The 104,343-nt window shown below is 59.7% G+C and carries 106 protein-coding genes (1 of these 106 only partly in view); 51 read left to right on the forward strand and 55 right to left on the reverse strand.

Going from position 1 to position 104,343, the window contains the following annotated elements:
- The 7 genes in view from ACR0KL_RS12380 to ACR0KL_RS12410 are tightly spaced (at most 34 nt apart) and all read left to right on the forward strand, a layout consistent with a single transcriptional unit that may run on beyond the window.
- Positions 1 to 96, forward strand: the end of a protein-coding gene (locus tag ACR0KL_RS12380; protein WP_480777089.1) for a TetR/AcrR family transcriptional regulator. The gene continues 456 nt to the left of window position 1, outside the view; only the last 96 of its 552 coding nucleotides appear in the window; its start codon lies beyond the left edge, outside the window; its stop codon occupies positions 94 to 96.
- Positions 97 to 130: 34 nt separating this feature from the next.
- On the forward strand, positions 131 to 1,042 hold the full coding sequence (locus ACR0KL_RS12385) for a mandelate racemase/muconate lactonizing enzyme family protein (protein WP_480777090.1): 912 nt from the start codon (positions 131 to 133) through the stop codon (positions 1,040 to 1,042).
- An 18-nt stretch (positions 1,043 to 1,060) separates the two neighbouring features.
- Complete coding sequence (locus tag ACR0KL_RS12390) at positions 1,061 to 1,234, forward strand: hypothetical protein (protein ID WP_480777091.1); 174 nt, start codon at positions 1,061 to 1,063, stop codon at positions 1,232 to 1,234.
- A 9-nt stretch (positions 1,235 to 1,243) separates the two neighbouring features.
- Complete coding sequence (locus ACR0KL_RS12395; protein WP_480777092.1) at positions 1,244 to 2,338, forward strand: alcohol dehydrogenase family protein; 1,095 nt, start codon at positions 1,244 to 1,246, stop codon at positions 2,336 to 2,338.
- Positions 2,335 to 3,459 (forward strand): mandelate racemase/muconate lactonizing enzyme family protein, encoded by a 1,125-nt coding sequence (locus ACR0KL_RS12400; protein WP_480777093.1) that lies wholly within the window; start codon positions 2,335 to 2,337, stop codon positions 3,457 to 3,459. Before ACR0KL_RS12395 ends, ACR0KL_RS12400 begins: the two co-directional genes overlap by 4 nt.
- 3 nt (positions 3,460 to 3,462) lie before the next feature.
- The gene (locus tag ACR0KL_RS12405; RefSeq protein ID WP_170678690.1) at positions 3,463 to 4,194 is read left to right on the forward strand and encodes an SDR family oxidoreductase; all 732 of its coding nucleotides are present in this window, start codon (positions 3,463 to 3,465) and stop codon (positions 4,192 to 4,194) included.
- The gene (locus ACR0KL_RS12410) at positions 4,191 to 4,925 is read left to right on the forward strand and encodes an SDR family oxidoreductase (protein ID WP_170678692.1); all 735 of its coding nucleotides are present in this window, start codon (positions 4,191 to 4,193) and stop codon (positions 4,923 to 4,925) included. The genes ACR0KL_RS12405 and ACR0KL_RS12410 overlap by 4 nt, the downstream gene beginning before the upstream one ends.
- Positions 4,926 to 4,927: 2 nt before the next feature.
- On the opposite strand, the gene ACR0KL_RS12415 is transcribed toward ACR0KL_RS12410, so the two are convergent.
- Genes ACR0KL_RS12415 through ACR0KL_RS12425 form a run of 3 tightly spaced genes read right to left on the reverse strand, consistent with a single transcriptional unit; the run spans position 4,928 to position 9,704 of the window.
- The gene (locus ACR0KL_RS12415; RefSeq protein ID WP_480777094.1) at positions 4,928 to 6,166 is read right to left on the reverse strand and encodes an NAD(P)/FAD-dependent oxidoreductase; all 1,239 of its coding nucleotides are present in this window, start codon (positions 6,164 to 6,166) and stop codon (positions 4,928 to 4,930) included.
- 12 nt (positions 6,167 to 6,178) lie between these two features.
- Entirely contained in the window at positions 6,179 to 7,192 is a 1,014-nt protein-coding gene (locus tag ACR0KL_RS12420) for an Ldh family oxidoreductase (RefSeq protein ID WP_170678697.1), read from the reverse strand.
- 58 nt (positions 7,193 to 7,250) lie between these two features.
- On the reverse strand, positions 7,251 to 9,704 hold the full coding sequence (locus tag ACR0KL_RS12425; RefSeq protein WP_480777095.1) for a GcvT family protein: 2,454 nt from the start codon (positions 9,702 to 9,704) through the stop codon (positions 7,251 to 7,253).
- 357 nt (positions 9,705 to 10,061) lie between these two features.
- On the opposite strand from ACR0KL_RS12425, the gene ACR0KL_RS12430 reads away from it, so the two are divergent.
- A complete protein-coding gene (locus tag ACR0KL_RS12430) occupies positions 10,062 to 11,777 on the forward strand; it encodes a tetratricopeptide repeat protein (RefSeq protein ID WP_480555108.1) in 1,716 nt (571 codons plus the stop codon).
- Positions 11,767 to 12,588 (forward strand): 4-(cytidine 5'-diphospho)-2-C-methyl-D-erythritol kinase, encoded by an 822-nt coding sequence (locus tag ACR0KL_RS12435; RefSeq protein WP_170678702.1) that lies wholly within the window; start codon positions 11,767 to 11,769, stop codon positions 12,586 to 12,588. The genes ACR0KL_RS12430 and ACR0KL_RS12435 overlap by 11 nt, the downstream gene beginning before the upstream one ends.
- On the opposite strand, the gene ACR0KL_RS12440 is transcribed toward ACR0KL_RS12435, so the two are convergent.
- On the reverse strand, positions 12,581 to 13,579 hold the full coding sequence (locus tag ACR0KL_RS12440) for a polyprenyl synthetase family protein (RefSeq protein WP_170678705.1): 999 nt from the start codon (positions 13,577 to 13,579) through the stop codon (positions 12,581 to 12,583). The two genes, ACR0KL_RS12435 and ACR0KL_RS12440, sit on opposite strands and share 8 nt — an antisense overlap.
- 56 nt (positions 13,580 to 13,635) lie before the next feature.
- Here ACR0KL_RS12440 and ACR0KL_RS12445 point away from each other — a divergent pair, with 56 nt between their 5' ends.
- The 3 genes from ACR0KL_RS12445 to ACR0KL_RS12455 all read left to right on the forward strand — a co-directional run bounded on the left by ACR0KL_RS12445 (position 13,636) and on the right by ACR0KL_RS12455 (position 14,907).
- Positions 13,636 to 13,851, forward strand: a complete 216-nt coding sequence (locus ACR0KL_RS12445; protein ID WP_037316655.1) for a putative signal transducing protein — start codon at positions 13,636 to 13,638, stop codon at positions 13,849 to 13,851.
- Entirely contained in the window at positions 13,848 to 14,627 is a 780-nt protein-coding gene (locus ACR0KL_RS12450) for a methyltransferase (protein WP_170678707.1), read from the forward strand. Before ACR0KL_RS12445 ends, ACR0KL_RS12450 begins: the two co-directional genes overlap by 4 nt.
- A 115-nt stretch (positions 14,628 to 14,742) precedes the next feature.
- Positions 14,743 to 14,907, forward strand: coding sequence for a YdcH family protein (locus ACR0KL_RS12455; RefSeq protein ID WP_170379030.1), 165 nt, complete (start codon positions 14,743 to 14,745; stop codon positions 14,905 to 14,907).
- On the opposite strand, the gene yddG is transcribed toward ACR0KL_RS12455, so the two are convergent.
- The 9 genes from yddG to ACR0KL_RS12500 all read right to left on the reverse strand — a co-directional run bounded on the left by yddG (position 14,904) and on the right by ACR0KL_RS12500 (position 22,474).
- Positions 14,904 to 15,770 (reverse strand): aromatic amino acid exporter YddG, encoded by an 867-nt coding sequence (gene yddG, locus ACR0KL_RS12460; RefSeq protein WP_170678709.1) that lies wholly within the window; start codon positions 15,768 to 15,770, stop codon positions 14,904 to 14,906. The two genes, ACR0KL_RS12455 and yddG, sit on opposite strands and share 4 nt — an antisense overlap.
- Positions 15,767 to 16,714, reverse strand: a complete 948-nt coding sequence (locus tag ACR0KL_RS12465; protein ID WP_170379026.1) for a transcriptional regulator GcvA — start codon at positions 16,712 to 16,714, stop codon at positions 15,767 to 15,769. Before ACR0KL_RS12465 ends, yddG begins: the two co-directional genes overlap by 4 nt.
- A 300-nt stretch (positions 16,715 to 17,014) precedes the next feature.
- A complete protein-coding gene (phbB, locus tag ACR0KL_RS12470) occupies positions 17,015 to 17,737 on the reverse strand; it encodes an acetoacetyl-CoA reductase (RefSeq protein WP_170678711.1) in 723 nt (240 codons plus the stop codon).
- Positions 17,738 to 17,924: 187 nt separating this feature from the next.
- Positions 17,925 to 19,100 carry an acetyl-CoA C-acetyltransferase gene (locus tag ACR0KL_RS12475; RefSeq protein ID WP_170379022.1) on the reverse strand — a complete coding sequence of 392 codons (1,176 nt, stop codon included), beginning with the start codon at positions 19,098 to 19,100 and terminating at the stop codon, positions 17,925 to 17,927.
- A 195-nt stretch (positions 19,101 to 19,295) separates the two neighbouring features.
- Positions 19,296 to 20,129, reverse strand: coding sequence for an EAL domain-containing protein (locus ACR0KL_RS12480; RefSeq protein WP_480777096.1), 834 nt, complete (start codon positions 20,127 to 20,129; stop codon positions 19,296 to 19,298).
- Positions 20,130 to 20,205: 76 nt separating this feature from the next.
- Positions 20,206 to 20,394: a hypothetical protein gene (locus ACR0KL_RS12485; protein WP_170639893.1), complete on the reverse strand. Its 189-nt coding sequence runs from the start codon at positions 20,392 to 20,394 to the stop codon at positions 20,206 to 20,208.
- Between the two features lie 94 nt (positions 20,395 to 20,488).
- The gene (locus tag ACR0KL_RS12490; RefSeq protein ID WP_170678715.1) at positions 20,489 to 21,460 is read right to left on the reverse strand and encodes a sterol desaturase family protein; all 972 of its coding nucleotides are present in this window, start codon (positions 21,458 to 21,460) and stop codon (positions 20,489 to 20,491) included.
- Entirely contained in the window at positions 21,457 to 21,843 is a 387-nt protein-coding gene (locus tag ACR0KL_RS12495) for a hypothetical protein (protein WP_480777097.1), read from the reverse strand. Before ACR0KL_RS12495 ends, ACR0KL_RS12490 begins: the two co-directional genes overlap by 4 nt.
- A gap of 64 nt (positions 21,844 to 21,907) precedes the next feature.
- Positions 21,908 to 22,474, reverse strand: coding sequence for a TlpA disulfide reductase family protein (locus tag ACR0KL_RS12500; RefSeq protein ID WP_480777098.1), 567 nt, complete (start codon positions 22,472 to 22,474; stop codon positions 21,908 to 21,910).
- Between the two features lie 21 nt (positions 22,475 to 22,495).
- Here ACR0KL_RS12500 and argH point away from each other — a divergent pair, with 21 nt between their 5' ends.
- The 4 genes from argH to ACR0KL_RS12520 all read left to right on the forward strand — a co-directional run bounded on the left by argH (position 22,496) and on the right by ACR0KL_RS12520 (position 28,227).
- Positions 22,496 to 23,884, forward strand: a complete 1,389-nt coding sequence (argH, locus tag ACR0KL_RS12505) for an argininosuccinate lyase (RefSeq protein ID WP_480777099.1) — start codon at positions 22,496 to 22,498, stop codon at positions 23,882 to 23,884.
- Positions 23,884 to 24,066: an argininosuccinate lyase gene (locus tag ACR0KL_RS12510; protein ID WP_170469036.1), complete on the forward strand. Its 183-nt coding sequence runs from the start codon at positions 23,884 to 23,886 to the stop codon at positions 24,064 to 24,066. Before argH ends, ACR0KL_RS12510 begins: the two co-directional genes overlap by 1 nt.
- 315 nt (positions 24,067 to 24,381) lie before the next feature.
- Positions 24,382 to 25,647: a diaminopimelate decarboxylase gene (lysA, locus tag ACR0KL_RS12515; protein WP_170678725.1), complete on the forward strand. Its 1,266-nt coding sequence runs from the start codon at positions 24,382 to 24,384 to the stop codon at positions 25,645 to 25,647.
- 36 nt (positions 25,648 to 25,683) lie between these two features.
- Positions 25,684 to 28,227 carry a TIGR02302 family protein gene (locus tag ACR0KL_RS12520; RefSeq protein ID WP_480555111.1) on the forward strand — a complete coding sequence of 848 codons (2,544 nt, stop codon included), beginning with the start codon at positions 25,684 to 25,686 and terminating at the stop codon, positions 28,225 to 28,227.
- 108 nt (positions 28,228 to 28,335) lie between these two features.
- On the opposite strand, the gene ACR0KL_RS12525 is transcribed toward ACR0KL_RS12520, so the two are convergent.
- Positions 28,336 to 29,046, reverse strand: a complete 711-nt coding sequence (locus ACR0KL_RS12525) for a zinc-ribbon domain-containing protein (RefSeq protein WP_170678727.1) — start codon at positions 29,044 to 29,046, stop codon at positions 28,336 to 28,338.
- 184 nt (positions 29,047 to 29,230) lie between these two features.
- Here ACR0KL_RS12525 and ACR0KL_RS12530 point away from each other — a divergent pair, with 184 nt between their 5' ends.
- The 4 genes from ACR0KL_RS12530 to ACR0KL_RS12545 are packed head-to-tail and all read left to right on the forward strand — an operon-like array spanning position 29,231 to position 32,136.
- Positions 29,231 to 29,908 (forward strand): ATP-binding cassette domain-containing protein, encoded by a 678-nt coding sequence (locus ACR0KL_RS12530; protein ID WP_170490977.1) that lies wholly within the window; start codon positions 29,231 to 29,233, stop codon positions 29,906 to 29,908.
- Positions 29,905 to 30,804, forward strand: a complete 900-nt coding sequence (locus ACR0KL_RS12535) for a cell division protein FtsX (protein WP_170661201.1) — start codon at positions 29,905 to 29,907, stop codon at positions 30,802 to 30,804. Before ACR0KL_RS12530 ends, ACR0KL_RS12535 begins: the two co-directional genes overlap by 4 nt.
- A complete protein-coding gene (locus tag ACR0KL_RS12540) occupies positions 30,804 to 31,544 on the forward strand; it encodes a lysophospholipid acyltransferase family protein (protein WP_170678728.1) in 741 nt (246 codons plus the stop codon). The genes ACR0KL_RS12535 and ACR0KL_RS12540 overlap by 1 nt, the downstream gene beginning before the upstream one ends.
- Complete coding sequence (locus ACR0KL_RS12545; RefSeq protein WP_170678731.1) at positions 31,531 to 32,136, forward strand: pyridoxamine 5'-phosphate oxidase family protein; 606 nt, start codon at positions 31,531 to 31,533, stop codon at positions 32,134 to 32,136. The genes ACR0KL_RS12540 and ACR0KL_RS12545 overlap by 14 nt, the downstream gene beginning before the upstream one ends.
- Before the next feature lie 9 nt (positions 32,137 to 32,145).
- Here the strand turns inward: ACR0KL_RS12545 and ACR0KL_RS12550 are convergent, their stop codons facing one another.
- The gene (locus tag ACR0KL_RS12550) at positions 32,146 to 32,739 is read right to left on the reverse strand and encodes an NAD(P)H-dependent oxidoreductase (protein WP_480527382.1); all 594 of its coding nucleotides are present in this window, start codon (positions 32,737 to 32,739) and stop codon (positions 32,146 to 32,148) included.
- 87 nt (positions 32,740 to 32,826) lie between these two features.
- Between ACR0KL_RS12550 and ACR0KL_RS12555 the strand changes: the two genes are divergently transcribed.
- Positions 32,827 to 33,420 carry a TetR/AcrR family transcriptional regulator gene (locus ACR0KL_RS12555; RefSeq protein ID WP_480777100.1) on the forward strand — a complete coding sequence of 198 codons (594 nt, stop codon included), beginning with the start codon at positions 32,827 to 32,829 and terminating at the stop codon, positions 33,418 to 33,420.
- A gap of 22 nt (positions 33,421 to 33,442) precedes the next feature.
- Here ACR0KL_RS12555 and lpdA read toward each other — a convergent pair whose 3' ends face one another.
- The 9 genes from lpdA to sucC all read right to left on the reverse strand — a co-directional run bounded on the left by lpdA (position 33,443) and on the right by sucC (position 43,296).
- Positions 33,443 to 34,831: a dihydrolipoyl dehydrogenase gene (gene lpdA, locus ACR0KL_RS12560; RefSeq protein ID WP_170642771.1), complete on the reverse strand. Its 1,389-nt coding sequence runs from the start codon at positions 34,829 to 34,831 to the stop codon at positions 33,443 to 33,445.
- Between the two features lie 51 nt (positions 34,832 to 34,882).
- Positions 34,883 to 35,275: an MAPEG family protein gene (locus ACR0KL_RS12565; RefSeq protein WP_170469016.1), complete on the reverse strand. Its 393-nt coding sequence runs from the start codon at positions 35,273 to 35,275 to the stop codon at positions 34,883 to 34,885.
- A gap of 123 nt (positions 35,276 to 35,398) precedes the next feature.
- The gene (locus ACR0KL_RS12570; protein ID WP_170469015.1) at positions 35,399 to 35,674 is read right to left on the reverse strand and encodes a hypothetical protein; all 276 of its coding nucleotides are present in this window, start codon (positions 35,672 to 35,674) and stop codon (positions 35,399 to 35,401) included.
- A gap of 2 nt (positions 35,675 to 35,676) precedes the next feature.
- Positions 35,677 to 37,185 (reverse strand): 2-oxoglutarate dehydrogenase complex dihydrolipoyllysine-residue succinyltransferase, encoded by a 1,509-nt coding sequence (gene odhB / locus ACR0KL_RS12575; RefSeq protein WP_480777101.1) that lies wholly within the window; start codon positions 37,183 to 37,185, stop codon positions 35,677 to 35,679.
- 3 nt (positions 37,186 to 37,188) lie between these two features.
- Positions 37,189 to 40,146, reverse strand: coding sequence for a 2-oxoglutarate dehydrogenase E1 component (locus ACR0KL_RS12580; protein WP_170678741.1), 2,958 nt, complete (start codon positions 40,144 to 40,146; stop codon positions 37,189 to 37,191).
- Positions 40,143 to 40,685, reverse strand: coding sequence for a DUF805 domain-containing protein (locus ACR0KL_RS12585; protein ID WP_170553562.1), 543 nt, complete (start codon positions 40,683 to 40,685; stop codon positions 40,143 to 40,145). Before ACR0KL_RS12585 ends, ACR0KL_RS12580 begins: the two co-directional genes overlap by 4 nt.
- A gap of 10 nt (positions 40,686 to 40,695) precedes the next feature.
- Positions 40,696 to 41,136 carry a hypothetical protein gene (locus tag ACR0KL_RS12590; protein WP_480777102.1) on the reverse strand — a complete coding sequence of 147 codons (441 nt, stop codon included), beginning with the start codon at positions 41,134 to 41,136 and terminating at the stop codon, positions 40,696 to 40,698.
- Entirely contained in the window at positions 41,137 to 42,018 is an 882-nt protein-coding gene (sucD, locus tag ACR0KL_RS12595) for a succinate--CoA ligase subunit alpha (protein WP_170378979.1), read from the reverse strand.
- Between the two features lie 84 nt (positions 42,019 to 42,102).
- Positions 42,103 to 43,296 (reverse strand): ADP-forming succinate--CoA ligase subunit beta, encoded by a 1,194-nt coding sequence (gene sucC, locus ACR0KL_RS12600; RefSeq protein WP_170678745.1) that lies wholly within the window; start codon positions 43,294 to 43,296, stop codon positions 42,103 to 42,105.
- Positions 43,297 to 43,559: 263 nt separating this feature from the next.
- Here sucC and ACR0KL_RS12605 point away from each other — a divergent pair, with 263 nt between their 5' ends.
- Entirely contained in the window at positions 43,560 to 45,140 is a 1,581-nt protein-coding gene (locus ACR0KL_RS12605) for a hypothetical protein (protein WP_170553556.1), read from the forward strand.
- A gap of 58 nt (positions 45,141 to 45,198) precedes the next feature.
- Here ACR0KL_RS12605 and mdh read toward each other — a convergent pair whose 3' ends face one another.
- Entirely contained in the window at positions 45,199 to 46,161 is a 963-nt protein-coding gene (gene mdh, locus ACR0KL_RS12610) for a malate dehydrogenase (protein ID WP_170468993.1), read from the reverse strand.
- A gap of 161 nt (positions 46,162 to 46,322) precedes the next feature.
- Between mdh and ACR0KL_RS12615 the strand changes: the two genes are divergently transcribed.
- On the forward strand, positions 46,323 to 47,078 hold the full coding sequence (locus ACR0KL_RS12615; protein ID WP_170378973.1) for a sulfite exporter TauE/SafE family protein: 756 nt from the start codon (positions 46,323 to 46,325) through the stop codon (positions 47,076 to 47,078).
- On the opposite strand, the gene ACR0KL_RS12620 is transcribed toward ACR0KL_RS12615, so the two are convergent.
- On the reverse strand, positions 47,075 to 47,380 hold the full coding sequence (locus ACR0KL_RS12620) for a hypothetical protein (RefSeq protein WP_170378971.1): 306 nt from the start codon (positions 47,378 to 47,380) through the stop codon (positions 47,075 to 47,077). The genes ACR0KL_RS12615 and ACR0KL_RS12620 overlap by 4 nt on opposite strands.
- A 169-nt stretch (positions 47,381 to 47,549) precedes the next feature.
- Here ACR0KL_RS12620 and ACR0KL_RS12625 point away from each other — a divergent pair, with 169 nt between their 5' ends.
- From ACR0KL_RS12625 to ACR0KL_RS12675, 11 genes are all read left to right on the forward strand, one after another.
- Positions 47,550 to 48,407, forward strand: a complete 858-nt coding sequence (locus ACR0KL_RS12625) for an HpcH/HpaI aldolase/citrate lyase family protein (protein WP_170378970.1) — start codon at positions 47,550 to 47,552, stop codon at positions 48,405 to 48,407.
- A gap of 6 nt (positions 48,408 to 48,413) precedes the next feature.
- A complete protein-coding gene (locus tag ACR0KL_RS12630) occupies positions 48,414 to 48,965 on the forward strand; it encodes an NnrU family protein (RefSeq protein ID WP_170378968.1) in 552 nt (183 codons plus the stop codon).
- A gap of 15 nt (positions 48,966 to 48,980) precedes the next feature.
- Positions 48,981 to 49,187 (forward strand): DUF1737 domain-containing protein, encoded by a 207-nt coding sequence (locus ACR0KL_RS12635; protein WP_170378966.1) that lies wholly within the window; start codon positions 48,981 to 48,983, stop codon positions 49,185 to 49,187.
- Positions 49,187 to 50,215, forward strand: a complete 1,029-nt coding sequence (locus ACR0KL_RS12640; protein WP_480777103.1) for a MaoC family dehydratase — start codon at positions 49,187 to 49,189, stop codon at positions 50,213 to 50,215. Before ACR0KL_RS12635 ends, ACR0KL_RS12640 begins: the two co-directional genes overlap by 1 nt.
- Positions 50,216 to 50,371: 156 nt before the next feature.
- Positions 50,372 to 51,031, forward strand: a complete 660-nt coding sequence (locus ACR0KL_RS12645; protein ID WP_170468976.1) for a DUF1194 domain-containing protein — start codon at positions 50,372 to 50,374, stop codon at positions 51,029 to 51,031.
- A gap of 213 nt (positions 51,032 to 51,244) precedes the next feature.
- The gene (gene sdhC, locus ACR0KL_RS12650) at positions 51,245 to 51,628 is read left to right on the forward strand and encodes a succinate dehydrogenase, cytochrome b556 subunit (protein WP_170378960.1); all 384 of its coding nucleotides are present in this window, start codon (positions 51,245 to 51,247) and stop codon (positions 51,626 to 51,628) included.
- A 10-nt stretch (positions 51,629 to 51,638) separates the two neighbouring features.
- On the forward strand, positions 51,639 to 52,010 hold the full coding sequence (locus tag ACR0KL_RS12655; RefSeq protein WP_170642777.1) for a succinate dehydrogenase, hydrophobic membrane anchor protein: 372 nt from the start codon (positions 51,639 to 51,641) through the stop codon (positions 52,008 to 52,010).
- 22 nt (positions 52,011 to 52,032) lie between these two features.
- On the forward strand, positions 52,033 to 53,841 hold the full coding sequence (gene sdhA, locus ACR0KL_RS12660) for a succinate dehydrogenase flavoprotein subunit (RefSeq protein ID WP_170378956.1): 1,809 nt from the start codon (positions 52,033 to 52,035) through the stop codon (positions 53,839 to 53,841).
- A gap of 91 nt (positions 53,842 to 53,932) precedes the next feature.
- Complete coding sequence (locus ACR0KL_RS12665; RefSeq protein ID WP_170678753.1) at positions 53,933 to 54,559, forward strand: sulfotransferase; 627 nt, start codon at positions 53,933 to 53,935, stop codon at positions 54,557 to 54,559.
- A gap of 13 nt (positions 54,560 to 54,572) precedes the next feature.
- On the forward strand, positions 54,573 to 55,352 hold the full coding sequence (locus ACR0KL_RS12670) for a succinate dehydrogenase iron-sulfur subunit (protein WP_170462678.1): 780 nt from the start codon (positions 54,573 to 54,575) through the stop codon (positions 55,350 to 55,352).
- 124 nt (positions 55,353 to 55,476) lie between these two features.
- The gene (locus tag ACR0KL_RS12675; protein WP_170678755.1) at positions 55,477 to 55,623 is read left to right on the forward strand and encodes a hypothetical protein; all 147 of its coding nucleotides are present in this window, start codon (positions 55,477 to 55,479) and stop codon (positions 55,621 to 55,623) included.
- Positions 55,624 to 55,898: 275 nt separating this feature from the next.
- On the opposite strand, the gene deoD is transcribed toward ACR0KL_RS12675, so the two are convergent.
- The 3 genes from deoD to ACR0KL_RS12690 form a co-directional block, all read right to left on the reverse strand.
- A complete protein-coding gene (deoD, locus tag ACR0KL_RS12680; RefSeq protein WP_480777104.1) occupies positions 55,899 to 56,612 on the reverse strand; it encodes a purine-nucleoside phosphorylase in 714 nt (237 codons plus the stop codon).
- 19 nt (positions 56,613 to 56,631) lie between these two features.
- Complete coding sequence (locus ACR0KL_RS12685) at positions 56,632 to 56,949, reverse strand: H-NS histone family protein (protein ID WP_480777105.1); 318 nt, start codon at positions 56,947 to 56,949, stop codon at positions 56,632 to 56,634.
- Positions 56,950 to 57,070: 121 nt separating this feature from the next.
- Positions 57,071 to 59,038, reverse strand: a complete 1,968-nt coding sequence (locus ACR0KL_RS12690) for a methylmalonyl-CoA mutase family protein (RefSeq protein ID WP_480777106.1) — start codon at positions 59,036 to 59,038, stop codon at positions 57,071 to 57,073.
- A gap of 144 nt (positions 59,039 to 59,182) precedes the next feature.
- Here ACR0KL_RS12690 and ACR0KL_RS12695 point away from each other — a divergent pair, with 144 nt between their 5' ends.
- From ACR0KL_RS12695 to ACR0KL_RS12720, 6 genes are all read left to right on the forward strand, one after another.
- The gene (locus ACR0KL_RS12695; protein ID WP_480777107.1) at positions 59,183 to 60,571 is read left to right on the forward strand and encodes a 1-acyl-sn-glycerol-3-phosphate acyltransferase; all 1,389 of its coding nucleotides are present in this window, start codon (positions 59,183 to 59,185) and stop codon (positions 60,569 to 60,571) included.
- A gap of 111 nt (positions 60,572 to 60,682) precedes the next feature.
- Complete coding sequence (gene ccrA, locus ACR0KL_RS12700) at positions 60,683 to 61,969, forward strand: crotonyl-CoA carboxylase/reductase (RefSeq protein ID WP_480777108.1); 1,287 nt, start codon at positions 60,683 to 60,685, stop codon at positions 61,967 to 61,969.
- Positions 61,970 to 62,334: 365 nt separating this feature from the next.
- Complete coding sequence (locus ACR0KL_RS12705) at positions 62,335 to 63,054, forward strand: LuxR family transcriptional regulator (protein WP_170678765.1); 720 nt, start codon at positions 62,335 to 62,337, stop codon at positions 63,052 to 63,054.
- Between the two features lie 83 nt (positions 63,055 to 63,137).
- The gene (locus ACR0KL_RS12710; RefSeq protein WP_170378937.1) at positions 63,138 to 63,776 is read left to right on the forward strand and encodes an acyl-homoserine-lactone synthase; all 639 of its coding nucleotides are present in this window, start codon (positions 63,138 to 63,140) and stop codon (positions 63,774 to 63,776) included.
- Between the two features lie 60 nt (positions 63,777 to 63,836).
- Positions 63,837 to 65,369 (forward strand): AAA family ATPase, encoded by a 1,533-nt coding sequence (locus ACR0KL_RS12715; RefSeq protein WP_170678767.1) that lies wholly within the window; start codon positions 63,837 to 63,839, stop codon positions 65,367 to 65,369.
- Positions 65,366 to 66,094 (forward strand): SDR family oxidoreductase, encoded by a 729-nt coding sequence (locus ACR0KL_RS12720; RefSeq protein ID WP_170678769.1) that lies wholly within the window; start codon positions 65,366 to 65,368, stop codon positions 66,092 to 66,094. The genes ACR0KL_RS12715 and ACR0KL_RS12720 overlap by 4 nt, the downstream gene beginning before the upstream one ends.
- A 3-nt stretch (positions 66,095 to 66,097) precedes the next feature.
- Here ACR0KL_RS12720 and ACR0KL_RS12725 read toward each other — a convergent pair whose 3' ends face one another.
- The 13 genes from ACR0KL_RS12725 to trpS form a co-directional block, all read right to left on the reverse strand.
- The gene (locus tag ACR0KL_RS12725; RefSeq protein WP_480777109.1) at positions 66,098 to 66,865 is read right to left on the reverse strand and encodes a TIGR02186 family protein; all 768 of its coding nucleotides are present in this window, start codon (positions 66,863 to 66,865) and stop codon (positions 66,098 to 66,100) included.
- Positions 66,866 to 66,867: 2 nt separating this feature from the next.
- On the reverse strand, positions 66,868 to 67,788 hold the full coding sequence (locus tag ACR0KL_RS12730; RefSeq protein WP_170378929.1) for a sulfite exporter TauE/SafE family protein: 921 nt from the start codon (positions 67,786 to 67,788) through the stop codon (positions 66,868 to 66,870).
- Positions 67,789 to 68,045: 257 nt separating this feature from the next.
- Positions 68,046 to 69,014 carry an ABC transporter permease gene (locus ACR0KL_RS12735; protein WP_170678773.1) on the reverse strand — a complete coding sequence of 323 codons (969 nt, stop codon included), beginning with the start codon at positions 69,012 to 69,014 and terminating at the stop codon, positions 68,046 to 68,048.
- A complete protein-coding gene (locus ACR0KL_RS12740; protein ID WP_170678775.1) occupies positions 69,014 to 70,108 on the reverse strand; it encodes an ABC transporter permease in 1,095 nt (364 codons plus the stop codon). Before ACR0KL_RS12740 ends, ACR0KL_RS12735 begins: the two co-directional genes overlap by 1 nt.
- Position 70,109: 1 nt before the next feature.
- Entirely contained in the window at positions 70,110 to 71,639 is a 1,530-nt protein-coding gene (locus ACR0KL_RS12745; RefSeq protein WP_170462691.1) for an ABC transporter ATP-binding protein, read from the reverse strand.
- Positions 71,640 to 71,723: 84 nt separating this feature from the next.
- On the reverse strand, positions 71,724 to 72,722 hold the full coding sequence (locus ACR0KL_RS12750; protein ID WP_170468883.1) for a BMP family ABC transporter substrate-binding protein: 999 nt from the start codon (positions 72,720 to 72,722) through the stop codon (positions 71,724 to 71,726).
- 157 nt (positions 72,723 to 72,879) lie between these two features.
- Positions 72,880 to 73,293 (reverse strand): GNAT family N-acetyltransferase, encoded by a 414-nt coding sequence (locus ACR0KL_RS12755; RefSeq protein ID WP_170661171.1) that lies wholly within the window; start codon positions 73,291 to 73,293, stop codon positions 72,880 to 72,882.
- The gene (tsaB, locus tag ACR0KL_RS12760; protein WP_170661170.1) at positions 73,290 to 73,877 is read right to left on the reverse strand and encodes a tRNA (adenosine(37)-N6)-threonylcarbamoyltransferase complex dimerization subunit type 1 TsaB; all 588 of its coding nucleotides are present in this window, start codon (positions 73,875 to 73,877) and stop codon (positions 73,290 to 73,292) included. Before tsaB ends, ACR0KL_RS12755 begins: the two co-directional genes overlap by 4 nt.
- Complete coding sequence (locus tag ACR0KL_RS12765) at positions 73,867 to 74,430, reverse strand: NifU family protein (protein ID WP_170462695.1); 564 nt, start codon at positions 74,428 to 74,430, stop codon at positions 73,867 to 73,869. Before ACR0KL_RS12765 ends, tsaB begins: the two co-directional genes overlap by 11 nt.
- A 69-nt stretch (positions 74,431 to 74,499) precedes the next feature.
- Positions 74,500 to 75,093, reverse strand: coding sequence for a DsbA family protein (locus ACR0KL_RS12770; protein ID WP_480777110.1), 594 nt, complete (start codon positions 75,091 to 75,093; stop codon positions 74,500 to 74,502).
- 6 nt (positions 75,094 to 75,099) lie between these two features.
- The gene (locus tag ACR0KL_RS12775) at positions 75,100 to 75,555 is read right to left on the reverse strand and encodes a universal stress protein (protein WP_170378913.1); all 456 of its coding nucleotides are present in this window, start codon (positions 75,553 to 75,555) and stop codon (positions 75,100 to 75,102) included.
- A 65-nt stretch (positions 75,556 to 75,620) separates the two neighbouring features.
- Positions 75,621 to 76,484 carry a branched-chain amino acid aminotransferase gene (locus ACR0KL_RS12780; RefSeq protein ID WP_170678779.1) on the reverse strand — a complete coding sequence of 288 codons (864 nt, stop codon included), beginning with the start codon at positions 76,482 to 76,484 and terminating at the stop codon, positions 75,621 to 75,623.
- Between the two features lie 59 nt (positions 76,485 to 76,543).
- Entirely contained in the window at positions 76,544 to 77,572 is a 1,029-nt protein-coding gene (gene trpS, locus ACR0KL_RS12785; RefSeq protein ID WP_480777111.1) for a tryptophan--tRNA ligase, read from the reverse strand.
- 86 nt (positions 77,573 to 77,658) lie between these two features.
- Here trpS and ACR0KL_RS12790 point away from each other — a divergent pair, with 86 nt between their 5' ends.
- Positions 77,659 to 78,345 (forward strand): rhomboid family intramembrane serine protease, encoded by a 687-nt coding sequence (locus tag ACR0KL_RS12790; protein ID WP_170553474.1) that lies wholly within the window; start codon positions 77,659 to 77,661, stop codon positions 78,343 to 78,345.
- Here ACR0KL_RS12790 and murJ read toward each other — a convergent pair whose 3' ends face one another.
- From murJ to ACR0KL_RS12805, 3 genes are read right to left on the reverse strand one after another with little or no spacing between them, the layout of a single operon-like run.
- Positions 78,346 to 79,887, reverse strand: a complete 1,542-nt coding sequence (gene murJ, locus ACR0KL_RS12795; RefSeq protein ID WP_480777112.1) for a murein biosynthesis integral membrane protein MurJ — start codon at positions 79,885 to 79,887, stop codon at positions 78,346 to 78,348.
- Positions 79,884 to 82,703, reverse strand: coding sequence for a [protein-PII] uridylyltransferase (locus ACR0KL_RS12800; RefSeq protein WP_170678785.1), 2,820 nt, complete (start codon positions 82,701 to 82,703; stop codon positions 79,884 to 79,886). The genes murJ and ACR0KL_RS12800 overlap by 4 nt, the downstream gene beginning before the upstream one ends.
- The gene (locus ACR0KL_RS12805) at positions 82,663 to 83,835 is read right to left on the reverse strand and encodes a penicillin-binding protein activator (protein WP_170678787.1); all 1,173 of its coding nucleotides are present in this window, start codon (positions 83,833 to 83,835) and stop codon (positions 82,663 to 82,665) included. The genes ACR0KL_RS12800 and ACR0KL_RS12805 overlap by 41 nt, the downstream gene beginning before the upstream one ends.
- Before the next feature lie 88 nt (positions 83,836 to 83,923).
- Between ACR0KL_RS12805 and rsmI the strand changes: the two genes are divergently transcribed.
- The 3 genes from rsmI (at position 83,924) to gshB (ending at position 86,148) form a co-directional block, all read left to right on the forward strand.
- Positions 83,924 to 84,781, forward strand: a complete 858-nt coding sequence (gene rsmI / locus ACR0KL_RS12810) for a 16S rRNA (cytidine(1402)-2'-O)-methyltransferase (RefSeq protein WP_170678789.1) — start codon at positions 83,924 to 83,926, stop codon at positions 84,779 to 84,781.
- Position 84,782: 1 nt separating this feature from the next.
- Complete coding sequence (locus ACR0KL_RS12815) at positions 84,783 to 85,154, forward strand: YraN family protein (protein ID WP_170678791.1); 372 nt, start codon at positions 84,783 to 84,785, stop codon at positions 85,152 to 85,154.
- A 61-nt stretch (positions 85,155 to 85,215) separates the two neighbouring features.
- Complete coding sequence (gshB, locus tag ACR0KL_RS12820; protein WP_170678793.1) at positions 85,216 to 86,148, forward strand: glutathione synthase; 933 nt, start codon at positions 85,216 to 85,218, stop codon at positions 86,146 to 86,148.
- Between the two features lie 198 nt (positions 86,149 to 86,346).
- On the opposite strand, the gene ACR0KL_RS12825 is transcribed toward gshB, so the two are convergent.
- From ACR0KL_RS12825 to cobU, 4 genes are read right to left on the reverse strand one after another with little or no spacing between them, the layout of a single operon-like run.
- Positions 86,347 to 87,861, reverse strand: coding sequence for a YifB family Mg chelatase-like AAA ATPase (locus ACR0KL_RS12825; protein WP_480777113.1), 1,515 nt, complete (start codon positions 87,859 to 87,861; stop codon positions 86,347 to 86,349).
- A 47-nt stretch (positions 87,862 to 87,908) separates the two neighbouring features.
- A complete protein-coding gene (locus ACR0KL_RS12830; protein WP_170678797.1) occupies positions 87,909 to 88,793 on the reverse strand; it encodes a glutathione S-transferase in 885 nt (294 codons plus the stop codon).
- Between the two features lie 58 nt (positions 88,794 to 88,851).
- Positions 88,852 to 89,430: a histidine phosphatase family protein gene (locus ACR0KL_RS12835; protein WP_170678799.1), complete on the reverse strand. Its 579-nt coding sequence runs from the start codon at positions 89,428 to 89,430 to the stop codon at positions 88,852 to 88,854.
- A gap of 2 nt (positions 89,431 to 89,432) precedes the next feature.
- Positions 89,433 to 89,948 (reverse strand): bifunctional adenosylcobinamide kinase/adenosylcobinamide-phosphate guanylyltransferase, encoded by a 516-nt coding sequence (gene cobU / locus ACR0KL_RS12840; protein ID WP_480777114.1) that lies wholly within the window; start codon positions 89,946 to 89,948, stop codon positions 89,433 to 89,435.
- 99 nt (positions 89,949 to 90,047) lie between these two features.
- Between cobU and ACR0KL_RS12845 the strand changes: the two genes are divergently transcribed.
- The 6 genes from ACR0KL_RS12845 to ACR0KL_RS12870 all read left to right on the forward strand — a co-directional run bounded on the left by ACR0KL_RS12845 (position 90,048) and on the right by ACR0KL_RS12870 (position 96,606).
- Entirely contained in the window at positions 90,048 to 90,926 is an 879-nt protein-coding gene (locus tag ACR0KL_RS12845; RefSeq protein WP_170378887.1) for an RNA polymerase factor sigma-32, read from the forward strand.
- Positions 90,923 to 91,747 (forward strand): ChaN family lipoprotein, encoded by an 825-nt coding sequence (locus ACR0KL_RS12850; RefSeq protein ID WP_480777115.1) that lies wholly within the window; start codon positions 90,923 to 90,925, stop codon positions 91,745 to 91,747. The genes ACR0KL_RS12845 and ACR0KL_RS12850 overlap by 4 nt, the downstream gene beginning before the upstream one ends.
- A gap of 63 nt (positions 91,748 to 91,810) precedes the next feature.
- On the forward strand, positions 91,811 to 93,007 hold the full coding sequence (coaBC, locus tag ACR0KL_RS12855) for a bifunctional phosphopantothenoylcysteine decarboxylase/phosphopantothenate--cysteine ligase CoaBC (RefSeq protein ID WP_170678805.1): 1,197 nt from the start codon (positions 91,811 to 91,813) through the stop codon (positions 93,005 to 93,007).
- Positions 93,008 to 93,023: 16 nt separating this feature from the next.
- Positions 93,024 to 93,479, forward strand: a complete 456-nt coding sequence (dut, locus tag ACR0KL_RS12860) for a dUTP diphosphatase (protein WP_170468830.1) — start codon at positions 93,024 to 93,026, stop codon at positions 93,477 to 93,479.
- Positions 93,479 to 94,528, forward strand: coding sequence for a molybdopterin-synthase adenylyltransferase MoeB (locus ACR0KL_RS12865; protein ID WP_170678807.1), 1,050 nt, complete (start codon positions 93,479 to 93,481; stop codon positions 94,526 to 94,528). The genes dut and ACR0KL_RS12865 overlap by 1 nt, the downstream gene beginning before the upstream one ends.
- A 62-nt stretch (positions 94,529 to 94,590) precedes the next feature.
- Positions 94,591 to 96,606, forward strand: coding sequence for a M3 family metallopeptidase (locus ACR0KL_RS12870; protein WP_170678809.1), 2,016 nt, complete (start codon positions 94,591 to 94,593; stop codon positions 96,604 to 96,606).
- 134 nt (positions 96,607 to 96,740) lie between these two features.
- Here ACR0KL_RS12870 and ACR0KL_RS12875 read toward each other — a convergent pair whose 3' ends face one another.
- From ACR0KL_RS12875 to ACR0KL_RS12900, 6 genes are read right to left on the reverse strand one after another with little or no spacing between them, the layout of a single operon-like run.
- Positions 96,741 to 97,673 (reverse strand): 2-hydroxyacid dehydrogenase, encoded by a 933-nt coding sequence (locus ACR0KL_RS12875; RefSeq protein WP_170678811.1) that lies wholly within the window; start codon positions 97,671 to 97,673, stop codon positions 96,741 to 96,743.
- Positions 97,674 to 97,688: 15 nt separating this feature from the next.
- Entirely contained in the window at positions 97,689 to 98,828 is a 1,140-nt protein-coding gene (gene rodA / locus ACR0KL_RS12880) for a rod shape-determining protein RodA (protein WP_480777116.1), read from the reverse strand.
- The gene (gene mrdA / locus ACR0KL_RS12885; protein WP_170678815.1) at positions 98,825 to 100,774 is read right to left on the reverse strand and encodes a penicillin-binding protein 2; all 1,950 of its coding nucleotides are present in this window, start codon (positions 100,772 to 100,774) and stop codon (positions 98,825 to 98,827) included. The genes rodA and mrdA overlap by 4 nt, the downstream gene beginning before the upstream one ends.
- On the reverse strand, positions 100,771 to 101,307 hold the full coding sequence (locus ACR0KL_RS12890) for a rod shape-determining protein MreD (RefSeq protein WP_170678817.1): 537 nt from the start codon (positions 101,305 to 101,307) through the stop codon (positions 100,771 to 100,773). The genes mrdA and ACR0KL_RS12890 overlap by 4 nt, the downstream gene beginning before the upstream one ends.
- Complete coding sequence (gene mreC, locus ACR0KL_RS12895) at positions 101,300 to 102,202, reverse strand: rod shape-determining protein MreC (protein ID WP_170678819.1); 903 nt, start codon at positions 102,200 to 102,202, stop codon at positions 101,300 to 101,302. The genes ACR0KL_RS12890 and mreC overlap by 8 nt, the downstream gene beginning before the upstream one ends.
- 59 nt (positions 102,203 to 102,261) lie before the next feature.
- Positions 102,262 to 103,308 carry a rod shape-determining protein gene (locus tag ACR0KL_RS12900; RefSeq protein ID WP_039523195.1) on the reverse strand — a complete coding sequence of 349 codons (1,047 nt, stop codon included), beginning with the start codon at positions 103,306 to 103,308 and terminating at the stop codon, positions 102,262 to 102,264.
- Positions 103,309 to 103,463: 155 nt separating this feature from the next.
- On the opposite strand from ACR0KL_RS12900, the gene ACR0KL_RS12905 reads away from it, so the two are divergent.
- Positions 103,464 to 104,249: a 23S rRNA (adenine(2030)-N(6))-methyltransferase RlmJ gene (locus ACR0KL_RS12905; RefSeq protein ID WP_170678821.1), complete on the forward strand. Its 786-nt coding sequence runs from the start codon at positions 103,464 to 103,466 to the stop codon at positions 104,247 to 104,249.
- Positions 104,250 to 104,343: the final 94 nt, after the last annotated feature.

Raw genomic sequence — 104,343 nt, forward strand, 5'->3', positions numbered from 1 at the left:
CTGACCGAGAGCGCGCGTTTGATGGGGGCCGAGGCCGCAACCTCGGCCACGATGCGCTGCGCCCGCGCGTTGCTGGCCGATGCCGATATTCACTAGGCCGGGCCTCCGGCACACGACAAAAGAGACGGATATGAAGATCAAGGAAATCCACATCTACGCCCATGATCTGCCGGTCAAGAACGGCCCCTACACCATGGCCAATGCCGAGGTCTGGGCACTGGACACCACGTTGGTCAAGCTGGTAGCTGAGGATGGCACGACCGGCTGGGGAGAGACCTGCCCGGTTGGCCCCACCTATGCCGAAGCGCATGCCGAGGGCGCGCGGGCTGCGTTGAAGGCAATGGCAAAAGGTCTGATCGGCGCGGATCTGTGGCCTGTGGCCCTGCACCACCGGATGAACGGGCTGCTGAACGGGCACAACTATGCCAAGGCCGCCATCGACATCGCGGCCCATGACCTGATTGGCAAAAAGCTGGGCGTAAACGTCGCCAATCTGCTGGGCGGGGCACAGACCGATCGCGTGCCCTCTTACTATGCGACCGGTGTGGGCGCGCCGGACGATATCGCGCGCCTTGCCAAAGAGAAGCTGGCCGAGGGCTATCCTCGCCTGCAAATCAAAGTGGGTGGCCGTCCGGTTGAGATTGATATCGAAACCATCCGCAAAGTCTGGGAGGTTGTCGACGGAACAGGCATGCGCCTTGCGGTCGATGGCAATCGCGGGTGGACCACGCGCGATGCGCTGCGCGTCAGTCGCGAATGCCCAGATGTGCCGTTTATCATGGAACAGCCCTGCAACACCTATCAGGACCTGGAAAAGATCCGCCCTCAGGTGACCCATGGCATCTACATGGATGAAAACAGCGTTGACCTGAACACCGTGATTTCGGCCGCCGGGACCGGGCTTGTTGAAGGGTTTGGCATGAAAGTCACCCGGATCGGCGGCCTTCAGAACATGCGCACCTTCCGCGACATCTGCGAGGCGCGCAACCTGCCGCATACCTGCGATGACAGCTGGGGCGGGGACATCATCGCCGCCGCCTGAACGCAGATCGCATCCACCGTGCGTCCGACGCTGATGGAAGGCGCGTGGCTCGCCGCCCCTTACATCGAAGGCAACTACGATCCCGAAAACGGCATCACAATCCAAGGCGGCCACATTCAGCGCCCGACCGGGCCGGGTTTGGGCGTCACCCCCGACGAAACGCTGTTCGGCGCGCCAGTCGCCTCATACTAAGGAGACACCATGATCCCCGAAACCATGCATGCGGTCCAACTGACCGGCCATGGCGGTATCGAGATGCTGCACTACCGCTCGGACGTGCCTGTCCCGCAGCCGGGGCGCGGAGAAGTTCTGATCCAGGTCGCTGCCGCGGGTGTGAACAACACCGACATCAACACGCGGATCGGCTGGTACTCCAAGGCGGTTACCGAGGACACCAATACCGGTGGTGCCTCAGGTTTTGAGACTGTGGACGATGACGATGCCAGCTGGTCTGGCACGCCCTTGACCTTCCCCCGCATTCAGGGCGCTGATGTCTGTGGCTATGTTGCTGCCGTAGGCGATGAGGTCGACCCGGCGCGCATTGGCGAGCGTGTGATTGTGCGCAACATGCTTCGGACCTATGTGGACTACCGCCCTTTTGAATGCTGGACCATCGGCAGTGAATGCGATGGGGGTTTTGCCCAGTTCTGCGTCGCACCTTCGCGGGAAACCCATGCCGTGAGTTGCGACTGGGAGGATGTGGAACTGGCAGCAATCCCCTGCGCCTATTCCACAGCCGAGGGCATGCTGCACCGCGCCAGCGTCGGGGCCGAGACCGTTCTGGTCACCGGTGCCTCGGGCGGTGTTGGGTCGGCTGCGGTGCAACTGGCGAAACGGCGCGGCGCGCATGTGATCGCAATGTGTTCGCCTACAAAGGCCGAGGCCGTTCGGGCTTTGGGCGCAGATCGCGTGCTGGACCGCAATGCCGATCTGGTGGCGGAACTGGGGGAGGGCTCGATCGGCGTGGTGGTCGATCTGGTGGCCGGCCCGCAATGGCCCAGCCTGTTGGACGTGCTGCGCCGGGGCGGGCGGTATGCGACCGCCGGGGCCATTGCCGGACCGATCTGTGAAATCGACGTGCGGACGCTCTACCTGAAAGACCTCACCTTGTTGGGCTGTACGTTTCAGGAGGACATCGTGTTCGAAAACCTCGTGAAATACATCGAGGCCGGGGAAATCCGCCCTCTGGTCGCCAAGACTTATCCGCTAAGCGAGATCGCGACGGCGCAGGAAGAGTTTCTGACCAAAACACATACCGGGCAGCTGGTGCTGATCCCGCCGCAGGTGACCTCATGAAAATCCGTAAGATCGAGCTTTTTGAACTGCACCTGCCCTATGCGGGTGGCTCTTATGAATTGTCGGGCGGGCGCATTTACACCGGGTTTGACAGCGTCATCGTCTGTATCACCGCCGATGACGGGACTGAGGGTTGGGGTGAATCCACGCCCTTCGGCCCGAACTACATCGCCGCCCATGCACGAGGTGCCCGCGCCGGGGTTGAAGAAATCGCCCCCTATCTGATCGGTCGTGACCCGCGCGATGTGGATCGGATCAATGACGCGATGGATGAGGCGCTGCTGGGCCATAACCACGCGAAATCGGCCCTTGATCTGGCCTGTTGGGACCTGTTCGGTAAATCGGTTGGCCTGCCGGTCTTTAAACTGCTGGGCGGCGCGACGGGCAATCGTCTGCCCGCGATCAGTTCGATCTACGCGGGTACGCCCGAGGATATGCGTGCCCGCGTCGCGGAACACCGCGCGATGGGCTATATGGGCCATTCGGTCAAGGTCGGTGCGGTGGATTCCGAAGGCGGCCCGGCGCTGGATGCCGAACGTATCGCGGCCTCATTGGCGGATCGGCAGCCGGGTGAATATTTCATCGTTGACGCCAATGGCGGCCTGATCCCGGAAACCGCGCTGCGGATGCTCCGCGCCCTGCCGAACGGGCTGGAATTCGTGCTGGAGGCCCCCTGTGCCACATGGCGCGAGACGCTTTCCCTGCGCCAGCGTTGCGATGTGCCGATCATTCTGGACGAGTTGGCGCAAGAGGATGGCGATATCGCCAAGCTGGTGGCGCTGGATGTGGCCGATGGCGTCGGGCTGAAAATCTCAAAAGCCGGGGGGCTGACCCATGCCCGACGTCACCGCGACATCTGCCGCGCCGCCGGGCTGACGATCAGTGTGCAGGACACGGTGGGATCAACTCTGTCCGCCGCGTCGATCTTCCATATGGGTGCGACTGTGCCCGAACGGCTGCTGCGCTGTGTTCTGGATCCGCGCGACATGGTGACGATCCAGACCGGGGCGTTCGACGCCCCAATCGAAAACGGTGGCGTTCTGCCGCCCGATGCGCCGGGCCTCGGTGTGACAACGAACCGAGACCTGCTTGGGCAGGCCGTCGCAATCTGGGAAGACTAAGACATGTTTCAAGACAAAAACGCCCTCGTCACCGGCGCGGCCGGAGGAATCGGTCAGGCCATCGTCAACCAGCTGCGCGCGCAGGGTGCTCGGGTCGCGGTTGCGGATCGTTCGACCGACGGGATTGAGGCCGAGGCGCATCTACCCGGCGATCTGCTCGACCCGGCTTATTGCGACCAATTGGCCTCTGCCGCGCAACAAGCTTTGGGTGGCCTCGACATCGTGATCAACAATGCCGGTGTCATCACCCGTGGCCCGGTGACCGAGACCTCGGACGCCGACTGGAGCTTGTCCATGGGCGTGAATGTCGAGGCTCCGTTTCGGATCTGCCGCGCTGCCATTCCGCTGATGGCTGAAACCGGCGGAGGGGCCATCGTCAACACCGCGTCCTGCTGGGGCGGCAAGGCGCCGGGGCCGAACCATGCGCTTTATTGCATGACCAAAGCGGCGATTGCCTCGCTGACCGAATGTATGGGGATGGATCACGCACATCAGGGCATCCGCATCAACGCGGTGTGCCCGAATGAGGTCAACACGCCGATGCTGCGCTCGGGCTTTGCCAAGCGCGGGTTTGATCCTGACGAGGCCGTGACCGAACTGGGTAAAACCGTGCCTCTGGGCCGGATTGCCGAGCCTGAGGATATTGCCGATGTGGTCCTGTTCCTCGCCTCGGATGCGGCGCGCTACATGTGCGGCACGCTGGTCGAGGTCAATGGCGGGAAGCCGGTCGCATGAGGCGGTTTGAGGGCAAGGTCGCGCTGGTCACCGGCGGCCGCTCGGGGATCGGGCAGGCCATCGCGGCACGGCTGACGGAGGAGGGCGCGCGCGTCTTTACCGCTCAGCGCGGTGGGGATGATCACTTTGAAGGGATCGCGGCCGATTTCACCGATCCAGCCGCGCCTGCACAGGTGGTGGCCGAGGTCATCGCCCGCGCCGGGCAGCTGGACGTTCTGGTCAACAATGCCGGGATGATGCAGGAGGCCCGCGTCGAAGAGATGACGTTGGAGGACTGGCAGAAAAACCTGACCGTCAACCTGACCGCGCCTTTCCTGATGATTCAGGCCGCTTTGCCCCATCTGCGCAAGACAAAGGGCAGCATCGTCAATACCGGCTCGATCGAGGGGCTGGGCAGCAATCCGGGCCACGCGGCCTATTGCGCCTCCAAAGCCGGGCTGCACGGGCTGACCCGCGCCGTGGCGGTGGATCACGGGGCCGAAGGTATCCGCTGTAACGCCATCGCTCCGGGCTGGATCGACACCGAGTTGAACCTCGACTTCATTGACTCAATGCCCGACCCGGATGCGTTTCGCCGGGACATCGGCCAGATCCACCCGGTCGCCCGCACCGGCAGGCCCGAAGAAGTGGCTGCCTTGGCGGCGTTTCTGGCCGCCGAGGAAAGCGGCTTTATCACCGGGCAGGTCTATACGGTCGATGGCGGGCGGATGGCAAAGCTGAGCCTGCCCTGACCTTAGAACCGGTCCGGGCTGAAGGCCTGAATGTCGATTGAGGGCGCACGGCCCGCGATTTCATCCTTCACCAGCCGCGCGGTCGTGGCCCCAAGCGTCAGGCCCAACTGCCCATGGCCGGTGTCGAAGGTGACATTCGCCAATCGGCCGCTGCGGCCGATGATAGGCCGGGTGTCCGGAGTGAAAGGGCGTCGCCCCATGCGGCGCTCGGCCTTGTCCGTTCCAAGCCCCGGCAACACGCGTTTTGCGCGTTTGACCAGAATATCGGCGCGGTTCCAGTTGGGTTTCGCGTCGGCATCCGCGAATTCGATGGTTCCGGCGACGGCCAGAGCGTCCTCATACGGTGTGATCCCGAACCCGCCCTTGGCGTAGAACACGGTGTGGGCCAGGTCGACACCGCTGTCAGGCAAGGCGGTGGAGTAGCCAATCACCCCTTCCAACTGGATGGGTACGCCCAGATCCTGCGCCAAGCCGCGCGAGTGTGTGCCCGCCGCAAGAACGAACTCGTCCGCGGTCAGAACCTGACCGTCTGCAAGGCGCACGCCCTGCACATTGCGCCCGCTGCGTTGGAACACTTCGGCCTTGCCGGTGACGACAGTACCGCCACGGCTGGCAAAGGCCTGGTGCAGGGCTTCGACCAGCCCCTTTGGCTCGGTCACGAAGCTCCAGTCATGCAGCAGGGCGGCGTGTTTGAAATCGGGCGCGATGGCCGGATCAATCTCATGCGCTGCGGGGCCGGGGATGTCTTCGATCGAGCAGCCCAGCTCTCGGGCCAGATCAAAGGCGGCGGCCATGGTGGCGCGGTCGCTGTCATCGTCGAACAGTTTGATCACCGGCTTTTCGACCAGCAACTCGGGCCGACCGATATCGGCCAGTTGCGCCTTGAAATCATCGGTGGCGGCAAAGGTCAGCCGCGCCAGATCCGCCGCGATGGCCCGCATTCGCGCCCGGCGCGCATTCGCGGTGAAGCGCGCGAACCAGGGCAGGACCCGCAGCGCCGAGGACGGACGCAGCGCCAAGGGCGCCTCGGGGTCCAACAGCCAGCCCGGCACCTTCATCAGCATGCCCGGCTGCGACAGCGGTACGATCTCACCGATGGCGATACAGCCGCATGAGGCCCAGCTGGCCCCTTCACCCACGGGTCCGGGTTCGACAACCGAAACCGCGTGCCCATCGGCATGCAAGGCCAGCGCGCAGGAGATACCCACGACGCCGCCGCCGACCACAACCACCTTTGCCATTGGTTCGAGCCCTTACTGCAAGTCTTGCAACTGCGACAGCAACTCGGTGCTGACGCTGACGCCACCGTCCTGAGATGCGGCGCGGTTCTTCAGCCGCCCGTCACCGGGGATGCGGGCGGTGCCGTTGCCGTCGATCTCGGCGCAGATGCGCGTGACATAGTCGTTGAAAGCGGCATTTCCGAACCGCGTCGGATCCATCGCGATCAGGGTCGCGCCGCCCTTGACGTTCAGCGCGCCATGCGCCTCGCGCTCGGCATTGTCGACCGAGAGGGTGCCCCCGGCCAGCGCCGCGCCCATGACCTCGATCAGGAAGGCGATCGCGGCCCCTTTGTGCTCGCCAAAGGGCAACAGGCTGCGGGTTTCCAGAATGGCGTTGGGATCGGCGCTGGGCTGGCCATCCGGGGCCAGACCTGCAGGGCGCGGCAGGTCATGCCCTTCGGCGGCGGCCATGCGGATATCCATCAACGCGACCGTCGAGGACGCCTGATCCCAAACGATGGGCTCCATTCCGTCACGCGGGCAGGCAAACGACATCGGGTTGGTGCCAAAGACAGGGCGCGCGCCTCCCTGAGGCACCACCATCGACAGTGAGTTGACGACAGCCAAAGCCACCAACCCCGCCTCGGCCAGCGGTTCGGTGTCAAAGCGCAACGCCCCAAGGTGATGACTGTTGGCGCAGGTGAAGGCGGCGATCCCGTTTTCACGGGCCATCGCAATCAGCTCGTCCCGTGCTGCGGCCGCAGCGATCTGGTAGTATCCATTGTCTGCGTCACCACGCAGAACGCCCGGTGCGATACGCTCGAATGTAGGGTGGGCTGCGGGGTTGGCATAGCCCGAGGTAAAGCTCTGCGCGTAGACCGGTAGCATGCGCAAACCGTGGCTGCGTGGGCCGTCGCGTTCGGATTTGACGACGATCTCAGCAATCATGTCGCTGCCCGGATCATCCATGCCCGCAGCCACAAGGACGGATTTCGCCAATTCTCTAACCTCTTGGAGTGAGAGCGTTTTCGTCGAGATATCGGTCATTGGCTAAATCCTGTCCTTGTGTTTGTGAAAGGGGTCGCAAGCCCCCCCGTTGTTCTTGTCAGGCGCGTGCGCGAGCGCTTGAGGGATCTACGGCGCAGGTGTCGATGACCTCGGCCTCGCGCATCTCGTTATGGACCAGCACCTGCATTCTGGTGCCCGGTGCCGTCATGTTCTGCGGCACCAGCGCCATTGCGATGTCATGGTTGCAATAATATGAGAACCCGCCCGAGGTGACACGCCCGATCAGTTTGCCGTCGGAATAGACACCCTCGTCAAACATCACCGAGGTATCGCAATAGGGCAGTTTCAACGTGACCAGAGTGTTGTATCCGCGCGCGTCCTGCTGTTTCAGCAGAGCGGGTTTGCCGATGAAGTCTCGTTCAACTACTTGCCCGCCGATCTTCTCGGTTATTGCGACGAACCGGCCCAGATCGGCCTCATACGGGGTTAGGTCCTTGCAGATCTCACGGTTGATGGCACGGTAGGATTTCTCGAGCCGCATGGACTCCAGCGCCTCAAGACCGAACGGTTTCACGCCCGCCTTCAGCAACAGATCCACGAGATGACGGTTGTAGCCCGCCGGATGGTGCAGCTCCCATCCCAGCTCACCGGTGTAGGAGACGCGCAGCAGGTGAACGCCCTTGGCATAGCCGACTTCACCCATTTGCGCCGAAAGCCACGGGAAGGCCTCGTTCGACATATCATTGTCGGTCAGTTTCGACAGGATCTCGCGCGATTTCGGACCGGCCAGAGCGATCACGCCCAGCTGTTCCGAGATATCTTCCATCACGACTGAGCCGTCTTTGGGCAGCAGACGCTGCATCTGGTCCCAGTTATAGGCCTGCCAATTCGGGGTCGAGATCAGGTAGAAATCATCCTCGCCGTAGCGCACGATGGTGTATTCCGCATCCATCCCGCCCTTGTCATTCAGCATTAGCGACAGGGTCATGCGCCCTACCTTGGGCAGTTTGTTGGCCATCAGACCGTCCAGCCATCCGGCCGCACCCGGCCCGCGCACGGTGAATTTGGTCATCGGAGACATCTCGATGAAGCCCGCCTCTTCGCGCGTGCGGCGCACTTCTTCCTGAACCAACCCCATATGATTGGTGCGGCGGAAGGAGTGTTCGGGGATCGCCTCTTCGGGTGATTTGGCGAACCAGCGCGGGAATTCATATCCGTTGAAGCTGGTCCAGACGGCACCCTGCGCGGTCAACAGATCGTAGGAGCCTGCAGTTTTCATCGGGCGGGCTTCGGGGAAATCCTCACCGGGGACATGGGCATCCATATGGGTGCCCCATGTCTCGCGCACCTTGTCCATGGTCCACCGTTTCGAGGCATAGTCCGAGAACCGGCGCGGGTCGAGTTCCGACATGTCCATGCCCGGATCGCCATCCACGATCCACTTTGCCAGACGGTTCCCGACCGTGCCGCCCCACAGGATGCCGCCGGGCATCCCTTCGGCCAGCCACAGGTTCTCGTGCCCGGGTGCAGGACCGGCCAGAGGCAGCTCGTCCGGGGTCATCTGGAACGGGCCGCGGGTGTTGGCCTTGATGCCAACCTCGCCCAGCGTCGGAACCCGTTCGACGGCGCGTTCCCACTGGGTTTCCACGGCGTCGAAATCTTCGGGCAGAAGGTCGGCGCCGAAATCCGGTGGCACGCGATCTTCGGCGAACAGCTTGAGGTCCTTGGTGAATTCATAGGGGCCAAACTGGATGCCGCCCACGTCTTCGCGCAGATAGGCACCATAATCCTCGTCCCGCAGGATCGGGAATTCCGGCAGGCCCTGTGCCTTGCGTTCTTTCAGCAAGGGCACGGTCTCGGTTGTCCAATATTGGTGAACGATCGGGATACAGGGCAGGTCCAGACCCACCCGGCGCGCGTTTTCGCGCGCATAGTTACCGGTGGCAAAGATCAGATGCTCACAAGTGATCTCACCCTGATTGGTGGTTACCTTCCAGTGGCCGTTCTCGAGCTTTTCGTAAGCGGTGGCTTCGGTGTTCTGATAGACCTTGGCCCCGGCATCGCGCGCCAGCTTGGCCAGCGCCATGGTGATGTCGGCGGGATTCACATAGCCGTCTTCGGTATGCAGGATGCCGCCACGAATATCCGGGCTTTGGTTCAGCAGAGGGTGCACCTCGGCAATCTCTTCCGGTGTCAGCAGCTTGCAGGGCACCCCGGCGGCTTCGGCGATCGAGATATAGGACCGGAACTCATCCCAGCGCTTTTCGGTATTGGCAACGCGCAGCTGGCCCACTTTGCGAAGGCCCACCGAGGCGCCCATCTTTTCCTCAACCTCGGTATAAATGCGGATGGTTTCCATGGTCATCTTCGACACGTTTCGCGACCGTACAAAGGTCACAAGCAAACCGGCGGCGTGCCAAGTGGACCCTGACGTTAGCGTCGTCCGCTCCAACATCACCGCATCTGTGCAGCCATGTTCGGTCAGACCATACAGGATCGAGGCGCCAACGCAGCCGCCCCCGACCACAACAACTTTCGCATGTGACTTCATCGTATGTTCATACCGTGTCTGGTTTGCCAACAGTGTTTGGAAGCACCATTCCGTCAGTCGGTCTTTTGCGCAATCGCAAAAATACTTCACTCTGAATGAGTTGAAGTCACTCAAACCGAACATGTGCCTTATGAAACGCGAAAGGTACCCAAATCCTCCGCCAGGGTGAGCCAACCAAAAGCCCTATTGATGAGCTGCCATTGAGTGTTGGACGGCGCTCCTGCTTGATCCGTGCAACAGGGCGGCCAGTTCTTAGGCGAAAACCGGTGCAATGGCGGCGTCGTGAACCTTGAGCCATTGCCTCTTGCCGACCGAGGCCCTAGCTTAACGTGCAGTCAACGATAGCAAGGCAGGATTTTGGTGGTTTCCCTGGTTCGTCGCGTGGCACTGGCCGCGCTGCTTTCATCCTCGGTCGCAATCCCGGCATTTTCGGATACCGGGTCCGGGGCCTATTTGGCCGGACGTCAGGCAATCTACGAAAACGACTATGCCGCCGCCGAAAGGTATTACGCGCAGGCATTGCGGTCTGATCCGCAGAACGCCTTGCTGTTGGAAAGCGTGGTCGTTGCCCGGCTGGCGCTGGGCGAGGTTGAGCGCGCATTGCCCATCGCCCAGACGATTGAAGAGATTGGCCTGCCAAGTCAGGCAGCCCGGATTGCCATCGCCGCCAACCTGATCGCCGAGGGCGATTGGGAGACCCTGCTGTCTCGTGATCCCGAAACGCAGGGCGTGGGTCCTTTGGTCGATGGGCTGATGACCGCATGGGCCTATCTTGGTCAGGGTGAGATGACCAAGGCGATGGAGCAGTTCGACACGGTCACAACGCAAGAAGGGCTACGCGAGTTTGCCCTCTATCACAAAGCGATGGCCCTGGCGTCGATCGGTGATTTCGAAGGGGCCGAGGCGATTTTCGCAGCCGATGACGGGGTCGTGGCCCGGTTCACCCGCCGCGCCGCGCTGGCCCGAACCGAGGTTCTGTCGCAGCTTGACCGGAATGAGGATGCTCTGACCTTCCTAGCCGACGTGTTTCAGGCCGGAAGCGATCCATCGATCGCAGACTATACAAGCCGATTGTCAGACGGCGAAACGCTGCCCTTTACCCATGTAGTGACGGCGCAAGACGGCATGGCTGAGATCTTCTTTTCCGTCGGTGCCGCGTTGAATGACGAGGCCGCGCCGGACTACGTTCTGCTCTATGCTCGCACGGCCAGCTTTCTGCGGCCCGATCACGTCGACGCCCTTTTGATGAGCGCCGAGCTTCTGTCGGAACTCAACCAGCTTGATCTTGCGGTCGAAGCGTATCGCGCGGTTCCCAAGGACAGCACCGATCACCACGTGGCCGAACTGGGCCGGGCTGATGTTCTGGGGCAATCCGGCAAAACCGATGCGGCGGTTGAGGTTCTGCAATCGCTGGCTGCGGAAAAGCCTGATCTTCCCAGTGTCCATGTCGCTTTGGCCGATCTTCAGCGCCGCGAGGAAAACTATGCCGCCGCGGTTGATTCCTACAACACCGCAATTGATCTGGCGGAGGGTGTCTCGGCCGCGAATTGGTTCCTGCACTACGCGCGCGGGATTTCTCATGAGCGTCTCAAGCAATGGGATCAGGCCGAAGCCGATTTCCGTCGCGCGCTTGAGCTGAACCCGGATCAGCCGCAGGTTCTGAACTATCTGGGCTATTCGCTTGTCGAACGTCGCGAAAAACTCGATGAGGCGCTGGACATGATCGAACGCGCCGTCGCGGCTCGCCCCGACAGTGGTTATATCGTCGACAGCCTGGGCTGGGTCCTGTTCCGCCTTGGTCGCTATGACGAAGCGGTCGAGCATATGGAGCGCGCGGTTGAGCTGATGCCGGTGGATCCGGTGGTCAACGACCATTTGGGCGATGTCTACTGGGCCGTCGGACGCGCCCGCGAGGCTGAGTTCCAGTGGAAACGGGCGCTGTCCTTTGTTGATCCCGAAGACACCGATGGTGAGGCTGATCCCGAACGCATCCGACGCAAGCTCGAGGTCGGTCTGGATTCGGTTCTGTCCGAAGAGGGCGCGGATCCGTTGAAGGTTGCCAATGGCAACTAGCGCCTTTGCGCCCGCCAAGGTCAATCTAACCCTGCATGTCACCGGCCAGCGCGCCGATGGCTATCATCTGTTGGATTCACTAGTGGCTTTTGCCGACATTGGCGATCAGCTGACGTTTGACCCGGGCGTAGGTATTTCGATCTCGGTGAGCGGAGAGCATGCCGACGGGGTTCCCACAGACAGCCGAAATCTGGTCTGGAAAGCCGCCGAGGGCACTGGTTGGACAGGCCATATCACGTTGAACAAGGTGCTGCCCCATGGCGGCGGCATTGGCGGAGGGTCCTCGGACGCGGCGGCCATGCTGCGCCACGCGGCGGCGCAAGGATTTGATATCCCGCCGCATCTTCCGACCGCGTTAGGGGCCGATGTATCGGTCTGCTTGGCGGCCGAGGCTGCGCGGATGCGTGGGATTGGCGAACAGGTGGATCGGATCGCTTTGCCGTCATTGCCAGCCCTGTTGGTCAATCCGGGTGTCGAGGTTCCGACCGGATCGGTCTTCGGCGCAATGGCGTCGCGGGACAATCCGGGATTGCCAGATCAAATCCCCTCATTCGCGGGCGTGGAAGACTGCGCCGCGTGGCTCTCGAACCAGAGAAACGACCTTGAACAGCCCGCCATAAGCCAGGCCCCGCAAATCGGGCGCGTTTTGGAGGAGTTGGCGGACACAAGGGATGTGTTGCTGGCCCGAATGTCCGGGTCAGGCTCGACCTGTTTTGCGCTTTATCCGTCGATGAAGGCCGCGCATTTCGCAGCCTATGAGATCGGCGCGGCCCAGCCCGATTGGTGGTGCCGCGCAACCAGCCTCAGTTGAGGCGCGAGACCACGTAGTCAGCCAGATCGCGCAGCAGAGTGCGGATTTCGTGATCAGGCAGAACCTCGAGCGAGGCTTTGGCCTTGTTCGCCCAACCCAGCGCGTCCTGACGGGTCGCCTCGAGCGTCTGGTATTTGTTCATCAGCCCAAGCGCATGTTCCAGATCGCCGTTCTGCTGGCGGCCTTTCTCGATCGTACGCTCCCAGAAGATGCGCTCATCCGCGGTGGCCTGCGCGACGGCCTTGATCACCGGCAGGGTCAGTTTGCGTTCGCGGAAATCATCGCCCACATTCTTGCCAGTTGCCTTGCTGTCACCCTGATAGTCCAGCAGATCGTCGGCGATTTGGAAGGCAATGCCCAAGGCATCTCCATAGTCGAACAGAGCTTTGACCTGCGCGTCCGAGGCTTCCGCAATCACGCCGCCAACCTCGGTCGCAGCGGAAAACAGGGCCGCGGTCTTGCCGCGCACGACCTGCAGGTAGATGCTCTCATCCGTGTTCAAATCGGTGGCGGCGGTCATCTGCAGTACCTCGCCTTCGGCAATCGTTGCCGAGGCATTGGCGAGGATGTCCAAAACGCGCAGTGACCCGGTTTCAACCATCAACTGGAAGCTGCGAGAAAACAGATAGTCGCCCACCAACACGCTGGATTTGTTGTCCCACAACAGGTTCGCCGTAGGCCGCCCGCGTCGTTGGGCGCTTTCGTCGACCACATCGTCATGCAACAGGGTCGCGGTGTGAATGAACTCAACCGTCGCGGCCAGACGCACGTGATGTTCGCCCGTATAGCCAAACAGCCGTGCCGCAGCCAATGTCAGCATCGGGCGCAGGCGCTTGCCACCTGCTTCGACCAGATGCGCGGTCACCTCGGGGATACGGGGCGCGTGTTCGGACGCCATCCGGGTCCGGATCAGCGTATTCACCGCCTCCATTTCGCCGGTCAACATTTCGGCCAGCCGTTCGTGCGGCCTCGAGATTGTGCTGATGCCCATCACACTCCTGATACAAGGCTCGACTTTCGCCTTGCCTTGCCCTTACATCCATCCCCATGAAAGAACTATTGCGCAGCACCGATCCGACAATCCTGGCCTTTGCATCCGCTCTTCTTGAGGGCGAGGATATAGACTGCTTTCAGATGGACGTAAATATGAGCATCCTCGAAGGCGGTATCGGAATTTTCCCCCGTCGTCTGATGGTTCGGGCCGATGACCTGACCCGAGCGGAGCGTGTGATGCGCGACAACGAGATTCCGCTGGGGCGATGAGCGGATTCACGGAGGATGAGCTAAGCCGGAATGATTTCCTCGGTGGGCGTTTGCGCCTGTGGCAACCCGTGTCGGGCTATCGCGCTGGGGTCGACCCTGTTTTGCTAGCGGCCAGCGTGCCCGCAACCTCTAGTCAGTCGGTGCTGGAGCTTGGCTGCGGGGCAGGGGCGGCAATACTGTGCTTAGCGACACGAATCCCCGGATTGGAACTGTGCGGCGTCGAATTGCAACCGGCCTACGCAGATCTGGCTCGCCGCAATGCCGCAGATAACAATTTGGTGTTGGAAGTCCTTTCCACTGATCTGACCGAACTGCCCTCCGATCTTAAGCAGCGCCAGTTCGACCACGTGATCGCCAACCCGCCCTACTATCGCGCCGGGGCCCATAGCGCAGCTACGGACAGGGGGCGCAGTGTGGCTTTGGGGGAGCAGACGCCTATTGCCGATTGGATTGATGTCGCGGCCAAACGGCTGGCCCCGCGCGGCTATCTGCACATGATCCAAAAGGCGGATCGCCTGCACGATATGCTTTTGGCCTGTAGTGGGCATCTGGGCTCGGTCGAAGTGCTGCCGCTTGCGGCCCGCGTAGGGCGAGAGGCCGAGCTTGTGATTCTACGGGCCCGAAAAGGCGGGCGGGCGGCGTTCCGGCTGCATGCGCCTATCATCCTGCATGCGGGTCAACGGCATGAGCGCGACGGTGACAGCTATACGCCGGAACTCTCGGATGTGCTGCGACAAGGCGCGGCGTTGGGGCCGTTTCACGTCAATCGGCAATGACCAGCCGAATTTGTCGGATTTATCACGTTTTCTTCGCGTCTGCGGCGTGACAGGGTGGAAACGATATGCTCAACTTCTTACGTGACATCTAGACACGTAAACAAGGAGGATCGCCATGAGCGTGAGCGCACATCTGACGGAACTGAAGAAGAAGCACGAATCTCTCGGTCTCGAAGTGGAACAAGCTCAACGCGCGCCAGGCATTGATGATCTTCATATCGCCCAGCTAAAGAAACAGAAGCTAAGGCTGAAGGAAGAGATCGAGCGCTTATCGACCTAACCTTTAAGACTGGCGCGTGCCGCAACCACGGCCCCGCCGGTGATCAAGACCGCCGCGATCGCCAATGTCCATGTCGGCATGGCGATCCCGGCAAAAACCAGAACCACGGTAGACAGCAAAGGTGCAGCATATGAGCTCGTACCCAGCATCTGAATGTCGCCCTGCTTGACCCCGATATCCCAGACATAGAACGCCAGACCGACCGGCCCCAGACCAAGAGCCAGTGTCGATAACCAACTGAGCGTGGTGTCCGGCCAGACCGGTGCCTCAAGCGCGAAATGCAGGCCCCATGAGGCGATCGCCGTGAACACGCAGAACACCGCGACCGAGCTTGTGGGCGTTTCACCCAGTTTCCGCGACAAAACGGAGTAGCCTGACCATGTCAGTGCGCATAGGAACGCCAGCGCGTATCCCGGTAGGTGGTCGGCTTGAAACCCGGCGCTGCCGCCTCCGGTGATGATCAGTGTTGCTCCGGCAAAGCCCAAGCACGCTCCGATCAGGTGGCCAGCCCGCAGATTCTCTCCGGGTAACAGGCCCGAGAACAGGACGATAAGCAGCGGCCAGAGATAGGCGATCAGCCCCGCCTCGGCCGCCGGGGCCATCCGCAGGGCCGAGAAGTATAGCGCGTGGTAGCCGAACAGTCCCACCGTTCCAAAGGCGTAGACTTTCCAGCTGATGCGTCGCAGCTGGGACAATCCACCCGATCGCCACGTCCAGACAAGCCCCAAAGTACCGCCGATACTGAAGCAGATTGCATTCAGCAGCAGCGGCGGTGTTGGGGCTGACCCGACTGTGAACAGGGCCAATAGCGCCCAAAGCAAAACCGCAATGAAGCCAATACCGGTGGCGCGTTGTCTGGTCATATGGATGAGACGTCTTCTACAGGAACAATGGTGAATTCGTCCGAGATATGAGCGGTTTTTTCAATCTCCGCAACAAACCAATCGCGAAATGCTGCGACCTGAGGCCGGTTTTCCGCTCCGGGCAGGCAGAGAAATCGAAAGCGGCCTTTGGTCTCAATGGCGGTTTTGAACGGCGCGACCAGCCTCCCCTCCATCATGTCCTTGATGATCATCGCTCGTCGCCCCAAGGCCACGCCCACTCCAGCGACGGCCGCGTCAATCGCGTGGTCTGCGTTGGAAAAATGCGCCCCGTGGGTCGGCGTGAACTCCACGCCAACAGCGCGGAACCACGTCGGCCAATCCGCCGGAGGTTTCAAAAACGCAATCGAATCGTCATGAATCAGAGGCGCGTCGCGCAGGCTTTCGGGAGTTGTGAACTCGGCGGCCAATTCGGGTGTCATGACAGGGGTTAGCCACTCTTTACGAACCGGCAGGCAATAGAGCCCATCATCCCCGCCATAGCCAAACCGGATCGCGACATCCACGTCGTCCCTCTCAAGGTCCATATTGCGCAGGGTGGCTGAGAACCTCAGGTCGATTTCGGGATGGGCGCGGGCAAAATCATAAAGGCGTGGAGCCAGCCATTTGGCCGTCAGCGCAGGTCCGGCCGTCACGGTGAGGGTGTTGTTGTCCTGAAGCCTTCGCGTAGCGGCCCAAGCAGCCTTGAGTGACGCAAACCCCTCGGCAGCTCCTGGGGCGAGGGCTTTGCCCGCCTCGGTCAGTTCAACCGCGCGATTCAGGCGGCGAAACAGCGGATGGCCCAAATGGTCTTCAAGCGATTTGATCTGAAAGGACAGCGCCGCGGGCGTGACGTTCAACTCGTCTGCGGCCTTGGCGAACGACATGTGTCGCGCGGCAGCGTCAAAGGCGCGCAAAGCGGTGAGAGGGGGGAGGCGATCACTCATGTCACTTAAGTAATACTTATCTGAATGCTTGAAAACTCTCGTTTGTGCCTTTTTCAATCAAGGGTCATGTTTAGGGCAAGTCAAGTTCAGCTTTAGCAAAGGGGATCCGCCATGATCGAGATGTCAACAAACCCGTCTGTCCAGATTGCAATTCGTCGTGCCCATGAAGAGCGCAGCAAGCTTGTTCACAAAGTTCTGGGATGGGTGTTTGGTTCCCGCTGACCGCAGCGCGCGCGGACTTACGGGATAAAGAAGGGCCGGTCCAAAAGGACCGGCCCGTTTTCGTTCAATGCTCTGAAATCAGACGAAGAACTGAGCGCCGTTGGCCGAGATGGTCGACCCATTGATGAACTGCGAATCGTCCGACGCAAGGAATGCGACGCAGCGCGCGATTTCTTCTGGCTCACCTAACCGGCCGGCCGGAATCTGGCCGATGATTGACTCGCGGACCTTCTCAGGCACGGCCATAACCATTTCGGTTGCGATATAGCCAGGGCAGATCGCGTTGGCAGTGATGCCCGCACGCGCGCCTTCCTGCGCGAGCGACTTCACGATACCCAGATCACCCGCTTTGGTCGCTGCATAGTTCACCTGAGCGAACTGGCCTTTCTGACCGTTGATCGAGCTGATGACGACAACGCGGCCAAACTTGCGTTCACGCATGCCGGGCCAGACGGGGTGTACGGTGTTGAAAACGCCGGTCAGGTTGGTGTCGATGACCTGATGCCACTGTTCAGGCGTCATCTTGTGAAAAGGTGCGTCGCGCGTGATGCCCGCATTAGCGACGACGATGTCGATGGGGCCGACTTCGGCCTCGACCTTTTCGATGCCCGCCTTGGATTCGTCATAGTCGGCCACGTTCCACTTGTAGGTGGCGATGCCGGTTTCCTCGGTGAATTTTGCAGCGGCTTCGTCATTCCCCGCATAGGTGGCGGCAACATTGTATCCTTCGGCCTTGAGCGCCTTGGAAATTGCTGCGCCGATGCCGCGAGAACCGCCGGTTACGAGTGCTGTACGTGCCATGGATGACTCCTCCAATTTTGGTCGTCTTGGTAATTCTGTTACTCTGAGAGAGAATGTTGCGCAATATCGTTTCGTGTTCGATCTTGTCTTTCTGTCTGGCGATATTGTCGCAGCGGTTGTGTAAAGCTTGATTGTAACAAAAAAGGGCGTCCAGTGGACGCCCTTTTTTATTTAGATGTCAACGCACTTAGTCGCGCTCCACGCAGAGGGCGACACCCATGCCGCCACCGATGCAGAGGGTGGCCAGCCCCTTCTTGGCATCACGGCGCTTCATTTCGAATAGCAGCGTGTTCAGAACCCGGCAGCCGGATGCTCCGATCGGGTGGCCGATGGCAATTGCGCCCCCGTTCACGTTTACGATCGATGGGTCCCAACCCATGTCTTTGTTCACGGCGCAGGCCTGCGCGGCGAAGGCTTCGTTGGCTTCGACCAGATCCAGATCGTCAACCGACCAACCTGCTTTCTCCAACGCTTTGCGCGAAGCGTAGATCGGGCCAACGCCCATGATCGACGGGTCAAGACCGGCAGTCGCGTAGGATGCGATACGGGCCAGAGGCTCAATCCCGCGCTTTTCGGCGTTCTCAGCCGACATCAGCAGGGTCGCCGCCGCGCCGTCATTCAGGCCCGAAGCGTTTGCTGCGGTGACCGAGCCGTCTTTGGTGAAGGCCGGGCGCAGTTTGGCCATTGCTTCCATTGTTGCGCCGTGACGGATGTATTCGTCCTTGTCCATCACGATGTCGCCCTTGCGGGTTTTGATGGTGAACGGAACGATCTCGTCGGCAAATTTGCCTGCGTTTTGCGCAGCCTCAGCTTTGTTTTGCGAGGCAACGGCGAATTCGTCCTGCATGTCGCGGCTGATCTGCCATTTCTCGGCGACGTTCTCGGCGGTTTGACCCATATGGTAGCCGTTGAACGCATCCCACAGACCGTCGCGGATCATGGTGTCGATGTATTTCATATCACCCATCTTGTGACCCGCGCGCAGGGCGGCAGCGTGGGGAGACAGTGTCATGTTTTCTTGCCCGCCAGCGGCGACGATATCCGCATCGCCCAGTTGGATGTGCTGAGCACCCAATGCAACAGCTCGCAGGCCCGAGCCACAAACTTGGTTAATGCCCCAGGCCGCGCTTTCCTGCGGTAGACCGGCGTTGATATGCGCCTGGCGTGCGGGGTTTTGGCCCTGAGCGGCGGTCAGGACCTGACCCATGATGGTTTCGCTGACTTCGCCTTTGTCGACGCCGGCGCGTTCGACGACGGCTTCGAGGACGGCAGCGCCCAGATCATGTGCGGGGGTATTGGCAAACGAGCCGCCAAAGCTGCCCACACCTGTGCGTGCGGCGGATGCGATTACTACATTGGTCATATAATTTGTCCTTTACCGTCGTGGTCCAGCGGGAAATGTGACGACACGGACCGCAGAGGGCTCCCTCTGCCCGTACCAGAGCGCCAATTTCTCCCCCCTCTAGTGACTTCTGCAATAGCGCAATGCTGCACTTGCAGCAACGGACAGCTTGCCTCAGGCGGCAATCAGGCAAGTGTTCGCGTGCCGATTGCCCAACTAAGTCCCTGTTTTGGAATTTCTTTCTGCGTTCCACAGCGGCAACAGCGACGGCGCGCCAAATAGGAAACCCTGCATGCAGTCGACACCGCTTGCGCTCAGAAAAGCTGCGTCTTGCGGATTCTCGACTGATTCGGCTGTGACCAGAATTTCGAACTCTCGCGCGACTGCTATCAATGCGCGGACGAGGGCTTGGTTGTCGGGGTCGGTACTGATACCGCGAATGAACTGACCGTCGATCTTGGCGGCATCAAACAAGAATTCCCGGAAATGTCGAAAGCAGAAATTGCTTGCGCCAAAGTCATCCAGAGCAAAGGCAATACCACGCTCCTGCAACCTGTCCATCAGGTCGATCACCAGTTCGGGCACCTGCATCGCCGATTTCTCGGAGATCTCCAAAATCAGTCGTTCGCCTAGATTGCTGTCCCGTTTGAGAAAGCGGTCCAGAATACGTGACCAGTGCGAATACCCGATCGAACGCGCCGACATGTTGATCGACAGCCGGATCTGAGGGTTCCTGACCAGTGTTTGCAACCCCATCTCAAGCGCGATGCAATCCAACTCGCGCCCGATTGGCGTGTTTTCTACCTGAGGCATGAAATCCCGCGCAGGGATGACCCGCCCGGTTTCATCCAACACGCGGATCAACCCTTCGTAGAAGGCAACGTTATGAGGAGCCTGTGCCTGCATCACCGGCTGAAAGGCCAGTTTGCATTGTTTGTGCCGAACCGCATCCGAGGCCATCTGCAATACAGATTGATCCCGACCGGAAACTGCCGAGGTCAAAGGGCTGTCGGGCCCTGCCCCTGACTCTGCAACTGTCTTGTCCCGCATGCGCGCTGATCCCGAATGGCTCTTCGGTTGCAGTGTCGCAGGAAACAGATGAATCTGGGGTTAATGCAGGTGATGATTAGCGCGCAGATTGCCACGCATGGCTGAGCGAGGCCGCTGCTCCGAACACCGCGCCCATCACGCCAAGGATCATCATGGAGAACCCGATCAGGACAAGCGCTGACGCTGCCGTTGCGATGGCGGCGAACATGGCCAGAAGCACACCTAGCAGTCCGACTGTGGTTGATACGGTTGTCACTCGGGTCATTCCGGCCTCCGGTCACTGGTTACGTCACGCGTGACACTCCATATGGACCGTTCAGGCCGGATTTCAACCAAAGCGACGTGGTGTAACGCCGGGATCAGGCCTGTTTTGCTGCGGAATTAGGCAGGTTTTCGCGGGTTTGCTCGAATCCGGGCGTTCCGAGATCTTCAGGATGGCGGGCCAGATGCTTTGCCTTGATCTGCTCTGAGCTATCCCGGCTTCCATCGTGGCTATAGCCGGGCGGGGCAAAACAATAGGCGAGGCGTTGCTTCAGCGTCAGCCCCGGTTGGGTCGCATCGCGCCAGATGCAGACCCATTCGTGAAAGGCGACGCGCAGCGGGTTGAAGGTGGCGATGTTGTGAACCAGCCCGTAGTCGACCCGGTCGTTCTCTTGTTCGGGGACAAAAGTGCCGAACATCTTGTCCCAGATGATGAAAACGCCAGCATAGTTGCAATCCAGATAGCGCGCGTTGCGTCCGTGATGCGCCCGGTGATGGCTGGGGGTGTTCATGACCGCTTCGAACCAGCGGGGCATTTTGCCGATGGCTTCTGTGTGAATCCAGAACTGGTAGATCAGGTTGATGCCGCCCACGAACAGCACCATCGCCGGGTGAAAGCCCAGCAGGATCAGCGGTGCGCGTACCACCATCATGAAGGTAAACGTATAGGTCCATGTCTGCCGCAGCGCCGTGGTTAGGTTGTAGTGCTGCGAGCTGTGGTGGTTTACATGGCTGGCCCAGACCCAGCGGATACGGTGGCCGAACCGATGCACCCAGTAATACCGCAGGTCATCCAGCACAAAGCACAGGATGATGATCGGGATCGACGTGCCCAGATCGAGCGGCGTGATCCGCCACAGCCACATGAAGAACCCATAGGCGATGAACCCCAGAAGGAGCCCCGACGCAATATTGCCTGCCCCCATGATCAGAGAGGTCACGGCATCGCGCGTCTCATACCTCCCGCCGCGGCCTTTGACAGCGATCCAGACGAACTCGGCCAAAATGGCGGCGATGAAGAACGGGACGGCCCATTGGACGGCATCGGGAAAGGTGATCTGGTCGGTCATGCGGGCTCCATCAGGTTGCGCCAGTGGGGGCGCTCAAACTCATCCAGATGGATGATGGCTTTGGGGGTGCCGAAATCGTGGAACAGAATCTCGAACCCGTCGGTGCGATCCAGCAAATCATAGTCCAGCAGATGCTGCGCCACAGTATCCGCGCCAAAGGACCAGATGAGACCCGGCCCTTTTTCCGTCCGTACCAGCGCTGCATGGCGATCATGGGCAACCGTGACGTCAATGACGGTGTCTTCCGGGAAATGCCGGACCCATTGATCGCGCGCGGTTTCAGGAGACAGAACGTACCGTTGCGATCTGCCGGTCAGATGCAGCAACAGAGTGACCCCGGCGATCCCGCCGACCACAAGCACCAACAGAATTTCCAGTGGCATTCCATCCTCCTGCGCACAGAGTGCGGATCAGAGGATGGGCTGTCAAAGGTGGCGTTGCGTCAGCTTAGCTGTTGGCCTCGACCAGAGTCGAAATGATCGCCTTCGCGCTGTCCGAGTTCCATTCGGCATCGCCGATCAGGCGGGCGATTTCATGGCCCTCCGGGTCGATGATGACCGTGATTGGCAGACCGATGACACCCATCTCACGCGCCACAGCTTGCGAGGGATCCTGATGGCGGGGCAGGTTGTCGATGCCATTTTCTTCGAAGAATTTCTTGATCCCGGCAGGCGAGTTGCGCCCGGTCGCCAGAGTCAGAACCTCGAACTTGTCTCCCCCGAACTCGTCCTGTAGCTCGGCGATCTGGGGCATTTCCTTGCGGCAGGGCGCGCACCAGGTGGCCCAGAAGTTCAGCAGGACGTATTTGCCTTTGTAGTCCGCAAGTGAGGCCGTGCCGCCATCATCTTCCAGTTGGAAGTCAACCGGCGTCACCGGCTTGGGTTCTTTATGCAGGATCAGTCGTTTCAGGCTGTCTTCACGCAAGGGGCCCAGCGTTTCGGCATCGGTGGCCAAAGCGGCATTTGCACCCAGCGCAAGGGCCATATAAAGGGGGATCAGACGAAATAGGCGCATATCAACTCCGGGTTTTCTTACATGACCGATCAATCCTCGAACCAGATGTGGGGCGGCCGCTTTGCCGCCGGTCCAGACGCGATCATGGAGGCAATCAATGCCTCGATCGGGTTCGATCAGCGGATGGCAGCCCAGGACATCGCAGGCTCGCGCGCCCATGCCGCTATGCTGGCGGCGACAGGCGTTATTAGTGATAGTGACGCGCAGGCCATTCGGGAAGGGCTGCTCACAGTCTTGTCAGAAATCCAGAACGGAGAATTTCAGTTCTCGACCGCGCTGGAAGACATCCACATGAACGTCGAAGCGCGCCTGAAGGAGGTGATCGGAGAGCCCGCAGGCCGTCTGCACACGGGCCGGTCGCGCAACGATCAGGTGGCAACCGATTTCAAACTTTGGGTACGTGACCAGTTGGACGCGGCAGAAACCGGCCTACTGGCCCTCATCCGCGCGCTTTTGGCGCAGGCCGAGGCGGGGGCGGATTGGGTCATGCCGGGCTTTACCCACCTGCAAACCGCACAGCCGGTGACATGGGGCCACCACATGATGGCTTATGTCGAGATGTTTGGCCGCGATCTCAGCCGTGTCCGCGATGCGCGCGCCCGGATGAACGAATCCCCCCTTGGTGCCGCCGCGCTGGCCGGGACATCCTTCCCCATCGACCGGCACATGACCGCCGAAGCGCTGGGCTTTGACCGCCCCGCCGCGAACTCGCTGGATGCCGTCAGCGACCGCGACTTCGCGTTGGAGTTCCTGTCCACTGCCTCGATCTGCGCCGTCCACCTGTCGCGCTTTGCCGAAGAGCTGGTGATCTGGTCCTCGGCTCAGTTCCGGTTTGTGACGCTGTCGGATCGCTTCTCGACCGGGTCTTCGATCATGCCGCAGAAGAAAAACCCCGACGCAGCGGAGCTGATCCGCGCAAAAGTCGGCCGCATCTACGGCGCAAACACCGCGCTGATGATGGTGATGAAAGGCCTGCCGCTGGCCTATTCCAAGGACATGCAGGAAGACAAAGAGCAGGTCTTTGACGCCGCCGACAACTGGATGCTGGCTCTGGCCGCGATGGAAGGCATGGTTAAGGACATGACCGCCAACCGCGACAGCCTTGCTGCCGCTGCGGGGTCAGGTTTCTCGACCGCGACCGATCTGGCCGATTGGCTGGTGCGGGTTCTGGGCCTGCCGTTCCGCGATGCCCACCATGTCACTGGTTCGCTGGTGGCGATGGCTGAAAACAAGGGCTGTGACCTGCCTGATCTGACCTTGGAAAACATGCAGTCGGTCCATGCGGATATCACCGATGACGTCTATTCTGTTCTTACTGTCGAAAACTCTGTAAACTCACGTCAGTCCTATGGTGGCACCGCCCCCGATCAGGTGCGGGCGCAGGTTGAGCGATGGAAGGCGCTGGTGTGATGACAGTTCTACGCATAGCGGTGATTGTGGCGGCTGGGTTTGCGCTGGCCGGATGTGGCGCGGATGGTGAGCCGGTTCAGCCAACGGCAAGCGTGGGTGTTGGCGTCGGCTCAAGCGGAACGCATGTGGGCGGAGGCATCGGCTTCCGCCGCGGAGGCTTCGGCCTCTATCTGGGCGTTTAGTCGCTGATCCCGTTGTAATTCTGGGTAAAACACCCAAGTAGGGTCTGGCACGCCAAAGCGCGGTCCTTAATTCCAGCACTCAGAGACTAACCTCATGCGAATTTTCGGATTTTTTCTGGCGCTCGTCGCACTTGCGGCCTGCGAGCCAACCTCCAGCCAACGGCCGGCGCCGCAAAAAGAGCCCAGCTCAACCGGAGTCTCAGTGTCCGGCTATGCGCGTGTCGGGGTGTCGAACGATTTCTGATCGCCCTGCGGCGTATCGTTTTAGCGCGAATCCATTGATCCATAGGGCGGTTTTGGTCTAATCGCGCTTTTATGGATCACTTTCTCTACCGCGACGGCGCGCTTTTCGCCGAGGATGTCCCGATCTCCGAAATCGCAGCCGCGGTCGGAACCCCGTTCTATGTCTATTCGACTGCGACCCTGTTGCGGCATTTCAAGCTGTTCGATGACGCGCTTGAGGGCACCGATCACCTTGTCTGTTATGCGATGAAAGCGGCCAGCAATCAGGCGATCCTGAAAACGCTGGCGCAGGCGGGTGCTGGAATGGACGTGGTCTCGGGCGGGGAATACCTGCGCGCTAAGGCCGCCGGTGTGCCGGGCGACAAAATCGTCTTTTCGGGCGTTGGCAAGACGGCGGATGAGATTCACACAGCGCTGACCGGTGGTCTCCGCCAGTTCAACGTCGAATCCGAGCCCGAGATGGAAGTGATCAACGCGGTAGCGACGGAGCTGGGTGTGGTTGCGCCGATCACCGTTCGGGTGAACCCGGATGTGGACGCCAAGACTCATGCCAAAATCGCAACCGGCAAGTCCGAGAACAAGTTTGGCATCCCGATCTCGCGCGCGTCCGAGGTCTATGCCCACGCGGCATCTCTGCCGGGGCTGGAGGTCATCGGCATCGACGTCCATATCGGCTCGCAACTGACCGAGCTGGAGCCGTTTGAGCTGGCCTATACCAAGGTCGCCGAACTGACCGAGCAGTTGCGCGCAGAGGGTCACAATATCCGCCGCCTCGATCTGGGTGGTGGGCTTGGCATTCCCTACACCCGCTCAAACGATGCGCCGCCTTTGCCGTTGGAATATGGTGCGCTGATCAAGAAGACTTTGGGCCATCTGGGCTGCGAGATCGAAATCGAACCCGGTCGCCTGATTGCGGGTAACGCTGGTTTGATGGTCAGCAAGGTGATCTATGTGAAATCCGGCGAAGGGCGTGATTTCCTCATCCTTGACGGCGCGATGAACGATCTGATCCGCCCGGCCATGTATGAGGCGCATCACGATATCGTTGCGGTACAGGAACCCGCAGCGGGGGTCGAACAACAGCCCTATGACATCGTGGGGCCCGTCTGCGAATCCGGTGATACTTTTGCCAAACAGCGCAACATGCCGCCGCTTGCGCCGGGTGATCTAATCGCCTTCCGCAGCGCCGGGGCCTATGGCGCGGTGATGGCCAGCGAATACAACACGCGCCCCCTGATCCCCGAGGTTTTGGTGAATGGGGATCAATTTGCCGTAATTCGTGAACGCCCAAGCTTTGACGAAATCATAAACCGCGATACCATACCTGAGTGGCTTTGACGCGGTAGGCGCGCGGGCCAACTCTGGAGGCCCGCTTTGAGCGACAAACAAAACCTGCCCATTCCCCGTCTGTCCGTGTGGATGACACATGCCGGATTGCTGGCCGAGCAGGTTTTGCGCGCGTTTTGGCCGTTTTTCTCGGTTTTGATGGCTGTTTTGGCCGCGTTGATGCTGGGTCTGCATGATCTTGTGCGGGTTGAGATCGTGTGGGGCGCAGCTGTCGTCGTAGCCATTGCGCTGCTGGTCAGCGCGATCTGGGGGATTCGGCAATTCCACCTGCCATCACGAGCCGAAGCGCTGGCCCGATTGGATGAGACCCTGCCCGGGCGTCCGATTCAGGCATTGATGGATGATCAGGCGATTGGTGCGGGGGATACGGATTCGGTTGCCCTCTGGCAGGCGCACAAGGCGCGGATGGCGGACCGCGCGGCGCAAGCGCGCGTTGCCAAACCCGACCTCCGACTGGCGTCGCGCGATCCTTATGCCCTGCGCTACGCAGCTTTGCTGGCGCTGGTGGTCGCGGCCCTGTTCGGTTCGTTCTGGCGGATTGGCTCGGTGGCCGAGATGGCCCCCGGCACGGCGGTAGCAGGGCAAGGGCCTACATGGGAAGGCTGGGTCGAACCACCACGCTATACCGGGCTACCGACGCTCTATCTGGCCGATCAGACCGGCCCCACGCTGTCGATCCCGCAAGGCAGTCGCGTTACTCTGCGTTTTTATGGCGAGGTCGGTGCGCATAGCCTGACCGAAACGAGCTCTCCCCTAGGTGCCGAGGCCGCGACCGAAACAGAGCAGGATTTCACCGTCTCCCGCTCAGGCCAGATGCGTATTGACGGCCCTGCCGGGCGGGATTGGATGGTGGATGTCATCCCCGACACCCCGCCCAGCATTGCGGTTGCCGACAAGGCCGAGGCCGAGGCAGGTGGTCAGATGAAGCTGCCCTTTGCGGCCTCGGATGACTACGGGGTCGTCTCTGGCTCGGCGGTGATCGAATTGGACATGGCCTCGGTTGATCGTCGCTATGGTCTGACGGCGGACCCGGAACCACGCGAGGTGATCGAGGTTGAATTGCCGATGCCGATCACCGGAGATCGCGCGGATTTCACCGAAGATTTGATCGAGGATTTCTCGCAGCACCCATGGGCGCATCTGCCGGTTCGTATCACGTTAATGGCGCGCGACGCCTCGGATCAGGAAAGCACGTCCGAGCCATATTTGACCGATCTCCCCGCGCGCCGGTTCTTTGATCCCCTGGCGGCTGCGGTGATCGAACAGCGCCGCGATCTGCTCTGGTCGCGGACCAATGCACCGCGCGTGGCTCAGGTGCTGCGGGCGATCTCGCACCGGCCCGAGGAACTGTTTCGCTCCGACACCGCCTATCTGCGGCTGCGGGTCACCCTGCGGCGGTTGGAAACCTTCAACGACTACGGTTTGAAGGATAAACAACAGGCCGAGATCGCGCAGGCCCTTTGGGATCTGGCGGTTTTGATCGAAGAGGGCACTCTGGCAGATGCGCTGGAGCGGATGCGCCGGGCGCAGGAGCGTCTCACTGAGGCGATGCAGAACGGGGCCAGCGATGAGGAAATCGCCGAGCTGATGCAGGAACTGCGTGAGGCCACGCAGGACTACCTGAACCAGTTGCAGCGCCTTGCGCAGGAAAACGGCGATAGTGATGAGCGCCAGTCCGGTCAGAATGGCGAAAGCATGCAGATGACGCAGGACGATCTGCAGGCCATGATGGATCGCATTCAGGAATTGATGGAACAGGGCCGCATGGCTGAGGCGCAGCAGGCGCTGGAAGAGTTCCAGCAGATGATGGAGAACATGCGTGTCACCCAAGGCCAGGGGCAGGGTGGTCAATCCGAGGGGCAACAGGCCATGGAAGGCTTGGCCGAGACTCTGCGCGAACAGCAAGGCCTAAGCGATCAGGCGTTCCGCGATTTGCAGGAACAGTTCAACCCCGGCGCTCAGGCCGGAGAAAATCAGGGTAATGAAGGCCGCAATGGCGGTCAGGGCCGTGGTGAAAGCCACGAGGGTCAGGGCGGCCAGGGTCAGGGTTCGGATCAGGCGGGCGAAGGCCAATCGGGTGAGGGGTCTCTGGCGGATCGGCAGCAGGCCCTGCGGCAGGAACTGAACCGACAGCAACAGGGCTTGCCCGGTGCAGGCACCCCCGAAGGCGACGCGGCGCGCGATGCTTTGGGCCGCGCGGAAGGTGCCATGGAAGAGGCCGAAGAGGCGCTGCGCGGCAATGATCTGGCCGAAGCGATCGACCGTCAGTCCGAGGCGATGGAGGCCCTGCGCGAAGGGATGCGATCCTTGGGTGAGGCCATGGCGCAGAACCAGCAGAACCAATCCGGACAAGGCACCGAGGAAGGTGAGGCGCAAGCCAACAGCCGCGACCCGCTGGGCCGCAATCCTGGTGCGGCCGGGTCGATTTCAACCGATGACAACCTGCTGCAGGGCGAAGACGTCTATCGCCGCGCGCGTGAGTTGCTGGACGAAATCCGCCGTCGGACCGGCGAAACCGACCGGCCCGAGATCGAGCTGGAATACCTCAAGCGTCTGTTGGAACGGTTCTGAGCCGCTATATCGTTTCGGCTTAAACCTGAGACACGAATACCCTGCCACGCTTTCAGCGTTGTCGGGACATTCGTGTCACTTGATGGCTAAGGTAAAACCCGAAAAGCTTTATTCCTGCGGCGCGCCTGCCCCGGCCTGCGTCTCAAGCCAGATACGGGCCTGATCAATCAAAGAGACGTAGGAGTCCAGCACGGGATCGGCTTGCGGTACGGCCTCGCTTATCTGTTGCGCATTGCTGTAGATCAGATAGAGGATCACGCCGATGACCAGCATCACGGCAAAGCCGCGCACGAAGCCACGGGATTGTTTGACCGGGGGCGTGTCGTCGCCCTCATCGCTCATCATGCCTGAATTGATGGTCTCAACGTCAGGAAGCTCATCCTTCTGGCCCGCATCCTCGGCGGTCTCGGTCGCAGTCGGGCGCCTGATCTGAAACTCGGGTTCGACAGAGTCCTCCAGCGCCAGATCCGGTTGCGTCTCAAGGCTGCTGCCTTCTTGAGAGCGCAGTTCCGCCTCACGCGCAGCCTCCTCCTTCAGAATGCTGGCAACAACGGGGTCAACATTGCCGGTCTTGCCGGTATCGGACGGAGTCTCTTCAACGACCTCGACTTTTGTGTCGGGTTCAGGTGTGGGCTCTGGTTTAGCTTCCGGCTCGGCGGTGGCATCAGGCGCCTCAGTAATGGGTGCTGCGTCTTCGGGTTGCTTGGACTGAAACCACGTCTGGTCACAGGCGGAGCACTGCACATCGCGCCCCTCTTCGGGGATAACCTCGTCCGGCACTTCGTACTGAGCGCCGCAATTCGGACATGTAAGTCTCATACTGCCTCCCCGGCCTGACGTTCGGCCCGATAGTAGTTTTTTCAGGGATGATATTCCGTTAAGACCCAACAGCAAAGGGCGTTTTCGGTTTCATGGGGCAAGTGTCGCCAATTGGACTCGGTGCAGGCATTGAAACCGCAGGCAAGCTCGGGCATGAAGATCGGCAAAAGAACTGGGGACACCTGTGATCGAGCTGGAAAATGTCAGCTATACCTATGGCGACGGTGCATTGCTGAGCGATGTCTCGGTCAAATTGCAGCCCGGCTCGTTCCATTTCCTGACCGGACCTTCGGGCGCGGGTAAAACCACGTTGCTGAAGCTGTGCTATGGCGCGTTGTTGCCGACCTCGGGTCGGTTGAGCGTGTTTGACGAAGATATCGCGCGTCTGGACCGGGATCAGATGGCCCTGTTGCGGCGTCGGGTCGGTGTTGTGCATCAGGATTGCCAGTTTCTGGATCATATGACGCTGGCTGAAAACGTGGCCCTGCCTCTGATGGTGTCGGGACGGGCCGAGTCAGAAGAGCAGGACAACCTGACCGAGCTTTTGTCCTGGGTTGGGCTAGGGGCCCGGCTTGACGCCCATCCGCCCGAACTGTCGGGTGGTGAACGTCAGCGCGCGGCTTTGGCCCGAGCCGTGATCCTGTCGCCAGACGTTGTGCTGGCGGATGAGCCGACCGGCAACGTCGATTGGGAGATGTCGCAACGGCTACTGCGCCTGCTGATCGAGCTGAACCGCATGGGCAAGACCGTCCTGATCGCTACCCACGATCTCAGCTTGATCCGCGCGGCCAAAAGCCAAGTTCAAGCCCGCGTGTTGCGCATCTCGCAGCGCAAACTGCATCTGGCCGGAGCGGACCTATGAGCAACGGTGACATCCGGAACCTGCTGCGCCGGGATACACGCGCGGATCGCGTTGTCCCTCCGACCGGGTATACCGCGCATCTGACCCTGTTTGTCTCGGGCGCAATGGCGTTTCTAGCGGTGTTTGCCCTGGCGCTTTCGCTCGCCTCTGGTCGGATCGCAGATCGTTGGGCCTCGGAGCTGGCGGGGGCTGCCACCTTGCGTATCAACGCCCCGGCCGAGCAGATGGCGGCGCAGACGGAAACCGCCCTGACCGTTCTTGGCCAGACACCCGGCGTCGCCTCGGCCCGCGCGCTGACGGCCGAGGAACAGGCCGCGCTGCTGTCACCATGGTTCGGGCCGGACTTGCCGATTGAAACGCTACCTATCCCGCAACTAATTGAAATTGTTGAAGGTGAGCCGGGTCTGGACACGGCGGGTCTTCGCCTGCGATTGGGCGCCGAAGTACCCGGAGCGGTTCTGGATGACCACACCCGTTGGCGTGAACCCTTGGTGGATGCAGCGATGTCCCTGCGACGGCTGGGCTGGGTATCGATCCTGCTGATCGGTGGTGCAACTGCGGCGATGATCACGCTGGCGGCAAATGCCTCGCTTGCCGCGAATGCCAGTATCATTGCAGTGCTGCGGCAGGTGGGCGCGCGGGATCGGTTCATCGCAGGCGCATTTGTCCGCCGCTTTACCTACCGCGCCTTCTTTGGCGCATTTGTCGGAACGATGTTGGGGATGACAGGCGTTCTGCTCTTGCCCGACCCCTCGGACGAAGGCGGATTTCTGACCGGAGTAGGGTTTCAGGGGCTTGGCTGGGTGTTGCCCTTGCTGATCCCAGTTCTGGGCGCTGTGGTCGCCTTCTTCGCCACCTGGACCGCCGCCCGCCGCAAGTTGAAGGAGCTTTCCTGATGTCACAGGGCTTTCAATGGATCCGTTCCCTGATCTTCATGATTGTGATCTACGTTTGGATGTTGATCCTTGGAATCGTCTATCTGCCATATGCGATCTTCACGAAACAGGGCGCTTTGCGCGCATGCAAAACTTACGCGCGCAGCACGATGTGGTTGGCGCGATGGATGGTTGGCATAAAGTGCGAGGTGCGTGGCACGGTACCCACCGGCGAGGTTGTCATCGGGGCCAAGCACCAGTCTTTCCTTGATATCATCATGATCTTTGACGCCATCCCGCATGGCAAATTCATCATGAAACGAGAGCTTCTCTGGACCCCGGTCATCGGAATGTATGCGCGTCGTTTGGGCTGCATCCCGGTCAATCGCGGCAAGAAGGGTGCGGCAGTGGCCAAGATGGTCAAAGACGTCGCCAAGGAGTTCGCCGAACCCGGCCAACTGGTGATCTACCCTCAGGGCACCCGCGTCGCCCCCGGTGTGTCCAAGCCCTATAAGGTCGGTACGGCGATCCTGTACAGCGGGCTGGGCTTTCCCTGCGTGCCGGTTGCGACCAATGCCGGCGTATTCTGGCCGCGCAGCGGTATCTTGCGCAAACCGGGGTTGGCGATTGTCGATTTCCTCGACCCGATTGAACCGGGCGTCGAACGGGACGCGTTTCTGAGTCGTTTGGAAGATGTGATCGAGACACGCTCAGACGCTTTGATGAAAGAAGTGGGGTTTGATCCGGATGGAGTTCATTGAAGACACTGCGAGCCTGGAGGCGCTCTATGGCACGCCCGCTGCTCCGTCGTTGCGCAAGGTCGCGCGCAGCCTGACGCCGCTTTACCGGCAATGGATCATGGCATCGCGCCTATGTGTCCTCAGCACCGTTGGCCCCGAAGGCGTCGATGGCAGCCCGCGCGGGGATGATGGGCCCGTTGTTTTAGAGCTTGATCCCAACACGCTGACAATGCCGGATTGGCGGGGGAACAATCGCCTGGATTCCTTGCGCAACATTGTTCGAGACCCGAGGGTTTCGCTGCTGTTCATCGTACCTGGCTCCAGCAATGTGGTCCGCTTGAACGGGACGGCGCGTGTATCCGCGGATGAAGGGTTAACGGCGCGGTTTGAAAAGCAAGGCAAGAAACCGGCCACAGTGATCGTCATCCAGATTGCCGAAATCTACACCCAATGCGCCCGGGCCTTGATGCGGGCGGGTACATGGAGCAGCGGCGATCAAAGCGAAGGATTGCCCACGGTTGGCGAGATCCTTGCAGAAGCCTCATCCGGTGAGGAAGGCGGCGCGCAATACGACTCCGAATGGGGTGCGCGCGCCGCAAAGACGATGTGGTAGGCACGGCACCTAGATAGCCTCTGCGCCAATTCTGGCGACCTTTGATATCCAGCGATCGACGCTTCCCGGCTTTGGCTCACTGGCCCCTGCGAAATATGTAAACCGTGTTGGCTTGAAGCCGACGAAGCCGAGTATCTGATCGCGGACTTGCCGGATCAGTGCTTGACGGTAGATCAGGCGCATGAACCAGCCAGGTGTGTCCGAGGTCAGGATGACGCGTGCGGTGCGGCCGGTCAGCATCGGGGCCGGAAAGCCCAGCTTGGTGGTGTTTCGGGTATCGAAGGTTCGTCCCGGGATGAACATGCGATCGATCAGGCCTTTAAGCTTTGCGGGCAGGCCACCCCACCACATAGGCGCGGTCATAACGAGATGGTCGCTCCATTCGAAATCTTGCAACAGCTTCTCAAGCTCGGGCTCAAGAGGTTTGAACTCGTGATAGTTGCCCTGCCCAAAATCGAGATCGAACTGAAGGTCGCTCAGATGAATCAGGCGGACGTCATGACCGTTCTGGCGCGCAGCGTCGCCGTAGGTTTTCGCAAAAGTACGGGACAGGCTGCTTTCGGCAGGGTGTCCGTCGAGAATCAGGATTTTCTTGGCATGCATGGGATGTCTCCTAAAAATGACCGTGGTCAGTTTATAGGAGACAAAAATGACCGCGGTCAATATAAAATTTGACCACGGTCAAAAAACATGCAATCTGACCTCATGCAAAAGACAGTTCAGAAACGCACGTTGAAAACCCGCGCCCGCCTGGTGGCGGTGTCGCAAGAGTTAATTCAGAAAAGTGGGTATGAGGGCCTTCGGGTGGAAGAGGTGGTGCAAACGGCCGGTGTCGCCAAGGGCACCTTCTTTGCGCATTTTCGCGACAAGGACGCGTTAATAGAAATCCTGATCGCGGACAGATTGAATGCGTGTCTGGATCAGGCCGAAGCGGGGCAATCGCCCAAAACCGTCAAACAGCTTATCGCTGCCTTGGAACCGGTCCACAGCTTCATGATGTCCGAACGGTATGTATTTGATCTGCTGATCCGGTATTCCGGCGCAACCGCCATCGCGGATGTTGGGCCGATCGCCTATTGCTTTGAGCGGTATTTCCGGGTGGTGATGATGTGGTTGGACGCCGTCGAGATGCGCAAGGATGTGCCGTCCGAACTTTTGGCCGAAGGCGTGCAGGCCTTTGCAATTCAGGCCATGTCTCTCAGGTTCTGCGCGTTGCATTCGGCAACAACGTTCACCGACAGGCTGGAAACTTATCTGGATGCCTGGTTGACCCCGACAGGCTGATCGCTGCCGGGGTCAGAAAGCTTTAGCTATGAATTGGGCCGTCACCACAGGCCAGAGCGGCCTCACGCACGGCTTCCGAATAAGTCGGGTGGGCGTGGCAGGTCAGGGCGAGATCTTCGGCTGAGGCGCCGAACTCCATCGCGACGCAAACCTCGTGGATCAGGTCGCCCGCAGCGGGGCCGATGATATGGGCACCCAGAATCCGGTCGGTTTCCTTGTCGGCCAGAATCTTGACGAATCCGTCAGAGGCAAAGTTGGCCTTGGCCCGGCCATTGCCCATGAACATGAACTTGCCGACCTTGTAGGCGCGGCCGTGTTCTTTCAGAGTCGCCTCGGTTTCACCCACATTGGCAACTTCGGGCCAGGTGTAGATCACGCCGGGGATGACGCCGTAGTTCACGTGGCCGTGCTTGCCGGCCACCTGCTCGGCGGCGGCCATGCCTTCGTCTTCGGCCTTGTGGGCCAGCATCGGGCCTTCGGTGACGTCGCCGATCGCGTAGATGCCCGGCACGTTGGTCTGCCAGTCCGAGCCGACCTTGATCTGACCGCGCGGCGTCATCTCGACACCCAGCGCATCCAGCCCCAGCCCGTCCGAGTATGGCTTGCGTCCGGTGGCGACCAGAACGGTATCGGCTTCAATTACATGTTCACTGTCATCCTTGAGCAGCTTGTAGGTGACTTTCGCTTTGGTTTTTGACGCTTCGGTCTTTTGCACCGCCGCACCCATCACGAAGTTCAGACCCTGCTTCTTGAGGATCCGCTGGAAGGTCTTCTGCACCTCGGGGTCCATGCCGGGGGTGATTTCCTTGAGGAATTCGATCACCGTCACTTCAGCGCCCAGACGGCTGTAAACCGAGCCCAGTTCCAGACCGATCACACCGGCACCAATCACTACCATCTTCTTCGGGATCTTGCCCAGCGACAGCGCCCCGGTTGAGGTCACGACGACCTTCTCGTCAACCTCGACACCCGGCAGGGCCGAAGGCTCGGAGCCTGATGCGATGATGATGTTCTTGGTGTCGTGAACCTCATCACCCACTTTGACCTTGCCGGCAGCCGGGATTGACCCCCAGCCTTTCAGCCAGTCGATCTTGTTCTTCTTGAAGAGGAACTCGATGCCCTTGGTGTTGCCCTCGATCACCTCGTCCTTGTAGGCCTGCATCTGTTTCCAGTCGACGGACGGAGATTTGCCCTTCAGGCCCATCTTGGCAAAGTTATGCTCTGCCTCGTGCAGCTGATGAGAGGCATGCAACAGCGCCTTCGACGGGATGCAGCCCACGTTCAGGCAGGTGCCGCCCAGCGTCTCACGCCCTTCGACAACGGCGGTTTTCAGACCCAGCTGGGCGCAGCGGATGGCACAGACATAGCCGCCGGGACCGGCTCCAATTACGATGACGTCATAGCTGGACATTGAGGGCACTCCTTGGTGTGTCTTGGCCGCATCCTGGCGCGGCGTACTAAGCTATAGGGCTAGCAGGTAAAGGTAGATCGTCGCAAGAAACCCAGCCATCCACACGATAGTGCGCAGGAAGGGAACCGGGATTGCGAAGGCGTAGACCGGAACGAAAACGACACGCGCAATCAGAAAAATCTGCGCGGCTAGCAGCGATCCGGAGGTGAAGGCGTCCTTGGCGGACAGGATCAGAACGGCAGGGGCAAACAGGGCCATGGCGACGACCGAATTGGTCAGAGCCCGCTCGACCCGGCCCGCAACGCCGGTCAGGGCGGGCATATCATCTCGTGCGCCACCCAATGTCATCAACCCGACCTGCGACATGGCTGTCAGCACATTCAGCAAAACCACTACGACGATCAGAAGGCCGTACAGAGCAAGAATGGAAAGTTCGGAAGACATGACGAGTATCCTTTTTCAACCAGAGTCCGTTTGTCGGTTAGCATTCTCTGACATCAATAGCAGGCGCGCTTCACGTGTATTTGCGGGACTGTGTGCGGGGTGGTCCCGCACACAGCAGAGTTTTTACGGTAAGACCGGGTCCAGAAGTTTCACCTGGATATGGGCGACCCCACCGCGTTCGAGATGCATGGCCAGCTCTTCCGAGTCGAAGAAAGCGCGGGCTTTTTGTATGTCATCCACTTCGAACATGGCGATGGCGTGATCCTTTTGATCGGGGTCACGCCAGACATGTAGGTCGTGGATACCAGCGGCCTGGCGCATCGCGATGTCTTCGCGAAACACCTTCAGCCAGGCATCAAAGTCTGCCACATCGGCTTGCCACAGAACATGCGTTGCCATGATTACAGATCCATCAGCAGGCGGCGCGGGTCTTCTAGCGCCTCTTTCACGCGGACAAGGAAGGTCACCGCGCCTTTGCCGTCAACGATCCGGTGGTCATAGGACAGCGCCAGATACATCATCGGACGGATCACAACCTGACCGTTGATCGCCATCGGGCGGTCCTGGATCTTGTGCATGCCCAGAATACCCGATTGCGGGGGGTTCAGGATTGGCGAGGACATCAGCGAGCCATAGACACCACCATTGGAGATGGTGAAGGTGCCGCCTTGCATCTCGGCCATGCTCAGCTTGCCGTCACGGGCGCGTTTGCCTTTCTCGGCGATGGCCTTTTCGATCGCTGCAAAAGACATCGAGTCCGCATCGCGGATGACCGGAACCACCAGACCTGTAGGTGTACCGGCGGCGACACCCATATGGACGAAGTTCTTGTAGACGATGTCGGTGCCGTCGATCTCGGCATTCACCTCGGGCACTTCTTTCAGCGCGTGGCAGCAGGCCTTGGTGAAGAATGACATAAAGCCTAGACGCACGCCGTGCTTCTTCTCGAACTGGTCTTTGTACTGGCTGCGCAGGGCCATCACCTCGGTCATGTCCACCTCGTTATAGGTGGTCAGCATGGCGGCGGTGTTCTGGCTGTCTTTCAGACGCTTGGCGATGGTCTGGCGCAGGCGTGTCATCTTGACCCGCTCTTCGCGCGCGGCGTCATCGGCAGCCACAGGCGCACGCGGCGCAGGGGCTGGAGCCGGAGCGGCAGCAGGCGCGGGTGCAGCAGCCGTTGCCACGGCGCGGGCCACGTCTTCCTTCATGATGCGACCATCACGTCCGGTGCCAGAGACTTGAGCTGCGGACAGACCGGCCTCGGCCATGGCTTTCTCTGCCGACGGAGCGTTGGCGACATCCTTGCCGGTTGCTGTTGCTGCTGGGGCTGCCGTGGCGGCAGGGGCGGGTGCAGGGGCTGCCGCCGCGCCGGAGCCCGAGATCACGGCCAGTTTGGCCGAGGCGTCCACGGTTGTGCCTTCGGGCGCTGTGATTTCCGCCAGAACACCAGCGGCAGGGGCGGGAACCTCGACCGAGACCTTGTCGGTCTCCAGCTCACACAGCATCTCGTCCTGCGCGACCGCGTCACCAACCTGTTTGAACCAGGTCGAGACGGTGGCTTCGGTGACCGATTCACCCAGCGTGGGCACCATCACATCAACACTGCCACCCGACGCTGCCGGAGCGGCCGCTGGGGCGGGCGCTGCTGCTGCCGGAGCAGGGGCTGCGCCTTCGCCTGCGGCGATGGTCGCCAGCAGGGCGTCGACGCCCACGGTCTCTCCTTCGACGGCAACAATCTCGCCCATGACGCCAGCGGCGGGGGCGGGCACTTCGACCGTCACCTTATCGGTTTCAAGCTCACAGAGCATCTCATCCACGGCCACGGCATCACCGGGTTTCTTGAACCAGGTCGCAACCGTGGCTTCGGTAACAGACTCGCCTAACGTGGGAACACGAACTTCAATGGTCATCGTTTACTTTCCTTCGAGGCTCAGCGCTTCGTTCACGAGCGCTTCTTGTTGAGCTTTGTGTTGGCTGGCCAGACCCGTCGCAGGCGAGGCCGAGGTTGCGCGGCCGACATAGAGCGGCCGTGTATGTTTGGCGCCGATACGGGTCAGCACCCATTCGATATTTGGCTCGATGAAGGTCCAGGCACCTTGGTTTTTAGGCTCTTCCTGGCACCAGACGATCTCAGCCCCTTTGAAGCGCTCAAGCTCGTTGATCAACGAGTGCGCCGGGAACGGGTAATACTGCTCGATCCGCATCAGGTAGACGTCGTCGATACCACGGGCGTCGCGTTCCTCCAGCAGGTCGTAATAGACCTTGCCGGAACACAGAACCACGCGCTTGATCTTGTCGTCCGCGGCCAGCTTGGTGTCTGAGTTGCCCTGCTGCGCATCGTCCCACAGCACCCGGTGGAAGCTGGAGCCGGTGGTGAAATCCTCGGCCGTGCTGACTGCCAGCTTGTGACGCAGCAACGATTTCGGGGTCACCAGGATCAGCGGTTTACGGAAGGTACGGTGCAGTTGGCGGCGCAGGATGTGGAAGTAGTTCGCCGGTGTCGTGCAGTTCGCCACGATCCAGTTGTCCTGACCGCACATCTGCAGGAACCGCTCCAACCGCGCCGAGCTGTGTTCGGGGCCTTGACCTTCGAACCCGTGCGGCAGCAGCGTCACAAGACCGGACATCCGCAGCCATTTGCTTTCACCCGAGCTGATGAACTGATCGAACATGATCTGCGCACCGTTGGCGAAGTCGCCAAACTGCGCCTCCCAAAGGACCAGAGCGTTGGGTTCGGCCAGCGAGTAGCCGTACTCAAAACCCAGAACCGCATATTCGGACAGCATCGAGTCGATCACTTCGTAATGCGACTGTCCCGCGCGGATGTTGTTCAGCGGATAAAACCGCTCTTCCGTATCCTGATGGACAAAGCCCGAGTGACGTTGGCTGAACGTACCGCGCGTCGCGTCCTGACCGGACAGTCGAACTGGAAAGCCCTCGGTCAGCAACGAGCCAAAGGCCAGCGCTTCACCTGTGGCCCAGTCAAAGCCTTTGCCGCTGTCGAACATCTGTTTCTTGTGATCCAGCAGACGCGCAACGGTTTTGTGTACCGCAATATCCGCAGGGGCGTGGGTGAGCGCGTTGCCGATCTCGGCCAGAGTCGCCGGGGCGATGGCGGTTTCGCCGCGCACGTAGTCCTCTTTGTTCTTGTCCAGATGCGACCAGCGCCCATCCAGCCAGTCGGCCTTATTGGGTTTGTAGTCTTTGCCGGCCTCGAACTCATTATTCAGATGGGCCTGGAAGGCGGCCTTCATATCCTCGATCTCGCCTTCGGGGATCAGGCCGTCTTTGACCAGACGCTCGGTATAGAGCGACAGAGTGGTCTTATGCGTCTTGATCTTCTTGTACATGATCGGGTTGGTGAACATGGGCTCATCGCCCTCGTTGTGACCAAACCGGCGGTAGCAGAAGATATCGATGACCACGTCCTTGTGGAACTTCTGGCGGAACTCTGTCGCGACTTTGGCGGCGTGAACAACCGCCTCGGGGTCGTCGCCGTTCACGTGGAATATTGGCGCTTCAACCATCAGCGCGATATCTGTCGGATATGGGCTGGAGCGCGAGAAGTGCGGCGCAGTGGTAAAGCCGATCTGGTTGTTCACGACGATATGCATAGTGCCGCCGGTTTTGTGGCCCTTGAGGCCGGACAGACCAAACCCTTCGGCGACCACACCCTGACCAGCAAAGGCCGCGTCACCGTGCAGCAGGATGCCCATAACCTTGGTGCGGTCGGTGTCGTTCAACTGATCCTGTTTGGCGCGGACCTTGCCCAGAACCACCGGGTTCACCGCTTCAAGGTGCGAGGGGTTGGCAGTAAGCGACAGGTGGACGCTGTTGCCGTCAAACTCACGGTCGCTGGAGGCACCGAGATGATATTTCACATCGCCAGAGCCATCCACATCTTCAGGCTTAAAGCTGCCGCCCTGGAACTCATTGAAAATCGCGCGGTAGGGTTTGCCCATCACGTTGGCCAGGATGTTCAAACGGCCTCTGTGCGGCATGCCGATGACAATGTCGCTGACGCCCAGTGCGCCACCGCGTTTAATAATCTGCTCCATTGCCGGGATCAGGCTTTCGCCACCATCCAAACCGAACCGTTTGGTGCCCATGTATTTGACATGCAGGAATTTCTCGAAACCCTCGGCCTCGACCATCTTGTTCAGGATCGCCTTACGGCCTTCCTTGGTAAAGGCGATTTCCTTGCCGTAACCTTCGATCCGCTCCTTCAGCCACGCGGCTTGTTCCGGGTCTGAGATATGCATGTATTGCAGCGCGAAGGTGCCGCAGTAGGTCCGCTTCACGATCTCGACGATCTGCCGCATCGAAGCCATCTGCAGGCCCAAAACATTGTCGATAAAGATCGGCCGGTCCATGTCGGCTTCGGTAAAGCCATAGGTCTTCGGATCGAGTTCCGGATGTGTGCTGGCCGCGCGCATCCCCAGCGGGTCCAGATCGGCGGCCAGATGGCCCCGGATCCGGTAGGCCCGGATCAGCATCAGCGCTCGCAAGCTGTCCAGCACGGCGCGCTTGATCTGGTCATCGCTGACCTCTACGCCCTTGTCTGCCGCTTTTTCCTTGATCTTCTTGCCCGCAGCCTTGGCATCGATCTCGGCCCACTCACCGGTCAGCGCCCCAGTCAGATCATCCGCAGGCATCGGCGGCCAGTCGGTCCGCGCCCAGGATGGCCCCTCGGCCTCGCGCTGAACATCCGGAGAAGCGTCACCCATTGCCTTAAAGAACTCGGCCCAAGCGGCATCCACCGCCCCGGGGTTCTTGGTGTATTGGGCATAGAGCTGCTCCAGATACTCGGCATTGTGGCCTTGCATAAAGCTTGAGGCATGGAACGCGGAATTGGGCGTATGTTCGGTCATTGGGCTACCTCATATGGGTTGGGACCGTATTGGTTGGTGCCTGGTTGAGACGGGCGGGTCAGCCACCACAGAACCAGGAGGGGCGACACAAATAAAACAAGCAGTGTCGGAATGACGATCAGCAGAGTGGCACGTGTGAACAGAATGTCCAGATTACCGCCATGCTGGAAACTTGAGGCAAGGCCGATGCCGAAAATCAGAACCGCGAAGGCCCCGAGGATCAGCAGGATCGGCAACAGAGCGTAAAGCCCACTGCGCCCGGAATCGTGCATCCGCCGCCACGCGACGGCCAGATGCGGGAAGAACACAATCAGGCTGACGATGCTTTGCACCGGTTGACGGGATGTGGCGGTGACGGATTTCACGCCGTCCCCCTCAGTCACCGAGACCTGAGTGAAGAACTGCGCATCAATGATCCCGGCGAGAATGCTCCAGATCACGATGAACAGGAAAAAGAACCAATACTCGGTCCGCGAGGCACGACCCGAGAAAGTAAAGAACTTCGAGAAACAAGTGCGGATGGCGTCGGAGAAGGTCATTGCAGTCAATTCACCCCCTTGCGTCGTCACATGAAAAAGAAACGATCAGCGCACGCTCCCTTCCGCGATTGGCTGAGAAAACGGCCCTGTCGCTGCCTATCAAATCGCAAACATAACCAACGCGTTGCACTATTTCATCCTTGGCGGATTCTTTGTTTGCGCGAAAGCGGAACTGGTATTTTTTGCTCCCCGATAGCTCGAGGTCAAAAAAACCTTTTGCCTTGGCAACGTTGTGTATGCCGCAAGCCTCGTCCTGAATAAACTGACCCTCACTGGACCAGCCAATTCGAACTTCACATTCCATTGCTTTGGCTTGCCCAGCGGTAGAAAATGCGAACATCGCAGTCGCGAACAAAGACCACAGCCAAGCTAAAGATGAGAAGGATGGACGCAACGCGCCCACCCTTTTTTCGGGCGCCGCCCTTAGAGCGTATGCCCGGCAGTTGATCATTTACCCAATCGCTTCCAGCACGGCCTCACCCAGCGTTGCCGGGCTTTCTGCCACAACGATACCGGCCGAGCGCATGGCTTCGATCTTGTCCTCGGCGCCGCCTTTGCCGCCCGCGACAATCGCGCCTGCATGGCCCATGCGGCGTCCCGGAGGGGCTGTGCGGCCTGCGATGAAACCGGCAACCGGCTTCTTGCGGCCCTTCTTGGCCTCATCCGCCAGGAACTGTGCGGCTTCTTCTTCGGCCGAGCCACCGATCTCACCGATCATGATGATCGAGTGGGTCTCGTCATCCGCCAGGAACCATTCCAGCACGTCGATATGCTCGGTGCCTTTGATCGGGTCGCCGCCGATACCAACGCAGGTGGACTGGCCCAGACCCACATCGGTGGTCTGCTTGACGGCCTCATAGGTAAGAGTGCCCGAACGGGACACAACGCCGACCGAGCCACGCTTGTGGATGTGGCCGGGCATGATGCCGATCTTGCAGGCGTCAGGTGTGATGACGCCGGGGCAGTTCGGGCCGATGAGGCGCGATTTGCTGCCTTCGAGCGCGCGCTTCACCTTCATCATGTCCAGAACCGGAATGCCTTCGGTGATGCAGACGATCACTTCCATCTCGGCGTCAATTGCTTCGAGGATCGAGTCAGCCGCGAAGGGCGGCGGCACGTAGATCACTGAGGCATTGGCTTCGGTCACGTGCTTGGCTTCGTGGACCGAGTTGAACACGGGCAGGCCCAAATGCTCCATCCCGCCTTTGCCGGGGGTCACGCCGCCGACCATTTTAGTGCCATATGCAATGGCTTGTTCAGAGTGGAATGTGCCCTGCGAGCCAGTAAAGCCCTGACAGATCACTTTGGTATTTTCGTCGATGAGGACTGCCATTTGGCGTTCTCCTATTTAAGGCGGGCCAGGGCCTGCCAGAATTCTTCGGAAAAGTGGGGCGAAACCCACTCCACGGAATTGGGCTTAGCCTTTCACGGCTTTCACGATCTTCTCGGCACCGTCTTTTAGGTTGTCCGCCGCGATCACGTCTAGGCCAGAGGTGTTGATGATCTCTTTGCCTTTCTCAACGTTCGTGCCTTCCAGACGCACGACCAGCGGAACCTGCAGGCCGACCTCTTTCACCGCGGCAACAACGCCCTCGGCGATGACGTCACAACGCATGATGCCGCCGAAGATGTTGACCAGAATGCCTTTGACGTTCGGGTCCGAGGTGATGATCTTGAACGCCTCGGTCACTTTCTCTTTGGTCGCACCGCCGCCCACGTCGAGGAAGTTGGCCGGCTCGGCACCGTAGAGTTTGATGATGTCCATCGTCGCCATCGCCAGACCAGCACCGTTGACCATGCAGCCGATCTCACCATCCAGCGCGATGTAGTTCAGGTCGTATTTGGAGGCTTCGAGTTCCTTGGGGTCTTCCTCGGTCTCGTCGCGCAGCTCGGAGATGTCGGGATGGCGGTAAACTGCGTTGCCGTCAAAGCCGACTTTGGCGTCCAGCACCTTGAGGTCGCCGCTGTCTGAGACGATCAGCGGGTTAATCTCCAGCATCTCCATGTCCTTCTCGACGAAGGCTTTGTAGAGGATGCCCATCAGGCGCACACATTGTTTGACCTGCGCGCCTTCCAGACCCAGCGAGAACGCGATGCGGCGGCCGTGATAGGCCTGATAGCCGGTCACAGGGTCCACCGAGAATGAGAGGATTTTCTCAGGCGTGGACGCGGCCACTTCTTCGATATCCATACCACCTTCGGTCGAGCAGACAAAAGAGATGCGGCTGGTTTGGCGATCTACCAGCAGGGCCAGATACAGTTCTCGCTCGATGCCGGAACCGGCTTCGATATAGATGCGGTTGACCTGCTTGCCCGCGGGACCAGTCTGGTGGGTGACCAGAGTGCGACCCAGCATCTTCTTTGCTTCCTCGGCCGCTTCTTCCACCGACTTGGTCAGACGGACACCGCCCTTTTCACCTGCGTCGGCCTCTTTGAAGCTGCCTTTGCCGCGTCCACCTGCGTGGATCTGCGCCTTCACAACCCACAAAGGGCCGTCCAGCTCACCGGCTGCGGTTTTGGCTTCCTCGGCGCGCAGAACCGCGCGACCGTCGGAGACCGGAGCGCCATAGCTGCGAAGAAGCGCCTTGGCTTGGTATTCGTGAATGTTCATCGAAATTGTCCCGTCTGACTACGATTAAACCGATATAGAGGTGTCTAGGGCGCAATTATAAAGGCTTTTTTGAACTCGGAGTGGTTTTTAGCGAAGATTTTCCATATTTGTGATCACAGTATTTTAAGGTGTGATCACAAATATTCAGACTGATTCTTTCAATATTTTGTTCCTTCGCAGCTTTGGCGCAAAATCACTTTCTTGGCCAGTTGGCATTGCCTATAGAGGATATGCTAATAGTGTACCTGATTTTGGAGTGATCAATGCTTGAGGCGGAACGGCTTTGGAGTCTTAAGCGACGTTACCTGCCCGAGGTATTCAGGTTCCAATATGTTCTGGACAAAACCGGACTTAGTGTCGGCTTTTTGAAGAGCTTGAAATTTGGTGCGTCACAACTGCATGTCGGGCAGGATCTTCCAGTTTGCGAACTAGAGGATTCGGATGGGCTCGTGGTTGGCTATTTGCTGGGGGTCGCTGTTGGTCCGGAAGGTTTGATCGATGGCGATGAAATGCTGCCGTTTTCGACCCGAGACGGCGATGCATGGAGAAAATTCGAGCGATACTTGAACGAGTGTGCAGGCCGGTTCGCCTTTTTCCTGCAGATCGGCGGTGAAGAGCGCCTGTATACCGATCCAGTTGGAATGATTGGCGCGGTTTACGAACGCGACGCGCAGCGCGTCGCAAGTTCACCGCTGCTCGCGATTGACCGAGAGGTTGTTCCAAACATTCGATATCAAGCGGACTGTTTAGCCGAACTTCCCACACGGTATTCGCTATTTCACACTTGTGATGAAAAGGTGAAGCGGTTGAACCCAAATTTCTACCTGAACCTAAACACATTTGACGTTGAAAGGTTCTGGCCTAGAGATGAGGTGTTCTCGCTTGAAAATTCGAACCATGCCGAAACCTATGACGAAATCACCAAGCGACTGGCTTTCAACATTGATAAGATCACCGAACGCCACAAGTGCGCCATGCCGATTACGGGAGGAAGAGATAGTCGAATTTTGGCGGCAGTTGGCCGCGAAAGTTTGCACAAAATTCCTTTTTTCTACACGCATGTGAAAAACTACAATTCTAAAGTAGACGCCCATGTCGGTGCTGCGGTTGCCAAAAGCCTAAACACTCCGCATGTCGTTTTGGGAACGCGTTTTGGGAAGGAAACTAAGCGCTGGGAGCAGAGATTTCTGGCGCAAGCTTATCAGATTTCGCACGGGTCCGATACCGCCCCTCCAAAAGAGTATGTGACCGGAGCAACCAACGCTATTCCGTCCGATCACCTTATCTTGAGGGGGCATCAAACCGACCTTTTACGTGCTGTCTATGTGTTTAAGCCCAAGGCCATGTGGAGTGACGCGGAATGGCAGATTGAACGGATGCTCATTGTGCCTCGGCGATCGTACAATTCAGATATCTGTAAGCATTTCGAAGGAGATTTTTTTGCATGGCAAGCTACCCTTCCAGCCAATGCGATGGAAAAAGCAGCCGACTTTATGTTTTTAGAAGTCTACTATAATTCGACAGTCGGAGCATCTTTTCCCGCCTTGTGGCAGCACTTCTATCTTTCACCTTTCAACAGTCGACGGCTTGTAGAATTGTCTTTGCGGTTTGACGAGGCCGAACGCAGAGGTTGCCTGCCTGTTTTTGACATTGTCCAAAAGGCATCGGCTGATTGCGCAAGGGTGCCATTTTTAGGGGAAGGCGGCACACATTTTTTCGAAATGAACCGACCATCAGACTATGAGCCGCTTTCACAGCAGCGTGTCATAAGCACCGAGCAACGACTTGCCGCGCACTATGGTGGGTTGCCCCTAGTCGAAGCAAACGCGAGTGAGAGCAGGTAGCATCGAACAAATTCGGGTGGACCAAAAAGTCCGCCCGAATTTGTCTCAATTCCTGTTTTTAAGTCAGCGAGCCGTCGATGCCTTTGCAAGCCTCAATCAGGCCCTTCACGGCGTTGACCGAGTTTTCAAAGCCCGCTTGTTCGTCTTCGTTCAACTTGATGTCGACGATACGCTCGATGCCTCCTGCACCGATGACGGTCGGAACGCCTACATACATGCCGTCAACGCCGAACTCGCCGTTGCAATAGGCCGCGCAGGGCAGAACGCGCTTCTGATCTTTCAGGTAGGCTTCGGCCATTTCGATCGCCGAGGTCGCAGGCGCATAGAAGGCTGAGCCGGTTTTCAGCAGGCCAACGATTTCGGCACCGCCATCACGAGTGCGCTGAACGATTGCGTCCAGTTTCTCTTGCGTGGTCCAGCCCATCTCGACCAGATCGGGCAGCGGGATGCCGGCGACGGTCGAATAGCGCACCGACGGTACCATGGTGTCGCCGTGGCCGCCCAGAACAAAGGCGGTTACGTCGCGCATCGAGACGTTGAATTCTTCCGACAGGAAATGTGCGAATCGGGCGGAATCCAGAACGCCAGCCATGCCGCAAACTTTGTTGTGCGGCAGGCCTGAGAATTCGCGCAGAGCCCAGACCATCGCGTCCAGTGGGTTGGTGATGCAGATCACGAACGCGTCGGGCGCGTGGGCTGCGATGCCTTCGCCGACCGATTTCATAACTTTCAGGTTGATGCCCAGCAGGTCATCGCGGCTCATCCCCGGTTTGCGGGCGACACCTGCGGTAACGATGCACACGTCCGCGCCTGCGATGTCCGCATAGTCGCTGGAACCTGACATTGCGGCGTCAAAGCCTTCGGATGGGCCGGACTCGGCGATGTCGAGCGCCTTGCCCTGAGGCAGTCCGTCAGCGATGTCAAACAGGACGACGTCACCGAGTTCTTTGACAGCTGCAAGATGCGCAAGCGTGCCGCCGATGTTCCCAGCGCCGATCAGCGCAATCTTGGGTCTGGCCATTTGGAATATCTCCGGTCGGTATTGAAATCGCGGGTTTGCTAGTCGTTAAATGGCTTTTGCGCAAGGGTCCTGCGGCGCGGCATGCCACCGCATACCGTTTGCCATCCCCAATCCGGTTGCGCTAAACCGCCTGTGAAACAAGCCAATTCCCGGGACGCTGCATGTTTGAATTGAACCTGATGTTTTTTGCAGTCGCGATCCCGGCGGTGATCTTTGCGGGCATCTCGAAGGGTGGGTTTGGCTCGGGCGTGGCCTTTGCGTCGTCGTCGATTCTGGCTCTGATACTGACTCCGGGGCAGGCGTTGGCGCTGATGCTGCCGATCCTGATGGTGATCGACGTGGCCACGCTGGGACCCTATTGGAAACGCTGGAGTTGGCCGGATTCACGTCTGCTGATCCTGGGCGCGGTTCCGGGTGTTCTGCTGGGCACCTGGCTATACCGCGTGACAGATGACGACCTGCTACGCCTGCTGATCGGAGGGATCTCGGTCGGGTTCGTGATCTGGCACGTCGCCCAAAGCAAAGGCTGGATACGCGGCTTCACCCGCCGGTTGCCTGCCTCTGCTGGTCTGTTCGCGGGGCTTGTCGCGGGGTTTACCAGTTTCGTCAGCCATGCAGGAGGTCCACCGGCTGCCGTCTATCTGTTGTCCCAGCGCCTGTCTAAGACCGAGTTTCAGGCCTCGACCGTTTTGGTGTTCTGGGTGATCAACGCAGCGAAATTCGTGCCCTACGCCTATCTCGGCCTGTTCACCTGGCACACGGCGTTAGCGGATCTTCTTTTGACCCCGTTCGCCATTCTGGGAGCCTGGCTGGGCGTCCGGGCGCATTTCATGCTGTCCGAACGCCTGTTCTTTGGTATCGCCTATGTGTTGCTGACCCTGACCGGAGGCAAGTTGATCTGGGACGCACTGACTTAGGTGTTTGGCGGCAGGACATCGGCCATCTGCTCATAGGCCCGCCCCGAGGCTACAAGGCAGGTCATTCCGTCCGGCAGGGTCACCGTGATCGTCCAGCTGCTAGATTGGTCCGAGGCAAACAGCTCCATCACCGCACCCTGGCGGGCAATGCCGATCCCCCGGCGCGTTTCGCCATAGTCTTCCGCAAGGCGTTGCAAAACATCGGCCCGAGGGGCGCAATTGCGTGGCTGCGCCTGAACCTGTTGCGCCGCGAGGACCATGATTCCCAGCCCGATTGTCATCTTCAAAACTGTCTTCTTCATCTCTGACCCCATCTGTCACCAGTCGCCTAAAGCCTGCGGTCAAGAGGGCGATATTGCGTTAAAGCAAAGAGCGTTGCGTCATTTATGCTGCGTTGCGGCGATTTTTACCTTGAACTTTCCTGAGAAAAATGCCCCTTTCTGCGCAATATTATTTCAACGGGAGAGGCCAATGCACCCGCGTCAGCGCCCATATCGCTCGGTTCTTTACATTCCCGGTTCGCGCGACCGGGCCTTGGACAAGGCCCGCACCTTGCCGGTTGATGCCATCATCTTCGATCTCGAAGATGCGGTGTCTGCCGACGAAAAGGACAATGCACGCGAGACGCTCAAGGCAGCGCTGGCCGCTGGCGGATACGGCCCTCGGGTCAAGATCGTGCGCATCAACGGGCTGGATACTCCGTGGGGTGCAGATGACGCCAAAGCCGTGCGCGAGATGGATGCCGATGCGGTTCTGTTGCCCAAGGTGAACTCGGCGGCGGATGTGGATGCTTTGGCCGCGATCACAGGGGACCTGCCGATCTGGGCCATGATGGAGACCCCGCGTGGTATGCTGAACGCAGCTGAGATTGCAGCGCATCCTCTGATGGCGGGTTTCGTGATGGGGACCAACGATCTGGCTAAGGACCTGCAAACCCGGTTCCGTCCCGACCGTCTGCCGCTGATGACCTCGCTCGGCCTATGTCTGCTGGCGGCCAAGGCCGAAGGGCTGATCATCGTTGATGGCGTCTACAACGCCTTCAAGGACACAGACGGTTTGACAGCGGAATGCGAACAGGGCCGCGATATGGGCTTTGATGGCAAGACGCTGATCCACCCGGCGCAGATTGAGGTCACCAATGCAGCCTTCGCCCCGTCGGATGACGAGATAGACCTCGCCCGCCGTCAGATCAGCGCGTTTGAGGAAACCGAGGCGCAAGGGCAGGGTGTTGCCGTGGTTGACGGCAAGATCGTTGAAAACCTGCATGTTGTAACTGCCCGCGAAATTCTGGCAAAAGCGGAGGCGATTTCAGCTTTGCAAGCGGGGTAAGCCAGCATGGGCTTTGTTCTTCTGATCCTTGGTGTGGCGCTATGGTGGGCCGCACATCTGTTCAAACGCGTCATGCCTGCGCAACGCGCGGCTATGGGCGATGGCGGCAAAGGGGCTGTGGCGCTGGCGCTGGTGGCCGCGATCTTGTTGATGATCTTCGGTTACCGCATGACCGAGTTCATCTATGTCTGGGCACCGCCAAGCTTCATGACCCATATCAACAACCTGTTGGTGCTGATCGCGATCTACATGATGAGCCCGGCCCCTAAGAAAGGCCGCTTGCTGCACAAGCTGCGCCATCCAATGCTGGGCGGGTTCAAGCTGTGGGCCTTTGCGCATCTGCTGGTGAATGGCGATCTGGCGTCGATCATCCTGTTCGGTGGTTTGCTGGCCTGGGCTGTGGTCGAAGTGATCGTGATCAACAAATCCGAACCCGACTGGACCCCTGGCGAACCCGGCACCTATGGCATGGACGCGATGTTCTTTGTTGCCTCGATCGTGCTGCTGGGCGTGATCGGCTATATCCACGGGCTGGTCGGCCCGTCTCCATTTGGATGATAAGGACCTTAAAGAATGGCAAAACTCTATCGCCTGCTGACCGAGGAGGACACCTCGGCCTTCTGTCACAAAGTGTCGGATGCCTTGGCAAAAGGGTGGGAGCTTTATGGCGATCCCTCCTATGCCTTCGATCAGGCCAACAACGTCATGCGGTGCGCGCAGGCCGTGACCAAAGAGGTCGACGCGGACTATTCACCTGAGATGAAACTGGGACAGCAATAATGGCAAAAACCAATCCGGGCCGCTTTTTTGAGGATTATTCCGTCGGACAGGTGCTGCCGCACGCCGTCCCGCGCACCGTGACGGAAGGAGAGCGCGGCCTCTACCATGCGCTCTATCCTGCGCGTCATGCGCTGTATTCCTCGGATGAGTTCGCGCGGTCCTGTGGTTTGCAGGAAAGCCCGATTGATGATCTGGCGGCCTTCCACGTCGTGTTCGGCAAAACGGTGCCCGATATCTCGCTGAATGCAGTGGCCAATCTGGGCTATGCCGAGGGGCGTTGGCTGCTACCGGTTCATGCGGGTGACACGCTGCGGTCGGTGTCCGAGGTGATCGGGGTCAAGCAGAACTCCAACGGCAAGACCGGAGTGGTCTGGGTGCGGACGCGCGGTCTGAACCAGTTGGACGAAGTGGTCATGGAATATGTCCGCTGGGTGATGGTGCGCAAGGCAAACCCGGATGCGCCGGCACCGGAAACACTCGTGCCCGAATTGAAGAAAGTGCTGGAGCCGAGCGATATGGTCATCCCCGAGGGGCTTGATTTCTCGAATTACGATTTCACCCTGGCGGGTGAGCCGCATCGTTGGGGCGACTATGAGATCGGCGAGACCATTGACCACGTGGACGGCGTGACGGTGGAAGAGGCTGAGCATATGTTGGCCACACGCCTATGGCAGAACACGGCCAAGGTGCATTTCGACCTGACCTTCCGCCCTGAAGGCCGCCTGATCTATGGGGGCCACGTGATCTCGATGGCGCGGGCCTTGTCGTTCAACGGCCTCGCCAATGCGCAGATGATCGTGGGTCTGAATGGCGGCGCACATGCCAACCCCTGTTTCGCAGGAGATACGATCAAGGCGTGGTCCGAGGTTCTGGACAAGGCCGAAACCGACGTGCCCGGGGTTGGAGCAATCCGTCTGCGTTTGGTTGCGACCAAAGGCGGCGCGCCGTTCGAGCTGCGCGGCGAAGACGGAAAATACACGTCGGACGTGCTGCTGGACCTCGACTATTGGGCCTTGATGCCGATCTAAAGCGTTTCGGGTTTACCTGAATCATCAAGTGACACGAATGTCCCGAGAACGCTGCAAGCGTGGCAGGGTATTCGTGTCACAGGTTTAACCCGAAACGCTAAAATCGGGTTACAGTGATGTGAACACAGCAACCGCAATCCGTGCTAGGGTGGCGGCATGTTTCTGCGCTTTCTCACCCTTTTCCTGTGCCTTACACGCCCCGCCTGGGCGTGCGATCTGGCGCTGGCCTTGGCGGTGGATGTCTCTGGCTCTGTCGACAGCAGCGAATACCGCATTCAGATGGATGGCCTCGCCGCTGGGTTGCGTGACCCGATCGTGTCTGAGGCCTTGGTGCGCGGGCAGGCGCAATTGATGTTGGTGCAATGGACGGGCGAATCCCGCCAGCGAGTGACGATCCCGTGGACGAAAATCGACAGCTTTATCGCTCTAGAGAAGTTTGCTGATCAAGTTGCGCAGGATCCAAGGGTCTGGCGAAACTTCTCAACCGCGATCGGAGAAGCTTTAGAGGCCACCCTGCTGCGGTTTGACGAAGTGGCAGAGTGCAGGCGACTGCTGATTGATATCTCGGGAGACGGGGTTTCCAACGAAGGGATTGAGCCGACGCAGATTCATGGCCTTCTGAAAGATCGAGGCGTGACAGTAAACGCCATAGCTATTGAAGAAAGTGAACCGGATCTGACGGCCTACTTCTTTGAGAACGTCATCTTCGGAGAGGGGGCTTTTGTCGTGTCGGCCTCAGGGTTTGCAGACTACCCAGAGCGCATACGTAAAAAGCTGCTACGCGAGGTGACGCAGCAATCTGCCGGTTTTCGCTGATCTACAGGGATTCGTGATCACAATGCTTCGACGTTGAAAACGCTAACATAGAATGATCGCATTGTATTTTGTGATCACACTTTTAAAGTGCGTGATCACAATTAGTCAAAATCACCGTTTTTGAGGCAATTTTACCTGTTTTTGCAGGTGCAGCACGTGACAGAAGCGCAAAAACAAGTAAAAAGTCTGGTAGCCAAAGTAAGAGGAGCCGCCATGGCCGATGTCAATCGGGGCAACCGCCCGCTCTCGCCACATATTATGATCTATCGCCCGCAGATGACCTCCATGTCGTCCATCATGGTCCGGTTTTCCGGCCTCGGGGTGTTTGCCGTTGCCATTCTGGTTGTCTGGTGGCTGCTGGCCGCGTCAACTTCGGAAAGTGCATTTGCGCTGATCGACGGGTTCCTGACCAGCTGGTTCGGTAAGCTGATCCTCATCGTCGCGACCTGGGCGCTTTGGTATCACACGCTGGGCCGCCTGCGTCACGTGTTCTGGGACTTCGGCTACTGCCTCGACGTGAATACCTCGGAAAAACTGGGGATGGGCATGTTCATCGGTGCCACAGTCCTGACCATTCTCACCGTGCTTGTGGTTTAAGGAGACGGAGATGCGATATCTGACCGACCGCAAACGCGCGCAGGGCTTGGGCGCAGGGAAATCGGGAACACAAACCCATTGGCGTACCATGGTGCGCGCGATGATCCTGACCGTGCTGGTTCCCATATTTATCATCACCTTCGGAATAGGCCTCGGCGGCACGTATGAAGAGGTTCTGGCCTATTTCAGCCGCCCCTTCCCTGCGATTGTCACCGCTCTGACGCTGGTCGTGGGCCTGCAGCAGCTTATGTATGAGGCGCAGGAAACCATCGAAGACTATATCCATGGCATTCTTGAGAAAATCTCTCTCGTTGCGATGTGGGCGCTTGGTTACACGCTGATGGCTGCGGGGCTGTTTGCCCTGGTCAAGCTGGCCCTGTGACGCGCGATAAGGAACAAGAACAATGACAGCAGCATATGAATATGAAACCCACGAATACGACGTGGTCGTCGTAGGTGCAGGTGGGGCCGGTCTGCGGGCGACATTGGGCATGGCCGAGCAGGGCCTGCGTACAGCCTGTGTCACCAAGGTGTTCCCGACACGCTCACATACGGTTGCCGCGCAAGGTGGTATTGCAGCGTCCCTGTCCAACATGGGGCCTGACCATTGGCAATGGCACATGTACGACACCGTCAAGGGTTCGGACTGGCTGGGTGATACCGATGCGATGGAGTACCTTGCGCGCGAAGCTCCCAAGGCAGTTTATGAGCTGGAACACTACGGTGTGCCCTTCAGCCGTACGGAAGAGGGTAAAATTTACCAGCGCCCCTTCGGCGGTCATACCACCGAGTTTGGCGAAGGTCCCGCCGTGCAGCGTACCTGTGCAGCCGCAGACCGGACCGGTCACGCGATCCTGCATACGCTTTATGGACAGTCGCTGAAAAACAACGCTGAATTCTACATCGAATATTTCGCCATCGACCTGATCATGTCCGAGGATGGGCAGTGTCAGGGCGTCGTCTGCTGGAAGCTGGACGACGGCACGATGCATGTCTTCAACGCCAAGATGGTTGTACTGGCGACCGGCGGTTACGGTCGTGCATATTTCAGCGCGACCTCGGCCCATACCTGCACCGGCGACGGTGGCGGCATGGTGGCCCGTGCCGGTCTGGCGCTTCAGGATATGGAGTTCGTTCAGTTCCACCCAACCGGCATCTACGGCTCGGGTTGCTTAATCACCGAGGGTGCTCGGGGTGAAGGCGGTTATTTGACCAACTCTGAAGGTGAGCGGTTCATGGAGCGTTATGCGCCCCAGTACAAGGACTTGGCGCCGCGCGACTATGTCTCGCGTTCGATGACGATGGAGATCCGCGAAGGTCGTGGTCACGGCGATGACGGGGATCATATTCATTTGAACCTGAGCCACCTGCCAGCCGAGGCGCTGGCGGAACGGTTGCCTGGAATCTCGGAATCGGCACGTGTCTTTGCTGGTGTTGACGTTACCAAGGAACCCATCCCGGTTCTGCCGACCGTGCATTACAATATGGGCGGTATTCCGACGAATTATTGGGGTGAGGTTCTCAACCCAACTGCAGACAACCCAACCGCAGTTGTTCCCGGCCTGATGGCAGTGGGCGAAGCGGGTTGTGCTTCGGTCCACGGCGCCAACCGTCTGGGCTCTAATTCTCTGATCGATCTGGTCGTCTTTGGTCGCGCGGCGGCCATCCGAGCCGGTAAAGTAGTGGACGCAGACGCGCCGAACCCTGTGCTGAACCAGGCATCGGTTGATAAGGCATTTGATCGGTTTGACGCCGTACGGAACGCCTCGGGCGCAGTCCCGACCGCTGACCTGCGGCTTGAGATGCAAAAAACCATGCAGCAGGACGCGGCTGTGTTCCGGACCGCCAAGACCATGGCGGAAGGCGTCGAAAAGATGACGGCGATCGCGGCTAAGATGGACGATCTGAAGGTTTCGGACCGGTCTCTGGTCTGGAACAGTGACCTGATGGAGTCGCTGGAACTGACCAACCTGATGCCAAGCGCTCTGGCGACCATCGTGGGGGCCGAAGCGCGCAAAGAGTCCCGTGGCGCACATGCGCATGAGGATTTCGCGGAGCGCGACGATGAGAACTGGCGTGTCCACACCGTCAGCCGGGTCGAGGGTAACAAGGTTGAACTCAGTTACCGTCCGGTGATCGTTGATCCTCTGACCAACGAGGATCAGGGCGGCATCAGCCTCAAGAAAATCGCGCCGAAAGCGCGGACGTTCTAAGTAGGAGCAACCATCAGGCAATGCGGTGCAAGCGCCACATACCCACCGACACGACAAACGCCCCATGCGGGCGCGGTGAGGGGTGCTTGCCATGACGGTTGAACAGCTGCCCTCGGGTCCGCGGGATCCCAAGATCATCCTGATCGGCCTGAACCGCTGTGCCACCACGTCGCTGCACAAGCTGTTTCAGAACAGTGGCATCGCGTCGGTGCATTGGGTGGACGATCAGGGCAACAACTTGGCCCAGAAAATGGTGACGAATATCGCCATGGGTCGGAAACCGCTGGATGGGTTCGGCTCGGTCCGGGCCTTTACTGACATTGCCTTTGTGAATGCCCGGTTCATGCTGGATGGCACGCGGTTTTTCCGCGAGTTGCATGCGGCTTATCCGGATGCCTATTTTCTGCTGAACACGCGCGATCGCGAGGATTGGATTTCGTCGCGCGGGCTGCACAGCAATGGCGGCTATCTTGAACGCTGCTGCAAGGCCAACGGGATGGGCGCAGACGAGGTCAAACAGGGCTGGCGCCGGATGTATGACATACACCACGCCGAGGTGCAGGCCCATTTCGACGGGAACCCAAGGTTCCTGCGCTTTGATATCGACCGCGACGACCCTCAGGCGATTGCCGACTGGTTGTCTGCGGATTTTGACGTGAACACTGCCCATTGGGGGCACCACAATCGAGGCGCGATCGATCGCGCCCGGACAGGCTGAATGGAGAATTGACATGGTTCAACTGACCCTGCCCAAGAATTCCCGGATCACCACCGGTAAGACATGGCCCAAACCGGACGGCGCAAAGAACCTGCGTAAGTTCCAGATCTATCGCTGGAACCCAGATGACGGCCAGAACCCCCGTGTCGACACCTATTTCGTCGATATGGACACCTGCGGCCCGATGATTCTGGACGCGCTGATCAAGATTAAGAATGAGATTGATCCGACCCTGACCTTCCGCCGTTCGTGCCGGGAAGGGATCTGTGGCTCCTGCGCGATGAATATCGACGGGATCAACACGCTGGCCTGTATCTACGGCATGGATGAGATCAAGGGCGACGTGAAGATCTATCCGCTGCCGCATATGCCGGTGGTCAAAGACCTGATCCCCGATCTGACGCATTTCTACGCGCAGCATGCCTCGATCATGCCGTGGCTGGAAACCAAAACCAACCGCCCCGCAAAAGAGTGGAAGCAGTCCATCGAAGACCGCAAGAAGCTGGACGGCCTGTATGAATGCGTGATGTGCGCCAGCTGTTCGACCTCGTGCCCGAGCTATTGGTGGAACGGCGACCGCTATCTTGGCCCCGCAGCTTTGCTGCACGCCTATCGCTGGATCATCGACAGCCGCGATGAAGCCACGGGCGAGCGTCTGGATGAGCTGGAAGATCCCTTCAAGCTGTATCGCTGCCACACGATCATGAACTGTGCCAAGACTTGCCCAAAGGGTCTGAACCCGGCGGCAGCGATTGCTCAGATCAAGAAGATGATGGTCGAACGCTCTGTCTGATTGACCGATGCGCTTGCCGTGCTGCGGCAAGCGCATGCCCCCTTTGCAAAAACGTCCGATGTCGTCGGACCACCGACGCCGTATATTCGCAGAAGGGAGGAGTGATGAAATCAGGATCACTCCGATGAGTACACAAGCAAACACACCGAAAACCGACGCCGAGGAAGCTCTGACCTTGTTGGAGCAAGTTTGGGCGTATTACACGCCAGAACCGGTTGGCGCGCACGATCAGCGAGAGCCTGAGTTGTTCGAATACGCCAACGCGGCGTGACACCAGCCTTGCCATTTGCGGCTGGAGCGGGCCAAACAGAACTATGCCTGTTATTCTGCTTCTTCTGGCCGCTGGGGTTTTCGCCTATTTCTTCTGGCGGTCCCGCACGTCTTCGCTGACACGCGATTGTCGCTGGCGACAGCATCGAGACGAGGATCTGTGGGTCTGCGCCTTTTGCGGCGCGAGATCCGACGGATCAGATCGTCCTTCGAAATGTCTGCGACAAACAATCGGCAAATAGAAATCGGGCCGAGACATGCTCGGCCCGTTTCACTCTATGCTGCGTCCGGGAAGGCCGCTTGCAGTGCGATCTCGACCATGTCGCCAAAGCTGCGCTCCCGCTCAGATGAGGGCAGGGCCTCGCCCGTTAGCAGGTGATCCGAGACGGTCAGAACCGCAAGTGCCCGGCATTTTTGTCTGGCGGCGAGGATATACAGCTCGGCCGCTTCCATCTCGACCCCCAGAATGCCGTGACGCACCATCTGTTCGTTCAGATCGGGGCGCTCATCATAGAACACATCGGACGAATAGATCCCGCCCACATGGGTTGGTGTTCCCTTGGCTGCCGCCGCTTTGGCCGCGGCCAGCAACAGGCCCCAATCGGCACAGGGGGCAAAGTTCAATTCCTTCATGATGCCCCGGGACGGCGTGCTGAGCGTGGTCGATGTCATGGCTAGAATAACATCGCGGACATTGACGCTGTCCTGCATGCCGCCACAGGAGCCGATGCGGATCAGTGTCTTTGCACCGAAATCCCGGATCAATTCGTTCACGTAAATGGAAAGAGAGGGCATCCCCATGCCGCTGCCCTGAATGGTAACAGGGTTTCCTTTCCACGTACCGGTAAACCCGAGCATGCCGCGCACGTCATTGACCAACCTTGCGTCATCCAAAAACGTTTCCGCCGCCCATTTCGCCCGATAGGGATCTCCGGGCAAAAGAACGGTTTCTGCGATGTCACCTTTTTCTGCGCCAATGTGGATTGTCATTTCTGAAAAGACCTCAAATTCAGATTTCCAACTCGGCGATATCGGTGCCGGAATTCAGCGCGTCATGGACCCATTGAGGCTTGCGTCCACGGCCGGTCCAGGTTTGATCTGGGGCGTTTGGGTTGCGGTATTTCGCTTTTGATTTCTGTAGCTTGGCGCCTTTCGACGCGGTGTCCGAAAGCTCGGACAAGGAAAATCCGAATTCGGCTGCGGCTTTTTCTGCGGCTTCCAGAGCGGCTTTGCGCTCGCGCTTTTCGGCATTTACCAGGGCTTTATCGATATCGTTGCGCAATTGCAGAAGTTCATTGCGCGACATGTTTTCAAGCTCAAGTCCCATTATTTTTCCTCTTTCAGACGTGAGTGATTGCAATTCCAAGAATTGCAGCAATTTCACACGCCGATATAGGCCATTCCCGTCATTTCGGGAATAGCCATCAAGAGTTTTTCAAAACGAGCCGTTATTCGGCGGCGATTTCCTGTGGGTCCACCAGCGCGACGATGTCGCCCATGATTGCGTTTAACTCGAAATTCTTGGGCGTGTAGATTCTGGCGACGCCCATTTTCTTCAAAGCTTCTGCGTCATCATCCGGAATGATCCCGCCAACAATGACAGGCACGTGCGACAGGCCTGCCTGTTTCAGGCGGGTCATTACGTCTTCGACCAGAGGCAGATGACTGCCAGACAGGATCGACAAACCGATCACATGGGCATCATCCTCGGACGCAGCCGAGACGACTTCTTCTGGCGTCAGGCGAATGCCCTCATAGCTGATATCCATGCCGCAATCGCGGGCGCGGAAGGCAATCTGCTCGGCTCCGTTGGAATGGCCATCCAACCCCGGCTTGCCGACGAGGAACTTCAAACGACGCCCCAACCGGTCACTGACCGCATCGACCGACGCGCGCAGGTCTTCTAGTCCTTCGGTTTTGTTCGAGACCGAGCCGGACACGCCGGTTGGGCCACGGTAGGTGCCGTAGACCTTGCGCATTTCCTCGGCCCACTCGCCTGTGGTGACACCTGCTTTTGCTGCAGCGATTGAGGGCTCCATGACATTTGTACCGCTCTGCGCAGCCTCACGCAGTGCCGACAAGGCCCCTTTGACCGCAGCGTCGTCGCGTTCCGCGCGCCAGTCGTTCAGGCGATTGATCTGCTCCTGCTCGACCGCAGGGTCCACGACCATGATGCCGCCATCCTCGGTCTGCAGGGGCGAGGGTTCACCATCGACCCATTTGTTCACACCGACCACAATGGTCTCGTTACGTTCGATGCGGTTGAGGCGTTCTGCATTGGAGTCCACCAGTCGGGACTTCATGTATTCGATCGAGGCGACGGCACCGCCCATGGAGTCGAGATTGGCCAACTCGGCGCGCGCGCCTTCTTTGAGTTCTTCGACCTTGGCATCTACCGCCGGGTTCCCGTCAAAAAGGTCTCCATATTCCAGCAGATCCGTTTCATAGGCCAGAATCTGCTGCATGCGCATCGACCACTGCTGGTCCCACGGACGGGGAAGGCCCAAAGCCTCATTCCAAGCGGGCAACTGAACGGCACGGGCGCGCGCCTTTTTCGACAGGGTCACGGCGAGCATCTCAATCAGGATGCGGTAGACGTTGTTTTCCGGCTGCTGTTCGGTCAGCCCAAGCGAGTTCACCTGAACGCCATAACGGAATCTGCGGAACTTGGGGTTCTCAACACCGTAGCGTTGTTGAAGGATTTCGTCCCAAAGATCGACGAATGCCCTCATTTTGCACATCTCAGTGACAAACCGGATACCCGCATTCACGAAGAAGGAAATGCGCCCACACAGGGCAGGGAAGTCCTCGGCAGGGACTCGCGGGCGTAGTTCATCCAGCACAGCGATGGCCGTGGCGAGCGCATAGGCCAGTTCCTGTTCAGGTGTCGCGCCGGCTTCTTGCAGGTGATAGGAACACACGTTCATCGGGTTCCATTTTGGCACGTTGGTATAACAATACTCGGCCACATCCGCGATCATCTTTAGCGACGGCTTGGGCGGGCAGACATAGGTGCCGCGGCTGAGATATTCCTTGATCAGGTCATTCTGTACGGTGCCCTGCAGCTTTGAGACATCCGCGCCCTGTTCCTCGGCCACGGCAATGTAAAGCGCCAGCAGCCACGGGGCCGTCGCGTTGATCGTCATCGAGGTGTTCATCTGCTCCAGCGGGATCTGATCGAACAGGACCCGCATGTCGCCCAGATGGCAGATCGGTACACCCACTTTGCCAACCTCACCCCGCGCCAAAGTGTGGTCGCTGTCATAGCCCGTTTGAGTCGGCAGATCGAAAGCCACCGACAGGCCCGTCTGACCTTTGGCGAGGTTGCCGCGATACAGCGCGTTCGAGGCTTTGGCGGTGGAATGACCGGCATAGGTTCGGATCAGCCAGGGGCGGTCTTTCTGCATCTGCGTCATGGGCGGGCCTCGTGTTTCAGTGGGTAACAAAATTACGTGTATGGGTTCTAAATCGCAATTTTCAGGCATTGTCAATTCGCTGCGTTGCGGCATTTGCGAATTGTCTAGATTGTGAGCCGCCTCGTTTGGTGGCAGTGTGGCCCGATGTTGAGAACCGTGGAACTTCCGCTGTGGCTATTCCTGTTGATCGTGGTCTTTGCCATGGTCACTTTTGCCTCGCATTTCCTGTTCCCCTCCGTCCGCTGGTTCTTTCGCCGCAGGCTTGAGAGGGCGGTCTCTCGGTTGAACCAGCGCCTGCAGCGGCCGATCCAGCCGTTCAAGCTGGCGCGGCGGCACGACATGATTCAACGGCTCATCTATGATCCTCAGGTCGGGCAAGCGGTGCAGCAGCACGCCCATGAAGAAGGCATCCCCGAAGCCGTTGCGTTCGAACAAGCCCGCCGGTACGCGCGTGAGATCGTGCCCTCCTTTTCGGCTTTTGCCTATTTCAGCTTCGCCATTCGTCTGTCCCGGTTGCTGAGCAACACGTTCTACAACGTGCATCTCAGCTACAAGGATGAAAGCGCGATCAAGGATATCGACCCCGAGGCGACAGTTGTCTTTGTGATGAACCACCGCAGCAACATGGACTATGTTCTGGTCACTTATCTGGCGGCGCAGCAATCCGCCCTGTCCTATGCCGTGGGCGAATGGGCGCGGGTTTGGCCGCTCAGCCGGTTGATCCGGGCAATGGGCGCGTATTTCATCCGGCGCAAATCAGGCAGCGAGCTGTATCGCCAGGTTCTGGCCAGCTATGTCCGCCACGCGACCGAAGCGGGTGTAACGCAGGCAATGTTCCCCGAAGGCGGGCTCAGCCTGACCGGGGCTTTGGGGCGACCTAAACTAGGACTACTGAAATACATTATCGACGGCACCTCGCCCGACGGGCGCGATGTCGTGTTTGTGCCGGTGGCCCTGAACTATGATCGCGTGCTCGAAGATACGATCCTCACGCGTGCCGCTCTCGGAACTGATCGACGTTTTCGTGCACGGATCGGGGTGATCACAAGTTGGGTCCTCAAGCAGATCTGGCGTCGGCTGATCGGTCGCTACAAGCGGTTCGGATTGGCTGCGGTTCGGTATGGTAAGCCGATCTCGCTGAAAGACTTCGAGGCACGAGCCGGTGATGACGTCATGACCGACCTAGCCCGCGCGTTGATGAAACGGATTGGCGCGGCGATTCCCTTGGTGCCGGGGCCGGCCGCATGCTGGCTGCTGCGCGAGAATGGCCCTATGCCCGAACAAGAGGTGCGAAGTCGAATCCTTGCCCTTATGGAATCTGATGGTCTTGCGTTCGCGGAGGCTGAGGACGCTATCACAAGCGCGGTGGATCAAATGGTCGAACGGCGCATTCTGACGCGTGAAGACGGGGTTTTGAATCTGTCCGGGGAGCGCGAGGATCTTATGCAATACTACGCAGAGTCAGTGCCCGAACATGTGAAATCCGCCAATGCTGCGCCCGCAAAAGACGTTTCTGCACTCGCTGGGTCATAAAATTACAAAAATAGACCAAAGATGGTTGCAATGTTGCGCAACCCCTCCTATCCCTCTGTAGGAGAGGCGGCGATTCTGCGCCGCGGCAAAGATATTGAAAAGGAGGCCAGCATGGCTTTGGACACCGAAAGCGGTATCGCGTCGTACGAGGCACCCGAAAAGGACCTCTATGAAATGGGGGAAATCCCTCCGATGGGGTTTGTGCCCAAGCAGATGTACGCCTGGGCGATCCGCAAAGAGCGTCACGGAGAACCAAATACTGCGATGCAGCAGGAAGTGGTCGATGTTCCCGAGCTGGACAGCAACGAGGTTCTCGTCCTCGTGATGGCGGCGGGCGTCAATTATAATGGCGTCTGGGCTGCTCTGGGCCAGCCGATCAGCCCGTTTGATGGCCACAAGGCCCCGTACCACATCGCTGGTTCGGATGCGTCGGGCATCGTTTGGGCTGTGGGTGAAAAGGTCAAGCGCTGGAAGGTCGGTGATGAGGTCGTGATCCACTGCAATCAGGATGATGGCGACGATGAGGAATGCAACGGCGGCGATCCGATGTACTCGCCCAGCCAGCGTATCTGGGGATATGAAACTCCGGACGGGTCGTTCAGCCAGTTCACCCGCGTGCAGGCGCAACAGTTGATGCCGCGTCCCAAGCACCTGGCCTGGGAGCAGGCGGCGTGCTATACCCTGACGCTCGCCACGGCCTACCGGATGCTGTTCGGGCACGAGCCTCATGACCTGAAGCCCGGCCAGAACGTTCTGGTTTGGGGAGCCTCGGGTGGTTTGGGCTCTTACGCGATCCAGTTGATCAACACGGCCGGTGCAAATGCGATCGGTGTGATCTCGGACGAAAGCAAACGGGATTTCGTGATGGGGCTGGGCGCCAAAGGCGTTCTGAACCGCAAGGACTTCAACTGCTGGGGTCAGCTGCCCACAGTCAACACGCCCGAATATGCCGAGTGGTTCAAAGAAGCCCGCAAGTTCGGCAAAGCGATCTGGGACATCACCGGTAAGGGCAACAACGTTGATATGGTGTTTGAACACCCTGGCGAAAGCACCTTCCCGGTGTCGACCTTCGTGGTGAAAAAGGGCGGTATGGTCGTGATTTGTGCTGGTACCACCGGGTTCAACTGTACCTTTGACGTGCGCTACATGTGGATGCACCAGAAGCGCCTGCAGGGGTCGCATTTTGCGCATCTGAAGCAAGCGGCAGCAGCCAACAAGCTGATGGTCGAACGCCGTCTGGACCCCTGCATGTCGGAAGTGTTCGCGTGGAACGATCTGCCCGAAGCGCATATGAAAATGCTGCGCAACGAGCACAAGCCGGGCAACATGTCGGTTCTGGTTCAGGCCCCGCGCACCGGCATGCGCACTTTGGAAGAGGTTCTGGACGCGCGTCCATAAGCCCATCCTGAAATATCTAAAAAAACACCCGCGAATCGGAACTCCGATACGCGGGTGTTTTGCCGTCTTGGAGGGTCCTTTTTTGTTTCAACAGGTTGGAATTTTGCCCCTCACTATTTTTGGGGAGTAGAAACCGGTGAATAGGTCAAAAAGATCGCACATGTTATGGTTGTGTTAACACTTCGTTAACTGTTTCAGAGAGACCCTAATGGCGCAAAATGAGTGGATACTGGACGTATTGTCGGACCTCAACGCGTTCGCTGTTGCGAATGGGTTGACTGCCTTGGCCGAACAGCTGGACGACACCAAGCTGATTGCCGCAGCCGAGATCGCGTCCATGACAGATAAGGCACGGGCGCCCGCAGATGGGAACAGAACTCGATTTGGGTCAGATCCTGAAGGATTTGGAAAACACCAGCACGCTTGATGAGCTTGGCTCGGTCGCCATTCGCCTGCGCGACTGTCTGAAAGTCGAACATCTAACATATCATTGGGTGGATGCCGCCGGGGATCAGTACGGCTATACCACCTATTCCGATGCCTGGGATGAACGGTATCGAGAAAAAAACTATCACCGCATCGACCCTGTGATACTGGGGTGTTTTCAACGATTTCAACCGGTTGATTGGAAATCGCTGGACTGGTCTGGCAGGGTGTCCAAAGCGTTTCTTCAGGATGCATTGGAACATGGGGTGGGCAATCAGGGTTATTCGATCCCGATCCGAGGGCCGAACGGGCAGTTTGCGCTGTTCACCGTCAATCACAGTTGTGACGACGGCACTTGGCAGGATTTCATCTCGACTTTTGGCCGAGAATTGATTCTCGTGGCGCATTACATCAACCGCAAAGCACTGGAGTTTGAAAAGGACAGGCAGCCTGAAGCGACCCGAGGTCTGTCCCCACGTGAAATTGATGCGATGACGTTGCTTGCGCAGGGCTTCAGCCGAGCGCAGGTTGCGCATTCACTGTCGATCTCGGAACACACTCTAAGGGTCTATATTGAAAGCGCGCGCTCGAAACTGGGTGCGCAAAATACGACGCACGCCATCGCGACCGCGCTCAGCCGTGGGTTAATAGTCGTTTAAGCAACGTACGGTCTTAGAACAGTAAATTAACCACGACTTCGTACCCCTTTCGTTCCTGCACAGGACGACAAGGGGAATTAGTCATGTTGCGTTATTTGTATGCTGATGAGCTGCATAAATTTCCAGCTTTGGCCGACGGGATGTTTCGCGATCGCGCGGATCAGTTCAAGACCCGGCTGGGATGGGACGTTTACGTTAATGAAAAAGGGGAAGAGCGGGATCAATACGATGACCTCAACCCGCTCTATGTGATTTGGGAGGAGCCGGATGGTAGCCATGGCGGCTCAATGCGGGTTCTGCCGACCACTGGCCCGGTCATGGTGAACGAGGTGTTCGGTCATCTCAACGAGGGCGAGCCGATCTGCAGCCCTCTGATCTGGGAGGTCACGCGCTTTTGCCTATCGCGCACAGCCAGCCCCCATACGGCTGGGGCTATCATGCTGAGCGGCGGTGAAATGATGGAGGGGTTCGGCCTGACCCATATCGCCGGCGTCTTTGATGCGCGGATGATCCGGATCTACCGGTTGATCGGGTCGTCTCCGATTGTGTTGGGGTCCGAGGGGAAAGGGCGCGATCAGATCTCGGTCGGCCTGTGGCCCTATTCCGCGGATGATTGCAACCGCGTGGCCGAACGGGCGGGCATCCCGCGCGAGCTTTCGCGCCTGTGGTTCAAAACCGCGTTCGGCCCGGCGAAACAGCACCGATTTGCGCTGTCGGCTTAGGAGCTTGAAAACCCAAATCCGTATCTGGTGAAGGGTGGCGCGGCCCTGTAGGGTCGCGCCATGTCTTTGCCCAACGTGACCTTCTCAGAAGATCAGGCCGCCGCCTATGACAGCATCGCCGAGATGCTGCGCTCTGCCGGGGTGGACCTTGAAGATGATGCGCTGCTGAAACTGCCAGGACACGGTGAATCGGGCGTTATGGCCGTGATCGGCAAGGCCGGTTCGGGCAAGACCCTTTTGCTGGCGGAACTGTACAAGGCGCTGGCCGAGACGGGCGTTCACATCGTCTCGGGCGACTATGAAAGCCGCAAGTCTCGCGACAAACGCAGTCTGGCGATTCTGGCCCCCACCAACAAGGCCGCCAGCGTTTTGCGCCTGCGGGGGGTACCCGCGACGACCATCCATCGCATTCTCTATACCCCTGTCTACGACCCGGAATACGAACGCATCGCCGAATGGCTTGAGGGCAATGATGAACGGCCCGAGATCGAAGGCCTGACGGATGAGGCGCTGGACCGGGCGGCTGCCTTCTACCAGAACAACAAGTCGATCCCGGGTGCTCTGGCCGCAGCCGGTTTGCGCGGGTCGGATTTCATCACCGGCTGGAAGCGCCGGGAAGAGCCGCTGGATATCGGTTTTGTCGACGAAGCCTCAATGCTGGATGACCGCCAGTTTGATGATCTGAAAGAGATCTTCCCGACATTGCTGCTGTTTGGCGATCCAGCACAGCTGGCACCGGTCAACCAATCCGGCAGCATGGTATTCGAAACCCTGCCCGAGCCGCGCAAACTGACCCTACACCGCATACACCGTCAGGATGCCGACAATCCCATCCTCGATCTGGCCCATGCGCTTGCCGACCCCGCCATGGGGTTTGAGGAATTCGAGCGTCTGGTCGAAGACACCGCGCGTCGCGATGACCGTGTGGTCTGGGGGCAGCGGGTCGAGGTCGACCTGATGGCCCGCAGCCCGGTTCTGGTCTGGCGCAACGCAACGCGCATCCGTCTGATCCAGGCCTTCCGGCAGGTCCACGGCGCACCCGAGACCGAGTTGCTGGAAGGTGAGCCGCTAATCTGCGACGGGATCGAGCTGCCTCTCAAACACCGCAAGAAACGGCTGGATCTTGAGGCGCGCGGCCTGATCAAGGGTGCTCAGGTGGTTTATCTGGGGCCGGGGCGAAAACCCGGTTTCTCTCGCCTGCATGTCATGGGGGCCGAGGACCCTCAAGTCAGTGCCGCGTCGATTGTGCAGATCGAAAAGCCGGATGAAGAGGAACCGTTCATCCCCTATGCAGCGCGTATGGGCGCGACCTTTCTGCATGGGGCGGCGGTCACTATCCACAAGGCGCAGGGCTCGCAATGGGATACGGTGCAGGTCTTTGCGCCAGACATCTACGCCGCGGCCCGCATGGGCCGAACCGAGGCCGGACAACCCTTGTGGAAACGACTGGCCTATGTTGCCATCACCCGCGCGCAGGAACGGTTGATCTGGGTGGTTCGTAATCGGTTGTCCAAACCCACCCATCCTCTGCGCGTCGATGATCTGCGCGCCATACCGGCGGCGACCCTGACACTGGAGGCTGAAGAGACATGAAATCCATCCTCATAACCGGCGCGAGTTCCGGGATCGGAAAAGCCACGGCAGAGCTGTTTCTGACCGAGGGCTGGACTGTTGGTCTTCTTGCCCGCAGCGAAGACAAATTGGTGGAAATGGCCGAAGGGCATCGCAACGCGATCCCTCTGGTTGCGGATGTGACGGATCCGGTGGCGGTTGCGCGCGCCTTCCGGTCTTTCTCCAACAGGGCCGAGCGGTTGGACGTTCTGTTCAACAATGCTGGCATCTTCGCGCCCGGCGGTACGATTGATGAAATCGCACTGGAGGACTGGTACCAGAGCGTCAGCGTCAACCTCAACGGCATGTTCCTGAGCGCGCGTGAGGCGTTTCGGATCATGCGTCATCAAACCCCGCAAGGCGGGCGCATCATCAACAACGGCTCAATCGCGGCGTATGTGCCGCGCCCGAACTCGGTGCACTATTCGGCAACGAAACATGCCATCACCGGGCTGACGCGCAGCCTGTCGCTGGATGGGCGCGATTTTGGCATTGCATGTGGCCAGATCGATATCGGGAATGCCCGCACTCAGATGGTGCAGGGGCTAGTCGATGCTGCGATTGCCGACGGTGCGACGCCCGATCCGACTATGGATGTGGAAGATGCCGCCAAGTCGGTGCTGCACATGGCCAATCTACCGCCCGAGGCCAATGTGCAGTTCATGACCGTGATGGCCACGACCATGCCGTATATCGGCCGGGGCTGAGGGCTACTTTTCGCGGAGCAGACGGAAAGCCGTCGAGGCCCCCCAACCAGCGGTGATTGCGATGACCAGTGACATCAGCCCGTACCAAACGGGCTGTTCGCGGGACATGTTGTAGAGAAACCGCTCCAGCCCCACTTTGCGCACGTCGATCGTGGTTTCGTATTGCGACACCACATTGCCGCCCCGTGTCAGGAAAATACGCGCGGCGTAGTCGCCTTCAGTCAAGTCGGCGGGCATGTCGATGGAGGTGCGGAACAGGGTCTGTTCGTCCACCGCAACCGTGTTTTCGCGGATCGAATACAGGCTCTCGCTTTCGCGAATTCGTACCACGGCATCGGCAAAGTCCTGAGCGGCCTCGATATGCATGGCCGCCCCGACCGAGCGGATGGCCCGCTCGATGGAAACCCGATAGCGGAGATCCTCGGTATTGGTGAGGATTTCTTTGAATGGCCCGCTGGTGGCAACAGCGTAGAAGCTGGGGGCCAGATCGACCTCGACGCTGTCGGAGTTCACCCAGATTCCCAGCTTGCGCTCTTTACGACGCACGGTCAGAGGCTCGGACGGGCCTGCAACAGTGACGATCACCTCAAGCGGAGGGCCTTCGGGGATCGGGGCTTCGCGCTTGATGGCCCCGAAGATCAGAATTTCGGACCCGTCGAACGTAGCAGTAATGGCAACCCGGTCCTGGCTGAGGCCCAGTACCACCTGCTCTTCCGCGGCAGCGGCGGGCAGGCAGAACAGGCACAGGGCGGCGATCAATGAGCGGACCATAGTCAGTGTCCCCCGCTGGCGCCAAGCGAATACAGCTCGGACGGTTCCAGAAGCAGATCAAGTGCCAGCTTGCCACATACGACCAGCACCAGCGCGGCCAGCAAAACCCGCAATTGCTCGGCTGGCATCCGGGCGCCGATCACGGTTCCGATCTGAGCCCCAATAACGCCGCCGACCAGAAGAAGCACAGCTAGAACCACGTCCACGGTGTAGTTCGTGGTGGCGTGCAGCATTGTCGTGAAGGCGGTGACGAAGATGATCTGGAACAGGGATGTCCCGACTACAACCTTGGTGGGCATGCCCAGCAGGTAGATCATCGCGGGCACCATGATAAAGCCGCCGCCGACGCCCATGATCGCGGACAGAACCCCCACGCAGAGGCCCACCAGAACCGGAGGGATGACCGAGATATACAGGCCCGAGGTGCGAAAGCGCATCTTGAAGGGCATCGCATGGACCCAGCCGCGCTGACGACGCTTGGCAGGTGCCGCCCCGCCTTTCTTGGCCTTGCGCAAGGCGCGCAGGCTTTCGATGAACATCAGGCTGCCGATCACGCCAAGGAAGACGACGTAGCACAGCGTCACCAGCAGATCGACCTGGCCCAAGCTCTTGAGGTAGTTGAACACGACAACGCCAAGCGCGGCCCCGATGAGGCCGCCGATCAAAAGCACCGTGCCCATCCTGAAATCGACCGTCCTTCGCCTGAAATGAGCCAGAACGCCCGAGAAGGACGAGGCGACGATCTGGTTGGCTTCGGTCGCGACGGCAACTGCCGGAGGGATGCCGATAAAGAACAGAAGCGGCGTCATAAGGAACCCGCCGCCGACCCCGAACATGCCCGACAGAATGCCGACCATGCCTCCAAGCCCTAGCAGTAGAAAGGCGTTTACGGAGACTTCGGCAATCGGAAGGTAAATTTGCATGGCATGCTCTAGTCGTATTGAGTTCGGCTGTGCAAAGCGGTGAACCCGCCGGCATCGGAAATGCGTGCAGCCTGAATATCGGGCGCTGCGGTCACAGGCCTACCACCCGCCTTTGGCAAATACGAGGGGAGGTTTGCACTCTTTTCTATCAGAGGAAACACGCACATACCCTCTTAGAGCGGTTGCGGCATGCAAAATCAACTCTGCATGCCGCTCTGCAGCGAACAGGACCCAGAATTGGCCCTGAACTGGACTTATCAGCGTTCTTTCACGTAAGGCTCGCCACCAGCGCGGGGCGGAACCGCCTTGCCGACGAAGCCCGCGAGAATCACCACGGTCAGGATATAGGGCAGGGCGTCCATCACCTGCACAGGGATCACGATGCCGCCCAAGTCGATATTCTGGAATCGCAGCGCGATGGCCTGTAGCAGGCCAAACAGCAAACAGGCCCACATCGCGTGCCAGGGACGCCATTTCGCAAAGATCAGCGCCGCCAGTGCAATGAACCCGCGACCGGCGGTCATTTCCTTGACGAACCCGGCCTGCAGCGCAGTTGCAAGATAGGCTCCGGCGATACCGCAGAGTACGCCGCAGATGGCGACAGCCGCAAAGCGCAGGCCGACGACCGAGACACCGGCTGTGTCCACGGCAGCCGGGTTTTCACCCACAGCGCGCAACCGCAACCCGAACCGGGTGCGATAAAGGATCCACCACGTCGCAGGCACCATCAAGAAGGCGATATAGACGAGGATCGAATGGCCGGACAGCAGTTCGGAATAGATCGGGCCGATGAAGGGCACCTCACTTAGCGTTTCGGCGAAGGGGAAGTTGATCGGTTCAAACCGGCCTTGCCCGAACAGCGACGGGGTGCGCCCGCCTTGTTGGAACCAGCTTTGAGCAATCAAAACCGTCAGGCCAGAGGCTAGGAAGTTGATCGCCACGCCAGAGATCAGCTGATTGCCCCGGAACGTGATCGACGCCACGCCGTGTAGTGCCGACAAAACCAAAGACGACGCAATCCCCGCGAGCAATCCCAACCAGACCGAGCCGGTCACTGCAGCAACAGCGGCCGAGAAGAAGGCCGAGATCAGCATTTTGCCTTCAAGCCCGATGTCGAAAATCCCGGCGCGTTCGGAATAGAGGCCGGCAAGACAGGCCAGCAGCAAAGGCGTCGCCAGACGGACGGTGGAATCAAGGACCTGGATCAGTGTTACGAACGAATCCATCACTGAGGCTCCTTCCGCAGGGCAAGGAACAGCTTTTCAAGCGGCATCCGCACCATGTTGTCCAACGCTCCGGTAAACAGGATCACCAGCGCCTGAATGACGACGATCAATTCGCGCGGGATGGATGTCCACAAGGCCAGCTCTGCACCGCCTTGATACAGGAAGCCGAACAGAAGCGCCGCGAGGAACACGCCGAACGGGTGCGAACGGCCCATCAACGCCACGGCGATCCCGATGAAACCCGCGCCTTCGGTCGAGTTCAGAACCAGTCGCTCTGCCTCACCCATCACGTTGTTGATCGCCATCAGACCTGCCAACCCGCCCGAGATCAGCATGGCGATGATAGTGATGCGAACCGGCGAGATTCCCGCATAGACGGCACCGGTCTCCGAATGACCATAGGCCCGAATTTCATAGCCTAACCGAGTGCGCCAGATCAGCGCCCAGACCACGAAACAGGCGATGATCGCCACGAAGAACGAAATATTGGCAGGTGCGCCGCGGAACATCACGTTTTCGGCGGTTGAGAACATGGATTGGAAGGTCGGCAGGTGTACCGCCTCGGGGAAGCGCGCTGTTGCCGGGTCCTGCGAGCCTTGCGGGCGCATGACATTGACCAGCATGTAGTTCAGGAAGGCAGCCGCGATAAAGTTGAACATGATCGTGGTGATCACGATGTGGCTGCCACGTTTGGCCTGCAGGTAAGCCGGGATTGCGGCCCATGCTGCGCCAAATACAGCGGCCCCCAGTCCTGCAGCGATCAGAGCGATGCTCCAATGCGGCCAAGGGATGTAGAGACACACCATGGCAACGCCAAGACCACCCAGCATCGCCTGACCTTCGCCACCGATGTTAAACAGCCGCGCGTGAAAGGCTACGGCCACCGCAAGCCCGGTGAACATGAAGTTGGTCGCGTAGTAGAGCGTATAGCCCCAGCCATAGGTCGACCCAAGCGCGCCTGTGACCATTAGGTTCACGGCCTCAATCGGGTTCTCTCCGATGGCGAGGATCACCAACGCCGACAGGATCGTGGCCAACACCAGGCTGATGATGGGGATCAGCACGACGTCGGCCCATTTGGGCATTTTTTCCATCTTACGCGGCCTCTCCCGCAACACCGGCCATCAGCAGGCCCAGTTCTTTTTCATCTGTCTCATGGGGTAGACGTTCACCCATGATATGTCCGTCAAACATCACGGCGATCCGGTCCGAGAGCGAGAAAATCTCCTCCAGCTCGACCGAGACCAGCAGGATCGCTTTGCCTTGGTCGCGCAGGGCTACGATCTGTTTGTGAATGAATTCGATCGCGCCAATGTCGACGCCGCGGGTCGGTTGGCCAACCAGCAACAGGTCTGGGTTCCGCTCAATCTCGCGCGCGACGACGATTTTCTGCTGGTTGCCTCCGGAAAAGCTTTTGGCGGTCAGCCAGCCGTTCGGGGGACGCACATCGAATTTCTCGATCTTGGCTTCAGTGTCCGCGCGCAGGGCGGCGTTGTCCATGAACAGGCCGCGCTTGTAGGCCGGGTCGCGATGATAGCCGAAGGCGACGTTTTCCCAGGCATGGAAATCCATGATCAGACCTTCGCGCTGACGGTCCTCGGGTACATGCGCGATGTGCTGCGCGCGACGCGCCTGACCGTCGGATCCAGCCCCGCTGAGGGGAAGCGGTGTACCATTCAGCTTGATCGACCCCTGACCGGGGCGCATCCCGCCCAGAACTTCCAGCAGTTCCGACTGCCCATTGCCTGCGACGCCCGCAATGCCGACGATCTCACCGGCACGGACGGTCAGGTCGATGCCTTTAACGCGTTCAACACCTGCCGCATCGAACACGCGCAGGTCTTGGACCTCAAGAATGGGTTTCCCGGGCTGCGCGGGCACCTTGTCGACCTGTAGCAGGACCTTGCGGCCCACCATCAGCTCGGCCAGATGCTCAGGGCTGGTCTCGGACGTTTTGACCGTTGCCGTCATCTCTCCGCGCCGCATGACTGAAACGGTATCGGTGTTCTCCATGATCTCGCGCAGCTTATGCGTGATCACGATGATCGTCTTCCCTTCGGCCCGAAGGCGATCGAGGATGCGGAACAGCTGGTCTGCCTCGGCCGGGGTCAGAACCCCGGTGGGCTCATCAAGGATCAGGATCTCGGCCTTGCGATACAGCGCCTTGAGGATCTCGACCCGTTGCTGCATGCCCACGCCGATTTCATCGATGCGCTTGTCAGGGTCGACGAACAACTCGTATTCTTCTTCCAGCGCTTTCAGCTCTTTCCGGGCCTTGGCCAGAGACGGGGCCAGCAGCCCGCCATCCTCGGCGCCCAGAACAATGTTTTCCAGAACGGTGAAGTTTTCGACCAGCTTGAAGTGCTGGAACACCATCCCGATACCCGAGGCGATGGCCGCCTGACTGTCTGGAATGTCGGTCTTGGTGCCGTTGATCCAAATCTCACCTTTATCGGCTTTGTAGAAGCCGTAGAGAATGCTCATCAGCGTGGATTTGCCCGCACCGTTTTCACCGATGATCCCATGGATCGTGCCGGGGGCGACGCTGATGGAAATGTCTTTATTGGCCTGAACCGGCCCAAAGGCTTTGGAAATCCCTTTGAGCTCAATGGCGGGGACTGTCATGTCTTGTCCTTGGGTTGCCGAAGGGCCGCGCGGTTCGCGGCAGAGTGGGACCGAGGCGGAGGTCACCCCCCGCCCCGTGCGATATCAGAACTGCAGCGCCGGGCAGCTGTCGTTCTCGTAGTAGCTGACAACGGAGATGTCGCCGTTGATGATCGCTTTGCGTGCTTCGTCCACGGCGTCGTTCATACGAACCGAGACAAGTTCTTTGTTGTTCTCGTCCATGGCAACACCAACGCCGTCCTCGGCCAGGCCCATGGCGAACACGCCGGTTTCGAGGTTTTCACCCGCTTTCATCGCGTCATAGACGGCCACGTCCACGCGCTTGAGCATCGAGGTCAGAACCTTGCCCGGGTGCAGGTGGTTCTGGTTGCTGTCCACACCGATCGACAGGATGCCTTCATCCGCCGCGGTCTGCAGAACACCAACACCGGTGCCGCCCGCGGCTGCATAAATCACGTCAGCGCCCTGGCTGATCTGCGCTTTGGTCAGCTCGGACCCTTTAACCGGGTCGTTCCATGCGGCTGGGGTGGTGCCAGTCATGTTGGCAACAACGTTGATGTCAGGGTTCACAGCCTTGGCGCCTTGCGCATAGCCGCAACCAAAGTGGCGGATCAGCGGAATATCCATGCCGCCGATGAAGCCGACAGTGCCCGATTCCGACGCCATCGCAGCCATCATACCAACGAGGTACGAGCCTTCATGCTCGGCAAAGCCGATCTGACGGATGTTCGGGGCGTCCAGCCAGGTGACGTCAACCGCAACGAACTTGGTGTCAGGATAGTCGCCGGCAACGGCGGACAGAGGATCGGCCATGGCAAAGCCCATGGTGATCACCGGGTTCGCGCCAGCTTCGGCGAAACGGCGCAGGGCCTGTTCACGCTGTGCTTCGGACTGAAGCTCAATCTCGCGATAGGTGCCGCCGGTTTCGTTGGCCCAACGCTGTGCGCCGTTATGTGCGGCTTCGTTGAACGACTTGTCGAACTTGCCACCCAGGTCAAAGATCAGAGCCGGTTCGGCCAGTGCGGCACCCGCGGTCAGAGCGACGGCGGCGGCAGCGCCCATCAAGGATTTCATCAGGGTCATTTGGTACTCCCGTTGTTTTTGTCGGTTCGAGGTTAAACTAGCCTCGTTTACCCACCTATAGCGAGCATAACCGTTGTGATGACGGGAATTAAGGCCGTATGCAACAGGCAGGGTCAACTGATTTTTGACCACTTGGTCTAAAAAATGGCGACTTTATTCAAGGCAGGGCGCGTTCCATCACAATTGCATCGCAATTTGAGACGGAATCGCGTGTATAATAGGCTTTTCGCCGCCCGCATGGGCTGTATCCGAAGCGTTCATAGAGCGCGATAGCGGCCCCATTGTCTGCCGCCACGTCAAGAATCGCGCGCGCCGCGCCCAGATCAGCGGCAACCGCATGCCAGTTTTTCATGCTGGCTGCAGCCAAACCCTGACGCTGATACAGGGGGTGAGTCGCGATGGTCAGCAACTCGGCCTCGTCCGCGATGACCTTAAACAGGGCAAAGGACTTGGGGTCTCCGACAACATGGGTGAAGCGGTTTTGCAGCAGGTCTTCGAACTCGGCAGCCGTCCACGGGCGCGCCTGTGTGAAGGCCGCAGCGTGGGTCAGGGCCATGTCGTTCGGGGTCATTCGTCCAGCAGCACAGGAGGGAGGTCGCGAGAAGGCGCCGCATCCGCGGGACGAATGTAGAGCGGTGCGGGTGGTTCCGTTTCCGTGCCGAACCTGCGCGCCGCGACATGGGCGATGGCCTGAACATGCGCGTTTGGGTCCGTGGCAGTGAAGAGGGGGCCAAGCCCCTCGGCCTCGGCCCGAAGCATCAGGCGTGGGCCTTCTGAGGTCTGTACATAGACCTGATCGCGCGGGGCCGAGATCGCGGGTAGGTGACCGTCGGGCACGTTCTCGGTCAAGGCATCAAAACCTGACACGCCGACGGCCGGGATGTTCAGACCCAATGCAAGCCCACGCGCCGCTGAAACCGAGATTCGAATGCCGGTGAAGTTTCCTGGGCCGATGCCAACACCGATGGCGTCCAGGTCTTTCCAGCCAAGACCGGCCTCAGACAGAACCTCCTCCAGCAGCGGCAGCAGGCGTTCGGCCTGCCCACGTGACATGGCCTCGGCCCGCGTGACAACAATTTCAGAGCCACGCAACAAAGCGGCCGCGCAATGCGCGGCCGATGTGTCAAATGCCAGAAGGGTCGGTTCAGACGGCAACGGGGCGAACCTCGGTCACTTCGGGGATGTAGTGGCGCAGCAGGTTCTCGATCCCCATTTTCAGGGTCAGGGTCGAGGACGGGCAGCCCGCGCAGGCCCCTTGCATATGCAGGTAGACCACGCCGCGGTCAAAGCCGTGGAAGGTGATGTCGCCACCGTCCTGAGCCACCGCTGGGCGCACACGGCTGTCCAGCAGGTCCTTGATCTGATCGACGATTTCCGAATCCTCGCCGGTATGTTCGGCATGGCCGGATGCGGGTGCCGCTTCGGCCCCCATGACGGGCTGGCCGGATTGGTAATGCTCCATCACCGCGCCGAGGATGCTTGGCTTGATATGGTCCCAATCGACGTCATCCGCTTTGGTCACGGTGACAAAGTCATTGCCAAAGAACACGCCGGTCACGCCGCTGACCGCAAAGATGCGCTGGGCAAGCGGCGATTTTTCGGCGGCTTCTGCGGATGGGAAGTCGGCTGTGCCTGCCTCAAGCACCGTCTGGCCGGGCAGGAACTTCAAGGTTGCCGGGTTCGGGGTGGATTCGGTCTGAATGAACATGAGGCAGCTCCGTTTTCGTTGCTTCTGATATGCGGGCAGCCGCCGTGGAAGTCAAGATTTGGAACCGTTCTAAATTGCGAGAGCGTGGTTTATCGCGTCAACCAACCGGTCATCACCCCAGAAAACCTCATCCCCGACGACAAAACTGGGTGCGCCGAACAAGTCGAGTTCTTTGGCGTGGCTGGATTGAGCAAAGAGCGCCGCTTTTACCTTTGGGTCTTGTGCGCTCTCTATGAAAGCGGCGGGCAGACCTGCGGCTGCAAGGCAATCGGTCAGTGTCGATGCGGCCGAGATATCGCGGCCTTCGCCGAACTCGGCCATGTAGACGGCACGGGTAAACGCGGCCCGCTGGTCTTGGGACGTGATGGCCACTGCCAAACGCGCAGCGGTCAGGGAATTCTGCGGAAACGGATCGGGGCGCTGAAACGGCAGCGCGCGCGCGGCGCATAAACGCTCCATATCGCGCCACATGTAGCGGCCCTTGGCGGGGTAGATCGTGAATGGAGACGTGTTCCAGCCCTGTTCGGCAAAGATGGGCCCCAAAAGAAAGGGCTGCCAATCTATGGGCACCCCCTTTTCAGCGGCCAGTTGCTCGATCCGCATCGCGCTGAGATAAGAATAGGTTGAGGCGAACTCGAACCAGAACTGAACGGGTGCTGCCATGGTGCCTCAGGTAATCTCTTCCAGTTTTTCCTTGCTCAGATCACCTGGCACGATGGTGATCGGGATCGGCATGCTGCCCGAGTTCTTGGTCAGCTGAGTCACCAGCGGACCCGGCCCTTTCTTGTCGGTGCCGGCGCCCAGAACCAGGACCCCAATCTCCGGGTCGGACTGCACGTGTTCGATGATCTGTGCAACCGGATCGCCTTCGCGAATGGCCAATTCAGGCTCAACGCTTTGCTTGTCGCGCATCCATTTGGCGAAGACTTCGAAATGGGCGTGGATGCGTTCGCGGGCCTCTTCGCGCATGGTTTCGGCCACACCGATCCAGTGATTGAATTCATCCGGCGGGATCACCGACAGGATTGTCACGCCGCCGCCGGTATGCGCGGCCCGCATCGCGGCAAAACGCATGGCGTTCAGGCATTCGCGGCTGTCATCCAGAATGACGAGAAACTTGCGCATTTGGGTCCTCTTGATTTTCTGGGATCATGCCCGACCGATAGCGTGCTGGCAACTCGGGTAAATCCCTAGCGCTCGCTTGCTGCCCAATCCCAGTAGAGCGCGCGGGCGCGACGGGCGATAGGGCCAACCTGATATTGCGTGTCGTCCAGAGCGGTCACGGGCGTCACCTTGTTCATGTTGCCGGACATGAACACCTCATCCGCCGCATGGAAATCATCAAAGCTGAGGACTGACTCATGTACATTAAAACCATCGGCGCGCAGGTTCTTGATGTGCCGTGCGCGCGTGATCCCGGCCAGAAAGGTGCCGTTGGGCATGGGGGTAAAGACCTCACCGTCTTTGGCCATGAAGATATTGGCCGTGGCGGTCTCGGCCACATTGCCCATCGCGTCGGCGACCAGCGCGTTCGAGAACCCTTTGGAGCGCGCCTCAGTCAGCATCCGGGCGTTGTTCGGGTAGAGACACCCGGCCTTGGCATTCACCACGGCGGATTCCAGTACCGGACGGCGGAACCGGGTGGTCGTCAACGTTACCGAGGCCGTTTCGGGCGCCATTGGGATCTCTTCGAGACAGATGGCGAAACCGGTAATGTCTTTCTGGGGCACGATGGCCGTGACGTCTCCGTGGATGCCCCAATACATCGGGCGAATATAGACAGCCTGATCCGGGCCATAGGATTGCAGCCCCTCGCGCACCAGATCGACCATCTGTTCCGGCGTTACAGTCGGGGTCAGCATCAGCGCCTCGGCGGAGCGGTTCACCCGGGCGCAATGGGCCAGCAGGTCAGGGGCCATGCCGTCAAAGTAGCGCGCGCCATCAAAGACTGAGGACCCAAGCCACGATCCATGATCCGCCGCCCGCATGATCGGTGCGTCCCCTTCATGCCATTGGCCTTCGAAATAGGTGCGGATATTCTTGCCGACTGCCATAGCGCCCTCCCTCAGCTTTCGGCAAACCTAGGAGGGCGTCAGGCGAAGGTCCAGTGCAATCAGCGCGATGCAGCGCCGACCATGCCCACAATCTCGTAGGTTTGTTTCAGGATCGGGGCAGCAATCGCGCGCGCCTTTTCCGCACCACGGGCAAGGATCTGGTCAATCTCGGACTGCTCGCCCATCAGGCGGGCCATCTCGGACGAGATCGGAGACAGCTTTTCGACCGCCAATTCCGCGAGCATCGGTTTGAACTCACCGAACTGCTTGCCGCCAACATCGGCCAGCACCTGCGCGGCCGAGCTGTCGCTGAGCGCGGCGTAGATATTGACCAGATTGCGCGCCTCAGGGCGATCTTCCAAACCGTCGACTTCTGAGGGCACGGCATCCGGGTCGGTTTTGGCCTTGCGGATTTTCTTGGCGATCGTGTCGGCATCGTCGGTCATGTTTATGCGGCTCATGTCTGACGGATCAGACTTGGACATCTTCTTGGAGCCGTCACGAAGGCTCATGACCCGTGTGGCCGCCCCTTCGATCACGGGTTCGGTGACCGGGAAGAAGTCGACGCCGAAATCGTTGTTGAATTTGATCGCGATGTCGCGCGTCAGCTCAAGATGCTGTTTCTGGTCCTCACCCACAGGAACATGGGTCGCGTGATAGATCAGAATGTCCGCGGCCATCAGCGCCGGATAGGCAAACAGGCCCAGCGAGGCGTTTTGCGTGTTCTTGCCCGCCTTGTCCTTCCATTGGGTCATGCGCTGCATCCAGCCCATACGGGCCACGCAGTTGAAGATCCACGCCAGTTGCGCATGTTCGGGCACCTGGCTTTGGTTGAACAGGATGGATTGTTCCGGGTCGATGCCCGCCGCGATATAGCCCGCGCACAGTTCGCGCGTGTTGTGCGACAAGGCGGCGGGGTCCTGCCAGACGGTGATCGCATGCAGGTCGACCATGCAATAGATGGTTTCGAACTCTGGCCCCTGCATATCCACAAAGCGCTTCATCGCGCCCAGATAGTTGCCCAAGGTCAGCCCGCCCGAAGGCTGGATGCCGGAAAACACGCGCGGCGTGAATTGGGTCTGGGTCATCGAAGGGAACTCCCGTCTGGAAAAATCAGCCCTCGTCGCTTACCCATGAGGCCAAGGGACGTCAACAGCCGCGAAAGGCCAGCCCAATGAGCAGTGAGCATTATACACCCGCCGTGAACCCTCTGCCGCCTGTCGTGGTGGCCTTGGTTCTGTTCATCATGGGGATCGAACTGGCGTTTACGCTGGGCGCCCGGGGTCTGGTCGGAGGGCCCGGCGCGGTCGGATGGCGGCTGGATGCGCTGCAGAGCTACGCGTTCTCGGCCGATATCTTCGATTGGATGGTCCAGAACGGGCGCTGGCCGTTCGAGCATGTTATCCGCTTTGTGACCTATCCGTTCGTTTCGGGCAGTTTTACGCAGGCGGTTTTTGTCTGCGTGTTCGTGCTGGCAATGGGCAAGATGGTGGGTGAGGTCTTTGGCGGCTTTCCGATGCTGCTGATCTTCGTTCTGTCGGGTGTTGGTGGCGCGCTCGCCTATGCGCTGTTTCTGGACCCGTCTTATCCGCTGCTCGGAGGGTTCCCACCGGTCTACGGGTTGATCGGGGCATTTACTTGGTTGCTGTGGCGCAAACTTTCTTTGGTTGGGGCCAATCAGGCGCGGGCATTTCAGTTGATTGCGGTGCTGATGGGCATTCAGCTGCTGTTTGGCCTGATCTTTGGCGGCACATCCGATTGGGTGGCCGATCTGGGCGGTTTTGCCACCGGGTTCGGCCTGTCCTTCTTTTTGGCGCCGGGTGGTTGGGCGCGGATCAAGGGCCGCATCCGGCGTGATTAATCATGACCGGCGCAGGGCCGTTTTGAACTCGGACAGTCTAAATGCCCCCAACAGGTGGCCAAATGCGAAGTAGCTGACCGCTGCAACCATGATCAGCGCAAGCAGAGCCAGATAGCGCCACCCGGGCACATCAAGCGTCCAGCCGAACAGTTGAATGGCGGCAAACAACACCGCGCCCATCCCGACAGATGCCAAGATGATCCGCCCCGCGCGCCGCCGGAAGCGGTCGTCGAACCGAGTCTCATCGCCCATATTCCGCGCGCCGAAGGCCAGTAAGCCAACCATGGCCCAGCCAGCGGCAGAGGCTGCGATGGCAGGGGCAATCCATCCGAAAATCGGGTAAAGACCGAAGGCAAGCGCCGCGTTGACGATCATTGCCACCAAAGCATAGTGGAACGGAGACCGCGTGTTCTCGCGCGCGAAATACAGCGGTTGCAGCAGCTTCTGTAGCATGAATGCGGGCAGGCCGATGCCATAGATTGCAACGGCCAGGGCTGTTGCGGCTGTATCCTCGGCGGTGAACTGGCCCCGCTGAAACAGGACTGACACCAGCGGGTTCGGGATGATCAGGAAGGCTACGGTCGAGGGCAGGGTGAGCAGCAACATGAACTCTCCGGCCCGCGAAAACGCATTGCGCGCGCCTGCTTTGTCATCCGCGCGCAAGCGGCGAGACAGGTCGGGCAGCAGCACGATTCCGATGGCAATCCCAACGACGCCCAGAGGCAGCTGATACAGACGATCTGCAGCAAATAACCAGCTGACAGCTTTCTCGGTCTTTGAGGCCACGAGTTGCCCTACGACCAGATTGACCTGCGTCACCCCCATGGCCAAGGCGGCGGGTACGGCGATGCGGACCATATTCCGCATCTCGGGCGTCAGACGCGGCAACCCAAAACGTATGCGGATACCGGCGCGTTCGGTGGCAAACCAGACCAACGCCAACTGCGCCACACCTGCCAAAGGGATCACGGCGATGAGCCAGCGAATGACCTCGCCTCCGGATATCGCGCCAGCGATCAGGGCGGTGCAGGCGAAGATGTTTAGAAGAACCGGCGCTGCGGCGGCGGCAGCAAACCGCCCGGTCGCGTTCAGAACGCCCGAAAACAGCGCCGCCAGTGACATGAAAAGAATGTAGGGGAAGACGACATAGCCATAGTCGACGGCCAGATCAAAGCGTTCATCGCCGTAAAACCCTTCGGCCGTCAGCCAGACGAGGCCCGGCATGAAGACCATTGCCAGCCCGACCAGGGCCAATACCGCGGCGACCAAAAGGTTGAAGGCGTCTTGCGCGAACCCTTGCGCGTTCTCTCCGCCTTCTAGCCGCTTGGAAAACATCGGCACGAAAGCTGCGTTGAATGCGCCTTCGGCAAAGAAGCGGCGGAACATGTTGGGCAGACGGAAAGCCGCGACGAAGGCGTCCATCACCGGGCCGGGGCCGATGAACGCGGTCAGCAGGATTTCACGCAGAAAGCCCAGAATGCGACTGGCCAGTGTCCAGAAGCCGACTGTGAAGAAGCCGGAAAACAGCCGGATCTGCTTCATGACGCCGCTCGCTCGGCGCCCTCGGTTATGGCTTTGCGCAGTTTGGTCTCAAGCCCGCGCTGTTTGCTTTCCGAGTGGTATTTCAGTCCGAACATGTCCTTGACGTAGAATGTATCCACCACCTGCTCGCCATAGGTCGCGATCACGGCGTTGGCGATATAGACATTGGCCGCTGCCAGCGTGCGCGTCAGGTCATAAAGCAAGCCGGGGCGGTCGCGGGTATCGACCTCGATGATCGTGTAGATCTCGGACCCGTCATTGTCGAAGGTGATATGGGTCGGCACGTTGAAAGCGCGTTCGCGTTTCTTGATCTTGTCGCGCGATTTCAGCGCGTCGCGGGCCACGACCTCGCCTTTCAGCGTTTTGTGAATCATCTGGGTCAGACGCGGCAGACGGCTGGCTTCGAACGGGTGACCTTCGGCATCCTGTATCCAGAACGCATCCGTTACATAGCCATCCTTGGTCGTGTAGCTGCGGGCATCCACGACGTTAGCACCGACCAAGGCCAAGGCCCCGGCGATCCGCGCAAAGATACCGGGGTGATCACCCATGGCAAAGCAGGCGCGGGTGGCGTCTCGATCCTCGTCCGGGTGCAGGCGGATTTCCATCGCGCCGGGATCGCCGCTGTGTTCCAGCGCCCGTAGCATCTCGGCAAATTCCACATGGGTCGAGACGTTCAGGCCCTGCCAGTACGGAGCATAGTGCCGCCCGGTTTCCGTCTTCAGATCGGCCTTGGACCATTCGGCCAGTTCTGCGCGCAGAAGTTTCTTGGCCTCGGCCCCGCGATTGGCACGGTTCAGATCCTCCATGCCGGTTTCCAAGGCACGTTTGGTTTCCGCATGCAGCGCGCGCAGCAACGTTGCTTTCCAGTTGTTCCACGTATTGGGCCCGACACCGCGAATGTCACAGACGGTCAGCACGGTCAGCAGATCCAGCCGTTTGACCGTTTGCACAGCCTTGGCAAAATCCCGTACGGTCCGAGGGTCCGAGATATCGCGTTTCTGCGCCATGTCCGACATCAGCAGGTGATAGCGCACGAGCCATTCGACGGTTTCGGCGTCGGATTTGTTCAGCCCCAGCCTGGGTGCCACTTTCCGCGCGATTTGTGCTCCGAGGATCGAGTGATCTTCAGGCCGGCCCTTGGCGATATCGTGCAACAGCAGCGCAACATAGAGGACTTTGCGGTTCACGCCCCCTTCAAGGATCGAGGACGCCAGCGGCAGCGATTCAACAAGCTCTCCGCGTTCGATCTGGGCGAGGTTGACGATGCACTGGATGATATGCTCGTCCACCGTGTAGCTGTGATACATATTGAACTGCATCATCGCTACGATGGGTTCGAACTCGGGTATGAAGGCTGATAGCACCCCAAGTTCGTTCATCCGGCGCAGGGCGCGTTCCGGGTTGCCATGTTTCAGCATCAGGTCGAGGAAGATTCGCTGGGCTTCCTTGTCGTTGCGCATATCTTCGTCGATCAGGTGCAGATTGGCCGTGACCAGCCGCATAGCATCCGGATGGATCAGCATGCCTGTGCGCAGGCCTTCCTCGAACAGGCGCAACATGTTCAGCTTGTCGGTCAGGAATGTATCCGGATCGGCAATGTCCAGACGACCATGAACCATGCTGTACCCGGGTTTGACCCGAGGGCGGCGGCGGAAAATCCGCTCCAGCAGCGGAGCGCCTTTCATGTGCAGGGCTTCCAGCTTGGTCAGGAAGATCCGTGTCAATTCCCCTACGCTGGTGGCATGGCGGAAATACCGCTGCATGAACACTTCGACGGCTCGCCGCCCGGCCCGGTCTTCATAGCCCATGCGCGCCGCGACCTCGACCTGCATGTCGAAGGTCAGCTGCTCGGTCGGGCGCCCCGTCACCAGATGCAGGTGCGAGCGTACGGCCCAGAGGAAATTCTCGGCCTCGGCAAAGGTCTTGAATTCATCGGGTGTGAACAGGCCCAGCGGGACCAGCTCGGCCACGTCTTGCACACCATAGATGTATTTCGCGATCCAGTAGAGCGATTGCAGATCGCGCAGCCCGCCTTTGCCCTCTTTCACATTGGGTTCGACCACGTAGCGTTGACCCTGTTTCAGATGGCGTTCGTCGCGTTCCTGAAGCTTGGCCTCGATGAACTCTCGCTCAGTCCCCTTGAACAGATCGGCCTTGAGGCGTTGGTCCAGCTCCCAGGCCAAACGCGTGTCTCCTGCCAAATAGCGCTGTTCCAGCATCGCGGTCCGGATGGTGAAGTCTTCGGTCCCGAGACGCAGGCAATCCTTGATCGTGCGCGAGGAATGGCCGACCTTCAGGCGCAGATCCCATAGGATATAGAGCATGGATTCAATCACGCTCTCGGCCCAGGCGGTGATCTTATAGGGCGTCAGAAACAGCAGATCGACATCCGAGGCGGGTGCCATCTCACCGCGCCCATAGCCGCCGACCGCCAGAACAGCGATGCGTTCCCCCTGTGTCGGGGTGGCCAGAGGGTGCAGATGCTCGCTGGCGACGCGCATCGCAGTGCCGACCAGACAATCCGTGAGGTAAGTATAGGACCGGGTCAGAGGGCGCGCGTCGAATGGGCGGGCGGCAAACGCCTCGGCGATGGCGGCGCGCCCGGCCTTTTGCGCCTCACGCAGAATGCGCACCGTTTCAGCACGCAGCGTGGAGTTGTCAGTGCCTGCCTCGAACGCTGCAGCAAGCTGAGCGTCAACGCGGGCGCCGTCGAAAATATCCTCTGGCGGGCAGATAAGTGAGTTTTCAGGCACTGCAGTCAGGTGAGGCTGGTCAGAAACCGGCCCCTGAGAAGCTTTGCGGGGCAGGGTCAATCACAACCACCTGTTTATTCTGGATCGTGGCAACCGCCAGACCGCGTTCATTGGTACCGTCCGAGCGCAGGCGGAAGATGCCGCCAACACCCTGGAAACCGGCGCTCTGCGTCAGCGCAGCCCCGGTCAGAGCGTTCGATTTGCCTTGGCTGACAAGCGCCCCGATCGCGGCGATCCCATCATAGGCCAATCCGCTGATCGGATGAGGTGCTTCGCCATAGGTCGCATTGTAGCGCTGACGATAGGCCTGCGCTTTTGCGGGATCAGGCAGGGCAAACCAACCGCCCTGAACGCCGGGCAGTTCCAGCGTTTGGGCCGGAATGTCCCACCGTGTCAGACCGATATACTGGGAGGTCGATGGCGAAACCCCCGCTTCGGGCAACAATTGCGAGAACAAGGGCAGCGCGCCTGCGGTGGTTGCAGTCAGGAAGACCGAGTCCGCCCCCGTCGAATCCATGGCGGACTTGATGTTGGGCACCGCGTTGATCACGCCCTGCTGCGACCGGTCGTAACCGACGCTGCCAGCGTTGTTCATGCTGCTGCTGGCCAGCGCATTGGCAATGGCCGAGCGGCCGGCCTCTCCGGCTGCGTCATTGCTGTGTACGATGATTGCTCCGGTCTTGCCCTGTCTTCCGCCATAATTGGCCAGTCGATTGGCCGTGTTCTGGAATGTCGGCCCCAGCACAAAGACATTTCCACCCGCGATGCTGGTGTTGTTCGAGAAGGACAGGACGTTCACGTTGTTGTTCAGCACCGCAAGGCCGGCCGCGTTGGCCGCCTGTGCATAGACCGGTCCGATGATGATCTTGGCACCGTCAGCCACAGCCTGTTGCGCCACGCCTGAGGCCGTGCCAGCATTACCCGCCGTATCATAGACACGCAGGTCAATCTGGACGTTCGGCAGGTCCGACATCGCCAGACGTGCTGCATTTTCAAGGCTTTGCGCCAGCGCCGCGTCGCCGGACTGGCCTGATCCGCGCGGAACCAGAAGCGCAACGGGCACCGGTTCCGAGGTGTTGATCGAGGGGCCTCCGCCGACGCCAGTGGTTTCACATGCGGCCAGAAAAACGGCGGTGGTCAGGGCGATCGTGGTTTTGGCCAACTTGCTTACGGACTTGCAAACGGTAAACATCTAAAAGAAAACTCCCTGATCCGGCGGCTTGCGACGCTGCTGTTCTATCGAGCCGCGATAATAAACGTCACGCTGTGAGGGTCCAGCTTTGAATTTCCAAAACATAAGTTTGGCTGCTGGCCTGTATTTTGTTGCCACTCCGATCGGTACGGCGCGCGATATTACGCTCAGGGCGTTGGATGTGCTGGCTTCGGCCGACATGATCGCGGCGGAAGACACCCGCAGTCTACGCCGGTTGATGGAAATCCACGGTATCCCCTTGGGTGGACGTCGCATTCAGGCGTATCACGACTACAGTGGAGCAGGCGCACGCGGCAAGATCATGGATGCTTTGGCTGCAGGGCAATCCGTTGCCTATGCGTCCGAGGCCGGTATGCCGCTGATCGCCGATCCAGGCTACGATTTAGGGCGGCAGGCGGCCGAGGCCGGGCACACCGTCACTTGCGCTCCGGGCCCGTCCGCCGCGCTGACGGCGCTGACGCTGGCGGGTCTGCCAACGGATGCGTTCTTTTTTGCGGGCTTTTTACCGAATGCGTCTGGCGCTCGTCGCAGCCGAATCGAGGCGCTGCGGGATATTCCCGGAACGCTGGTGTTCTACGAGTCACCCAAGCGCGTGGCTGGATGCTTGTCCGATCTGTCCGACATCCTCGGCTCCGACCGGCAGGCGGCTTTGTGCCGCGAGCTGACGAAGAAGTTCGAGGAAGTCCGACGTGGCTCTTTGCAAGACCTGGCAGAGGCCTACCGAGACCAAACCCCCAAGGGTGAGGTCGTTCTGCTGGTGGATCGCAGCCATTCGCCAAGCGTTAACGAATCTGACGTAGAAGAGGCTTTGAAACAGGCCTTGCAAACCCATTCGGTTCGGGATGCGGCGGATTTGGTGTCAAAGATGTATGATCTTCCTCGACGCCCCATTTACCAGCAGGCCCTCAAACTGGGAAAGGGATGACATGGCGCAGCGTGCGGTGCGGGGGTCGGTATCTTATCATGCAGGGCAATCTGCGGAATTGCGGGTTGCAGCCGACTATGAACGCCGTGGATTCTCGATCGCTCACAGACGCTGGCGCAGTACCGGGGGTGAGATTGACCTGATTGCGCGGGGTGACGAAGGGCTCGTTTTCATTGAGGTCAAGAAAAGCACCAGTTTCGACAGGGCTGCGGCTCGGATCACCCCACGGCAGACCCAGCGTATCTGCGCATCAGCGGCGCAGTTTCTTGAAAATGAACCGGACGGGCAATTGACGAATGTTCGGTTCGACGCGGCGCTAGTCGATGGCACAGGCGCTGTTCAAATCATCGAAAACGCCTTCGGACCGGTCTAAGCCCCATTGAACCCCTCGGCCTGCTGCGCCATGTATCTGGCGTGAAGTTGAGGGACATGCCATGAAAATCGCCTTTCAAATGGACCCGATCGGGGCCGTGGATATCAACGCCGATAGCTCTTTCCGCCTTGCGGAAGAGGCGCAGACCCGCGGGCATGAGCTGTTCTTCTACGGGCCGGATCAATTGGCCTATCAGGAGGGGCGGATCACCGCGCGAGGACAGGACATGCAAGTTCAGCGCGTTGCTGGAGATCCCGCGATCCTGGGTCCCGAGCGTGAAGTTGATCTGGCTGAGTTTGACGTGGTGTGGCTACGTCAGGACCCGCCGTTCGACATGCATTACATCACCTCGACGCATCTGCTGGATCGGTTGAAGGGGCAGACATTGGTGGTCAATGACCCGTTCTGGGTACGCAATTACCCCGAAAAACTGCTGGTTCTGGATTTCCCCGAATTGACCCCTCCGACCACGATTGCGCGGGATATGCAGACCATCAAGGCCTTCAAGGACAAGCATCAGGACATCATCCTGAAACCTCTCTATGGAAATGGAGGGGCTGGGGTGTTCCGGTTGGATGCCAATGACCGCAACCTGACCTCGCTGTATGAGCTGTTCACCGGATTCTCGCGCGAGCCGTTGATTGTTCAGAAATTCCTGCCGGATGTGAAGAACGGCGACAAACGTGTGATTCTCGTGGACGGAGAGCCGGTGGGTGCCATCAACCGCGTCCCGGCCGAAGGTGAGACGCGTTCCAATATGCATGTCGGAGGGCGACCCGAAAAGATCGGTTTGACCGAGCGGGATCTCGAAATCTGCGCGGCCATTGGGCCTCTGCTAAAAGAAAAAGGTCAGATCTTTGTCGGGATCGACGTGATCGGAGACTACCTGACCGAGATCAACGTCACCTCCCCCACCGGCATTCAAGAGCTTGAGCGCTTCAACGGTGAGAACATCGCTGAAAAGATCTGGCAGGCGATTGAGGCCAAAGTCTAAGCGCTACAGGCGTTGGGCGGCGATTAGGTTTTCGATGCGGTCCGTTCATTGGAATGCACGGTTGCACTGAAGGTCGATTTCTTCGCTTGAACATGGCGCAAGCGGTAAGCTACCGGACTTGTCTAGGACAACGGGCAATGATCAGTTCCGCCGTAATTTGTACCCCAAACAGCCTCGCAACAAACTGAGTGCGAACATCTAAGCCATGGCCCGTGCGCCGATCCGAAAACTTAGCGCTTCGGCCACGTGTGGTCGCCGGATATCAGGGGAGCCATCAAGATCAGCTATGGTTCGCGCGACCCGTAGGATGCGGTGGAATGCGCGTGCTGACAGGCCGAACCGGTCGGCGGCCTTGAGCAACAGCTCTTTGCCCTCAGCATCTGGGGTGGCGACTTCTTCCAGTAATTTTCCTTCGATATCAGCGTTTTGACGTACGCCCTCGTGACCTTCAAACCGAGCGGCCTGAACGGCGCGGGCCTGCTCCACACGCGTAGCCACGGTGGCCGAACTGTCGCCAGACGGCGGCAGATCAAGGTCGGTGAACGCTACCGGAGGCACCTCGATGCGCATATCGAACCTGTCCATCAATGGGCCTGAGATGCGGTTCAGGTAGTCCTCACCACAGCCAGGTGCGCGGGAACAAGCGCGGGACGGATCGGTCAAGTACCCACATTTACACGGGTTGGCTGCCGCGACCAGCATGAAACGGCAGGGATATTTCACATGGGCGTTGGCGCGGGCAACCATGACCTCTCCCGTCTCAATCGGTTGGCGCAGGGTTTCCAAAACGGTGCGAGGGAACTCGGGGAACTCATCCATGAACAGTACCCCATTGTGGGCCAGAGAGATCTCTCCGGGTTTTGCACCCCGCCCACCGCCGACAATCGCCGCCATCGAGGCAGTGTGATGCGGTTCGCGAAAGGGCCGCGTCCGGTTGATGCCGCCTTCGTCCAATAATCCGCAGAGGGATTGGATCATCGACGTTTCCAGCGCCTCGATCGGGGTCAAAGGCGGCAGGATGCCGGGCAGGCGCGCGGCGATCATGGATTTGCCCGATCCCGGCGTGCCGATCATGATCAGGTGGTGCCTTCCCGCCGCAGCGATCTCAAGCGCGCGTTTGGCGCGTTCCTGTCCTTTGACGTCGCGCAGATCGCGGGTGTTGGAGGACAGGCTGACTTCGCCCGGTTTGGCCGCTGCCAATGGGGCCTGGCCCGAGAAATGGCGCACCACGTCACCCAGCGAACCGGCTCCGATTACCTGAGTGGCGTCCACCCATGCAGCCTCGGCGCTTGAGGCGCGGGGGCAGAGCAGGGCGCGATCCTCGGCCGCAGCTGTCATCGCGGCGGGCAAAGCGCCTACGACTGGAACCAGCGACCCGTCCAAGGATAATTCGCCTAACGCAACAGTGCCCTCGGCCGCGTCTGCTGGGATGATTTCCAAAGCGGACAGGAGGGCGACGGCGATGGGAAGGTCGAAATGGCTGCCCTCTTTGGGCAGGTCAGCGGGGGACAGGTTGATGGTGATCCGCTTTGACGGCAAGGCGATGGCCATGGAACCAAGCGCGCTGCGCACTCGATCTCGCGCCTCGGATACCGCCTTGTCCGGCAGACCGACGATTGAAAAGGCGGGTAGGCCCGGTGAGACGGCGCATTGCACCTCGACCGGGCGGGCATCAACCCCTTGAAACGCAACCGTGTGAGCGCGGGCAACCATGGCAATCCTGTTCTTGGTTAACAGGACGTTGCTGCCATGGCCGAGGTTTAAGAATGGTTAACGGCTGCGCGCATTGCGGTGAATTTGGGCCATGCGCCCGGGTCGGCGACTGTTTTGTCGCGGCAGAACGCGTTGCAGAACCCCCAGCGATGGCCGTCGAGGTCGAGGAAATCGGTGACCGGGTCGCCGGAATACGGGCAGTGCGCGTTGACCGAGGGGCCTTCGTCGGCGGGTCGTGCCTCGGACGGTTCGCCAACTGGCCAGTGGGCCGAGGGGTAGTGTTCCGGGTAGGGGTACGGATCGTATTGAACGGTTAGCCCCATCGCGCGCCATTGTCGGACCGATGTGTCCGACAGCAGGCTGAGGCAATAGTTGCGATTTTCGGCTGAGACCGGCAGATCATACCCAATGATCCGAGCAGCGACAGGGGTGTAGAAGACATCGACCAGCGAGTAGGCTCCGAACAACGGCCCCTCTGACGCGCCTGAGATCGTCCGGGCATGCGCCCAAAGACTCTCAATCCGGGCGAGGTCTTTCAAAGTGTCCGGTGACGGCTGAAAACCCTTCCAAACATGCGCCAACTGCATCGGGCATTCACTGCGCAGTGCAGTAAAACCCGCGACCATTTCGGCGCAGAGCCAACGGGCGGTTGCGCGCGCGGCTGGGTCTGATGGCCAAAACCCAGCTTCGGGGTGGCGTTCAGCCAATGTCTCGGCCATCGCGAGGCTTTCGCCCACAACCGTACCATCGGGCAGACGCAGAGCAGGGACCAGACGGGCCGGGGCAAGGGATTCCAAATCCGCGGCCATGGTGCCGGAATAGAGGCCAACTAAGTGGCTACGATAGGGCAGGCCGAACTTCTCGAGCATCAACCAGCCGCGCATGGACCAGCTGGAAAACAGGCGGTCACCGACAAAGAGGTCATAGGTCATGATCAAAGGATGACGGAGCCGGAAGCGCTCGTAAATCAGTGATTTGTGACCTGTCGGATCACGGAAGATGATTGATGGCGCCGACGGACCATTCGCCCGCGTTATAGGCGATTTGGGTAACCGACAGATTGTCGATCCGGTGTGAAAACGCTTGTTGCGCCTCAATATCCAAAGCGCGCTGTACTTGCGTCAGGATCACTCCGAAATGGGCAACAATGACCAAATCCGCGCTCTCATATGCAGCCATCAGCGCATCCACGGTTTTGTCGACGCGTGCGCGGACGTCGTTCCAGCTTTCTCCGTTCGGCGGTCGCACTTCGCCGGGATTGTCCCAATAGGCAAAGGCAAGCTCGGGGTCTTCGGCTTCGATTTCGGCGAAACCGCGCAGCTCCCATGTGCCGAAGTTGATCTCGCGCAGGTCAGGATGGTGGGGCAGGCGCAGGCGCTGGCCTTGGATCGCCGTTGCCGTATCCGCCGCGCGCGACAGGTCGGATGAGACAACAACCGCGTCCGCAGGGATGTGATCATGCAATCGCTGAAGCGCGGCCTGATCGCTCAGATCGGCGGGGAGATCGGACCAGCCGACCATCGTTTTAGCATGGGTAGGACCGTGGCGGACCAGGTGCAGACGCGTCATGGCTATTGTCCCTTCAAGACCATCGGCAGCCCCGCGGTGACCTGAACCACCTGGTCGGCCTGTGCTGCTAGCGCGATGTTCAGCCGGCCCTGCGCTTCGCGAAACTGGCGGGCGAGGGCGTTTTCGGGCACGATGCCGTGACCAACCTCATTCGAGACGATAACAAGCTGCGCCGGGCAGCTGCGCAGGGCGCTCAGCAGTTGGGTCTGGGCCTGTTCCAGATCGTTCTCGGCCAGCAGGTGATTGGTGAGCCACATCGTGGCGCAGTCAATCAGGCAGGCTTGGTCAGGACTCAGTTCCGCTAAAACCTGGGCAAGGTCCAACGGTGCCTCGATGGTTTCCCAACCGGACCCGCGTTGTTCGATGTGGCGATCGATCTTTTGCTGCATCTCGCCATCAAACACTTGTGATGTCGCAAGGTAGACCCGGTTTTTCCCTGAGGATACAACCAGTTGTTCAGCATAGACCGACTTTCCCGATGCGGCTCCTCCCAGCACAAAGGTTAAATTGGCGGTCACAATTCTTACCTTTCTGGTGATCCACTTGGTGATGATCTGCGTATCGACCCTAAGTCGGCAAGGCAAGCCCGGCTGATGCCTACAAAAAGGGAGATTTTCATGGCACTGGACAACGCATCCGATTTCTCGATGTCCCGCAAAGCGATGAAGGCCGAACTGCTGGACGCGGAAACCGAATTGCAACTGGCCTATGCGTGGCGTGACAACCGCGACGAACAAGCACTGCACCGACTGATCACCGCCTACATGCGTCTAGCTATTTCGATGGCGGCCAAGTTCAAGCGCTACGGCGCTCCGATGAACGACCTGATCCAAGAGGCCGGTCTTGGATTAATGAAAGCCGCAGACAAGTTTGACCCTGATCGCGGTGTGCGGTTCTCGACCTATGCGGTGTGGTGGATCAAAGCCAGCATCCAGGATTACGTGATGCGTAACTGGTCGATGGTGCGGACCGGTTCGACCTCATCCCAGAAATCCCTGTTCTTCAACATGCGCCGCGTTCAGGCACGATTGGAACGTGAAGCCGCCACCGAGGGGCAGGAGTTGGATCGGCATCAGCTGCACCAGATGATTGCTACGGAAATCGGTGTGCCCTTGCGCGATGTCGAGATGATGGAAGGGCGTCTGTCCGGCTCGGATTTTTCGCTCAACGCGGTGCAGTCAGCGGATGAAGATGGGCGCGAGTGGATTGATGCGCTGGAAGATGATCGTGAGCAGGCCGCCGAGGCGGTCGAACATCGCCACGACACCGAGCAGCTGCGCGAATGGTTGCTGATGGCGATGCAATCCCTCAATGACCGCGAAAGATTTATCGTGCGTGAACGTAAGCTGCGCGAACCGGCCCGGACCCTTGAAAGCTTGGGGAATGAGCTGGGTCTATCGAAGGAACGTGTACGGCAGCTTGAGGCCGCAGCCTTCACCAAGATGCGCAAGAACCTTGAAGCCCAATCGCGTGAGGTGCAACACTTCATCGCATGACAAGATTTGCGATTCTGTTGTGTGTGCTGGCGTTTACAGCCAGCGCGGTGCGCCCGGTCCAAGCCGGTGAGTTGATCCCCGATGATGTCCTGGCAGCCATGCAGGACGCAGATGTGGTGATTCTTGGTGAAATTCACGACAATCCGCGTCACCACCTTGTGCAGACCGAGGCGTTGGGCGCGATCGCTCCGTCGGCTGTGGTGTGGGAGATGGTAACCGAAGAAGGCGCGCAGCGTCTGGCTCAGACAGCCGCCTCCAACCCAGAGGAATTGTCTCGCATCCTGCGCTGGGCGGAGTCTGGCTGGCCCCCACTGAGTATGTATTACCCAGTCTTTCAGGCGTCGGACGCGCCAGTCTATGGCGCCATGGTTCCACGCACAGCTGCGCGCGCCGCGATGGAAAAAGGTGCGGCCACGGCCCTTGGTGCAGACGCTGCGCGCTATGGCCTGACCGTTCCTCTGTCGCCAGAAGATCAAGCCGCGCGCGAGGCGGATCAACTGGCTGCCCATTGCGATGCTCTGCCAGCCGAAATGTTGCCGCAAATGGTCTCGATCCAACGTCTGCGAGACGCGGTGCTCACCCGAGCGATCCTGCGCGCGGACGAAGAAACCGGTGGTCCGATTGCTGTGATCACCGGCAATGGCCACGCTAGGACAGACCGGGGCATCCCGACCTTTTTGTCGCGCCTGAAGCCTAGGCTGAAGGTCTTTGTGCTAGGCCAGTCCGAAGGCGGCGCAATTGACGGGACCTTCGATGCGGTGATCGACAGCCCGGAAATAGAGCGTGAAGACCCTTGCAAAGCGTTTGAGACGCAGAATTAACCGCTGGAACTACCCGGTGGCCTTGCCTAATGTCAGGACCGACCGGGACGGGAAGGGCTGAACATGCTGGCATCCAAACGCATTCTGCTGATCATCGGCGGTGGCATTGCGGCCTATAAGTCGCTCGATCTGATCCGACGGCTGCAAGAGCGCGGTGCGCAAGTCACTCCCGTTTTGACCCGCGCCGCTGAGGAGTTCGTGACGCCGCTGTCGGTCTCCGCGCTCTCCGGTCAGAAAGCCTATCGCGATCTCTTCGACCTGACCGATGAGGCCGAGATGGGGCATATCCAGCTGTCGCGCTCGGCTGACCTGATCGTGGTTGCCCCAGCCACCGCAGATATGATGGGCAAGATGGCGGCAGGATTGGCCAACGATCTGGCCTCGACCCTGCTGATGGCCACGGATACGCCGGTTTTGTGCGCGCCTGCGATGAATGTCCGCATGTGGGATCACCCGGCGACCCAGCGAAATCTGAAACAATTGCAGCAGGACGGCATACGCTTTGTAGGACCCAACGAGGGCGACATGGCCTGTGGCGAATATGGCCCGGGCCGGATGTCCGAACCGCTAGAGATCGTTGCTGCCGTTGAGGCGCAACTGGCCGACGGGCCGTTGAAAGGTAAACGCATCCTTGTAACCTCTGGCCCGACACATGAACCGATTGATCCGGTGCGCTACATCGCCAACCGCTCATCCGGGGCGCAGGGGACTGCCGTTGCCCGCGCCTTGGCGGCGCTTGGGGCTGATGTGGTTTTTGTCACTGGTCCCGCCGACGTTCCGCCGCCCCAAGGCGTGCAGGTCGTGCAGGTCGAGACAGCACAGCAGATGTCGGACGCAGTGGATGCGGCGCTCCCTGTGAATGCAGGTGTGTTTGCCGCAGCGGTCGCCGACTGGAAAGTGGCCACCGCCTCGGATCGGAAACTAAAGAAAAGCCGTGATGGTCTGCCCTCGCTGGAGTTCGCCGAGAATCCCGACATCCTGAAACGCGTCTCGCAGATGGGTGCGGGTCGCCCTGATCTGGTTGTGGGCTTTGCAGCGGAAACCGATGATGTGATTGACAACGCGACTGCAAAGCGCGCCCGCAAGGGATGCGATTGGATCGTGGCAAACGACGTCAGCCCGGCGACCGGCATCATGGGGGGCTCGGAAAATGCGGTCGTCCTGATCTCGGATCAAGGGGCTGAGAGCTGGCCGCGCATGGGCAAAGACATGGTCGCCACGCGTTTGGCACAAAAGATCGCCGACGCGCTGGCCGAATGAGACAGAAGGAATACAGATGGTAGCTATCCGCGTGATCCGGGAAGAGGGTGCAGACGTTTCTGTTCCTCTGCCTTCATATGAGACCTCGGGCGCGGCCGGTGCTGATGTACGCGCCAACCTGCCCGACGGCGAGTCGATCTTTCTGGATCCGGGGGAGCGCGCCCTTGTCCCCACCGGCCTGCGAATCGAGATCCCGGCGGGCTATGAGGCTCAGGTCCGCCCACGCTCCGGGCTGGCATTGAAGCACGGCATCACCCTGCCCAACACGCCGGGGACCATCGACAGCGACTATCGCGGCCCGCTGGGGGTGATCGTTATGAACGCAGGGCAGGACCGTTTCGAGGTCACCCACGGAGAACGCATCGCGCAGCTTATCGTAGCGCCTGTCGTGCAAGCCACGTTCGAGCTAACCGAAACCCTTGGCGAGACCGCGCGTGGCGCTGGCGGGTTCGGCTCAACCGGGCGCGGCTGATGCTGCTGGTTCTGGTCCTTGCCGCGGGTCTTTGGGGCGTCGGCTATATCGCGGGCGTGTCCCGGACGGCGCGTGTGACCTCAGTCAGTGTGCTTATGGCCGGTGTGATCCTGTCGCATCTGGTTTTGCCGAGCGGCCATCCCTTGCGCGAAGCAACCGGAGGATCGGCAGCGCTGTGGCTGATGCTGGCCGGAGCGGCTGCGCTGATCATGGTCTATGGCAAGGGGCTGAAAGCGCTGCGTAATCGGGCGCAGCCCGAAGCGGACAAGACCGAGGCCAAACCCTCGGACCGGTTCGCTGAAACAGAGCTGGACCGCTATGCCCGCCATATCGTTCTGCGCGAACTGGGTGGACCGGGGCAGAAACGGTTGAAAAAAGCGCGCGTGCTGGTGATTGGGGCCGGGGGTCTCGGCGCACCAGCCTTGCAGTATCTGGCTGCAGCGGGTGTGGGCACGATCGGAGTGATCGACGACGACGTGGTCGAAAACGCCAATCTTCAGCGTCAGGTCATTCACCGCGACGCCGATATCGGAATGCCCAAAGTGTTCTCGGCCCAGCAGGCGATGGAGGCTCAGAACCCCAACGTCACCGTCCTGCCCTACAATCGGCGTCTGAGTGAAGAGATCGCGCGAGACCTATTGGGCGACTTTGATCTGATCCTGGATGGTACCGACAATTTCGAAACCCGCTATTTGGCCAATCGCACGGCCGTTGCGTTGGGCAAACCGCTGATCTCGGGCGCACTGTCGCAATGGGAAGGGCAGCTGAGCGTCTTCGACCCGACCAAGGGTGCGCCCTGCTACCAGTGTATTTTCCCGGAGGCCCCCGCGGCCGGTCTGGCCCCATCCTGTTCCGAGGCGGGCGTTATCGGCCCCTTGCCGGGTGTGGTTGGGTCCATGATGGCGGTTGAGGCGATCAAGGTCATCACCGGGGCTGGCCAAGCGCTGCGCGGCGAAATGCTGATCTATGACGCGCTTTATGGGGAAAGCCGCAAAATCACCCTGTCCAAACGCTCTGACTGCCCGATTTGCGGTGCGGGTGGTGAATAAACGCCGTGTTGCTCTGGATCATCTGATCGGCCCTTCCTAGGTTGTGGTCAAAGGAGATCTGAATGACCAACCCGATCCTGTCCGACTGGACCACTCCGTTCGAACTCGCCCCTTTTGCCAAGATTTCGGATGATGATTTCGCCCCTGCTCTGGATGAGGCACTGCAGGCGCATAACGCGCAGATCGACGTGATCGCTGCAAACGCTGAAACTCCGAGTTTCGCCAACACGATCGAAGCGCTTGAGGCGGCGGGTGAGCAACTGGACAAAGTGCTGTCGGTTTTCTTCACAGTTGCGGGCGCGGACAGCAATCCGAAACGTGAGGAATTGCAGCGAGAATTCTCGCCAAAGCTAGCGGCGCATTTCTCGGGGATCTCCTCGAACAAGGCGCTGTTCAAACGCGTGGCGGACCTGTGGGCGCGGCGCGATGATCTGGGTCTGAGTGATGAACAGGCGCGCGTGCTGATGCTGTCTCATCGCGGTTTTGTCCGGGCTGGTGCTGCGTTGGAGGGCGAGCAGGACGCCCGGATGCAAGAGATCAAAGCGCGGCTGGCGTCACTGGGAACATCCTTCACCCAAAACCTGCTGGCGGATGAGCGCGACTGGTTCATGGACCTGTCCGAGGATGACCTGCAGGGCCTGCCGGATTTCGTTGTCGATGCCGCACGCGCGGCAGGTCAGGAAAAGGGCGCCGCTGGTCCCGTAGTCACTCTCTCGCGGTCAATCATTGTGCCGTTCCTTCAGTTCTCCCCCCGTCGCGATCTGCGCGAGAAAGCCTATCGCGCCTGGACCGCGCGCGGGGCGAATGGTGGTGAGACCGACAACCGCGACATCGCCGCCGAAATCCTGTCCCTGCGTGAAGAACGCGCCAAGCTGCTGGGCTATGACAGCTTTGCCGACTACAAGCTGGAAACCGAAATGGCCCGCTCGCCTGACCGCGTCCGCGACCTGCTGATGCAAGTGTGGGAGCCTGCGAAGGCGCGCGCCGACGCAGATGCCGAGGTGCTGACCGCGATGATGCAGGAGGATGGCGTCAACGGCCCTCTGGCGGCGTGGGACTGGCGCTACTACGCCGAGAAACGCCGCAAGGCTGAGCATGATCTGGATGAGGCCGCGCTGAAGCCCTACCTGCAACTGGACCGGATGATCGAGGCCTCGTTCGCCTGCGCCAACCGTCTGTTCGGATTGGAGTTCAAACCGCTGGACGCGCCGCTTTACCACCCCGATTGCCGGGCGTGGGAGGTGACACGCAACGGCAAGCATATCGCGGTCTTCATTGGTGACTATTTCGCACGCGGGTCCAAGAGATCAGGCGCATGGTGCAGCGCGATGCGGGGACAGGCGAAGTTCCCCAAAGAACAGGCTCCGGTCGTGATCAATGTGTGCAACTTCGCGAAAGGCGATCCGGCACTGTTGTCCTATGACGATGCGCGCACTTTGTTCCACGAATTCGGGCACGCCCTGCATCAGATGCTGTCGAATGTGACCTATGAAAGCATTTCGGGCACGTCCGTGGCGCGCGACTTTGTCGAACTGCCAAGCCAGCTTTACGAACATTGGTTGGAAGTCCCCGAGGTTCTGGCCGAGTTCGCCACCCACGCGGACACTGGCGAGGCAATGCCGCAGGAAATGCTTGAGAAAGTTCTGAAGGCCGCGAATTTCGATCAGGGGTTTCAGACGGTGGAATATGTCGCCTCGGCCTTGGTTGACTTGGCTTTCCATGAAGGCGCGGCCCCGGCGGACCCGATGGCGAAACAGGCCGAGGTCTTGAACGGTATCAGTATGCCCGCAGCCATTAGCATGCGCCACGCGACCCCGCATTTCGCGCATGTCTTCGCGGGCGATGGCTATAGCTCGGGCTACTACAGCTACATGTGGTCCGAAGTGATGGATGCCGACGCGTTCGAGGCCTTTGAGGAGGCCGGAGGGGCCTTTGATCCGGAACGCGCCAAAGCTCTGGAAGACAATATCCTGTCCACTGGCGGCTCGCGAGAGGCTGAGGAGCTGTATCTGGCCTTCCGGGGCCGGATGCCTGATGTCGAAGCTTTGCTGAAAGGGCGCGGCCTCATCGCAGCTTAAACCCTTCGCCCCCGGTTCTGGATCGCTTCGGTTAAAACCTGCGACACGAATATCCTGCCACGCTTTCAGCGTTCTCGGGACATTCGTGTCACTTGATGATTCAGGTAAAACCCGAAACGCTTTATGTCAGGGGATCAATACCCCAGCTGGCGATCCACCAGATGCACAAATGGCTCGCCAGCTTCCCCGCGCCGGATATTCTCGACAATCACCTGCGCCGCCGTGACCGGCCGCGTTTCCGAGGCGATATGCGGCGTCACCGTCACGTTCGGATGCGTCCAGTAGGGATGATCGGCGGGCAGAGGCTCAACCCGGAACACATCCAGCGTGGCATGTCCGATCTGGCCTGTGTTCAACGCCTGCAACAGGGCGTCATCGTCGATCAGAGGCCCACGCCCCGGATTGATGATCCGCGCGCCTTTGGGCATCAGCGCAAGTGTTTCGGCGTTCAGGGTGTTCTCGGTCGCCGGTGTGTCGGGCAGCAAGAGGACGGCGATCTCGGCCTTTGTCAGAGCCTCTCTCAATCCGTCTTCGCCGCTCAGGCAGGTTACTCCGGGGATGTCTTTGGGGGTGCGACTCCATCCGGTGACGTTGAAATTCAATGCGGCCAGCGCTTGGGCGGCTTCCTGCCCCAATGCGCCAAGGCCCAGAATGCAGACCTGACGTTCGTTCGCCAATGGCGGCGCGTCAGGCGACCACACACCATCTTGCACTTTGATGTGCTGGTCCATCCCCAGGTGATAGCGAAGCACATGCCCCACGACCCATTCGGTCATGCCTTGGGTCAGTCCATGATCTACCATCCGCGCCAGTGGCACGGTCAGCTTTTCGTTCCCTGCGATCTGCTCGACCCCGGCCCAGAGGCTCAGAACCGCTTTCAGTTGGGTGTAGGTTGTGAAATCCAGCAGCCCGCCGCTTGGGGCGTAGACGATGTAGTCCACCTCATCCTCTGGGAATTCGGTTGCCAGATTGAACGCGACGCCTGCCTCTCGCAGGCCCTCGGTCAGAAGCGGCTGGTACACCGGCCAAAGCTCAGGACGTGCGGAGAACAGGATATTGACGGGCATAGAGGGGCTTTCCGATCAGCGGGGGCGATGGATATGGGCGCTTTGCACGACGCCGAAGGCGGCCATCAGAACCAGCATGGCCGACCCGCCATAACTGACCATGGGCAGAGGCACCCCGACAACCGGAGCCAGCCCCATCACCATCGACATATTTACCGCAAAGAACAGGAAGAAGTTCAGCGCGATCCCCATGGTGACCAGCGACGAGAACCTGTCTTTGGTCGACAGCGCCGTGACCATGCAGAAGATCAGGATCAGAGCATAAAGCACCAATAGGGTGATGCCACCGACAAAGCCGAATTCTTCGGCCAATGTGGTGAAGATGAAATCGGTGTGTTTTTCAGGCAAGAAGTTCAGCCGTGATTGCGTGCCCTGCATGAAGCCGCGCCCATTCCATCCACCCGATCCCAGGGCGATCTTGGATTGGGTGATGTGATAGCCCGCGCCCAGCGGGTCGGTCGAGGGGTCAAGAAACGTGTCGATCCGGCGGAACTGGTAGTCCTTCAGCAACTGCCACTCGGTCCCTCGGCTATTGAAAACAGCTGCAATCAAGCCGACCACGGCTGCGATCACGGCCGCGAAATAGGCCCAGTGGACACCGGCCAGAAACATCAACCCTCCGCCAGCGGCCAGCAGCAGGATCGAGGTCCCAAGGTCCGGCTGGCGCAGTACCATGAAGGTAGGGATCAAGATTAGGATGACCGGGATCAGAACCCAGAGCGGAAGCGAGGTTTTATGCGAGGGCAGCCAGTCGTAATAGGCCGCCAGCAACATCACCAGCGCGACCTTCATCACCTCGGACGGCTGCAAACGCATGAACCCAAGGTCGATCCAGCGCTGTGCGCCCATGCCAATCGTGCCGAACAACTCCACAAACACCAGCAACGCGATCGAGGCCAGATAGGCCAGTACCGACATGTTGCGCCAGAACCAGATCGGCACCAGTGCGACGATGAACATCACTGCCAGGCCCAGCCCGAAACGTTCGATCTGAGGCTCGGCCCACGGCATCCACGAACCACCGGCCACCGAATACAGCATCAGGAACCCGGCACTGGCCGTGCTGATCAGCAACAGCGTCAGCGGCCAGTTCATGTACAGGAATTTTCGGAACCCCGATGGCGTGGATTTGACCGCATATTCAAGATAGCTCATGCGCGGTCCTTCTCGCTGGGGCGCGCTTTGGGGCGGCGGTCGCCCTCGAGCCGTTTCTGCTGCTCCTTGATGCGTTCTCGATCTCCGGCCGGGTAGGCCTCGAGCGGTGGGGTGCCGTTGTAAAGCGCCTGAAGCATGATGTCGCGCGCGACCGGGGCCGCCGCCTTGGAGCCACCGCCGCCATGTTCGACCACAACCGCGATGGCGTATTTGGGCTTGTCGTAAGGCGCGAAGCTGACGAACAGCGCATGGTCTCGCCGCTCCCAGGGTAGGTCCTCATTGCGGATCACACCTGCGGCACGTTCCGCTTTGGTGATGTTGCGCACCTGACTGGTGCCGGTCTTGCCCGCCATGCGCAGGTCATCGGCGATGATCCGGCTGCGATAGGCCGTGCCACGCCGGTCGTTCGATACTGACCACATCGCCTCGCGGATGTAGTTCAGATTGGCTGGGCTGATCCCAAGCGGCTCACCCGCGCCGGTTGGCTGTTCGACCCCATCAATCGAGCGGACCAGACGCGGTGTCACGGCCCGCCCCGTGGCGATCCGCGCGGTCATCACGGCCAGCTGCATTGGCGAAGCCAGCATGAATCCTTGACCGATCGAGGCGTTGGCCGTATCGCCGCTCAACCATTCCTCACCATGGGTTTTCAGCTTCCACTCCTGATTAGGAGCCAAACCTGCCCGAACGGCGGACATGGGGATGTCATGCTTGATGCCGAGCCCAAGGGTTCGCGACATTTCTGAGATTTTGTCGATGCCAACCTTCAGCGCAACGTCGTAGTAATAAACGTCGCAACTGCGCTTGAGCGAAGTATTGAGGTCGACAGTGCCGTGACCTCCGCGCTTCCAGCAGTGGAAACGACGACTACCGACCTTGAGGTGGCCGGGGCAATAAACAGTGCTACCGGGGCCAACGACGCCGGCCTCAAGTGCGGCCAGCGCAGTGACCATCTTGAAGGTCGATCCAGGCGGATATGTGCCCTGAACCGTCTTGTTGGCCAAGGGGCGATATTTGTCCTGCGTGAGGATCTGGTAATCCGCGACCGAGATACCGCGCACGAACAGGTTGGGGTCGAAGCTGGGGGCCGAGGCCATTGCCCGCAGATCGCCGGTTTCGCAATCAATGACAACGGCGGCGGCGCTTTCTCCGGCAAGTCGTGCCTGAGCGTATTGCTGCAGGTCCGCGTCGACCGAGAGTTGTAAATCGGCGCCCGGTTGGCCCTCCTGCCGGTCCAACTCACGCATGACGCGGCCGGTGGCGTTAACCTCGACCCGCTTGGAGCCTGCTTTGCCGCGCAGGTCGATCTCTTGCTTGGCTTCCAACCCGACCTTGCCGATCTGGAACCGGGGGATGCGCAGCACTGGCTCGGGGTCTTCGATCTGGCTGAGGTCATAGTCGCTGACCGGGCCGACATAGCCGACGATATGGGCGAAATCCTCATAGCGCGGGTATTGCCGGGTTTGCCCGACCTCGGGCGTGACCCCTGGTAGGGCCGGGGCGTTCACCGCGACTTTCGAGATATCTTCCCACGTCACCTGATCGACCAATGTGACTGGCAGGAACGGGGCCGAGCGTCGCATTTCCGTGCGCGCGCGCTCAATCTCATCCTCGTTCAGGGGGATCAGGTCCGAGAGTTTGGCGATCACCTTGTCGATGTCACCGGCATCCTCGCGCACAATTACGATGCGGTAGGAGGGTGAATTCTGCCCTATGACCTGCCCATTGCGGTCATAGATGCGCCCCCGCGTCGGCGGGATCAGGCGGATGTTGATGCGGTTTTCTTCGGCCAAAAGGCGATATTCATCCGCTTGATCGACTTGCATGTACCGCATGCGTGCGGCCAACCCGCCAATGAAAACCGCCTGTAAACCGCCCAGCAGCAAGGTCCGCCGGGGCAGACGTTTATAGGCGACACCTTCGCTTTTGATCTTGCGTTGTTTCATGCACGCGCCCCTGCCGCACTGGCATCCGCCGCCGAGACGCGGCGTACGCCGAATACACTTTGAGACAGTAGTACAATGACTGGATAGGCGAGAATTGTCAGCACAAGCTGGATCAAAACCGGTAACAAAGCTGCCTGATCAACAGACAGGATTGCAAGGATGACCCGATTGCCCAGAAAGACGCCAGCAACGACGGCACTGACCGACATCCATTCCGCCACAAAGCCCGCATCCCGCATCCCCGGTGCCGCAGACCGCAAGTAAGCCGCGCCCAGCACCACCAGCGCGGCCAATAGGCCCGGAGGGCGTTGCAGCAGCAGATCCGCCAGCAACATAACCAAAGCGACCAAAACGGTCGGCACATAGTCCGGTCGCCTGAGCACCCAAGCAAAAGTAAGGACGATCAGAAAGTCCGGAAAAGGCCAGCGATCCGGCTGCGTATCCAGCGGCAGCAGATGCAGGAACAGAACAAACACCGCGAGCGCCCCATATAGACCGCGCATCGCCCATTTGTGAGAGGCCGGTTTATCCATCACCAGCTTCCTCAGGTGACAACGAAGCAGCGGGGCTCGAGGGGCCAACGATCTGACCCGGATCGCGGATCGTGGGGGCCGAGTTGTAGCGAAGAACGCGCAGGAACTCCAACCGTTCGAAATCGGCGGAGAGACGCACGCGCAGGCGACCTCCGGGGTCGGCGGCGATCTGGCCGATCAGCAGACCGGCCGGAAACACACCGCCATCACCCGACGTCACGACACGGTCGCCGGGGCGCACAAGCTCGCGGTTTTCCAGAAACTCGACCGATGGGGCCGGGGTATTGTCGCCCGTGATCAAAGCGGTCTGGCCAGAGGGTTGGATGGTTGCGGGAATGACGCTTGAGGCGTCAGTCATCAGAATGACGCGCGCCGTATCCGGCCCGACGCCCGAGATACGGCCAACCAGCCCGATCCCGTCCATCGTAGCCCAGCCATCGACGATCCCGTCCCGTTCGCCCACATTCAACAGCACCGATTGCCGGAAGGGAGAGCCGCTATCGGCCATCACAACACCGGTGACATAGGTCAGGCGAGGATCAAGCCGCACATTGTTCAAATCCAGAAGCCGCGCGTTTTCCTGTTCCAACTGCAACGCTGCCTCTTTCCACGCACGCATCAACCGCAGTTCCGAGCGCAGCTCGCGGTTCTGCTCGCTCAGGCTCTGATAGCTTTGGAAATCACGAAACAGGTTGACGGTTGCGGTGACCGGAACCATGGCCCAATCCATCGAGGGCACAACAGCATCCACAACCTGCGCGCGGAACCGTTCTACCCGAGGGCTGTCGATTCGCCAGACAATGAAGATGCCCAGCAGGCACAGCACAACGATCCCCAGAAGCAGACGCCGCAGTGGGGCCGTGTAGTCATCGCGCTGTGATCGGTCTTTTGCCACAGGTTACCTTCCCGTGCTGCTCGGGCCGAATTTACCCTATTTTCTAAAGGGTGCGCGCCTTAGCTTTCGTAGTCAATCGCGTGGCGCAGCTGTTTTTCGTATTCTAGCGCCTTGCCGGTGCCCAAAGCCACACAATTCAGGCTTTCATCGGCGATCGACACGGCCAGTCCTGTCTGTTCGCGCAGAGCAAGATCCAGATCCCCCAGAAGCGCTCCGCCGCCGGTGAGCATCACGCCGCGATCCACGATATCCGCGGCCAGATCGGGGGGCGTGGTCTCTAGCGCGGTCATCACAGCCTCGCAGATTTGCTGGACGGGTTCCGATAGTGCCTCGGCCACCTGAGCCTGACTGATCTCGATTTCTTTTGGCACGCCGTTCAGCAGGTCGCGACCACGGATATGCATCGACTGGCCGCGGCCATCGTCGGGCATGCGCGCGGTGCCGATGGTGGTCTTTATGCGTTCAGCGGTGGATTCGCCGACCAGAAGGTTCTGCTGACGACGCAGGTATGAGATGATCGCCTCGTCCATACGGTCTCCACCCACGCGGACCGAGCGGGCGTAGACGATGTCGCCCAGCGACAGAACCGCAACCTCGGTGGTACCGCCGCCGATGTCGACGACCATGTTGCCGGTCGGATCGGTGATTGGCATGCCTGCCCCAATCGCCGCTGCAATCGGTTCGGCAATCAGGCCAGCGCGGCGCGCGCCTGCGGACAGAACCGACTGACGGATTGCACGTTTTTCAACCGGAGTCGCGCCATGCGGGACGCAGACGATGATCTTTGGCTTCGAGAAGGTTGAACGCTTATGCACCTTGCGGATGAAATGCTTGATCATTTCCTCGGCGGTGTCGAAGTCGGCGATCACGCCTTCGCGCATTGGGCGAATGGCCTCAATGGATCCCGGCGTCCGACCCAGCATCAGCTTGGCGTCTTCGCCAACCGCCAGAACCTTTTTAACGCCATCCTTGACGTGATAGGCCACAACCGAGGGTTCAGACAGGATCACACCGCGCCCCTTGACGTAGACCAGCGTGTTTGCCGTTCCAAGGTCGATAGCCATGTCCGCTGTGAACAGGCCGCCCAGATTGCCAAAGATCCCCATGATTCCCCTGATCCTGTATGTCGGTTTTTCTACTGCCCGCGACTCGACGGTTCCGGGACGGATGACTTATAGGGTGCCAACTCGCCCGGTAAAAGGGCTGATTCCGCGGCAATCAGCACCTTTTCGCCTCATTTTCAGGGACTGTAGAAGGCAATATGCTCTCATATCAACATATTTACCACGCCGGGAATCTGGCTGATGTGCAAAAGCACGCTTTATTGGCATGGTCGCTGTCCTATCTGACCCAAAAGGACAAACCGCTGACCTATGTCGAAACCCATTCGGGACGTGGGCTTTACAAGCTAGATTCAGATGAGGCCCGCAAGACCGGAGAAGCAGCCGCCGGGATCGAGCGGGTGCAGCGTGGTGCATGGTTTGGCGATGATCATCCGCTGGCGCAGGCGATCGAGTTGACCCGCGCGCGTTTTGGAGAGGCCAGCTACCCCGGATCGCCCCTGATTGCAGCTAGCCTGCTGAGGTCGCAGGACAGTCTGCACCTCGCCGAATTGCATCCGCAGGAATATGCGGCATTGTCACTGGCGGTGCCGGGGGGCAATGCGCGCGTCTACAAGCAAGACGGGTATGAGCTGGCGCAGTCCCTACTGCCGCCGACGCCCAGACGGGGTATGCTGTTGATTGACCCCAGCTACGAGGTGAAGGCGGAATATGACCGCCTTCCGGGGATAATCGCCAAGCTGCATCGCAAATGGAATGTGGGCGTGATCGCTTTGTGGTACCCGATCCTGAAGGATGCCCGTCAAAAGCCGATGGTGGACGCGCTGACGTCTCAGGATTTCCCGAAGGTGTTGAAACACGAGGTGACATTCCCCGCAGCGCGCAAAGGGCATGGGATGGTCGGGTCTGGAATGTTCGTGATCAACGCGCCCTTTGGGTTGGATCAGGAAACCCACAGACTGTCTACTTTGTTCAAAAAACTTTGAGGTCTTGGAGAGGAACAAGCAAACCTCGCGCCCCGTTTGCCTGCATCAAAGATGCCGTCAAACGCGTTGGGCCCGGCAGCGCGCCGCAGGCGCG

This window comes from Ruegeria sp. C8, from assembly GCF_056537565.1.

What these genes read in the sequence shown, in the direction of transcription:
- ACR0KL_RS12385 (WP_480777090.1), top strand. Translation starts at nt 131, where the DNA reads ATGAAGATCAAGGAAATCCACATCTACGCCCATGATCTGCCGGTCAAG.
- ACR0KL_RS12395 (WP_480777092.1), top strand. Translation starts at nt 1,244, where the DNA reads ATGATCCCCGAAACCATGCATGCGGTCCAACTGACCGGCCATGGCGGT.
- ACR0KL_RS12400 (WP_480777093.1), top strand. Translation starts at nt 2,335, where the DNA reads ATGAAAATCCGTAAGATCGAGCTTTTTGAACTGCACCTGCCCTATGCG.
- ACR0KL_RS12405 (WP_170678690.1), top strand. Translation starts at nt 3,463, where the DNA reads ATGTTTCAAGACAAAAACGCCCTCGTCACCGGCGCGGCCGGAGGAATC.
- ACR0KL_RS12410 (WP_170678692.1), top strand. Translation starts at nt 4,191, where the DNA reads ATGAGGCGGTTTGAGGGCAAGGTCGCGCTGGTCACCGGCGGCCGCTCG.
- ACR0KL_RS12415 (WP_480777094.1), bottom strand. Translation starts at nt 6,166, where the DNA reads ATGGCAAAGGTGGTTGTGGTCGGCGGCGGCGTCGTGGGTATCTCCTGC.
- ACR0KL_RS12420 (WP_170678697.1), bottom strand. Translation starts at nt 7,192, where the DNA reads ATGACCGATATCTCGACGAAAACGCTCTCACTCCAAGAGGTTAGAGAA.
- ACR0KL_RS12425 (WP_480777095.1), bottom strand. Translation starts at nt 9,704, where the DNA reads ATGAAGTCACATGCGAAAGTTGTTGTGGTCGGGGGCGGCTGCGTTGGC.
- ACR0KL_RS12435 (WP_170678702.1), top strand. Translation starts at nt 11,767, where the DNA reads ATGGCAACTAGCGCCTTTGCGCCCGCCAAGGTCAATCTAACCCTGCAT.
- ACR0KL_RS12440 (WP_170678705.1), bottom strand. Translation starts at nt 13,579, where the DNA reads ATGGGCATCAGCACAATCTCGAGGCCGCACGAACGGCTGGCCGAAATG.
- ACR0KL_RS12445 (WP_037316655.1), top strand. Translation starts at nt 13,636, where the DNA reads ATGAAAGAACTATTGCGCAGCACCGATCCGACAATCCTGGCCTTTGCA.
- ACR0KL_RS12450 (WP_170678707.1), top strand. Translation starts at nt 13,848, where the DNA reads ATGAGCGGATTCACGGAGGATGAGCTAAGCCGGAATGATTTCCTCGGT.
- ACR0KL_RS12455 (WP_170379030.1), top strand. Translation starts at nt 14,743, where the DNA reads ATGAGCGTGAGCGCACATCTGACGGAACTGAAGAAGAAGCACGAATCT.
- yddG (WP_170678709.1), bottom strand. Translation starts at nt 15,770, where the DNA reads ATGACCAGACAACGCGCCACCGGTATTGGCTTCATTGCGGTTTTGCTT.
- ACR0KL_RS12465 (WP_170379026.1), bottom strand. Translation starts at nt 16,714, where the DNA reads ATGAGTGATCGCCTCCCCCCTCTCACCGCTTTGCGCGCCTTTGACGCT.
- phbB (WP_170678711.1), bottom strand. Translation starts at nt 17,737, where the DNA reads ATGGCACGTACAGCACTCGTAACCGGCGGTTCTCGCGGCATCGGCGCA.
- ACR0KL_RS12475 (WP_170379022.1), bottom strand. Translation starts at nt 19,100, where the DNA reads ATGACCAATGTAGTAATCGCATCCGCCGCACGCACAGGTGTGGGCAGC.
- ACR0KL_RS12480 (WP_480777096.1), bottom strand. Translation starts at nt 20,129, where the DNA reads ATGCGGGACAAGACAGTTGCAGAGTCAGGGGCAGGGCCCGACAGCCCT.
- ACR0KL_RS12485 (WP_170639893.1), bottom strand. Translation starts at nt 20,394, where the DNA reads ATGACCCGAGTGACAACCGTATCAACCACAGTCGGACTGCTAGGTGTG.
- ACR0KL_RS12490 (WP_170678715.1), bottom strand. Translation starts at nt 21,460, where the DNA reads ATGACCGACCAGATCACCTTTCCCGATGCCGTCCAATGGGCCGTCCCG.
- ACR0KL_RS12495 (WP_480777097.1), bottom strand. Translation starts at nt 21,843, where the DNA reads ATGCCACTGGAAATTCTGTTGGTGCTTGTGGTCGGCGGGATCGCCGGG.
- ACR0KL_RS12500 (WP_480777098.1), bottom strand. Translation starts at nt 22,474, where the DNA reads ATGCGCCTATTTCGTCTGATCCCCCTTTATATGGCCCTTGCGCTGGGT.
- argH (WP_480777099.1), top strand. Translation starts at nt 22,496, where the DNA reads ATGACCGATCAATCCTCGAACCAGATGTGGGGCGGCCGCTTTGCCGCC.
- ACR0KL_RS12510 (WP_170469036.1), top strand. Translation starts at nt 23,884, where the DNA reads ATGACAGTTCTACGCATAGCGGTGATTGTGGCGGCTGGGTTTGCGCTG.
- lysA (WP_170678725.1), top strand. Translation starts at nt 24,382, where the DNA reads ATGGATCACTTTCTCTACCGCGACGGCGCGCTTTTCGCCGAGGATGTC.
- ACR0KL_RS12525 (WP_170678727.1), bottom strand. Translation starts at nt 29,046, where the DNA reads ATGAGACTTACATGTCCGAATTGCGGCGCTCAGTACGAAGTGCCGGAC.
- ACR0KL_RS12535 (WP_170661201.1), top strand. Translation starts at nt 29,905, where the DNA reads ATGAGCAACGGTGACATCCGGAACCTGCTGCGCCGGGATACACGCGCG.
- ACR0KL_RS12540 (WP_170678728.1), top strand. Translation starts at nt 30,804, where the DNA reads ATGTCACAGGGCTTTCAATGGATCCGTTCCCTGATCTTCATGATTGTG.
- ACR0KL_RS12545 (WP_170678731.1), top strand. Translation starts at nt 31,531, where the DNA reads ATGGAGTTCATTGAAGACACTGCGAGCCTGGAGGCGCTCTATGGCACG.
- ACR0KL_RS12550 (WP_480527382.1), bottom strand. Translation starts at nt 32,739, where the DNA reads ATGCATGCCAAGAAAATCCTGATTCTCGACGGACACCCTGCCGAAAGC.
- ACR0KL_RS12555 (WP_480777100.1), top strand. Translation starts at nt 32,827, where the DNA reads ATGCAATCTGACCTCATGCAAAAGACAGTTCAGAAACGCACGTTGAAA.
- lpdA (WP_170642771.1), bottom strand. Translation starts at nt 34,831, where the DNA reads ATGTCCAGCTATGACGTCATCGTAATTGGAGCCGGTCCCGGCGGCTAT.
- ACR0KL_RS12565 (WP_170469016.1), bottom strand. Translation starts at nt 35,275, where the DNA reads ATGTCTTCCGAACTTTCCATTCTTGCTCTGTACGGCCTTCTGATCGTC.
- ACR0KL_RS12570 (WP_170469015.1), bottom strand. Translation starts at nt 35,674, where the DNA reads ATGGCAACGCATGTTCTGTGGCAAGCCGATGTGGCAGACTTTGATGCC.
- odhB (WP_480777101.1), bottom strand. Translation starts at nt 37,185, where the DNA reads ATGACCATTGAAGTTCGTGTTCCCACGTTAGGCGAGTCTGTTACCGAA.
- ACR0KL_RS12580 (WP_170678741.1), bottom strand. Translation starts at nt 40,146, where the DNA reads ATGACCGAACATACGCCCAATTCCGCGTTCCATGCCTCAAGCTTTATG.
- ACR0KL_RS12585 (WP_170553562.1), bottom strand. Translation starts at nt 40,685, where the DNA reads ATGACCTTCTCCGACGCCATCCGCACTTGTTTCTCGAAGTTCTTTACT.
- ACR0KL_RS12590 (WP_480777102.1), bottom strand. Translation starts at nt 41,136, where the DNA reads ATGATCAACTGCCGGGCATACGCTCTAAGGGCGGCGCCCGAAAAAAGG.
- sucD (WP_170378979.1), bottom strand. Translation starts at nt 42,018, where the DNA reads ATGGCAGTCCTCATCGACGAAAATACCAAAGTGATCTGTCAGGGCTTT.
- sucC (WP_170678745.1), bottom strand. Translation starts at nt 43,296, where the DNA reads ATGAACATTCACGAATACCAAGCCAAGGCGCTTCTTCGCAGCTATGGC.
- ACR0KL_RS12605 (WP_170553556.1), top strand. Translation starts at nt 43,560, where the DNA reads ATGCTTGAGGCGGAACGGCTTTGGAGTCTTAAGCGACGTTACCTGCCC.
- mdh (WP_170468993.1), bottom strand. Translation starts at nt 46,161, where the DNA reads ATGGCCAGACCCAAGATTGCGCTGATCGGCGCTGGGAACATCGGCGGC.
- ACR0KL_RS12615 (WP_170378973.1), top strand. Translation starts at nt 46,323, where the DNA reads ATGTTTGAATTGAACCTGATGTTTTTTGCAGTCGCGATCCCGGCGGTG.
- ACR0KL_RS12620 (WP_170378971.1), bottom strand. Translation starts at nt 47,380, where the DNA reads ATGAAGAAGACAGTTTTGAAGATGACAATCGGGCTGGGAATCATGGTC.
- ACR0KL_RS12625 (WP_170378970.1), top strand. Translation starts at nt 47,550, where the DNA reads ATGCACCCGCGTCAGCGCCCATATCGCTCGGTTCTTTACATTCCCGGT.
- ACR0KL_RS12630 (WP_170378968.1), top strand. Translation starts at nt 48,414, where the DNA reads ATGGGCTTTGTTCTTCTGATCCTTGGTGTGGCGCTATGGTGGGCCGCA.
- ACR0KL_RS12635 (WP_170378966.1), top strand. Translation starts at nt 48,981, where the DNA reads ATGGCAAAACTCTATCGCCTGCTGACCGAGGAGGACACCTCGGCCTTC.
- ACR0KL_RS12640 (WP_480777103.1), top strand. Translation starts at nt 49,187, where the DNA reads ATGGCAAAAACCAATCCGGGCCGCTTTTTTGAGGATTATTCCGTCGGA.
- ACR0KL_RS12645 (WP_170468976.1), top strand. Translation starts at nt 50,372, where the DNA reads ATGTTTCTGCGCTTTCTCACCCTTTTCCTGTGCCTTACACGCCCCGCC.
- sdhC (WP_170378960.1), top strand. Translation starts at nt 51,245, where the DNA reads ATGGCCGATGTCAATCGGGGCAACCGCCCGCTCTCGCCACATATTATG.
- ACR0KL_RS12655 (WP_170642777.1), top strand. Translation starts at nt 51,639, where the DNA reads ATGCGATATCTGACCGACCGCAAACGCGCGCAGGGCTTGGGCGCAGGG.
- sdhA (WP_170378956.1), top strand. Translation starts at nt 52,033, where the DNA reads ATGACAGCAGCATATGAATATGAAACCCACGAATACGACGTGGTCGTC.
- ACR0KL_RS12665 (WP_170678753.1), top strand. Translation starts at nt 53,933, where the DNA reads ATGACGGTTGAACAGCTGCCCTCGGGTCCGCGGGATCCCAAGATCATC.
- ACR0KL_RS12670 (WP_170462678.1), top strand. Translation starts at nt 54,573, where the DNA reads ATGGTTCAACTGACCCTGCCCAAGAATTCCCGGATCACCACCGGTAAG.
- ACR0KL_RS12675 (WP_170678755.1), top strand. Translation starts at nt 55,477, where the DNA reads ATGAGTACACAAGCAAACACACCGAAAACCGACGCCGAGGAAGCTCTG.
- deoD (WP_480777104.1), bottom strand. Translation starts at nt 56,612, where the DNA reads ATGACAATCCACATTGGCGCAGAAAAAGGTGACATCGCAGAAACCGTT.
- ACR0KL_RS12685 (WP_480777105.1), bottom strand. Translation starts at nt 56,949, where the DNA reads ATGGGACTTGAGCTTGAAAACATGTCGCGCAATGAACTTCTGCAATTG.
- ACR0KL_RS12690 (WP_480777106.1), bottom strand. Translation starts at nt 59,038, where the DNA reads ATGACGCAGATGCAGAAAGACCGCCCCTGGCTGATCCGAACCTATGCC.
- ACR0KL_RS12695 (WP_480777107.1), top strand. Translation starts at nt 59,183, where the DNA reads ATGTTGAGAACCGTGGAACTTCCGCTGTGGCTATTCCTGTTGATCGTG.
- ccrA (WP_480777108.1), top strand. Translation starts at nt 60,683, where the DNA reads ATGGCTTTGGACACCGAAAGCGGTATCGCGTCGTACGAGGCACCCGAA.
- ACR0KL_RS12705 (WP_170678765.1), top strand. Translation starts at nt 62,335, where the DNA reads ATGGGAACAGAACTCGATTTGGGTCAGATCCTGAAGGATTTGGAAAAC.
- ACR0KL_RS12710 (WP_170378937.1), top strand. Translation starts at nt 63,138, where the DNA reads ATGTTGCGTTATTTGTATGCTGATGAGCTGCATAAATTTCCAGCTTTG.
- ACR0KL_RS12715 (WP_170678767.1), top strand. Translation starts at nt 63,837, where the DNA reads ATGTCTTTGCCCAACGTGACCTTCTCAGAAGATCAGGCCGCCGCCTAT.
- ACR0KL_RS12720 (WP_170678769.1), top strand. Translation starts at nt 65,366, where the DNA reads ATGAAATCCATCCTCATAACCGGCGCGAGTTCCGGGATCGGAAAAGCC.
- ACR0KL_RS12725 (WP_480777109.1), bottom strand. Translation starts at nt 66,865, where the DNA reads ATGGTCCGCTCATTGATCGCCGCCCTGTGCCTGTTCTGCCTGCCCGCC.
- ACR0KL_RS12730 (WP_170378929.1), bottom strand. Translation starts at nt 67,788, where the DNA reads ATGCAAATTTACCTTCCGATTGCCGAAGTCTCCGTAAACGCCTTTCTA.
- ACR0KL_RS12735 (WP_170678773.1), bottom strand. Translation starts at nt 69,014, where the DNA reads ATGGATTCGTTCGTAACACTGATCCAGGTCCTTGATTCCACCGTCCGT.
- ACR0KL_RS12740 (WP_170678775.1), bottom strand. Translation starts at nt 70,108, where the DNA reads ATGGAAAAAATGCCCAAATGGGCCGACGTCGTGCTGATCCCCATCATC.
- ACR0KL_RS12745 (WP_170462691.1), bottom strand. Translation starts at nt 71,639, where the DNA reads ATGACAGTCCCCGCCATTGAGCTCAAAGGGATTTCCAAAGCCTTTGGG.
- ACR0KL_RS12750 (WP_170468883.1), bottom strand. Translation starts at nt 72,722, where the DNA reads ATGACCCTGATGAAATCCTTGATGGGCGCTGCCGCCGCCGTCGCTCTG.
- ACR0KL_RS12755 (WP_170661171.1), bottom strand. Translation starts at nt 73,293, where the DNA reads ATGACCCCGAACGACATGGCCCTGACCCACGCTGCGGCCTTCACACAG.
- ACR0KL_RS12765 (WP_170462695.1), bottom strand. Translation starts at nt 74,430, where the DNA reads ATGTTCATTCAGACCGAATCCACCCCGAACCCGGCAACCTTGAAGTTC.
- ACR0KL_RS12770 (WP_480777110.1), bottom strand. Translation starts at nt 75,093, where the DNA reads ATGGCAGCACCCGTTCAGTTCTGGTTCGAGTTCGCCTCAACCTATTCT.
- ACR0KL_RS12775 (WP_170378913.1), bottom strand. Translation starts at nt 75,555, where the DNA reads ATGCGCAAGTTTCTCGTCATTCTGGATGACAGCCGCGAATGCCTGAAC.
- ACR0KL_RS12780 (WP_170678779.1), bottom strand. Translation starts at nt 76,484, where the DNA reads ATGGCAGTCGGCAAGAATATCCGCACCTATTTCGAAGGCCAATGGCAT.
- trpS (WP_480777111.1), bottom strand. Translation starts at nt 77,572, where the DNA reads ATGACCCAGACCCAATTCACGCCGCGCGTGTTTTCCGGCATCCAGCCT.
- ACR0KL_RS12790 (WP_170553474.1), top strand. Translation starts at nt 77,659, where the DNA reads ATGAGCAGTGAGCATTATACACCCGCCGTGAACCCTCTGCCGCCTGTC.
- murJ (WP_480777112.1), bottom strand. Translation starts at nt 79,887, where the DNA reads ATGAAGCAGATCCGGCTGTTTTCCGGCTTCTTCACAGTCGGCTTCTGG.
- ACR0KL_RS12805 (WP_170678787.1), bottom strand. Translation starts at nt 83,835, where the DNA reads ATGTTTACCGTTTGCAAGTCCGTAAGCAAGTTGGCCAAAACCACGATC.
- ACR0KL_RS12815 (WP_170678791.1), top strand. Translation starts at nt 84,783, where the DNA reads ATGGCGCAGCGTGCGGTGCGGGGGTCGGTATCTTATCATGCAGGGCAA.
- gshB (WP_170678793.1), top strand. Translation starts at nt 85,216, where the DNA reads ATGAAAATCGCCTTTCAAATGGACCCGATCGGGGCCGTGGATATCAAC.
- ACR0KL_RS12825 (WP_480777113.1), bottom strand. Translation starts at nt 87,861, where the DNA reads ATGGTTGCCCGCGCTCACACGGTTGCGTTTCAAGGGGTTGATGCCCGC.
- ACR0KL_RS12830 (WP_170678797.1), bottom strand. Translation starts at nt 88,793, where the DNA reads ATGACCTATGACCTCTTTGTCGGTGACCGCCTGTTTTCCAGCTGGTCC.
- ACR0KL_RS12835 (WP_170678799.1), bottom strand. Translation starts at nt 89,430, where the DNA reads ATGACGCGTCTGCACCTGGTCCGCCACGGTCCTACCCATGCTAAAACG.
- ACR0KL_RS12845 (WP_170378887.1), top strand. Translation starts at nt 90,048, where the DNA reads ATGGCACTGGACAACGCATCCGATTTCTCGATGTCCCGCAAAGCGATG.
- ACR0KL_RS12850 (WP_480777115.1), top strand. Translation starts at nt 90,923, where the DNA reads ATGACAAGATTTGCGATTCTGTTGTGTGTGCTGGCGTTTACAGCCAGC.
- coaBC (WP_170678805.1), top strand. Translation starts at nt 91,811, where the DNA reads ATGCTGGCATCCAAACGCATTCTGCTGATCATCGGCGGTGGCATTGCG.
- dut (WP_170468830.1), top strand. Translation starts at nt 93,024, where the DNA reads ATGGTAGCTATCCGCGTGATCCGGGAAGAGGGTGCAGACGTTTCTGTT.
- ACR0KL_RS12865 (WP_170678807.1), top strand. Translation starts at nt 93,479, where the DNA reads ATGCTGCTGGTTCTGGTCCTTGCCGCGGGTCTTTGGGGCGTCGGCTAT.
- ACR0KL_RS12870 (WP_170678809.1), top strand. Translation starts at nt 94,591, where the DNA reads ATGACCAACCCGATCCTGTCCGACTGGACCACTCCGTTCGAACTCGCC.
- ACR0KL_RS12875 (WP_170678811.1), bottom strand. Translation starts at nt 97,673, where the DNA reads ATGCCCGTCAATATCCTGTTCTCCGCACGTCCTGAGCTTTGGCCGGTG.
- rodA (WP_480777116.1), bottom strand. Translation starts at nt 98,828, where the DNA reads ATGAGCTATCTTGAATATGCGGTCAAATCCACGCCATCGGGGTTCCGA.
- mrdA (WP_170678815.1), bottom strand. Translation starts at nt 100,774, where the DNA reads ATGAAACAACGCAAGATCAAAAGCGAAGGTGTCGCCTATAAACGTCTG.
- ACR0KL_RS12890 (WP_170678817.1), bottom strand. Translation starts at nt 101,307, where the DNA reads ATGGATAAACCGGCCTCTCACAAATGGGCGATGCGCGGTCTATATGGG.
- ACR0KL_RS12900 (WP_039523195.1), bottom strand. Translation starts at nt 103,308, where the DNA reads ATGGGGATCTTTGGCAATCTGGGCGGCCTGTTCACAGCGGACATGGCT.
- ACR0KL_RS12905 (WP_170678821.1), top strand. Translation starts at nt 103,464, where the DNA reads ATGCTCTCATATCAACATATTTACCACGCCGGGAATCTGGCTGATGTG.